The organism is Streptomyces sp. NPDC027663, from assembly GCF_055566415.1.
The window spans coordinates 615,336-728,784 of the sequence record NZ_JBVHSK010000003.1; the positions used below are offsets into that span (position 1 = coordinate 615,336).

Below are 113,449 nucleotides of genomic sequence, written 5' to 3' on the forward strand. Positions count from 1 at the left end.
GCCGGTGCGGCCGTACGAGTTCCTTCACGGGGACAGTTCCACCTCGGGTGTGCGCGGTGTCGGTTCCAGCCCGAACACCTGGGCGTACAGGGACAGTTCGGCCTCCAGGGCGCTCACCATGGTCTCGGCGCGCCGGAATCCGTGCCCCTCGCCTTCGAAGGTGAGGTAGGCGTGCGGCACGCCGCGGCCCGCGATGCGCGCGAGGAAGCGTTCGCATTGTGCGGGCGGGCAGATCACGTCGTCCAGACCCTGGAGCAGCAGGAAGGGCGCGGTGAGCCGGTCTGCGTGCGCGGTCGGGGAGCGTTCGGCGTACCGGGCGGGCACGTCGGCGAGCGGGCCGATCAGCGACTCCAGGTAGCGGGACTCGAAGTCGTGGGTGTCCCCCGGGCCCCAGGTGGCCAGGTCGAGCACCGGATAGATGATGGTGCCGCAGGCGTAGACGTCGGTCGTGGTCAGGGAGGCGGCCGTGGTCCAGCCGCCCGCGCTGCCGCCCCGGATCGCGAGCCGGCCCGGGTCGGCGGTGCCCTCGTCGGCGAGGGCGCGGGCGACGGCCGCGCAGTCCTCGACGTCGACCACTCCCCACTGCTCGCGCAGCCGCTCCCGGTAGGCCCGGCCGTACCCGGTGGAGCCGCCGTAGTCGACCTGGGCAACCCCGATGCCGCGCGAGGTGAAGTAGGCGATGTCGAGGTCCAGCACGAGCGGCACCCGGCTGGTGGGGCCGCCGTGCGCCCAGATGACGTAGGGCGGCAGCTCGCCGTCGAGCGCGGCCCGTGCGGGGTGGTGCGGCGGATAGACGTAGGCGTGCACCTCGCGGCCGTCCGGGCCGGGGAAGGTGCGGATCTGCGGCTCCGGGTAGTACGCCGGGTCGACCGGGTCCTCGTGCCGGGAGCCGATGGCGCGGGCGCGGCCGGTGGCGGTGTCCAGCTCGACCACCTCGTAGGCGGTGCGCGGGCTGCCGCCGACGCCGACGACACGCGCGCCGTGCACCGCGAGCATGCCGGTGAACTCGGTCCACGGCCCGGCCGCGTCGACGATCTCCCCGGTCTCCGGATCCAGTATCCCGAGCATGGCCGGCCCTCTGCCGTGCACGACCGCGATCAGGCCGTTGTCCAGCGGTGCGAACCAGCGGAAGCCGAGCAGCCACAGGGGGCCGGCGAACTCCTCCTCGCGCGGACAGAGCAGGGTGCCGTCGCGGTAGAGGTTCCACCAGCCGCTGCGGTCGCTCGTGTACAGCAGCCTGCCGTCGGCCGACCACTCGACCTGCGCGACGGCCTCGTCCGGCCCGCCGGCCACCGTTCGAGCGTCCTTCAGCCGGCCGTCGTCCGTGACGTCGGCAACCAGCAGTTCCGTCCCGTCCCAGGGCATCCGCGGATGGTCCCAGGCGAGCCAGGCGGCCCGCCGGCCGTCGGGCGACAGCCGTGCGCCGGTGACGAACCGCTGCCGGGGCTCGGCGAGTTCGCGCACGGCGCTGCGGTCGTCGGCGGCCGACCCGTCCAGCGGTACGGCGGCCAGGACGCGCCGTACGTCGTCGGGGCCGTCCCCGGTGAACTCCTCCAGCACGCACCACACCTCGCCGCGGTCGAGGTCCACCCGGGGCTCCGCCCAGCGCAGCCCGCCGCCCGGCGGGGACAGCGGAGTGAGCGCAACGGGCTCGCCGCCGGGCTCGTACCGGTACAGCCGCTGGTCGGCGAAGTGCGCGAAGACGATCAGGGGCCGGCCCTCGTGGACCAACCCGGTCCAGGGCCGGCCGCCGTACTCGATGACCCGGCTGCGCACGTTCCACGGCGCGGGCAGCACCGACTCCTCGACGCCGTCGGCCCGGCGCCGGACCAGGGCCCGCCGGCCGCCCTCGGCCGGCCGGGGCTCGGTCCACCAGGTCTCGTCGCCGACGAAGTCCACCCACTCCGGCCGTCCGTCGTGTGCGGCGGCGAGTGCCGCGTCGATGGGCGACGGCCACGATCCGTACGGTGTTCTCTGCACCTCGTCCCCCACTGTCTAGGCCGTCCGCAGGAAGCGGTCCAGGACGCGCACCCCGAAGTGCAGCGCCTCCACGGGCACGCGCTCGTCCACGCCGTGGAACAGCGCCTGGTAGTCGAGGTCCGCGGGCAGCTTCAGCGGGGAGAAACCGTACCCGGTGATGCCGAGCCGGGAGAACTGCTTGGCGTCCGTGCCGCCCGACATGCAGTACGGCACCACGTGCCCGCCGGGCGCGAACTCCTCCACGGCGGCCCGCATCCTGGCGAACAGGGGCGCGTCCACCGGTGCGTGCAGGGCCACCTCGCGGTGGACGAACTCCCACTGCACGTCCGGCCCCGTCAGCCGGTCCAGCGTGGCGACGAACTCCTCCTCGGTGCCGGGCAGGTAGCGCCCGTCCACGTGGGCAACTGCCTCGCCGGGGATGACGTTCAGCTTGTAGCCGGCGTCCAGCATGGTGGGGTTGGCGCTGCTGCGGACGGTCGCCTCGACCAGCCGGGCGGCCGGCCCGAGCTTCTCCAGGAGCCGGTCCACCTGCCCGAAGTCTGCCTCGATGCCGTACAGGGCGGCGAGTTCGGCGAGGGCGGCCCGCACGGTCGGGGTGAGCCGGAGCGGCCACTCGTGCTCGCCGATGCGGGTGACGGCGGCGGCGAGCCGGGTCACCGCGTTCTCCTTGTTCACCTTGGAGCCGTGCCCGGCCCGGCCGCGCGCGGTGAGCCTGAGCCAGCCGGTGCCGCGCTCGCCGGCGGCGATCGGGTAGATCTCCCGGCCGGCCCCGTCGTGGAAGGTGAAGGCGCCCGACTCGCTGATGCCCTCGGTGCAGCCCTCGAAGAGTTCGGGGTGCCGGTCGGCGAGGAACCCGGAGCCGTCCTCGGCGCTGGCCTCCTCGTCCGCGGTGAACGCGATGACGAGGTCACGGCGGGGGCGTACGCCCTGCCGGGCCCAGGCGCGGACCACCGCGAGGATCATCGCGTCCATGTTCTTCATGTCGACGGCCCCGCGCCCCCACACCACCCCGTCCCGGATCTCCCCGGAGAACGGGTGCACGCTCCAGTCGGCGGCCTCGGCCGGTACGACGTCGAGGTGACCGTGGACCAGCAGCGCGTCGGCGGAGGGGTCGGTGCCCGCGATCCGGGCGACGACGTTGGTGCGGCCCGGGGTGCGCTCCAGCAGCAGGGGTTCCAGGCCCGCCCCGGACAGCCGCTCGGCCACGTATTCGGCGGCCGGCCGTTCCCGGCAGTCGCCGCCGCCCCGGTTGGTGGTGTCGATGCGGATCAGGCCGGAGGTGTACTCCACCACCTCGTCCAGGGCCTGCTGGTCAGCCATACTGCTCCTCCACGGCGGCAGAGACGATCGTGGTGACCGCCTTGAACGTCCTGATCCCGTCGTACATGGTGGCGCTGGTGTACGCCACCTTCCGTTCCCCGGTCCGGGCCACCCCGGGGACGACGGTGGCGGCCTCGGCGAGGTGCTCGGCGTCGAACTCGACGGCGACCGTGACCGGTCCGGCCTGCACCGGTTCGTGCCGGACGGCCAGCCGTGCGGCCTCCTTGGCAGCCGCGCGGATGTCGGCCGCGGTCCGGGCAGGGGTCCGGCACACCGCCGCGTACCGCGAGACATGGTCCTTGACGGCGACCTTCAGCGCCTGCGGCGCGTAGCCGAGGGCGTCCTCGCAGGCCACGTCGTCGCCGGTGACGAGGACGACGGGGACGCCGTACTCGGCGACGACATGCGCGTTCAGCAGACCCTCGCTCGCGCGGACGTCGTTCAGCCACACCCCGGTGATCTGGTTGGCGAGATAGGTGTGGGCGAGGACGCCCTCCATGCCGGCGCCCGCGTGGTAGCCGACGAAGGCGACGCCGTCGACGTCGCCGTGCTGGACGCCCTCCACCATGGACAGCGCCTTGTGCCGGCCGGTGAGCATCTCCACCCGCTCGTCGAGCCGCTCCAGCAGCAGGTTCCGCATGGTCCAGTGCGCCTCGTTGACACGTACGTGCTCTGCCCCGCCGTCGAAGAAGCCTTCCACGGCGGCGTTCACGTCGGAGGTGAACATCGACCGGCACCGCTCCCACTGCGGCGTCCCCGGCAGCACGTCGGCGGGCCAGGTGACACCCGTGGCCCCCTCCATGTCGGCACTGATGAGGATCTTCATGTTGCTTCACGTTACGCGCCGGCGGGGGAACTTCCTATGAGGCGGACAGGAGGGAGGGCGCATCCCAGGACCTCGGCACGGTGTCCGTGCACGCCCGTCGCCGCCCTGCTCCCGGAGGGCGGCCGCCGGCGAGAGGTCAGGGAAACATTTCGCAGCGGAGCGAAGGGAAACGGAGCAGGCCCAGGGCGAAAGAGCCCCCGGCGCCGCCCGCCCGCGGCCGCCGGCAGGCGCCGGGGCAAGAGCCGCGAGCAACTGCCGGGCGGCACGTCAAAACGTTTATTCGAGCATGCGCTCCCTGGCTCGCACACTGCTGCGACCACGACAACGGCGAGAACGAGGGGGGCGCACAACCCCCGCGATTCGGATTCTGCACATCATCCGACCTTCGCTGAAGCGCTTGCCTTGATCTCACGCTCCGCAGCTAGCTAGGTGCTGAGGCCGCTTCCTGGCCCGGGCTCCCGACGAACCCGGCCGTTCGAGCAACGGAAGCGGTCCCGACACCTGCATGTGAGGAGTGGTCATGAAGAAGGACTATGAGGCGCCGACGCTCGTCCGGCTCGGTACCTTCCGGAAGGAGACGGGGCTCCTCGGGCGCTCCGGCAACGACCGGCTGATCCTGAGCAAGAACTGACGACCGACGGTCCTTGACCCGACGTCATGACTGAACTGCACGAAAGTGCGGGGACGGGCCCCGGCGACGCGCACTTCGCGGTCTTCACGGACCGTGCGGACGCGACCGCCGTGGCCCGCTCCTTCGCCCGCCCCGGAAGCCGGACCCTCCCGCACGCGTCGGGCCGGCCCTGGCTGGTCGGCCACTGGCACGACGACGAGATCCTCGCCGCGCACGCCGGGGGCGCCTCCGTCGCCGTGGTCGGCTGCTGCCCTGTCGACGCCGGCGAACTGCGCCGCCGGGCCGCCCGGTTGCGTGATCTCGCGGAACTCGACGCACTGGCCCGGTCCCTCCCCGGCAGTTTCCATCTCGTCGGCGCCCTCGGAGGACGGATCAGAGTCCAGGGCACCGCCTCCGGACTGCGACTCGTCTTCCACGCGGAGATCGGCCGCGTACGCGTGGCCACGACCCGCGCCGACACGCTCGCCGCCGCCCTGGGCCTCGAACCCGACCCGCAGGAACTGGCCGTGCGGCTGCTGTGGCCGGCCCCGTACCCGCTGTTCGAGACGTCGATGTGGCCCGGGATCACCGCCGTTCCTCCGCAGGACGCCGTGGTCGTCGCCGCGGACGGGCGCAGCGTGCGGCACACCCGGTGGTGGACACCGCCGGAGCCGGTCCGGCCGCTCGCCGAGGCGGCGCCCCTGATCCGGACGGCACTTCAGGAGGCCGTGGACGCGCGCACCCGTCAGGGCGGCGTGGTGAGCTGCGACCTGTCCGGCGGACTGGACTCGACCTCCGTCTGCTTCCTGGCCGACCGCTCCCCCGCCCGAGTCGTGGCCAGTACCTGGCCGGGACGTGATCCGGCGGACACCGACCTGCACTGGGCCGAGCGGGCGGTCCGGCACCTCCCGGACGTCGAGCACGTGATCTGGGACGCCGACGCCTCACCACTGGTCTATGAGGCCCTGCTCGCCATCGACGACCTCCTCGACGAGCCGACCATCGGTGTCATGGACCGCTCCCGGGTGCTGCACCACCTGCCCGGCCTCGCCGCACGCGGCAGCCGGTTGCATCTGACCGGCATCGGCGGCGACCACGTGGCGTGGTGCTCCGAGGCGTACTATCACCGGCTGCTGCGTACCCGTCCGCTGTTCGCCCTGCGCCAGTTGCGCGGGTTCCGGGCGCTGTGGCAGTGGCCGCTCGGCGGCACGGTCCGGGCACTCGCCGACTCCCGGCCGTACGGGACGTGGCTCGCCGACGCCGCCGGCCGGCTGCGGGGCCCGCTGCCGCCGTCCGTCGCCACGGGACTCGGCTGGGGCATGGCCCCGCGCCTGTTCGACTGGGTGACCCCCGAGGCAGAAGGGATGGCCCGCCGGGCACTGCTCGATGCCGCCGCGACGGCATCCCCGCTGCACCCGGACCGCGGACTGCACGCCGACCTGGAGCAGATCCGCTCGTGCGCCCGTGTCATCCGGCAGTGGGACCGGATGGCAGCCCGCGCCGGTCTGCCGATGGCCTCTCCCTTCCTCGACGACCGCGTCGTCGAGGCGTGTCTCGCCGTACGTCCGGGCGAGCGCGTCACACCCTGGCGGTACAAGCCCGTCCTCGGTGCCGCGATGCGCGGGATCGTGCCCGAGGACTGCCTGCGGCGCACCGACAAGGCCACGGCCTCCATGGACGCCTCCAACGGACTGCGCGAACACCGCGCCGACCTGCTGGCCCTGTGGGAGGACTCACGGCTGGCGGAACTGGGCCTGGTGGACGGCGCCGAGCTTCGCCGCCTCGCCCTGCGGCCCGCCTCCCGCGGGCTCTCCGAAGCCATCCTCTACTCCACGATCGCCGCCGAGGTGTGGTTGCGGGGACTCGGCCGCAACCGCACCCGTGTCCCGCAACCCTGACCGCATGCTCCGTCAGACACGTCAGACACGTCAGAAAGGCCCTCACATGCCCCTGCGGTTCGGCGACAACGTCTCCACGGCCGAGACCGACTACGGCACCGTGCTGCTGGACGAACAGGCCGGTACCTACTGGGAGTTGAATCCCACGGCCACCCTCGTGGTGCGGACGCTGCTCGGCGGCGGCGAGGCAGCGGACGCGGCCGCCGCCCTGGTCCGGGAGTTCGACGTCGACCGGGCGCAGGCCCGGCAGGACGTCGAGACCCTCGTACAGCAGCTGCGGAACTCGGGGCTCGCCTCGTGACGACGCCCAGCGCGCTGGAGCGCCCGGGCGGCGTGCCCCTGTCCCGGCGTCTGGCCGCCCGCCTCGTCCTGCTCCCCGCCGTCGCTCTCGCCCTGCTGCCGCCGCGCCGCATCCGCATCGTGCTCGGCGTCCTGCGGCGCGGCGCCGGGCCCGCCACCGCCGCGCAGGCCCAGGAGGCGCGTGACGCCATGTGCGCGGCCAGCCTGCACTGTGCCGGCCCGAAGGGCTGCCTGCCGCGCTCCCTGGGGGCGGCACTGCTGTGCCGTCTCGGCGGAACCTGGCCGGCCTGGTGCACCGGTGTACGCGTCGTCCCGCCCTTCACCGCCCATGCCTGGATCGAGGCGGACGGCCGTCCCGTCGGCGAGGGTGTGCCGGACGGCTACTTCGCCCGGCTGGTGACCGTCGGCCCGCTGCCACGGCCGACGGACCGATGACCGGCACGACGGTGGCGCACGACGGCCCGGCCGAGGTCACCGACGGCGGCAGGTCCACCACGGCGGCGGTGGCCACGATGTACCGGCTCACCGCCGGGCACCGCAGCGCCATCGCCGTCGCCACCGTACTGACCCTCGTGGGCTCCGCCCTGGGACTCGCCCAGCCACTCGTCGCCAAGGACGTGGTCGACGCGACCGGCCGCGGACAGGTCGTCTGGCCGCTGCTGGTACTCCTCGGCGCGCTGTTCGTCGTCGAGGCGGCGACCGGCGCCGCGGGGCGCTTCCTGCTGGAGCGGATGGGCGAGGGAGTCGTACGGCAGCTGCGTCACGGGCTGGTGGGACGGCTGCTCCGGCTGGAGATGAGGGAGTACGGCCGGCACCGCGGCGCAGACCTCGTATCCCGGGTGACGACCGATACCACCGTGCTCCGGGAGGTCGTGTCGCAGGCCCTGGTGGATCTGGTGACGGGAAGCCTCGTCGCCGCCGGGGCGATCATCCTCATGGCGTGGCTCGACCCGCTGCTGCTGCTTCTGGTCGCCGTCACCGTGGCAGCGGCGGCCGTGGTCGTCGCCTCGCTGCTCACGGGCATCAGATGCGCGTCCGAGCACATGCAGGACTCGGTCGGTGCCATCGCCGCCGATCTGGAGCGCGCCCTCGGTTCCCTGCCGATGGTCCGCGTGCACCGTGCCGAGGAACGCGAGGCGGCGGGCATCGGCGCCCGCGTCGATGCCGCCTACGGCGCGGGGGTGCGCACCGCGAAGCTCGCCTCCGTCATGAGTTCCGCCGTCGAACTCGCCGTCCAGGGCTCGTTCCTCATCGTCCTGGTGGTAGGCGGCCTGCGCGTGGGCCGCCACTCCGGCTCCCTCGGCGACCTCGTCGCCTTCCTGCTGTACGCCTCGTACCTCGTCCTGCCGCTGTCCTCCGTCTTCCGTGCCGTCGGCCTGGTCCAGCGCGGAATGGGTGCCTATCAGCGCATCGACGAGGCACTGCACCTGACTGTCGAGCCCACCGCTCCCCGGATCGCGAGGGACCGCGCATCCGCAACGCGGCCGACCGGGCCGTCCGTCCCCCGCGAACACCCGGCCCTCGCCCTGCACGACGTGCACTTCGCCTACGACCCACGGCGGCCCGTCCTGCGCGGTGTTTCCTTCGCCGTCCCGCACCGGCGGTACGTGGCCCTGGTGGGCCGGTCCGGAGCCGGCAAGAGCACGGTGTTCGCCCTGGTGGCGAGGTTCTACGAGCCGGACGCGGGCACCGTGCTCTTCGACGGACGGCCCGCGGCCGAACTCAGCCGCGAGGCATGCCGCCGGGGCATCGCCATCGTCGACCAGAACGCCCATGTCGTCCACGGCACCCTGCGCGACAACATCGCCTACGCCGTGCCCGACGCCACCGAAGCGGAAGTCCGGCACGTCATCGAACGGGCCGGACTGGAAGAAGTCGTCGACCGGCTGCCCGGTGGCCTGTCCGCTGTCATCGGTGAACGCGGCAGCACCCTCTCCGGCGGCGAACGCCAGCGCGTCGCCCTCGCCCGCGCACTGCTGGCCCGTCCCGCCCTGCTCCTGCTGGACGAGCCCACCTCGCACCTCGACGCGATCAATGAAGCGGCGCTCACCACCGTCATGAAGGACATCGCCCAGGAGTGCGCCCTGCTCGTCATCGCCCACCGCCTGTCCACGGTGCAGCATGCGGACCACATCGTGGTGCTGCAGGACGGCCGCACCGCCGCCGCCGGGCGCCACGAGGAGTTGCTCGCCGGCAGCTCCCTCTACCGCGAGCTGGCCGCGAGCCAGATGCTCCGGCCGGGCGGGCACCCGGAAGCGGCTGCCGGCGGGGGGCGGACGGTCGAAGCATGCCGTCCCAGCGGGTCCGCCGCTCGGGATGCGGGCCTGCACGGGCCACCGGCCGGGCGGTCGTGACTGCCCCGGGTTCCGCCCACGCCTCAGCCAGGCACCCCTCCGGCGAAAACCGGAGGGGTGCCTGCACACGCAGAGACGAGATCCCGCCGGGGGCCCACGTCGCGGTCACGCCCCGGCGAGGACGAACCAGTGCGCCGGCAGGTCGATGCGGGTGCCGTCCGCGAGGTACTCGGTCTGCGGCAGAGTCGTGTCGCCGTCGGCCAGGATCGTCAGGCCGGCCTCGCCGAGCAGGCGCGGGATCTCCTCGTCGGAGGCGTCGGCGGGCTTGAGTCCGTGGTGGAAGACGCGCCGGAGCTTGGGCCCCGGGCCGGCCGGGTCGGCGGCTGCGCGCTTGAGGACGTCCCGGGAGCCGGAGGTCAGTTCCACGACGAAGGCGCGGCCCTCGGTGCCGATGATCTCGGCGACGGCGGCGGCCACCGCGGGTCGTGCGGCCGGTTCGCTCTGGTGGATCACCGCCCGCATGTAGACGTTGCTGTCGCCGAGCTGCTGGTGCAGGGCCCGTACGGCGTCGGTGTCGGTGAGGTCGAGCTGCCGGAACTCGATGGCGCCGCCGTTCGCGGCCCGGCGCGCGTGCTCGACTGCGGCCTCCGAGAGGTCGACGCCGACGGCGCGGGCGAACCGGGTGGCCAGATAGCGGGTCTGGGTGCCGTTGCCGCAGCCCAGGTCGACGATCGTCCGACCGGGGTCGGCGTGGGGCAGGAGCAGTTCGCTGTGCGGTGCGGCAGTCAGGGAGGGATCGGCGTCCCAGATCGCCTCGCCACGGGCGTCAGTGGTTTCGCGCCAGTAACTCTCCCAGGAGTTACGGTAGTTGTCCGAGACATTCATGCGATCTCCCCACGGTTCGGTTCCGTGATCGGAATATCGCGGCGGCCGGGGACAGGGCAAGGGCCGGGCGGCCACCTTCACCGGATGTACGGCTCAGGGCACTTCGGCGGACACCCGCCCGGTTGCGTGCGCCCCCGGTCGGCCGCCGGTCAGCGGCTCGTGGTGACGGCCTGTTCGAACCAGACGGTCTTGCGGTGTCCGGTGGCGCTCGCGCCCCACTCCCGGGCGAGCCGGGAGACCACGCGCAGCCCGCGGCCGGACTCGTCGAGGGGGCCTGCGGCGAGCAGCGCGGGCAGGGCGGGTTCCTCGTCGGTTACCTCGAACAGCAGCGCGTCGGTGCGGACGACCCGCAGCCCGACCCGCTCGCTCCCGGCGTGCCGGACGGCGTTGGTGACGACCTCGCTGACCAGCAACTCGGCCGTCTCCACGGCCTGTGACAGGCCCCATTCAAGAAGCCGTTCGCGGACCAGACGGCGGGCCCGGGCCACCTCGCCGGGGTCGGCGTCCAGCTGCCATTCGGCGACGTGGTCGTCGGGGATGCCGTTGAGGCGGGCCATGAGCAGGGCGACGTCGTCCTTGCGTCCGCCGTGGGTGTTCAGGGCGCGGATGATCGTGTCGCAGGCGGCGTCCATCGAGGCCGCGGGGTGGGCCGCGGACTCGCAGAGCGCGGCCAGGCCCTCGCCGATGTCGGAACCGCGTACCTCGACCAGCCCGTCGGTGCACAGCACCAGCCGGTCACCGGGCGCGACCCGGAGGCGGATGGCCTCGAAGGCGACGCCGCCGACGCCGATCGGGGCGCCGGTGGGCAGATCGAGGAGTTCGCTGCTGCCGTCCTCGGCGCGGACCAGTACGGGCGGGATGTGGCCGGCGTTGGCGATGTGCAGTTCGCCGCGGATCGGGTCGTAGACGGCGTACAGGCAGGTGGCGAGGTAGTTGTCGCCGAGCCGGCGGGCCAGGTCGTCGAGCTGGCGCAGCAGCCGGGCGGGCGGGGTCTCCATGGCGGCCATGGTCTGTACGGCGGTGCGCAACTGGCCCATCATGGCCGCGGAGTTGAGGCCGTGGCCCATGACGTCGCCGACGACGAGGGCCGTGCGCGAGCCGGGCAGTTTGATGGTGTCGAACCAGTCGCCGCCGATGCGGCCGAGCCGGGTGCCGGGCAGGTAGCGGGTGGCGACGTCACAGCCGGCCATCCGCGGGGTGACCTGCGGCAGCATGCTGTCCTGGAGGGTGTCGGCGACGTTCTCCTGGTAGGTGTACATGCGGGCGTTGTCGAGCACGAGGCCCGCGCGGGCGGCGAGTTCGGCGCCGGTGGTGCGGTCCATGTCGTCGAACTGCGGCCGGTCAGGGCGGCGCATCAGCACCATGAAGCCGAGGACGACGTTGCGCGCCTTGAGCGGGACGATCAGCAGGGACCGGCCGCCGATGAGCGGCCTGAGGTCGCGCTTCTCGAACTCGCCGGCGATGCGGTCCGACAGTTCCTCGGTGACCCGCGGGACGATCACCGGCTCGCCGGTCACCATGCACTTGTAGAAGGGGGTGTGCTCGGGGAAGGCGAAGGCCTCCCCCACCGGCACGGTGTCGTCCCAGCGGCCGGGTTCGTCGTTGTGCTCGACCCAGACGCGGAACATCACGGTGCTGGCGTCCGGCGGTCCGTCCGAGAAGCCCTCGCCGGCCAGCACCGCGGCGCGCAGATGGGTGCCGGCGAAGTCCGCGAACCGGGGTACGGCGGCGCTGGTGACCTCGCGGATGGTCTCGCTGAGGTCGAGCGAGGAACCGATGCGGGAGCTGACCTCGTTGAGGAATTCCAGCCGCTCGCGGACGGCGGCGTACTCCAGGTCCTGCTCGGCGCCGGACGGGATCACGGGCGGTGCCACCCGCTGCTGCGGTACGAGGGGCTCGGCGGCGGTGCGTCCGGCGCGCCGGGGCACGCCCCAGTACGGGGTGACGGGCACCCGGTCGGACTGGCTGAACTCCAGGACGGGGTACCCGAGTTCCAGCACCTGGGAGACGATGCGGCCGCTGAGGCCCGGGCCCATGTGGGGCAGGATCTCCGGCAGGCGCCGCTCGAGTTCCTCGGAGGCGGGCAGCTCGGTGTGGCGGGCGAAGCCGGGCGAGATGCGTTCGGCGGTCTCGTCGTCGTAGCCGCGTTCGTCGCGCAGCCGGGTGGCGTCGGCGGCGAGCACCAGCAGTCGGGAGGTGCCCGGGCCGACCAGCGGGTAGGCCCACCACAGCACGTCGAGCCGCCCGTCCGCGGGCGGGGGCCCGGGCGGGGTGAGCCGGGCGCGGCCGGCCGTCGCGAAGGCGCTGTGCCCGCCGAGCGAGGTCTCCAGGTCGGGTCCGGCCACGTCGTACCCGTCGTACGCGTCGGGCATGGCGTCGCCGCGCGCGTCGTCGGGCAGGGCGCCGGAGACGGGCAGCAGGTCCGCCGCGGGACGTCCGACGGCGTCGTCCCTGCTCACCCCGAACAGGCGCCCGGCGCCGCTGCTCCAGTGGGACACCAGACCCTCGCGGTCGACGACCACCACCGCAAGCGGAATGCGGCCCGCCGCGCTGTCGCCGGCGCCACGTCCGGGAGGTGTGTCCCGTTCGCTGCCACGGTCCATGGCCCAGGCCCTCTCTCCCCACGGCTGTACGCAAAACGATCTGTGCCGCCCGCCACTACGGTACGGCGGTGGCCGGTCGCGATGTGTGGCAATTCTGGAATTGGTTTCACCTGATCGCGCCGGCGCGCGGCTCCGCGCCCCGGCTCAGTCCTCGTGGCCGAGCTGCAGGTCTCGTTCCGTGCGGCCACCGCCCGCGACCTGCAGCACCGTGGCGACCGGCGGGTAACCTGCGGCGATGACGGTGTACTCGCCGGACGAGAGATCCACGAACCGGAACGTTCCGTCGGCACCGGTGGTGAGTGTGTCGACGACATTGCCGGCGGCGTCCAGGAGGGTCACCCGCGCGTCCTCCACGGGGCGTCCGCCGCCGGCCCGCACGGTGCCCTTCAGCACGGCGCCGCCCGCGAGTTCGATGTCCTGCCGGGTCTCCCGGGAGGCCTGCACGCTCACCGGGAGCGCGGCGGGCCGGAAGGCGGGGGCGCTGGCGGCGAGGGTGTACTCGCCGGCGACCAGCTCGGTGATGACGTAGCCGCCCTCGCGCCCGCTGCGGGTGGCGGAGACGACCTCGCCGTGCACATTGGTCAGGGTGACGGTGGCGTCCCGGACGGGGCTGCCGTCGGCGGTGCGCACGCTGCCGGCGAGCCGTCCGGCGCCGCCGAGGACGACGTCGAGTTCGACCGGGCGTTCGCCGACGGTGACGGAGACGGCCTGCGGCTGGTGTCCGCCGGCGGCAGCGATCAGCACGTACGACCCGGAGCCGGGTGTGCTGAGCGCGTACCTCCCGTCGTCGGTGCTGGCGCCCCGCCCGATCTGCTGTCCGGTCACGTCGATGAGGGTGAGTGCCGCGCGGGGCACCACGGTGCCGTCGGGGTGCTGCACCGTGCCGCAGACCGGGATTCCGGCGGGGTACGGCGATCGGGCCTGCGGGATCGCAGCGGTCACGGTCTCGGGCTCCGTTTCGGCGGTGTGGTGGGACACCAGTGGTTTCTCCTTGAGGAAGAAGGCGATGGCCAGGCCGAGGACGAGCACCGGGACGAGGTAGAGGAAGATCCGGGGCATCGCGTCGGCGTAGGCGCGGATGTAGGCGTCGCGCAGCGCCGGGGGCAGCGCGTGCACGAGCTGCGGGGTGAGGGAGTCGGGGTCGGGCAGCCCGGTGCCCGCGCGCGGGGGCAGTTCGCTGCGCAGGGCGTCGGTGAGCCGGCCGGCGAAGAGGGTGCCGAAGACGGCGGCGCCGACGCTGCCGCCGATCTGGCGGAAGTAGTTGTTGGCGCTGGTGGCGCTGCCGAGGTCGGCGGGGCGCACGGAGTTCTGCACGGCGAGGACGAGGACGGGCATGACCAGACCGATGCCGGCGCCGAGCACGGCCATCCAGATGCTGTAGTGCAGCCGGGGCGTGTCGGTCTCCAGCCGGGACAGCAGCCACATGCCGACGGCGGAGACGGCGCCGCCGAGCACGGGGAAGATCTTGTAGCGGCCGGTGTGGCTGATGAGCTGGCCGCCGATGACCGAGGCACCGACGATCCCGGCCATCATGGGCAGCATCAGCAGCCCGGACTCGGTGGCGCTGGCCCCGTCGACCATCTGCAGGAAGGTCGGCAGATAACTGGCCGCGCCGAACAGGGCGACACCGATCACGAGGCCGACCAGGCCGCTGACGTTGAAGACGGAGTCGCGGAACAGCCGCAGCGGGATGAGGGGTTCGGCGGCGAAGCGCTCGGCGACGACGAAGAGGACGGTGGCGGCGAGGGCGCCGGCGCCGAGGCCGAGGATCTGCCGCGAGTCCCAGGCGTACTCGGTGCCGCCCCAGCTGGTGAGCAGGACCAGGCAGGTGGAGGCGGCGGCGAGCAGCAGCGCACCGAGGACGTCGAGGCGGGCGCGGACCTGCGGCCGGGGCAGTTTGAGGACGAGGCTGACGACGGCCAGGGTGACCAGGCCGAAGGGAACGTTGATGTAGAAGCACCAGCGCCAGGAGAGGTGGTCGGTGAAGTAGCCGCCGAGCAGCGGTCCGGCGACGGAGGCGAGGCCGAAGGCGGCGCCGATCAGGCCCATGTACCGGCCGCGTTCCCGGGGCGGCACGATGTCGGCGATGATCGCCTGCACGCCGATCATGAGCCCGCCGGCTCCGACGCCCTGGAGGGCGCGGAAGGCGATCAGCTGGTCCATCGTCCCGGCCCGGCCGGCGAGCGCGGAGCCGAGGACGAAGACGGCGATGGCGAACTGGAAGACGCCTTTGCGGCCGACGAGATCACCGAGCTTGCCGTACAGCGGCAGGCCGATGGTGGAGGTGAGCAGATAGGCGGTGATCGCCCAGGACATCTTGTCCAGGCCGTGCAGTTCGCCGACCACCTTCGGCAGGGCGGTGGCGACGATCATCTGGTCCAGGGCGGCCAGCAGCAGCGCCAGCATCAGCCCGACGAAGACCAACCGGACCCGGCGGGGCGGGAGTCCGTCGGCCGGTACGGGCGGCGGCGGTGCGGCGGGGGGCTCTTTCTCCGCAGCCGGTGCCACTGCCGGCTCGCGCTTCACCAGAGTCGTCCCGCCCACGTACCGCTCCCCTCGTCACAGCTGCCACAATTCCCGCATAAGGCGACAACTGCGAACAACTACGACGAGTTACGGCACTGCCCTGGACCGGACCGAGTTCCACTCGAACCGGTGAAGGGGTCAACCTGACGTCAACACCCTTTCACCGGCGGGCCCTTGGGGCTACTTCTCGACCTCGGCGGCGAGGTTGGCAAGCAGGGCGTCATAGATCCGGCCGAGGCCCTTGGGGGCGAACGTCTTCTCGAAGAAGCCGCCGATGCCGCCGGCACCCTGCCAGGTGGTGGTGACGACGACCCGGGACTTCCCCTCGCCGGCCGGGGTGACGCGCCAGGTGGTGACCATGGAGGAGTTGCGGTCCTTCTCGACCAGCTCACCGTCCGTGGGCTCACTGACCTCCAGGAGGCAGTCACGCACCCGCTTGCTGGTGGCCTGGAGCTTCCAGTGGACGAGGGTGCCCTCACCGTCGCCGCCCTCGCGCACCTCGTACTCGCTGAAGTGCTCGGGCAGCAGCTTCTGCCGGGTGCCGCGGTAGTCGGCGAGGGCGTCGAACACCTTCTCCGCGTCCGCCGCGACGACCCGCTCCGTAGTGGCCTCGACCTGCGCCATTGCGTTCCTCCACGACCTGGTTCCTCGGGGTTGGGGCAAGCCAACCACCCCGGCGCCCGGCCGCCCAAATCGGGGTCCGCACGATCATGGGAACAGATGTTCTATTCTGACGCCAGCGCTACCGAGGAGGCGTCATGCGCTGGGAGAACCTCGCCGTGGAGTCCGGGAGGCCCGGGGAGTCCGCCGAGCACGGCCGGACCGCCGATGCCGCGCTGTTCGGCGCGGACGCCGTCACCACCCGCACCTTCGACGCACCCGAGTTCCGCGGGATCACCTTCCACGAGGTCCGGGCCCGCTCGGTGCTGAACCGGGTGCCGGGTGCCTCCCGCATGCCGTTCGAATGGACGGTGAACCCCTACCGGGGTTGTTCGCACGCGTGCGTGTACTGCTTCGCCCGCAGGACGCACAGCTACCTGGACCTGGACACGGGCATCGGCTTCGACACCCAGATCGTGGTCAAGGTGAACGCCCCCGAGGTGCTGCGCCGCCAGCTGGCCTCGCGGCGCTGGCAGGGCGACCACGTGGCGATGGGCACGAACGTCGACTGCTACCAGCGCGCCGAGGGCCGCTACCGGCTGATGCCGGGCATCATCCGCGCGCTCACCGAGCACGCCAACCCGTTCTCGATCCTCACCAAGGGCACCCTCATCCTGCGCGACCTGGACCTGCTGGTCCGGGCGGCCGAGGTCACGGACGTCGGCGTCTCGGTCTCCGTCGGCTTCCTGGACACCGAGCTGTGGCGCACGGTGGAGCCGGGCACACCCGCGCCGGAGCGCCGGCTGGACGTCGTACGCACCTTCGGCGAGCACGGCATCGGCTGCGGGGTGCTGATGGCTCCGGTGATCCCGTTCCTGAGCGACCATCCGGCCCAACTGCGGGACACGGTACGGGCGATCGCGGCGGCCGGGGCCACCTCCGTCACTCCGCTGGTGCTGCATCTGCGCCCGGGCGCCCGCGAGTGGTTCATGGCCTGGCTCGGGCAGCACCGTCCGCACCTGGTGCGGCGCTACGAGCGGCTGTACGCGGAGGGCGCCTACGCACCCAAGTGGTACCAGCGCCGGATCACGCGTCAGGTGCACGAGCTGGCGCAGGAGTACGGCATCGGGCCCACGCGCGCGGGGACAGCCCGGCGGATCCGCCCGGCCGGGCCGGCCGAGGCCTCCGCCGGACCCGAGCCGGTCCAGCTCAGCCTCATGTGATCACTTCCCCGGGCGTTAGGGGGCATCCCGCGGCCCAATTGGGTCAAGTATCGCTGTAACACGTTCTTCAGGACCCCGACTCCGGGACGATCCGGCGAGAACCGTGGGCCTCGCGGTTCGCCGAAACCCTCCGTCCCGGGAGGACCTGTATGAGAACACGCGCAGCCGTGCTGTGCGCGGCCGCCGCCGTGCTCGCGGGCTCGGTCACCGCCGTTCCCGGCCGGGCGGCCACCGCCGCCCCCGTGCCGAAGCCCGCCTGGAAGAAGTGCGGCACCTCCGACTACCCCCGGCTGCAGTGCGCCTCCGTGCAGGTGCCGCTGGACCACGCACATCCGTCCGGCCGGAAGATCACCCTCGCCCTGTCGCGCGTCCCGCACACCGCGAAGTCCTCCCTGGGCCCGCTGCTGGTCAACCCCGGCGGCCCCGGCGGCAGCGGGCTGACGCTCGCCGGGTTCGTCGCCTCGGCCCTGCCGAAGAGCGTGGCGGCCCGGTACGACGTCATCGGCTTCGACCCGCGCGGGGTCGGCGCGAGCAAGCCCGCCCTGACCTGCGCGTCCCGCCACTTCGAGCCGGTGCGTCCGGACTCCGTGCCGGCCACGCCCGCACTGGAGCGGGCGAACCTGGAGCGCGTGAAGTCCTTCGCCGCCGCCTGCGGCCGCAAGTACGCCGACGTCCTGCCGTACATCGACACCGTGAGCGCCGTCCGGGACCTGGACTCCGTCCGGCAGGCCCTCGGCGCGCAGAAGATCAACTACTTCGGCTACTCGTACGGCACCTACCTCGGCGCGGTCTACGCCAAGCTGTACCCCGAGCGGGTCCGCCGTCTGGTGCTGGACTCGATCGTCGATCCGACCGGGGTCTGGTACGACGACAACCTCGCACAGGACTACGCCTTCAACGAGCGCCACCGGGCGCTGATGGCCTGGATCGCCCGGTACGACGGCACGTACCGGCTCGGCAAGGACCCCGCGAAGGTCGAGGCCCAGTGGTACGCGATGCGGGCCGCGCTGGCGAAGAAGCCGGCCAGGGGCAAGGTCGGCGCAGCCGAGCTGGAGGACACCTTCGTCCCCGGCGGTTACTACCACGGGTACTGGCCCTACCTGGCCGCCGCGTTCGCGGCCTGGGTGCACCACAAGGACACCAGGCCGCTGATGGAGGTGTACCAGGAGTTCGCCGCCGTGGACGGGTCGGGCGACAACGGCTACAGCGTCTACACGGCGGTGCAGTGCCGTGACGCCTCCTGGTCGCGTTCCTGGAACCGCTGGCGGACGGACACCTGGGGGGTGTACGAGAAGGCACCCTTCATGACCTGGAACAACACCTGGTACAACGCGCCCTGTGCGTTCTGGCCGACCCCCACGCGGCAGCCGGTGAACGTGGCCAACGGCAAGCTGCCGCCGGCGCTGCTGTTCCAGGCCACCGACGACGCGGCCACGCCCTACTCGGGCGGCGTCACCGCCCACCGTCTGCTGGCCGGCTCCAGCCTGGTGGTCGAGGCGGGCGGCGGGAACCACGGCATCACACTGAGCGGCAACAAGTGCCTGGACACGTACCTGGCCGCCTATCTGGCCGACGGAAAGGTGCCGCGCGGCGGCGGCCCGGTCGACGCGGTCTGCGCCAAGTCGCCCGACCCCAAGCCGCTGACCGCGAAGGCGGCGTCGACGTCGTCCCGCGGCTCGGTCCTGCACGGCCTGCTGGGCTACCGGCGCTGAGCGGTTCGCCGGGGGACCGTGACCGGCCGCCTCGTCGCGGCCTCCGGCCGGCTCGCCCCGCACGAGGGCGGCGAGCCGGCCGGGCCCTAATTCACGGGCCCCCCGGGGAGGCGGCCTCTAGGGTTCCGGCATGAACGACTCCTCCCCCCGTGTCCGCCCCATGACCCTCACCGACTGCGACCGCGTCTCCGAGATCCGGATACGCGGCTGGCAGCAGGCCTACCGCGGCCTCATGCCGCAGCCGTATCTGGACGGGCTGAGCGTCACGGCGGACGCCGAGCGGCGCCGGGCCCGGTTCACCGACCCGGACGGCTCCGTTCGGAATCTGGTCGCCGAGCAGGACGGCACGGTTCTCGGATGGGCGGCGTACGGCCCGTACCGGGACGGGGAAGTGATGACGGACGACGCCGAGTTGTATGCGTTGTATGTGGACCCCGCCCATCTGGGGCGCGGCATCGGGCGGACCCTGCTGGCCGCCTCGGCCGAGCGGTGCGCGACGCATCCGCGGATGTTCCTGTGGGTCCTCGGGGAGAACAACTCCGCCCGCCGTTTCTACGAGCGCGCCGGGTTCCGGCCCGACGGGGCCGAGGAGCCCTTCGAAGTGGACGGCGTGGCCGTTCCCGAAGTGCGGTACGTGAAGACGCCGGCCGGCTGAGCGGGCGTCACTTCGGCTGCTGCTGCGGGATCCGCGCCAGCGCGTGCACCGCCGCCTCCGCGAGTGCCGGGTGGGCCAGGGCCTCGTTCAGCACCCGCCGGGCACGGGCGTCGCCCAGCGTGCCCAGGCCCTCCACGCAGGCGAGCGCGACCCGCCGGTAGGGGTCGTGCGGGCGCAGCCGCCGCTCCAGTGTGGTGATCAGCGCGGGCACCGACTCCGGGGCCCGCAGTGCGGCCAGGAGCCGTACCGGGTGCAGGGCGTAGGCGACGCGCAGTTCGTTGGTGGCGAGGGCGGCGGCCGCCCGTGCCGTGCGCGGGTCACCGAGGCGGGTGAGGGCGTGGGCGGCGGAGGCACAGCGCGGCGGGTCGCGGTGGTTGAGCAGCAGCACGAGGGACTCGAAGGCGCGCCGGTCGCCCGCGAGGCCGAGGCGGAAGGCGGCCAGCTCCCTGGCCCACAGGGGCTGTCCGGGCGCGGTGAGCACCTCCGCCAGCTCGTCGTGGTCCTCGGTGGCCAGCAGTCGGTCGAACGCCGCCGAGCCGGCCGACTCCTGCCGCAGGCGCTCGGCGAGCGCCCGCTCGGCCTCGTCCCGTTCCGCCCGGGTGTCAGTCACAGCCGAGGGATTTCAGCTGCCGATGCAGAACGCCGTGCTCGATGAGGACGAAATGATCCATCTCGGTGATATTGAAGACGACCCTCGCAGCTCGGATAGCGTGCCGGTGCACAGCATCCTCCATTTCGTGCAGGTGTTCTCCATGGTCTGCAGAGAGAACGATGTTGACTTCGTTCGAGATTGCGGCCACGCGGGCCACCCGTTCACCGGACTGGTCATATCCAGTCGGATCCCAGTAATGCATCATGTCGTCCGCGAGCTGCCACACCTGACCGAAATCTTTCGCCGCGATCCTGCCGTCACCGAACGCGAATCGGCCACACGTTCCAGGTAGCTCAGCTGTCCGAAACTCTTGTACGTCGAGCTGTCTGGAGGCAGAAGGCTCGCCATGGAATGGGCCACTCTCTTGACGGGACGGATCAGGAACGCACTGTCGGAGACCTCAGACCATAGTCCAGTACCCGTTCCGCCAGGGCAGGAATCGGATTCTTCACCCCGAGCCGCGCGGGTGCGCTTCAGCTTCTGCGGCCACGGGCAGAAATGCATCCACCTGAGAGATTCCTGTACGACTCGCCCGCGTCACCGCACCACGACGGCGGGGAGCACTGATGGAACGTCACGGTCCATTTCTCGTCGGGTCGATCCCTGGGGCCGGGGGAAGCGTGCTTCTTCGGAAGGCGCCTTGAGCGAGTCGGAGTCGGCACAGCTGATCTTCGATCACTCGATGTCCCGGAACCGGGTGGGACGCATCGGGGTGGAGCTGGAGTGGTTCGTCCTCCCGCTGTCCGATACCGCACACCGGGCGGACGGCAGGGAGCCGGCCTGCTTCACGGGCCTGTTGCAGGACCCGCCTGGGCAGCTCGACCGCGCCGTCCGCCCCGGCACGGCCCTGCCACTTCGAGTCTGCGAGGACGCCTTCCTCAAGCGGGAGACCGGCGCCCTGCTGCGCGGCCGCCGATCCCCTGCGGCCGAGGGAGGCAGATCACACAGTCCGCTTCCTACGGGGGCTGGCGCGCTCGTTACCCGCCGGTTAAGCTCATACGAGCGAGCAACCCTCTCGCACATCCGCTGGCGACGGTTTGGTGACGCAGCCGCCGCGAGTGAGGTCGGTTCGGTACGCCGTGTACCGCAGTACGACCCGGCTTCGGGACAGAGCCGGTCGGAAGTTCTGCCGCTCCCGGGCGTGTGCACGCCCGTGGCACCGAGTACCGGGCGTGTGCGCATGCAGCCCGGCAACACCCGCACTCTCTTCGCACCGTGGTGCGCCGTCCGGCGCACCCGGCGCGCTCCTCGTCGTCACCCTCATTCCTGGAGTCCCGCGATGGCCACTCCCCTGTCCGACTCATCCCTGTCCCCGCTCCGGACGATCGCCGTCGTCGGCCTCGGCACCATGGGCACCGGCATCGCCGAGGTCCTCGCCAAGGCCGGCCGCGAGGTGATCGGCATCGACATCAGTGAGGCCCAGGCCGCCCAGGCCCTCAGCACCCTGGAGGCGGCCACCGCCCGTGCCGTGGCCCGTGGCCGGCTCACCGAGCAGGAGCGCGCCGAGGCGCTGGGCCGCGTCCGCACCACCACCGACCTCGCTGCGGCGGCCGACGCCGACCTCGTGATCGAGGTGGCCCCGGAGTCGTACGAGATCAAGCAGCAGATCTTCCGCGAGCTGGACGGCATCGTCCGCCCGGAGACGATCCTCGCGACCGGCACCAACGCGCTGTCCGTGACCCGGCTGGCGGCCGACTCGGCCCGTCCCGAGCGCGTGCTCGGCCTGCACTTCTTCAACCCGGCGCCGGCGATGCGGCTGGTGGAGGTCGTCTCATCGGTGCTGACCGCGCCGCAGGCCGTCGCCGCCGTCACCGACCTCGCACTCGAACTGGGCAAGGAACCGGTCGCGGTCGGCGACCGCCCCGGCTTCGTCGCGGACGGGCTGCTCTTCGGCTACCTCAACCAGGCCGCCGCGATGTACGAGGCGAGGTACGCCTCCCGTGAGGACATCGACGCCGCCATGCGGCTCGGCTGCGGCCTGCCGATGGGCCCGCTCGCCCTGCTGGACCTCATCGGCATCGACACCGCGCGCAGGGTCCTGGAGGCCATGTACGCCGAGTCCCGGGACCGGCTGCACGCCCCCGCACCCATCCTCAAGCAGCTCAGCGAGGCGGGCCTGACGGGCCGCAAGACCGGGCGCGGCTTCTACACGTACGAGGCGCCGGGCAGCGGCACGGTCGTGCCGGACGCGCTGACCCCCGCGCAGGGCGGCTCGCTCACCGCGGGACGCGAGGTCCGTTCGGTCGGTGTCGCGGGCTCGGGCACCATGGCCTCCGGCATCGCCGAGGTGTTCGCCAAGGCGGGCTACGACGTCGTCCTGGCCGCCCGCAGCGAGGAGAAGGCCCAGGCCGCCAAGGCGCGGATCGGCAAGTCCCTCGCCCGGTCCGTGGACAAGGGCCGGCTGACCGCGGAGGCCGCCGCCGGGATCCTGGATCGGATCGTCCCGGCGGGCTCCTACGACTCCTTCGCGGACGTGGACCTCGCCGTCGAGGCGGTTGCCGAGGACCTGGAGATCAAGCAGCAGTTGTTCGCCACGCTGGACAAGGTGTGCAAGCCGGGTGCGGTCCTGGCCACCACCACCTCGTCCCTGCCCGTGGTCGCCTGCGCCCGCGCCACCTCGCGCCCGCAGGACGTGATCGGCATGCACTTCTTCAACCCGGCGCCGGCCATGAAGCTGGTCGAGGTCGTGCGTACGGTGCTGACCGCGGACGACGTGCACGCGACGGTCCGCGAGGTCTGCGGCCGGATCAAGAAGCACCCGGTGGACTGCGGGGACCGCGCGGGCTTCATCGTGAACGCGCTGCTCTTCCCGTACCTCAACAACGCGATCAAGATGGTCCAGGAGCACTACGCGTCCCTCGACGACATCGACGCGGCCATGAAGCTCGGCGGCGGCTACCCGATGGGCCCGTTCGAACTGCTGGACGTGGTCGGCCTGGACGTCTCGCTGGCCATCGAGAAGGTGCTGCACCGGGAGTTCCGCGACCCGGGGCTGGCCCCTGCCCCGCTGCTGGAGCACCTGGTGGCCGCGGGCTGCCTCGGCCGCAAGACCGGCCGTGGCTTCCGCGAGTATGCCCGCCGCTGACGGCGTCGGCGACTGGTTCCGGACGGACACGGACTGGGGCGGACTGCTCGACCCGGGCGGTTCTCCCCCGCCCGCCCGGCCCGGCTCTCCCCCGCCCTCATCGGGCGGGGGACACCCCGGACCTGCGCATCGAGCTGCGCGCATGCAGTACGTTCGGGTCATGTCCCAGCCCGCCAAGTCCTCCCGTACACCAGCTACGCCCGACGCGCCGGAAAGTGCCGCAGGCAGTCGCGCCGCCGCCCAGCGGCTCAAGATGCGCCGAGAACTGGCGGCCGCAGCCATGGAGCTGTTCGCGACCAAGGGGTACGAGGCGACCACCGTCGACGAGATCGCGGCCGCCGCCGGGGTCGCCCGCCGCACCTTCTTCCGTCACTTCCGCTCCAAGGAAGAAGCGATCTTCCCGGACCACGACGACACCCTGGTCCGCGCCGAGGCGGTGCTCAACGCGGCTCCCGCGCACGAGCACCCGCTCGACACCGTGTGCCGTGGCATCAAGGAAGTCATGAAGATGTACGCGGCCCGGCCCGAGATCTCGGTCGCCCGCTACAAGCTCACCCGCGAGGTGCCCACTCTGCGCGAGGCGGAGATCGCCTCCGTGGCCCGCTACGAGCGCCTGTTCACCCGCTATCTGCTCGGCCACTTCGACGAGCACGCGCACGCCGACGACGCCAACGACGACCCGCTGCTGGCCGAGGTCGCCGCCTCCGCCGTGGTCACCGCCCACAACCATGTGCTCCGGCGCTGGCTGCGGGCGGGCGGCCAGGGAGACGTGGAGGCCCAGCTGGACCACGCTTTCGCGATCGTGCGCAGGACCTTCGGCACCGGCATCGGGGCCGGCCGCGGCCCGGCCGCCAAGGCGTCCGGCACGACCGGGCCGGCGACCCTGTCCTCGCACGGCGAGGTGCTCGTCACGGTCGCCCGGACCGACGCCCCGCTGGACGAGGTCATGAGGACCATCGAGGAGGCGCTGAAAGAGCGCTGAGCGGCTCGCTCGCCCTGTGATGACGGCCACCCTTCGGGGTGGCCGTTTTGGCATGCCGGGAGCCGTTTTCGAGTGGATTTCAGACCCCGTTCGATCGATCATCGCTCATTTGTTACGTAAAGATTTCATCTGAGGCCAACTCTTGGCACTCAGTGCCTTGCTACCTGACACGCGGTGTCATACGTTGAAGGAGTCCGGGCGGCCGGCGAGCAGAGACCGTTCGCTCGCCGGCTGTCCCCGCAAGCTCAAGGCCTGCGCGCCCGGACGCCTGCGTCACAGGCAACCTCCCGCGCCACAAAGCGCTGCCGAAGCACCACCGAGCCGAACCGACGGCACACCCTCAAAAACCCTCAGCAGCACTCATCGCAGCACCGACGATCCCCCAGCGCCCCTCCCTCAGGGCGCTCACCGCCGGAGGCAACACCGTGACCGTGAAGGACATCCTGGACGCGATCCAGTCGAAGGACGCCACGTCCGCCGACTTCGCCGCCCTGCCGCTCCCCGAGTCGTACCGCGCGATCACCGTCCACAAGGACGAGACGGAGATGTTCGCGGGCCTGCAGTCCCGCGACAAGGACCCGCGCAAGTCGATCCACCTCGACGACGTCCCCGTGCCCGAACTGGGCCCGGGCGAGGCCCTGGTGGCCGTCATGGCCTCCTCGGTCAACTACAACTCGGTGTGGACCTCGATCTTCGAGCCGCTGTCGACCTTCGGGTTCCTGGAGCGCTACGGCCGCACCAACGAGCTGGCCAAGCGCCACGACCTGCCGTACCACATCATCGGCTCCGACCTCGCGGGCGTCGTCCTGCGCACCGGTCCGGGCGTCAACGCCTGGAAGCCCGGTGACGAGGTCGTCGCACACTGTCTGTCGGTCGAGCTGGAGTCCTCCGACGGCCACAACGACACGATGCTCGACCCGGAGCAGCGCATCTGGGGCTTCGAGACCAACTTCGGCGGTCTCGCCGAGATCGCGCTCGTCAAGTCCAACCAGCTGATGCCGAAGCCGGACCACCTGAGCTGGGAGGAAGCCGCAGCCCCGGGCCTGGTCAACTCCACCGCGTACCGCCAGCTGGTGTCCCGCAACGGCGCCGGCATGAAGCAGGGCGACAACGTGCTCATCTGGGGCGCGAGCGGCGGACTGGGCTCCTACGCCACGCAGTTCGCGCTCGCCGGCGGCGCCAACCCGATCTGCGTCGTCTCCAGCGACCAGAAGGCGGACATCTGCCGCTCGATGGGCGCCGAGGCGATCATCGACCGCAGCGCCGAGGGCTACAAGTTCTGGAAGGACGAGCAGACCCAGGACCCGAAGGAGTGGAAGCGCTTCGGCAAGCGCATCCGCGAGCTCACCGGGGGTGAGGACATCGACATCGTCTTCGAGCACCCCGGCCGCGAGACCTTCGGCGCGAGCGTCTTCGTCACCCGCAAGGGCGGCACCATCACCACCTGCGCCTCGACCTCGGGCTACATGCACGAGTACGACAACCGCTACCTGTGGATGTCACTGAAGCGGATCATCGGCTCCCACTTCGCCAACTACCGCGAGGCCTGGGAGGCCAACCGTCTCATCGCCAAGGGCAAGATCCACCCGACCCTGTCGAAGGTGTACTCCCTGGAGGACACCGGCCAGGCCGCCTACGACGTGCACCGCAACCTCCACCAGGGCAAGGTCGGCGTGCTGTGCCTGGCGCCCGAGGAGGGCCTCGGCGTGCGCGACGAGGAGATGCGCGCGAAGCACGTCGACGCGATCAACCGCTTCCGGAACATCTGAGGACACCCGAGGTCATAGATGACTGAGCGTCAGAAGGACCGGCCGTGGCTCATGCGCACGTACGCCGGCCACTCCACGGCGGAGGCGTCCAACGAGCTGTACCGGCGCAACCTCGCCAAGGGCCAGACGGGTCTGTCGGTGGCGTTCGACCTGCCGACGCAGACCGGATACGACTCCGACCACATCCTCGCCCGCGGCGAGGTCGGCCGGGTCGGCGTGCCCGTCGCGCACCTCGGTGACATGCGGCGGCTGTTCCAGGACATCCCCCTGGAGCAGATGAACACCTCGATGACGATCAACGCCACCGCCATGTGGCTGCTGGCGCTCTACCAGGTCGTCGCCGAGGAGCAGGGCGCGGACATCACCAAGCTCCAGGGCACGACCCAGAACGACATCGTCAAGGAGTACCTGTCCCGCGGGACGCACGTCTTCCCGCCGGGGCCGAGCCTCCGGCTGACGACGGACATGATCGCGTACACGGTCTCCCACATCCCGAAGTGGAACCCGATCAACATCTGCAGCTACCACCTGCAGGAGGCCGGGGCCACGCCGGTACAGGAGATCGCGTACGCGATGTCCACCGCCATCGCCGTCCTCGACGCCGTGCGCGACTCCGGCCAGGTGCCGCAGGAACGCATGGGCGACGTGGTCGCGCGTATCTCCTTCTTCGTGAACGCGGGCGTCCGCTTCGTCGAGGAGATGTGCAAGATGCGCGCGTTCGGCCGCATCTGGGACAAGGTCACACGCGAGCGGTACGGCATCGAGAACCCCAAGCAGCGCCGGTTCCGCTACGGCGTCCAGGTCAACTCGCTCGGCCTGACCGAGGCGCAGCCGGAGAACAACGTCCAGCGGATCGTGCTGGAGATGCTGGCCGTCACCCTCTCCAAGGACGCCCGCGCGCGTGCCGTGCAGCTCCCGGCCTGGAACGAGGCCCTGGGCCTGCCGCGGCCCTGGGACCAGCAGTGGTCGCTGCGCATCCAGCAGGTGCTCGCCTACGAGAGCGACCTGCTGGAGTACGAGGACATCTTCGAGGGCTCCAAGGTCATCGAGGCGAAGGTGGGCCAGCTCGTCGAGGACGTCCTCGCGGAGATGGACCGCATCCAGGAGATGGGCGGCGCTATGGCCGCCGTGGAGTCCGGCTACCTGAAGTCGCAGCTGGTCTCCTCGCACGCCGAGCGCCGGGCCCGGATCGAGTCCGGGCAGGAGAAGATCGTCGGCGTCAACGTCTTCGAGGGCACCGAGCCGAACCCGCTCACGGCCGACCTGGACACCGCGATCCAGACGGTGGACCCGGCGGTCGAGAACCGGGTCATCGAGTCGCTGCAGCGCTGGCGGGACACCCGCTACCAGCCGCCCTTCAACCACCCGCGCCCCTGCAAGGCGCTGGAGCGGCTGAAGGAGGCCGCCAAGGGCACCGGCAACCTCATGGAGGCCACGCTGGAGTGCGCCCGCGCCGGTGTCACCACCGGCGAGTGGGCGGGCGCCCTGCGCGAGGTGTTCGGCGAGTACCGGGCGCCCACCGGGGTCTCCTCGGCGCCGGTCGCCGTCCCCGTCGAGGCGGGCTCCGCGCTCGCCGAGGTCCGCGCCAAGGTGGACGCCACCGCCCGCGACCTGGGCTCCGGCAAGCTGCGCTTCCTGGTCGGCAAGCCCGGCCTGGACGGGCACTCCAACGGCGCCGAGCAGATTGCCGTCCGGGCGCGTGACGCCGGCTTCGAAGTGGTCTACCAGGGGATCCGGCTGACGCCCGAGCAGATCGTGGACGCCGCACTCGCCGAGGACGTGCACGCCGTCGGCCTGTCCATCCTCTCCGGCTCGCACGCCCAGCTCGTTCCGGACGTGCTGGAACGCCTCCGTGTGGCCGGTGCCACAGATATACCGGTGATCGCCGGTGGCATCATCCCCAATGGTGACGCCGAGCAGCTCAGGGAAGCCGGAGTGGCCGCGGTCTTCACCCCGAAGGACTTCGACATCACCGGAATCATCGGCCGCATCGTCGACGAGATCCGGAAAGCGAACAAGCTCGACCCCCTGGAGGTCCCCGCATGACCACGCCCGTCAACCGTCTGCGTCCGCGACGCTCCTGCCTCGCGGTCCCGGGAAGCAACCCCCGCTTCCTGGAGAAGGCGCAGGGCCTCCCCGCCGACCAGGTCTTCCTCGACCTGGAGGACGCGTGCGCACCGCTCGCCAAGCCCGAGGCGCGGCACACGATCGTCAAGTTCCTCAACGAGGGCGACTGGACCGGCAAGACGCGGGTCGTGCGCGTCAACGACTGGACGACCGAGTGGACGTACCGTGACGTCGTGACGGTGGTCGAGGGTGCCGGCCAGAACCTCGACTGCATCATGCTGCCCAAGGTGCAGTCGGCCCAGCAGGTCGTCGCCCTGGATCTGCTGCTCACCCAGATCGAGAAGACGATGGGCTTCGAGGTCGGCAAGATCGGCATCGAGGCGCAGATCGAGAACGCGCAGGGCCTGAACAACGTCAACGAGATCGCGCAGGCCTCTCCGCGCGTCGAGACCATCATCTTCGGCCCGGCCGACTTCATGGCGTCCATCAACATGAAGTCGCTGGTCGTGGGCGAGCAGCCGCCCGGCTACCCGGCGGACGCCTACCACTACATCCTGATGAAGATCCTGATGGCCGCCCGCGCCAACAACCTCCAGGCGATCGACGGCCCCTACCTCCAGATCCGCAACATCGACGGCTACCGCGAGGTCGCCCAGCGCGCCGCCGCGCTCGGCTTCGACGGCAAGTGGGTGCTGCACCCGGGCCAGGTCGAGGCGTCCAACGAGATCTTCTCGCCCTCCCAGGAGGACTACGACCACGCCGAGCTGATCCTGGACGCGTACGACTACTACACGTCCGAGGCGGGCGGCAAGAAGGGCTCCGCGATGCTCGGCGACGAGATGATCGACGAGGCCAGCCGCAAGATGGCCCTGGTCATCTCCGGCAAGGGCCGGGCCGCCGGCATGCAGCGCACGTCGAAGTTCGAGATTCCCGGCAACTGAGGAGCCCTGAGCGCGATGCAGTTCGGACGCACCTACGAGGAGTTCGAGGTCGGGGCGACGTACAAGCACTGGCCGGGCAAGACGGTCACCGAGTACGACGACCACCTGTTCTGTCTCCTCACGATGAACCACCACCCGCTCCACATGGACGTCAATTACGCCGAGAAGACGACCGACTTCGGCAAGAACGTCGTAGTGGGCAACTACATCTACTCGCTGCTGCTCGGCATGTCCGTGCCGGACATCTCCGGCAAGGCGATCGCCAACCTGGAGATCGAGTCGCTCAAGCACGTCGCGCCGACCTTCCACGGCGACACGATCTACGGCCAGACGACCGTGCTGGACAAGTGGCCGTCGAAGTCGAAGAACGACCGCGGCATCGTCTACGTCGAGACCAAGGGCTACAAGCAGGACGGCACGCTCGTGTGCGTCTTCCGCCGCAAGGTCATGGTGCCCACCGAGACGTACATCAAGGAGCGCGGCGGCGAGCAGCCGGGCCGCCCGGAACTCAAGCAGCAGGAGAAGTAGGCCATGGCCCGTCTCGCCCAGACCGCCGGTCTGACCGACGTCCAGCAGGAGATCCTCTCCACGGTTCGGGACTTTGTCGACAAGGAGATCATTCCGGTCGCCACCGAGCTGGAGCACCGCGACGAGTATCCGCAGCAGATCGTGGACGGCCTGAAGGAACTCGGCCTGTTCGGTCTGATGATCCCCGAGGAGTACGGGGGCCTGGGCGAGTCGCTCCTCACCTACGCGCTGTGCGTGGAGGAGATCGCCCGGGGCTGGATGTCGGTCTCCGGCATCATCAACACGCACTTCATCGTCGCGTACATGCTCAAGCAGCACGGCACGCAGGAGCAGAAGGACCACTTCCTGCCGAGGATGGCGGCCGGCGACATCCGGGGCGCCTTCTCGATGTCGGAGCCGGGCCTGGGCTCCGATGTGTCGGCCATCACGTCCAAGGCGGTGAAGGACGGCGACGAGTACGTCCTGAACGGCCAGAAGATGTGGCTGACGAACGGCGGCACGTCGTCCCTGGTGGCCGTTCTCGTCCGGAGTGACGAAGGACACCCCGAGGGCACGGCGCCCCACAAGTCGATGACCACCTTCCTCGTCGAGAAGGAGCCGGGCTTCGGCGAGGTCCGCCCGGGCCTCACCATCCCCGGCAAGATCGACAAGATGGGCTACAAGGGCGTCGACACCACCGAGTTGATCATGGACGGCCTGCGGATTCCGGCCGACAGGGTACTCGGAGGGGTGACCGGCCGAGGTTTTTACCAAATGATGGACGGCGTCGAGGTCGGCCGGGTCAACGTGGCGGCGCGCGGCTGCGGTGTCGCCCAGCGCGCCTTCGAGCTGGGCGTGCAGTACGCCCAGCAGCGCCACACCTTCGGCAAGCCGATCGCCCAGCACCAGGCCATCCAGTTCAAGCTGGCGGAGATGGCCACCAAGGTCGAGGCCGCCCATGCAATGATGGTCAATGCGGCACGCAAAAAGGACTCCGGGGAACGAAACGACCTTGAGGCTGGGATGGCGAAGTACCTCGCCTCCGAGTACTGCAAGGAGGTCGTGGAGGACGCCTTCCGGATCCACGGCGGCTACGGCTTCTCCAAGGAGTACGAGATCGAGCGCCTCTACCGGGAGGCCCCGATGCTGCTGATCGGTGAAGGTACCGCCGAGATCCAGAAAATGATCATCGGGCGCAGGCTGCTCGAAGAGTATCGGTTCCAGGGCTGATTGTCCGGCTTCGGGGTGTTTTCTTCGAGAAGAAGATCACACCCCGTAGGCGGTCTTCGGCCGCCGACTCGGCAGACTGGCTTGCCCAGTTGTAGCCCGCGACCGGTACGATCCCGGGAAAGCCGCCGTCCCCCGTCAGAGCGCGGCATCATCCGCTACGAAGGTCATCCATGCCCCACAGCCAAACCTCTGCACCTCGCGACAGCCGAGCCGGCGTACGCCTTGCGCGCGGAGCATCGCCGTGGCTTCTTCCGACCGTCGCCACCGCGGCCCTCAGCCTGGCCCGTGCTCGCCGCTCGGGCGTGGCCAAGGCCGTTGCCGTGCCCGCCACCGCGCTCGCGGCGGGCATGCTGTGGTTCTTCCGCGACCCCGAGCGCGAGATCGCCGAGGGCCGGGTCATCTCGCCCGCCGACGGCGTGGTGCAGAGCATCATGCCGTGGAAGGACGGGCGCACCCGCGTCGCGATCTTCATGAGCCCGCTCAACGTCCACGTCAACCGCGCGCCCCTGGCGGGCACGGTGACGTCGGTCGAGCACATCCCCGGCGGATTTGTTCCGGCTTTCAACAAGGAGAGCGAGAACAACGAGCGCGTAGTCTGGCACTTCGACACCGAACTCGGCGACATCGAGATGATCCAGATCGCCGGCGCGGTCGCCCGCCGTATCGTGCCCTACCTCCCGGAAGGCACGAAGGTCGAACAGGGCGACCGTATCGGTCTGATCCGCTTCGGCTCGCGTGTCGACCTCTACCTGCCCGAGGGCGTGGAGGTCGCGGTCGAGGTCGGTCAGAAGACCGTGGCTGGGGTGACTCGCATTGACCGTGATTGATCCGGAGACCCAGGCAGGCTGGGTGCCCGAGGCCGACGAGGCCGACGACGAGGAGGAGATGCCTCTCTCGTTGCGCCTGTCGATAGCGGACACCCTCACCCTGGGCAACGCCACGTGCGGCTTCATGGCGGTGTACTTCACCACCACCGGCATCCTGATCCCGCACCTCTCGGGCGACGACTCGGGCATGGCCCGCAACAGCGCGGCCACGGCCGTGATACTCATGCTGTGCGCGGCGGTCTTCGACCTGTTCGACGGCCTCGTGGCCCGCAAGCTGCGGTCGTCGCCGATGGGTGCGGAGCTGGACAACCTCTCCGACCTGATCAGCTTCGGTCTGGCGCCCGCGTACTTCGTGCTCGTGTACGGCATGGTCGCGAGGGACGCGCACGAGCGTGTCGCCGCGGTGGGCGCGATCGTGGTGCTGTTGGCGGTGGTGCTGCGGCTTGCCCGCTTCTCGTGCGTCACCGTGAAGGACGGCACGTTCCAGGGCATGCCCTCGCCGTTCGGTGCACTCACGGTCGTCTCGATCGTGCTGCTCGAGCTGCCGTTCGAGGCGACACTGCTGGCGGTCGTCGGTACTGCCTGGCTGATGGTGAGCCGGGTCGAGTACCCGAAGCCGCGGGGCGTCCTCGCGGCGGCGGTGCTGGGCTGGATCGTTTCGGCCATGGGCCTGCTGGCGGCGTGGGCGTTCGACGCGCCGGGCGGCCAGGTGCTGCTGCAGATGGGCTGCGCGCTGCAGATCGTGATGGCGGCGACCATCCCTCTGTTCGCGACGGCGCGCCGGGTGAACACCTTCCGTGACAACCGGCGCGAGAGCCGTGAGGCGCGGGCGGCGCAGCTCCCGTAGCAACGGGCTCGTACGTGGCCTGAGGGGCCCGGACCGAATCACGATTCGGTCCGGGCCCCTCAGGCTTTCCCGCGGTGGCCCCCCGATGCCCTACCGGTCCGTTCGGAGCCGCTCGTACAGAACTGCACCGCGGGAAGCAGCCCGAACACCAGCCCTCCGCCCAGACCCGCCCAGCCACCGGCCAGCCCCCGACGCGTGCGGGAACGCTCACACCGCGGTTGCCTCGGTTGTCGGGCCACGGAGGTGAAACCGGAGGTCCGGGCAGTGCTGGAAGTGGCGACTAGGGGCGCCAGCCGCGTGCCTGTCGGCCGGCGATCCGAGCAGCCCACAGCCCCATCACGACGGACACGGCGAGCACCACGGTGACGGCGGTCGCCATGAGGTCCCCGGGGACGAAGTAGGTCATTCCTGGTCGGGCGACGGGTCGCGCGGTCCAGGCGCCGACGACGCACCCGGCCAGTGCGGCGAGCGCGAGCGGCGCGACGATCCCCCAGGCCGCGCTGCTGCGGAAGACGCGGTGTCCGCCCGTCAGCACGGTCAGCGGGGCCAGTGCCCGACCCTGGCGCAGAAACTCGGCCTTTCCGCCCAGGCCGATCGCGAGTACGAGGATCCCCGTCCCCAGCACGCCGAAGAGCCGGATCCACCGGCCCTGGTCCCGGTCCGGAATGCCGGACGCCAGCCACTCCTCCCCGGGGAAACGGACCTGGGCCCCGCGGGGATAGGCACGGTAGGAGGCTTCCTTGAGAGCGGCGACGGCGGGGACGCCGCCGTCAGCCCTCACCACCGCCAGGGTGTTGGTGCTCGGCACCGTCTGCTCGGCCAGCTCGGCGTTGTCGGCGCGGACCACCTTCAGATGGGTGCCGCCCTGCGTGTCCCAGTGGAGCAGTTCCTGCAAGCGCCGGTCGAGGACGACATCGACGCGGGCCGGTGTGGGCGAACACGGCAGCCGAAGCGCCTTCAAAGCGACGCACCCTCCGCTGATCGTGATGGGTCCGTCACCGGCGGCGGCGGGAGGCGCGAGGACGACGGGCACATTGCCCTCGGGCAGGGAGTCGAGATAGCCGGCGGCGTCCGTCGCGGAGACCGCCCCCCTGGGGCCGATCTCGGCCACGTTCCTGTCGGCGGCGCTGAGGATCTCCTCGATCTTCGCGTTGTAGGTCCCGAACATCGCCTGCCAGGCGAGGGCCTGCATGAAGACGATCAGCGCGACGGTCACACCGGTGACCAGGCGGGCGGTGGCCGCCGGGTCACGGCTGATGCGGCGGCCCGCGATCAGCGCACCGGCCCATCCCCGTTGGCGCCCGGTTCGCTCCAGGATTCCCCCGAGCTTGGCCACGACGACCGCCACTCCGGCCGGCAGGGTGAGTACGACGAGGGCAAGACCGGCCCAGCTGATCCACGTCCGGTACTGCGAACTGTCGCCGGCGAGTTCCGGACCGCGGCTGGCGAGCAGGATCGCCGGCGCGCTGAGGACGGCGAGGTAGCGCTGTCGGCGTGACCTGCTCGCGTTGGTGGGCCGGGTCCCCTTGACCCGGCCGGCCAGCTGATCGCTGATGACGGCGAGGGCCAGCGCCGTCAGCATGACGGCCACGGGAACCAGCAGTACCGGCCAGCCATGCCGACGCACGTCGGCGGATGACGTCACGTAGTCGACGAACGGGACCCGGATGTCGGCGAACGCGGCCGGGGCGAAGAACAGAATCGACGCGCAGGCTCCCGACATCACCGGTCGCACGGCATCGCCCACGGCGATCAGCGCGCGGTCGCGCCTCAGTCCTCCCAGGGCATCGACCAGGGCGCCTCTACGGTCGCGGCCCTGCGCCCCGGCGTGGAGCGCGGTGAACAGGAGCACGAGACTCGGCACGAGCAGCAGGCCGACGACAAGGCCCTGGAACATCCACTCGGGCTTGTCGTTGTCGCTCCCGGTTCCTGGCTGCAGGCCTTCGGCGAGCGTGCCTGCCTCGGGACCGAAACCGACCACGGTCTCGACCGGCGCCTCTGCCTTCATGCCCTTGGCGGGCCGGACGTAGGCGAGCCACTCTCCGGGGTCGTCCAACCCCTCCTGCCCGACCGTGCCCGCGAGTTTTCCGTAACGGCCGGCGATTCCCTCCGCGGCGCCGGCTCTCAGCAGACCGGGGGACAGAACGGCCTCGCCCGGCCCCGGCCAGCGCTCCACCCCTGGAGGAAGGGGGGCGTCCGGCGTCCGCGGCTCGATGAACACGACGCTGAAGAGCCGCTTCCCCTCCAGCGCGTCCGAGCCGACCAGCCACAACGTGGCCTGGGATTGCCGCGATTGCTCTGTCTGCCCCACCGGAGTCCTGGCTTCACGCCGCAGCTCCTTGCCGACGTAGGAGGCGTGCACCATCGTCAGCAGGCCCAGGCACATTGCGACAGCGAAGGCCGAAAGCGCAAGAGCCGCGGCCCTGGTGCCGGCGGACTCCGATCGTCGGCCGGCGTCGCGCCCCATGCGCAGCAGCTGACGGGACAAGCCGCCGTGTCCGGCCCCGCTCACGCCTCCACCGCCTCGCGCGCCCGGGCAGGAACCAGCAGACCTGCCTCCAGGCGCAGCACCCGGTCCGCCCGTGCGGCAACCTCGACATCGTGCGTCACCAGTACCAGCCCGCACCTGCGCCGCCGAGGGAGGTCGAAGAGCAGTTCCGCGATACGAGCGGTGGCGTCAGGGTCGAGGGAGCCGGTGGGCTCATCGGCCAGAATCAGCTCCGGCGAGTTGATCAGCGCACGAGCCACAGCAGTACGCTGATGCTCACCTCCGGAGAGTTCCTCGGTCGTCTCGGCCCGCGGAACGCGTAGTTCGTCCAGCAGTTCCTGTGCCCGGCGGTACCCGCCGGCACGGCCGGAACGCGACAGCAGCGCCGCCAGCGCCACGTTGTCCAGCGGGCTGAGTTCCGGCAGCAGCTCCCCGAACTGGAAGACGGTGCCGATCGTTTGGCTGCGCAGCGTCGCGAGCTGCCTGCCCCGCAGCTTCGTCACGTCGGCACCGGTCACCTTGATGCTTCCGCCGTGCGGCCTGACCAGACCGAGGATCGACGAGAGCAGCGTGCTCTTGCCCGAGCCGCTCGGCCCCGTGATCGCCACCGACTCCCCCGCATCCACGCTGAGTTGCAGGTCCTTGAACAGCGTCAGGTTCCGGACCGAGTGGTTCAGATCCTGAATGTGGAGTACCGGGCCGGGCGCGGGCCCGATGTCGGAGTTGCTCACGTGATGTGCCCTCAGGTAGCTGTTGCCGCGTCACCGTGTGACGTCGCGGTGGCGCCGCAGGGCAGGGGCGAGCCCCCTGTCCCGCGGATGGCGGGCTCTTCCGGTGAGCATGAAACAGCGTCCCCGTGAATAGTCCCCCGTTGCGCGAGAGAGGTCAGCCTCCCGCGATCGGTGTTGATGTTAAGCCAAGGCGATCACGTGACGAAAGAAGGAAACAAACATGCCTTCGGTACGTTCACGTTGCGTCACGAAGACAAATTGGACCTATGGAGCTCGATGGGTTTCTTTGACTCTGACACGTGAAGCGGAGTTGAGCCGATCGGAACAGTGCGTACACGAGCCCCCCGCACCTGTGAGCTGCGACACTGCGATACGCGGCACCTCGCATATACCACAACGGAGTTGACGGAAAACAGGGAATGTCCCGCCGCAATTGCGCTTGCCTGTCGTTGGCTTTGGCATATGATCTTGCACCGGTCGCGAGGAAGGCCGTCTCCTCGCTTCCCATGGGGGGCTCTGCAAACGAAGCCGCCAGGCCTGACCTGCCTGGCGTCGCCTTCCCATGGGTGCGTCACATCCGAGGGCCTTCGTCGTGATGACCGCCAATCGCAGCAGTTGAGTGCTGCGTCAAAGGGGAGAATCATGCAGATTTCCAAGAGCGCCAAGAAGGCCGCGATGGCAGTTGTCATGCTCGGCGCCATTGCGGGGGCATCGCCGGCCTACGCCGACGCCGGCGAGGACGTCACGTCCCAGCTGAACCACCACACGAACCCGAGAATCCACCTCGCTTACGCCTACAGCTTGCAGTCGAACGGCAACAAGAATGTCGCCGTTACCGACCAGCAGGCGGACGGCAACGGCGTCTACTCGGAGTTCGACCGCAAGAACACCAAGGGCCTCCGCCTCCTGAACAACCAGGGCGCGGGGAAGACCACGTACAGCGACAACTCCACCAGCAACTACGTCGTGAAGGTCACCGCCTGCATCCACTTCGACGGGAGCCCGGACAAGTGCGGTCCGGACGACCGGCCCGGCGACGGACGCTGATCCCATGCCCCGTGCGGCAGATGTGACATCTGCCGCACGGGGCATCCGTGCCCCCGGACATCCACGCGCCGCCGGCTGAAGGACGTTGTCTCCTCGGCCGCTTGCGCCTCCCTGGCCGGGGACACCCCTGACGCCGCCCGGCGTGTCCATGCCCGGAGGCGGCACAGGTCGCCTCGTGGCCGGGCCGGTTCCGTGGCCACGGCCGGGTCGTGCTCAGGCGGCGCCGACGGGGCACCGTCGGTCCCCTGCGACCTGATCCGAACGACACACCCCAGGGGCCGCGCCCCGAGGACGGTCAGGTCAGGAAGTCCCGCGCGATCGACTCCGCCACGCGTTCCAGGAGCGGACCCGCCTGGGCCATGGACTTCACCGGGTCCGGTTCGAGCGCCGACAGGGCGTACGCGCGACGGATGCCCGCGGGGGCCAGGGCCTCGGGGGGCAGGGCCAGACGGCCGCAGACCGCCACGACATCGATACCCCGGGCACGGGTCGCCGCCGCGACCCCGGCCGGGGCCTTGCCGTGCAACGTCTGCTCGTCCAGCGAACCCTCGCCGGTGATCACCAGGTCAGCCCGCTCCAGGGCGGACGCGAAGCCGAGCACGTCCAGCATGACCTCGATGCCCGCGCGGAACCGCGCGCCCAGCAGCAGGGCGCCGTACCCGATGCCGCCCGCCGCGCCCGCGCCCGGCGCGGCCGCGTACTCCGCCGCCCGCGGGCCGACGGCGGCCTCCAGGATCTTCGCGTAGTGGGCGAGGGCCGCGTCCAGCGCCTCCACGTCGTCCGGGGAGGCACCCTTCTGCGGCCCGTACACCGCGGGCGCGCCCTTCGGGCCGGTCAGCGGGTTGTCGACGTCGCTGGCGAGCACCAGCTCGACCGAGGACAGCCGCGGGTCCAGACCGGAGAGGTCCGCGCGGGCCAGGTCGGCCAGTCCGCCGCCGCCCGGCGCCACCGGCTCCCCGTCCTCGTTCAGGAACCGGGCACCCAGCGCGGCCAGCATGCCCGCGCCACCGTCCGTCGTGGCGCTGCCGCCGACGCCGAACACGATGGTGCGCGCGCCCGCGTCCAGCGCGGCGCGCAGCAGCTCCCCGGAGCCGTACGTGGACGCGGTCAGCGGGGCGAAGACACCGGCCGGCAGGCGCTGGAGCCCGCTCGCCTCGGCCATCTCCACGACCGCGGTGCCGTCGCGCAGCGCGAACGCGGCCGTCACCTCCTGGCCGAGCGGTCCGGCGACCCGGACCTCGTGCCGTTCGAAGCCGGCCGCGACGGCCGCGTCCACGGTCCCGTCGCCGCCGTCGGCCACGGGCAGCGCCTCGACCTCGAGATCCGGCACGACCCGGCGCAGCCCGGCCGTCACCCGCTCGGCGACCTGCACGGCCGTCAGCGAGCCCTTGAACTTGTCCGCGGCGATGAGCACCCGACGGTTCTCGTTCACTGCAGCGTCCGCCACCTTGTCTTCCCCTTGCTCTCCGGGCCCCGCACACGTCAGGGCCAGTCGCGCCGCTGTGACCATAACCGCAGGACACCCCCGCCGTCATGCCCCGCCCGAACCCTGGAAAGCCGCTGGGAGCCGGCCGGGCAAAGTGGGTACACCCCTGCCATGAGCACCCAGGGCACCGGACCGGACCTCGCCGACCGCATCCGCGGTGGCTGGCTCGGCCGGATCGCGGGCAACATGCTCGGCAAGCCGGTCGAACAGGGCGAGGTGTGGACGCGTGACCGCATCGACCGGTATCTGCGCCGGGCCGCGGCCCTGCCGCTGACCGACTATCTGCCCGAGCCCGCCGACCCGGCCGAGGCCGCGGTGATGCGCCCGGAGTGGCGTCAGTGCGTGCGCGGCCGGATCCACGGCAGCTGCCGGGACGACGACGTGGACTACGCGATCCTCGGCCTGCACCTGCTGGAGACCCACGGCTTCGGTTTCAGCACCGAGCAGGTCGGCGACCTGTGGCTGCTGAGGCTGCCGTACCTGCAGACGTTCACGGCGGAGCGGGCCGCGTACCGCAATCTCGCGAACGGGCTGAAACCGCCGCTGACGGCGACGTACGACAACCCGTACCAGGAGTGGATCGGCGCCCTGATCCGTGCGGACGTCTACGGCTGGACCTGTCCCGGCGATCCTGTCCGGGCCGCAGGTCTGGCCCGCCGGGACGCGGTGCTGTCGCACACCGGCAACGGCGTCTACGGCGCGATGTGGGCCGCCGCGCTGGTCTCGGCGGCGTTCACCGCCCCGGCCGTGCGGGACGCGCTGGAGACCGCGCTCGGGGTGATCCCGGCGAGCAGCCGGCTCGCCCGTACCGTCCGGCGGGTCACGAGCCTGCACGAGACGCGGCTGCCCTGGGAGGAGACGCTGGCGACGGTGTCCGCGGAGACCGCCGGGCTCGGCTGGATCCACACCGTCCCGAACGCGGCGGTCCTCGCCGCCGGGCTGCTGTACGGCGACGGCGACTTCACCCGGACCATCGCACTGACCGTGCGCGGCGGTCTGGACACCGACTCCAACGGCGCGACGGCCGGTTCGGTGGCCGGCGTCCTCACCGGCGCGGACGCCATCCCGGCCCAGTGGCAGGACCCGCTGGAGGACACGGTCCGCAGCGCGGTGTTCGGCTTCGACGGCGTACGGATCAGTGCGCTGGCCGAACGCACCCTGCGCCTGGCGACGAGCGGGACGTAGCGGCGGAACGGCTGGTTACCCTTCCTGGATGACCACCACTCCTGACTTCGCCGCGTACATCGCGAGCCTGCCCCGTGTCCTCGCCGGTGCCGCCGCGCTCTTCCGGGACGCCGAGGGGCGGGTGCTGCTCGTCGAGCCCAACTACCGTGAGGGCTGGGCGCTTCCGGGCGGGACGATCGAGTCCGACGACGGGGAGACCCCGCGGCAGGGCGCCCGCCGCGAGACGCTGGAGGAGATCGGGCTCGACCGGGAACTCGGCCGGCTGCTGACCGTGGACTGGGTGCACGGCGCCGGCCGGCCGCCGCTGGTGGCGTATCTCTACGACGGCGGGGTCCTGACGGAGGCCGAGCTGAAGTCCGTCCGCCTGCAGGAGGAGGAGCTGCTGTCCTGGCGGCTGGTCGCCCGCGACGACCTGGCCGCGCACCTGCCCGAGGCGCTCGGCCGCCGCGTGCTGACCGCCCTGGACGTCCTGGCGGACGGCTCGGGCACGGCGGAGCTGGAGAACGGCCACCGGGTGGCGTGACGCCTCGGCCCCGGTCCCCGCCGCCGCCCCTCCCGGCCCCGCGGCTCACCCCTCAAGGCCCGCCGCGGCTCAGCCCCGGGGTCCCGCAACTCCACCCATGAGGTCCCCAGCGGCTCAGTCCTCGGGGTCCCACGGCTCGGCCCGGAGGGTCCCGCGGTTCACCCCTCAGGGTCCCGCGGCTTGGCGTCCGTCTCGCGCAGCGCCTCGTCGCGGGCGGCGGTCCGTGCCTCCGTGCGGTGCCCGCGCTCGATGTAGTCCCGGACGACGAGCTCGACGGCGTCCTGGGGACTGCCCACCCCGGCGAGCACCATGACTTCCACGACGAGCTGGGCGTCGAGCGAGACTGTCACCTTGGCCATGCGCGGGACGCTAGCATCGGGGGCTCCCCTCGGGGACCCGAATCCGCCGACCCGAGGACCCTCCCGCGCCGATGCCCCAACCCGAAGAGCCCCATGAATACGACCACGACCGGGGCTGCCTGCGCCTGGTCCTGGCGGTGCCGCTGGCCCTCCTCACCGGTGCAGCCGCGTTCTGCTGCTGGTCCGCGCTGGTCACCCGACCGTCCGGGCCCTGGGACGACGACGCGTACGCCGGCATCGTCCTCGCGTGCGTGCTGGCCCTCGCGGCGGCGGCCGGGGCCGTGGTGCTGCGGCTGCTGCCCGGGGTGCGGCAGGTGCTGCCCTGGAGCTGGCTGGCACCGGCGCTGACACTGGGCACGGTGGCCGCGGTGCGCTGGGCGCTGCTGGGCTGAGGCCCGTGTCCGGTCGGCCGGCCGCCGTTTATCCGTTCGCGGGAGCCCGACGTCCCGCCCTACGCTCGGCTGCATGACCAAACCGCTCGTCGCCCTGTTCAGCGGGGCCGGTATCTCCACCGACTCCGGGATCCCGGACTACCGCGGTCCGAACGGGCTGTGGCGGCAGGATCCCGGGGCCGAGAAGCTCGTCACGTACGAGTACTACATGAACGATCCGGAGATCCGGCGGCGGTCCTGGCAGATGCGGCGCGGGACCCGCGCGCTCACGGCCGAGCCGAACGCGGCGCACCGGGCCGTCGCCGAGCTGGCGAAGTCCGGTGTCCCGGTGCGGGTCATCACGCAGAACGTGGACGGGCTGCACCAGCTGGCCGGGATGCCCGCGCGCAAGGTGCTGGAGCTGCACGGCAGTGCGCGCAGCGTGGTGTGCACGAAGTGCCATGTCCGGGGGCCGATGGAGGAGGCCCTGGCCCGGGTGGAGGCCGGCGAGGAGGATCCGCCGTGTCTGGTGTGCGGGGGCATCCTCAAGTCGGCGACCGTGATGTTCGGCGAGCGGCTGGACCCGGTGGTGCTCGGTGACGCCCTCGCCATCAGCAAGGCGTGCACGGTGTTCATCGCCGTCGGCAGCAGCCTGCAGGTACAGCCCGCCGCCGGGCTGGTGGGCGTCGCCGCGGACAACGGCGCCCGCCTGATCATCGTCAACGCCGAGCCGACACCGTACGACGACCGGGCCGACGAGGTGATCCGCGAACCGATCGGCACCGCCCTGCCCCGCCTGCTGCACGGACTGAGCGTCCGGAGCTAGCTCCGGGGACCGGCCCGACGGCCGGTCCCCGCCCAGGGGCGGGAGTCCGGCGTGCCGTGCCACGAGTCGGCCCGCCGTGCCGTGCCACGGGTCAGAACAGCGTTGCCCGCGCCTCGAAGTGGAGCAGGCGGCGCTTGCGGTCCAGGCCGCCGCCGTAGCCGGTGAGGTCTCCGCTCGCGCCGACCACGCGGTGACAGGGGACGATGATGCCCACCGGATTGCGGCCGTTGGCGAGGCCGACGGCGCGGGAGGCGCCGGGACTGCCGAGGACGGCGGCGAGTTCGCCGTAGGTGCGGGTCTCGCCGTACGGGATCCTGGTCAGCTGCTCCCACACGCTGCGCTGGAACGGTGTGCCGCGCAGTCCCAGCCGGACGGTGAACTCCTTGGACTCGCCGGTGAAATACGCGCTCAGCTGCTCGGCCGTCTCGGCGAACACGGGCAGGGAGTCGTCGCGCGGTCCGAAGGACTCCTCGCCGGGGCGGTGCCGTTGGCCGACCATGTACAGGCCGCACAGGGCGCCGTCGGCGTCGGCGACGAGGGTGAGCGGGCCGTAGGGGCTGTCGATGACCGTGTGCTGTTTCATGTCGCGGTTCCTCACGCGGGCAGGAAGTTGATCGGGTGGCTGTCGGTCGCCCACAGGTACTGCACCGCGTACGCCCGCCAGGGGCGCCAGCTCGCCGCGCGGGCGGTGAGCGCGGCCGGGGTGGACGGCAGGCCCAGCCCCTCGGCGGCGCGCCGGATGCCGAGGTCGGTGGGCAGGAACGCGTCGGGGTCGCCGAGGGCGCGCATGGCGATGACGTCCACCGTCCATGGGCCGAAGCCGGGCAGTGCGAGCAGCCGGGCGCGTGCCTGTGCCCAGTCGGCCTCCACGCCCAGGCGCAGCGTGCCGTCGGCCAGTCGGCGGACGAGGGTGGTGAAGGTGGTGCGCCGGGTGCGTGGCATCGCCAGCGTCTCGGGGTCGACGCCGGCCAGTGCCTCGGGGGACGGGAAGAGGTGGGTGAGTCCGCCTTCGGGGTCGTCCAGGGGCTTGCCGTGCGCGGTGACCAGGCGGGCCGCGTGGGTGCGGGCGGCGGCCGTGGACACCTGCTGCCCGAGCACGGCCCGGACGGCGAACTCGGCCTCGTCGACCGTGCGCGGCACCCGGCGGCCCGGGGCGCGGTCCACCAGCGGCGCGAGCAGCGGGTCGGTGCGCAGCCGGTCGTCGACGGCGACCGGGTCGGCGTCCAGGTCCAGCAGGCGGCGGCAGCGGCTGATGGCCACGGTGAGGTCACGCAGGTCGCTCAGGGTGAGCCGGCAGGCGATGTGGTCGGGGCGGGGGGCGAGGGCGGCGATGCCGTGGCCGTACGGCAGTCGCAGCGTGCGCCGGTAGGCACCGGTGCGAGTACCGCCCACGCCGTCCAGGCAGTCGGGGAGCCACTCCTCGACGCCCGGTACGGCGGTGGCGGCGAGGTGGCCGAAGAGGTTGGACGGGTTGAGCGGGGCGCGGAACGGCAGCCGCAGGGTGAGCACGCCCGGGGTGCCGGTGCCCGCACCGCTTCTGGGTGCCCGGGCGCGCAGCTCGCTCGGGGACAGGGCGAAGACCTCGCGGACCGTGTCGTTGAAGGTACGGATGGAGGAGAAGCCGGCCGCGAACGCGATCTCCGCCATGGGCAGCGGCGTGGTGTCGATGAGCAGCCGCGCGGTCTGGGCGCGCTGGGCGCGGGCGAGCGCGAGGGGTCCGGCGCCCAGCTCGGCGAGCAGCTGCCGCTCCACCTGCCGGGTGCTGTAGCCGAGCCGCGCGGCGAGTCCGGGTACGCCCTCGCGGTCCACGACACCGTCGGCGATCAGCCGCATGGCGCGGGCCACCAGGTCGGCGCGCTGGTTCCACTCCGGGGAGCCGGGGCTGGTGTCGGGGCGGCACCGTTTGCAGGCCCGGAACCCGGCCTGCTGGCAGGCGGCGGCGCTCGGGTAGAACGTCATGTTCTCCGGCTTGGGCGGCACGACCGGGCAGCTCGGACGGCAGTAGATCCGGGTGGTCAGTACGGCCGTGAAGAACCACCCGTCGAACCGTGCGTCCTTGGACTGCACGGCGTGTACGCAGTTCTCCCGGTCGAGGTGCATTGCTGTCCGCGTTCCTGCGTGCATCCCTGTCTGCATGCCTCCAGCATCGGCCACCGTGCACCCCGGCCGCTGGCGGAAATCCGACACGTACGTGGGCCTGGCCAGTAGTCCGACGGCCGTCGAGGCGGGCGCGGCGGTACCTGCCGGGACCGGTCTCAGCCGGCGTGTTCCTGGCGGAACCGGGTGATCCACTCGGCGGTGGCCCGCAGTCCGCCGAACGTGTAGAAGTGCACCTTGACCTCGCCGTGGCGTGCGACGTCGTACCGCTCGGCCAGCGTGTGCAGAAAGCGGTCCGGGCCCGTCGTACCCATGAGGTTGGTCAGCGAGAACCCGTACTTGCGGGCGACGGAGGCACTGGTGCCGATACCGAAGCGGGTGGCGTAGCCGAGCAGCCGGCGCACGCCGGCGGGGCCGGGGACGCCGATGCGGACCGGCAGGTGCACGCCCCGGGCGCGCAGGGCCTCGAGCCAGGTGAGGACCGGGTCGACGTCGAAACCGAACTGGGTGATGACGTCGCCGGTGAACCGGTGGGCGCCGATGGCCGCCGCCTTGTCCGTGAGCGCCGACCACAGGGACTGGTCGGTTATGCCGGGGTGGCCCTCCGGGTAGCCGGTGATGCCGACGTGCCGGACACCGTGGTGCTGGAGCAGCCCGGTGTGCAGCAGGGAGAGCGCGTCCGCGTAGGGACCCTCGGGCCGGGCGGGGTCGCCGCCGACGACGAACACGTTCTCGGCCGTACCGTCCGCGGCCAGCCCGGCCAGGAACTCCTCCAGGGCGGGCCGGGAGGGCAGGCGCCGGGCGGAGATGTGCGGTACGGGGACGAAACCGAGCCGTTTGACCGCGCGGGCGGCCGTCAGCCGGACACCGGTGTCCTCACCGGCCAGGAAGGTGATGTTGATGCGGGTGCCCTGCGGGATGCCGTCGCGCGCCTCCTCCAGCCCGGGCACGTCCTTGCCGGTCATCTCCAGGGAGAAGTCGTCCAGCAGGGAGGTGCTCCGCCCCGGGCTCCCGGCGCCGTGCGGGCGGGGGGTGCTGCCCTCGGGCGGGGCGGTGAGAGCGGGGTTCATCGTGCTCCTCGTACTCCTCGTACGGCTGTGGTCCTGACCCCGGCCGATGATGCCACGCGGTCCACCGGGGCCAGGGGCCAGGGGCGCCTGAGCGAGGGGCCGGGAGGGCGCCGGACCAGGGAGGCACCGGGAGCAGAACCAGGAGGGCGCCGGGACCAGGAGGGCGCCGAGGGGCCGGGAGGGCGCCGGACCAGGGAGGCACCGGGAGCAGAACCAGGAGGGCGCCGGGGCCAGGAGGGCGCCGGGACCCGTTATGGATCGGTGGTCCGTGCCTGCTTTGGCCCTGTTCACCGGACCATCGGGCGCGGCAGGGTGGTGTTTCCGATCAGCGAGGAGGTCCTGTTGAGCACGTCGTCGATCCCTGGTGCCCGAGCGGTGGTGGTCTGACCATGCGATTCCGGCATGCGGACGCGGTCTGGGCCGGGTTCCCGGAGCTGGCCGCCGGTGCGCTGTACACCGGCGGCGTCGGCGCAGCCGCGGACACCGGGCCGCGCGCCGCCGAGTACACCGCCCGGGCCGTGGCCCGGCTGACCCACGCCACCGAGGGCGAGTTTCCCGAGGTGCTGGCGTGGCGGCGGGCCTTCGCCCGGATGGGGCTGAAGCCGACGCAGTACCGGTCCGCCTCGGAGTCGCTGCTGCGCCGGCTGCGCAAGGAGGGATCGCTGCCGCGCATTCATCCGCTGGTGGACCTGTGCAACGCGATCTCGGTGGCGTACGCGGTTCCGGTCGCGGTCCTCGACGTCGACCGGATCGCCTGGCCGCTGCTGGAGGTGCGCCCGGCCCTCGGGGACGAGAGGTACACCGCGTTCGGCGGCGGCATCGAGCATCCCGCGCCCGGCGAGGTGACCTTCGCCGACTCGGCCGGGCGTGCGCACGCCCGGCGCTGGACCCACCGGCAGAGCGGACACTCGGCGGTCGGCGAGCACACCGGCCGGGTGCTGGTGGTGACGGAGGCCGTGCACGACGGTGGTGCGGAGGCCGTGGCCGAGGTGCTGAAGACGGTCGAGGAGGAGATGGCGGCGCACTGGGGGGCCGCGACGCAGTCGGCCGTACTCACTCCGGGTGCGCCCGAGTTCGTCTTCGGGGTGTGAGGGGGAGGGGAGGAGATGGCGGCACACTGGGGGGCCGCGACGCAGTCGGCCGTACTCACTCCGGGTGCGCCCGAGTTCGTCTTCGGGGTGTGAGGGGGAAGGGGTCGTGGTGCGTGGGTCGGACTTCCTGCAGTTGGCGGTGGCCGACGTCCCGGCCGACGGGAAGGCCGAGTGGCTGGCCGGGCGGCTGCGGCGGGCGATAGCCGACGGCCGGCTGGCGGTGGGCAGCAGGCTGCCGCCCACCCGGGTGCTCGCCGCGGACCTCCGTGTCTCCCGCGGGGTGGTGACCGAGGCGTACCGGCGGCTCGCCGAGGACGGCCACGTGGAGGGCCGTCGGCGGGGCGGCACGGTGGTGGTCGCGGCGCCGTTCGCGGCGGAGGCGGGCACCGCCGGCAGCGGGGGCGCCGGACGAGCGGAGTGGGACGGTTCCCTGCTCTTCGCCCGCGACCCCGGTGCCGAGGTCTTCGACGCGCTGCGGGCCGCGCCCGCCGCCGTCGACTTCACTCCCGGCCGCCCGGACCTCACCACCTTCCCGCGTGCCGCATGGCTGCGGGCCGAGCGTGCCGTTCTCGGCGAGCTGTCGGCCGGCCACCTCGGTTACGGCGACCCGCGCGGCGCGCCCGCGCTGCGGCGGGCCGTGGCCGACTGGCTGGCGCGGGTACGGGGCGTACGGGTCGAGCCGGACGCCGTGCTGATCGTCGCGGGCACCGCGCAGGCGCTGACGCTGTTGCACCCGGTGCTGCGGGCGGACGGTGTCGACGCGGTGGCGGTGGAGGAGCCGGGGTCGCTGGGCGCGCGCCAGCACCTGGGCAACGGCGGTCTGGCCACCCCGCCGGTGCCGGTCGACGAGGACGGGGTGCGGGTGGACGCCCTGCGGGCGACCGGTGCCGGTGCCGTCCTGCTCACGCCCGCCCACCAATTCCCCACCGGCGTGGTGACCAGCGGTGAACGCCGGCGCGAGCTGCTGGGCTGGGCCCGGGAGGGCGGGCTGATCCTGGAGGACGACTACGACGCCGAGCACCGCTACGACCGGCCGCCGGTCCCCGCCCTGCGGGCGATGCTGGCCGACCGCGTCTGCTACATGGGCAGCGTGTCGAAGCTGCTCGCGCCGGCGCTGCGGATCGGCTGGCTGGTGGCACCGGCCCGGTACCGGGCCGGGCTGGTCGCCGCCAAGCGCTTCAACGACCTGGGCAACGCGGTGCTGCCGCAGCTGGTGCTCGCCCGGCTGATGGAGTCCGGTGAACTGGAGCGCCATCTGCGGCTGTTGCGGGGGCGCCACCGCAGGCGCCGGGACGCGATGATCGCCGCGCTTGCCGGGCACCTCCCGGGGGCTCGGATCCACGGTGCCGCGGCGGGACTGCATCTGACGGTCACGTACGCGTCGGACGTGCCCGACACCGAGTTCGCCGCGGCGGCGCTCGCCCGGGGTGTGAAGTGCCATCCGTTGTCCTGGCACCGGCAGTTGCCGGGACCGCCCGGCCTGGTCCTCGGCTACGCGGCGACCCCGCCGGGTGTCATCGCCGAGAGCGTGGCACTGCTCGGCGGGACCCTGCGTTCACTGGGCGGACCGGCCGCCCGGCCCCCAGCTCGCCGCATCCTGACGGGACGCCAGGGCCCAGATGACGAAGATGTCGATCGCCATCACGACCAGCGACCAGATGGGCTGGTACGGCAGGAACAGGAACTGCGCGATGAGGCTGAGGGAGGCGAGGAAGAGACCGGTGAAGCGGGCCCACGCCATGTCCTTGAGCAGGCCGATACCGGTGACCACGGCCAGGACGCCGAGGATGATGTGGATCGTGCCCCAGCCGGTGAGGTCCCACCGGTAGACGTAGGTGCCGACGCGGGCGTAGACGTCGTCCGCGGCGACGGCGGCGATCCCCTGGAGGATGGCGAGGATGCCGCTGCACAGCATCAGGGCCCCGGCGAACGTGACACCTCCGGTCACCCAGTCGGCGCCCTGGTCCGCGGACTGCCGCGGTGACCGTGAACCGCCCGAGGGGGCCGGTCCGCCGGATTCGGCTGCCTGGCTCATGAGCGTGTCCTTTCTCTCCCTGTATCCATCCTTTTACATCCGTTTCTGTTCGCTTCTGTCCCCGTCTCCGTCCACCGCCCTTGCCCCCCGGGAAGCGCGCGGGCTCTTCGAGCCTCGACCGGCGGGCCTCCGGGCGCACCGCGGGCTACGCCGTCCGGGTGACGTCGAGGTCACCGCGATCCGGCGGCCCCGGAGGCGGCAGCGGGCAACCGTGCACACCGCCGCCCGGGCGGGCCGGCCTCACCAGGTGACGGGCAGGCGGAGCGGGAAGCGGCGGATGGTTCCGCTGTCCCACTCGATGTCCTCCGGCGCGACGGAGAGCCGCAGACGGGGGAAGCGGGTCAGCAAGCCGGTGACGGCGCTCTCCAGCTCCGCCCGTGCCAGCGGTGCGGCGAGGCAGTGGTGCCCGCCCCAGCCGAACGTCATGTGCGGGCGCACCGGCCGTTCGAGGTCGAGCGTGTGCGGATCGGGGAAGACGGCCGGGTCGCGGTTGGCGGCCAGGTAGGACACGTGCACGTAGTCGCCGGCGCGGATGGCGGTTCCTTCGACCTCCGCGTCCTCCAGCGCGAGCCGCGGGATGCCCACGCCCTTGCGGAAGGGGATGAACCGCAGCAGTTCCTCCAGCGCGCCGGGGAACCGGCCCGGGTCGCGCGCGAAGGCGGCACACTCCGCGGACCGGGTCAGCAGCAGGTAGGCGATGTTGCTGATCTGGCAGGTCGCGGTGTCGTTGCCGCTCAGGATCAGCGTCACGGCGAGGACCGCCAGCTCGTCGTCGGTCAGTGGCTCCTCGCCCTCCGGCACCGGGGCGGTGGCCATCGCGCTGAGCAGGTCCTCGCCGGGTGAGCGGCGCCGGGCGGGCACCAGTTCGGCGAAGTACGCGCGCAGAGCGGCCTTGGCCTCTGCCGCGTCCCGCCGGGCGTCCGGAGAGGTGGCCAGCAGCCTCATGGTGAGTCCCCGCAGCCGGTCACGGTCGGCCTCGGGTACGGCGAGCAGTTCACAGATCGTCAGATGGGGCAGCGGCACGGACAGATGGGTCACCAGGTCCGCGGGCGGCCCCGCCTCGGCCATGGCCGTGAGCAGCCCGGCCACCACCCGGTCCACGGCCGGCCGCATGGCCGCCACCCGGTCCCGGGTGAACGCCTGGGCCGCCGCGTGCCGCAACCGGGTGACGTGCGGCGGGTCCGTGACGTTGATCGACTCCGGCGACACGATGGGCTCGGGCGTCATCCTCGGGTAGTCGCGCCCGACGATCGCCGCCCGGCTGAACCTCGGGTCGCACGTCACCTGACGCACTCCGGCGAAGCTGGTCACCAGCCACGCCTCGGCCTCACCGTAGGGCAGCCGGATCCGGCACACCGGGCCGCGTTGCGCCAACGAGGCCAGTGCGGGATCGAATTCCAGCGCGTCGGCGAAGTCGAAGGGACAGTCGAGCACTGCCGTGTCGTGGAACGACATACAGCCTCCTTTGAGCGCTGCTGGGCACGTCGTACGCCAGGGCGTCGGCCTGGATGCAGTGGCCGTCACGCCTCTGGACAACGTTGTCCCAGCGACCCGACACCGCGTCGCCGCCGAGAGCGGCCGACGCCTCTCACTATCCGACGGTTCGGCACATCACGCAGAACGGGAGCCTCGGGCAACCAGCCGGCACGGGTACGTCGACGCACCTCCGCCGTCGTCGCCGGCAACGCCCTCGGAAATACCGGCAGTCCGGAATTCAATCGGTTCGGTTCACCCATACATATGCAGGTGTCCACCACTTGGGCTCATGGGCCGGCTGCGGCTGTGTGCGGACGGGGCGGTGCTGAGGAACTGCGCAGGTCTGGCGTGGTGGCGCCCACCACAACGACGGCGCCGAGGCACAGCAGGCCACCGCTGACGAGGGCTGCTGCTCCCGAGGTGGCGTCGGCGACGAGGCCGCCGCGCATGTTGCCGATGTCGGGTCCCGCTTGCCCGACGATCTGTTCGGCAGCGCTGACGCGGCCGAGTAGTTCGTGCGGGGTGTGCATCTGGACGACGGTGCTCCGGGAGATGACGGAGACGGTGTCGGCGGCGCCGGCCATGACGAGGAAGGTCAGACCGGCCCATGGGCTGGGCGAGAAGCCGAACAGTGTCAACGCTGCGCCCCAGGTGGCGGATCCGCCGAGCATGGCCAGGCCGGGGCGGGGGAACCGGGTGAAGGTTCCGGAGAAGAGCGACGCTGCCACGCCGCCGACGGCGATGGCTGTGAGGAACAGTCCGAGAGTGCGGGGGTTGCCGCCGAACCGTTCGGCGTTGATCAAGGGGAACAGGCTGATGGGCATGGACAGCACGGTGGTGGCCAGGTCTGTGAGCAGGGCCCCGCGAATGACGGGGGTGCGTGCCAGGAAGGCCAGACCGTCCAGCGCTCCGCGCAGGCCGGGCCGTGCGGGCTCGTCCCCGGGGGCCGTCTTCGGCAGACCGAACGCACCGTAGAGCGCGGCGGCGAAGGTCAGGGCCTCGATCAGGTAGCAGGCCCCGACTCCCAGCCCGCCCACGAGCAATCCGCTCAGTGTGGGACCGAGCAGCATGGCGCCCTGGAGGGCGATTCGTCTCAGCGCCAGACCTGCGGCCAGTTGATGCTTGGGCAGGAGGTGGGGAATGAAGGTGCGCGAGGCGGGGCCGCCGCCGGCACCGAAGCAGGACTGGAGTGCGACCAGCCCCAGAACGCCGGCGGCAGGAGCGTGCCCGAGGAAGCCCTGGAATGCGAGGAGCAGCGAACACGCGGCCTGTCCGCTGATCGTGACCAGGTAGAACTTCCGGCGGTCCACCCGGTCGACGAGCGAGCCGGCGAACAGCCCGAGGGCGATGAGCGGAACCGCCTGGGCCAGCCCGACGGCGCCTGTCCACGTGGCGCTCTTCGTCATCTGCCAGACCTGGAACATGACGGCGACGAGTGTCATCTGGCTGCCGAAACCGGACAGGGTCTGCCCGATCCACAACCGCCGGAACGGTGGTGACGACCGTAACGGAGTCACGTCGATCAGCGTGCGCTTCAGCTCCATGCGGGATCCTCCGCCAGCTTCTCGGCGATCCGGTCGTGGAAACTCTTGCGCTCCAGAGCCCGCTCGATGTCGGCGACGACCTGGGAGAGCGGGTAGGGGATCTCCGCCTCCAGGTCGGCGACGGCAGCCTCGGTGGCCCGCCATTCCGCCGCCAGGCGATCCACGATGCGGCGGGCTTTGCCGGTGAGCGTCACCTTCCTGGTGCGCGCGTCGTCGCCCACGACGGTCTGGACCCAGCCGGCCTTGCGCATCGCGGCGACTTTCTGGCTGAGTGCCGAATGCGTGCGCTGGACCGACTCGGCCAGTTCCGCGATGGTCATGGGTCCGCAGGCGTGCAGCCGGAGCAACTCCATCACGTAGCTGGACTTGAGCCCGTCGATCTGCTGCTCGGAGTAGACCTGGGCAATGTCGGCGTCCATGGACGCCTGGAGCAGGCGCAGGGGCCGCCAGAGGCTCTGCCGCGTCGGGTCGAGTGCATGGGGGTCGGCCATGAGAGGGCATCGTAACAGCACTTATATAAGTACTGTTGCTTTGGAAGCGACTACGGACGCCGCGGGCCCGAGATGTCCGGAACCGGTTCCAACATCACCGTTGTCACCGGCGGCCGAGTTGCCGGGCGAACGCCTCGTACGCCCGGTCGTCGAAGAGGACGAAGCGCGCCTCCTGCACGGCCGTCGGTGTGTTCCGGACGGTCTCCAGGGCGATCCGTGCGGCGTCCTCCATCGGCCACCGGTAGACGCCGGTGGAGACGGCCGGGAACGCGACGGTACGGGCGCCGAGTTCGTCGGCGACGCGCAGGGACTCGCGGTAGCAGGAGGCGAGCAGGTCCGAGCGGTCCTCGGCGGCGGACCAGACCGGACCCACGGTGTGGATCACCCAGCGGGCGTCCAGCTCGCCGGCCGTGGTGGCGACCGCCTGGCCGGTGGGCAGGCCCCTGCCGTACCGGGAGGCGCGCAGGGCGCGGCAGTCCGCCAGGACGGCGGGGCCGCCGCGACGGTGGATCGCGCCGTCCACTCCCCCGCCGCCGAGCAGGGAGGAGTTCGCCGCGTTGACGATCGCATCGGCGCTCTGCCGGGTGATGTCTCCCTGGACGAGGGTGATGGTGGTCATGTCTGCCTGAGTCTCCGCCAGACGGCCTTGGCCGCGTTGTGGCCCGACATGCCATGGACACCGGGTCCTGGCGGGGTGGCCGAGGAGCAGATGAAAACCGCCGGGTGGGGGGTGTGGTACGGGAACAGGGACAGCCTGGGACGCAGCATCAGCTGGAGCCCGGAGGCCGCGCCGCAGGCGATGTCGCCGCCGACGTAGTTGGCGTTGCGGGCGGCCATCTCGGCGGGGCCGGCGGTGGCGCGGGCGAGCACGCGGTCGCGGAAGCCGGGTGCGAAGCGCTCCAGTTGGCGTTCCATGGCGTCGGTGAGGTCCCCGGACCAGCCGCTCGGCACATGGCCGTAGGTCCAGAACACGTGCTTGCCCTCGGGGGCCCGGCTGGGGTCGGCCACACTGGGCTGCACGGTGATCATGAACGGTTTGTCGGGGGCGCGGCCCTCCCGGGAGGCGGCGCGCAGCGCGGTGCCGATCTCGGACTGGTCGGCGCCGATCTGGACGGTGCCGGCGACGCGGGCCTCGGGAGCGGTCCAGGGCACCGGGCCGTCCAGCGCATAGTCGATCTTGAAGACGCTGGGGCCGTAGCGGTAGTTCGCGTAGTAGTCGCCGAAGCCGGCGATCCGGGCGAGCGCGGTGGGCGAGGTGTCGAAGACGTAGGCGCGGGCGGGCGGCAGGTCGTCCAGACGCTTGACCTCGTAGTCGGTGTGGATCTCACCGCCGAGGTCCGTCAGGTAGGCGGCGAGGGCGTCGGAGATCGCCTGGGAGCCGCCGCGGGCCACCGGCCAGCCACGGGCGTGCGCGGCCAGGGCGAAGACCAGTCCCACGGCGCCGGTGGCCGGCCCGTTCAGCGGCGCGATCACGTGGGCGACCAGGCCGGCGAAGAGGGCCTTGACCTGCTCGTCCTTGAAGCGGCGCATCAGCCAGGTGGACGGCGGCAGCCCGACGAGGCCGAACCGGGCCAGGGCGACGGGGTCACGCGGGAGCGCGGTCAGCGGCAGGGACATGAAGTCCCGGACAAGGGTGTCCCAGCGGGCGAGGAGCGGCTCGACCAGTCTGCGGTAGGCGCCCGCGTCCCGTGGTCCGAAGGAGGCGGCGGTCTCGGCCACGGACCGGGACAGCACGGCCGCGCTGCCGTCCGGGAACGGGTGGGCCATGGGCAGCGGGGCATGCAGCCATTCGAGGCCGTACCGGTCGAGCGGCAGGGCGCGGAACGCCGGGGAGTTGATACCGAGCGGGTGGGCGGCCGAGCACGGGTCGTGCCGGAAGCCGGGCAGGGTCAGTTCCTCGGTGCGCGCGCCGCCGCCCACCGTGGAGTGCGCCTCGAACAAGGCCACGGAGAAGCCGCGGCGGGCCAGCTCCACGGCAGCGGTCAGTCCGTTCGGTCCCGCACCCACCACGACCACATCGAGCATCGACGGCACCTTCGGACCCCTTCGTCAGCCGACGGCCAATCAGGATCAGGATATGCCGGGGCGGCGACGGTCACCCGGCCCGGGTGCCCCCCGGGGTTCAGGAGCCCTTGCTGAGCAGGCCCGCGATCCGGCGCGCGGTGGCGGCGTCGCGGGCGGCGGTGAACGGCAGGGCGTTGCCGCCGGTGATGCGGAAGGGCTCGCCGGTCAGGGTGAGGTGGGTGCCGCCCGCCTCCTCGACAAGGAGCAGACCGGCCGCGTGGTCCCAGGCGGCCTCCCAGGAGAACGCGACGGCGTCCAACCGGCCGCGGGCGACGTCGAGGTACTCCAGGCCGGCGGAGCCGCACGGGCGTGGGGCGAGGCCGTCGGTCCACAGGGCGCGCAGCGCGCGCTTCTGCTCGTCGGTGGTGTAGTCCGGGTGGGAGGTGGCGACGACGAGGTCCCGGCCGGGCCCGGGCGGGCCCGCGAACAGCCGCTCCCCGTCCAGGAAGGCACCCTGGCCGCGGACGGCCGTGGCGAACTGGTCGCGCGCCGCCGCATAGGTCCAGGACGCGATCACGGTGCCCCGGTGGGCGAGCGCGACCAGCGTGCAGAAGCCGTCGTCGCCGTGCACGAACTGGCGGGTGCCGTCGACCGGGTCGACGATCCAGACGGGGGCGTCGCCCTGAAGTGCCTCGTACACCGCGGGGTTGGCGTGCACCGCTTCCTCGCCGACCACCACCGATCCGGGCAGCAGGGCGCCGAGATCCTCGGTGAGCCGCAGTTCGGCGAGCCGGTCGGCGTCCGTCACCAGGTCGTGCGGCCCGCTCTTCTCGTCCACTTCGTGCTCGGCGAGGCGCCGGAAGCGGGGCAGGATCTCGGCCGCGGCGGCCTTGCGGACCGCTTCCTCCACGTCGGCCGAGCAACGCGCGAGAAACTCGTCGATGGTTTCCGTTTCTTCGATCATGTCTCCCATGAGAGCACGTCCCCCTGACATTCCCCGCACCGCCGGTGTACGCGGGGTGGAATCGGGATGAAGAGCGGGGGTCTGTGGATCACCCTCAGCGCCCGACGGCGTACCCCTGCATGCCGCGCGGGTTCGCCGCCGCCGACAGGACGCCGGTGGCCGGGTCCCGGGCCACGGCACACAGGCGCCCCTCGGACCAGGCGGGGCCGACGGTGACGTCGTGGCCACGGCGCCGCAGCTCCTCGATCACTCGCGGGTCGGTGCGGGACTCCACGGTCACGCTGCCGGGGCGCCGGCCGCGCGGGTAGAAGGAGCTGGGGAAACTGTCGTTGTGCCAGTTCGGTGCGTCGATGGCGCCCTGCAGGTCGAGCCCGCCGCGGACCGGGGCGGCCAGGGCGACGGTGAGGAAGAAGTGCAGCTGCCACTGGTCCTGCTGGTCGCCGCCGGGCGTGCCGAACGCCATGACAGGCACCCCGTCGCGCAGCGCCAGGGACGGGGTGAGGGTGGTGCGGGGGCGGCGGCCGGGGGTGAGCGAGTTGGGCAGGCCGTCCTCCAGCCAGGCCATCTGCAGGCGCGTGCCGAGCGGGAAGCCCAGCTCGGGGACGACGGGGTTGGACTGCAGCCAGCCGCCGCTGGGCGTGGCCGCGATCATGTTGCCCCAGCGGTCGACGACGTCGAGGTGGCAGGTGTCGCCCCGGGTCGTGCCGTCGGCGGCCACCTGCGCCTCGCCGGTCGCCTGCGCGACGGCGGGCCGGCCCGGCAGCGGCGCCACGGTCGGCTCGCCGACGCCCATCGGATCGAAGCCGGGCTCCGCGGTGGCGACCACGCGCGCGTGTGCGGGCAGCCGCGGGGCGCGTCCGCCGGGGCTGCCGGGGCGCAGCTCGTGGGAGGCCTTCTCGCCGACGAGGGTGCGCCGCTCGGCGTTGTAGCCCTCCGACAGCAGGTCCGCGAGGGGCACCTCGGCGGCGTCCCCGTACCAGGCCTCGCGGTCGGCCATGGCGAGCTTGCAGCCCTCGATCAGCAGGTGGACGTAGTCGGCGCTGCCGTGGCCCGGCAGCTCGGGCGGGAGCAGGGCGAGCTGCTGGAGCAGGGCGGGTCCCTGGCTCCAGGGGCCGGCCTTGCACACCGTCCAGCCGTTCCAGTCGTAGGACACCGGTGTCTCGTAGGCCGCCGACCAGCCGGCGAGGTCGGCCTCGGTGAGGGTGCCGGTGTGCCGCTCGCCGCTGGTGTCCGCCGTGGGCCGCCGGGGCTGCCGTACCAGGGCCTCGGCGATGAAGCCGGTGCGCCAGACCTCGCGCGCGGCGTCGATCCGGGCCTCCCGGCCGCCCGCGCGGGCGGTCTCGGCCAGCAGCCGCTTCCAGGTGGCGGCGAGCGCGGGATTGCGCAGCAGGGTGCCGGGCCGGGGCGGGCGGCCGCCCGGCAGGTACACCTCGGCCGACGAGGTCCACTCGGTCTCGAACAGCCGCCGTACCCTCTCGACGGTCGCGCCGACGTTCTCCACGGGCGCGTGCCCGTGCTCGGCGTACCCGATGGCGTACTTCAGCACCTCGTCCAGGGGCTTGGTGCCGTGATCGCGCAGGAGGAGCAGCCAGGCGTCGAAGGCGCCCGGGACGGCGGCGGCGAGCGGTCCGGTGCCCGGTACGAGGTCCAGCCCGAGCCCCCGGTAGTGGGCGGCCGTGGCACCCGCCGGGGCCACGCCCTGCCCGCACAGCACGCGCACGGCGCCGCCCGCCGGGGCGAGCAGGATCGGCACCTCGCCGGCCGGCCCGTTGAGGTGCGGCTCCACGACGTGCAGCACGAAAGCACCGGCCACGGCCGCGTCGAACGCGTTGCCGCCGTTCTCCAGGACCGCCATCGCCGACTGTGAGGCCAGCCAGTGCGTGGAGGAGACCATGCCGAAGGTGCCCTGGAGGGTGGGTCGGGTGGTGAACAACGGCGCTCCTCGGCTCGAGTAGGGCTCCCGGGCGATCGTACGGATGTGATCACCGCCCGGGGAACACCGCGTGCGCCCGCCGCGTTGATCTCGTGCGGCAGGAACGGAGGCCCGGACAGTGCACGGTGAGTACAAGGTGCCCGGCGGCAAGCTCGTCGTCGTGGACGTGGACGTCGCGGACGGCGTGCTGCGGCACGTGCGCGTGGCGGGCGACTTCTTCCTGGAGCCGGACGAGGCGCTGGACGCGGTGAACCGGGCGCTGGAGGGTGCCCCGGCGGACACCGACGCGGCGGGGCTGGCCGCGCGGATCGACGCGGCGCTGCCCGAGGGCACGGTGATGTACGGCCTGACCTCGGAGGGTGTCGGTGTCGCGGTGCGCCGGGCGCTCGCGCACGCCACGGACTGGACGGACTACGACTGGCAGCTGATCCACGAGGGCCCGCAGCCGCCGGCCCTGCACATGGCGCTGGACGAGGTGCTGACGGCCGGGGTGGCGGCGGGCCGGCGCCCGCCGACGCTGCGGGTGTGGGAGTGGGGCGCCCCGGCGGTGATCATCGGCAGCTTCCAGTCGCTGCGCAACGAGGTGGACCCGCAGGGCGCGGCCCGGCACGGCATCGAGGTGGTGCGGCGGATCTCCGGCGGCGGCGCGATGTTCGTGGAGCCCGGGAACACGATCACCTATTCGCTGTCGGTGCCCGAGTCCCTGGTGCAGGGCCTGTCCTTCCAGGACAGCTACGCCTATCTGGACGACTGGGTGCTGGGCGCCCTGGGCGACATGGGGATCCGGGCCTGGTACCAGCCGCTGAACGACATCGCCACCGACCAGGGCAAGATCGCGGGTGCGGCGCAGAAGCGGATCGTGGGGCCGGACGGCGGCCCGGGCGCGGTGCTGCACCACGTGACGATGTCGTACGACATCGACGCCGACAAGATGGTCGAGGTGCTGCGGATCGGGCGGGAGAAGCTGTCCGGCAAGGGCACGCGGAGCGCGAAGAAGCGGGTCGATCCGCTGCGGCGGCAGACAGGGCTGCCGCGTGAGGCCGTCATCGCGCGGATGATCGAGTCGTTCCGGGGGCGGTACGGCCTGATGGACGGCCAGGTGACCGCGGACGAGCTGGCGCGTGCGCAGGAGCTGGCGCGGACGAAGTTCACGTCCCCGGAGTGGACGGCCCGCATCCCCTGACCGGACATAAGGGGATATACAACACGGCGCCGGTGAGCCTGAGTTACCGGCCGGGTACGTAGCGAGTTGGCACTTCCGCCGCACAGGCAGGCGTGTGACACTGTCGTCCCCGTCCACACTGCGGACCCCTCCGCACCACCTCCCCCACGAGAAGTGCGCTGTGCGTTCCCTTCCTCTGCCGCTCGCCCTCACCGCGCGTCTGACGCCGGTCGTGGTCCTCGCCTGTGCCGGCTGGGCGCTGTCGTCGGGCCCCGCCACACCCTCCGCTGCCGCCGGGCACCGGACACCCCAGAAGACGCCCGCCGGTTCCTCCGCCGCCGCCCCCTCGGCCGGCGCGCCGTCCAAGACCTACACCGACGCTCCCGCTCCCTGCGGCAGCGTGCCCGCGGCCACCGTCAAGTCCCTGGTGCCGGGCGCGAAGACGGCCGGCAAGGAGATCCCGTCGACGGACACCGCGCTGCGCCGCACCTGCTCCTGGAACGCGCTCCAGGGTTTCGACTACCGCTGGCTCGACGTGTCCTTCGAGATCAGCGGGTCGGACGAGGAGGCCCGCAAGCAGTACGAGGCGCGGATCGGCGAGAAGAGCGGCGGCGGTGCCGTACCCGGCCTCGGCGACAGCGCCTACTCCGTCGTGAACCTCACCACGGAGGACAAGCAGCAGACCCGTGAGGGCGTCGTACTGGCCCGCGTCGCCAACGCCCTGGTCGTCGTCACGTACAACGGCAGCGACTTCGAGACCAAGAAGGCCCCCGGCACCGACGAGATCAACAAGGGGGCCATCAAGGCGGCCAAGTCCGCGGTCGCCGCGCTGGAGGGCGGCAAGGGCTGAGGCCGTGAGCGGCCGGGGGTGGTTCCGGCCACGTCGGGAGACGGCCGCGGGCGGTGCACCCCGTCTCCGCGACGAGGAAGCTCAGTGAGCAGGGGTCCGGGCCGACGGGCACGCCGCGCGCTGCCTGTCCCCGGCGTGCCCGTCGGCCGGTCCACGGCTCAGCTGGACCGGCTCTGGCCGCGGCCAGGGCTGAGGCTGAGCAGGGTGTACAGCAGCAGGGCGGAGGCCAGGCCGACGGCCCAGCCGTAATCGGCCAGGGGCTTGAGGAACGGGATGAGTCCGTCCGCGGGGAAGGGGCCCTGCTTGACGCCCTTGACCACGGTCGAGTACGAGCCGCCGACGGCCAGGACGCCGCCGATCACGAAGGCGGCCACCGCGCGCATGTTCCAGCCGCCGGTGTACCAGTAGCGGCCGTCGGACTGGTACAACTCCCCCAGCGCCAGGCGGGTTCGGCGCACGATCCAGTAGTCGGCGACGAGGATGCCGGCCACGGTGCCGAGCAGGCCGCCGACGAAGCCGAGCCACGTGTAGATGTACACGTGCGGGTTGGCGATCAGCTTCCACGGCATGATCAGGATGCCGACCACGCCGGTGATCAGCGCGCCGGTGCGGAAGCTGACCAGTCGCGGCAGCAGGTGCGACAGGTCGTACGCCGGGGAGACGACATTGGCGGCGATGTTCACCGACAAGGTCGCCACCATCACGATCAGCAGCGCGAACAGGGCCCCGACGGTGTTGCTCATCTTCGCGCTCAGTGCGATCGGATCCCAGATCGGCGCCCCGTAGACGGCCTGGGAGCCGGACGTCACCAGCACCGACAGGATCGCGAACAGTGTCATCGTGGTCGGCAGGCCCAGGGCCTGACCCAGCAGCTGGGCGCGCTGGCTGCCGCCGAAGCGAGTGAAGTCCGGAATGTTCAGCGACAGCGTGGACCAGAATCCGATCATGCCCATCAGAGAGGGGAAGAACACCTTCCAGAACCCGCTCCCCCAGCCCAGGCCGGACGGCTGGTCCAGCAGCGGGCCGAAGCCGCCTGCCTTGGCGGCCATGACCCCCAGCAGCACCAGCGCACCGACGATCACCAGCGGAGCCGCCCAGTTCTCCACTCTGCGCAGCGTCTCCATGCCGCGGGTGATGATGGCGACCTCGATGAGCCAGAACACCCCGAACGACAGCCACTGGGTCCACGGCGTGCCCCCGATCGAGCCGGCGTGCAGCCAGCCGTGGCCGAACAGCTTGCCGGCCAGCAGGAAGATGCCCTCCCCGCCGATCCACGTCTGAATGCCGAACCAGCAGCACGCCACCGCCGCCCGCACCATCGCCGGCAGGTTCGCCCCGCGCACCCCGAACGACGCCCGCGCGAACACCGGGAAGGGGATCCCGTACTTGGTGCCGGCGTGACCGGTCAGCAGCATCGGCACCAGCACGATCACGTTGGCCAGCGCGATCGTCAGCACGGCCTGCTTCCAGTCCATCCCCAGCGCCACCAGCCCCGAAGCCAGCGTCCACGACGGAATGCAATGCGCCATTCCCACCCAGAGGGCGAGATAGTTGTACGTCCCCCATGTCCGGCGCTCGACCGGGACCGGCACCAGGTCCGCGTTGGCGAAACGCGAATCGTCCAGCACGGCCGGATCGGACAGCGCGACCCGGCCGTCCGGATACACCTGTTGCGCGACGGCCGGATCGGCCAGGGTTCTTCCACTGGAGGACATCAGGACCACCTCGTATCGCAGGACTCAAGGAGGGGCGTGGGGGGTGCGAACTCGGGGGAAAGGTCAGGAGTTGACGGCAGGGATGATGTACCGGCCGTAGGCGTCGATGGTGGCTTCCTGGGCGTCGTGCATGTCGTACACCGCGAACTGGTCGACGCCCAGGGCACGGAGCGCGGTCAGCTTCTCGATGTGCTTCTCGGCGGGTCCGATCAGGCAGAACCGGTCCACGATCTCGTCCGGCACGAACCGGGTGTCCGGGTTGTCGCTGCGCCCGTGGTGGCTGTAGTCGTAGCCCTGCCGGGCCTTGATGTAGTCGGTGAGTTCCTCGGGGACCTGGGAGGAGTGCTCGCCGTACTTGGTGACCAGGTCGGCGACATGGTTGCCCACCATGCCGCCGAACCAGCGGCACTGCTCACGGGCGTGGGCGAGGGCCTCGGGCGAGTCGTCCTCGGTGACGTACGCGGGGGCCGCCACACAGATCGTGACCTCGGAGGGGTCGCGTCCGGCGGCTGCGGCCGCGTCCTTGACGGCCTTCACCATGTACTCGGTGAGGTACAGGTCGGCGAGCTGGAGGATGAACCCGTCGGCCTCCTCGCCGGTCATCTTCAGCGCCTTGGGGCCGTACGCGGCCATCCAGACGGGGAGTTCGGCGCCCTCCTTGATCCATGGGAACCGGATCGTGGTGCCGCCGAGGTCGGCCTCCTCGCCGCGGCCGAGGGCGCGGATGACCTTCATGGCCTCGCTGATCCGGGCGAGGGTGTTGGGTTTGCGGCCCGCGACGCGCATGGCGGAGTCGCCGCGGCCGATGCCGCAGACGGTGCGGTTGCCGAACATGTCGTTGAGGGTGGCGAAGGTGGAGGCGGTGACCTCCCAGGTGCGGGTGCCCGGGTTGGTGACCATCGGGCCGACCTTCAGCGTGGACGTGTTGGCGAGGATCTGGCTGTAGATCACGAACGGTTCCTGCCACAGCACGGCGGAGTCGAACGTCCAGCCGTGGCTGAAGCCGCTGCGCTCGGCCCGCTTCATCAGGCTGACGACACGGGAGGCCGGCGGGTCGGTCTGCAGGACGAGTCCGAAGTCCATGGGCGCCACTCCTAGTTGAGGTACTGACAGGTGGAGCGCGGGGTGTAGACGCCATGACCGGCGCGTCCGGTGTACTCCCGCTGGTCGATGACGAGTTCGCCGCGCGAGAGGACCGTCTCGACCCGGCCGGTGGTGCGTTTGCCCTCGTACGCCGAGTAGTCGACGTTCATGTGGTGCGTCCCGGCCGACATCACCTGCTCGGCGTGCGGGTCGTAGATGACGACGTCCGCGTCGGCGCCCGGGGCGATGGTGCCCTTCTTCGGGTACATGCCGAACATCCGGGCCGGCGCGGCGCAGGCGATCTCGATCCAGCGGCGACGCGAGATGTGCCCGTCCACGACCGCCTGGTGCAGCAGGTCCATACGGTTCTCCACGCCCGGCAGTCCGTTCGGGATCTTGGAGAAGTCGCCGCGGCCCAGTTCCTTCTGGCCCACGAAGCAGAACGGGCAGTGGTCGGTGGAGACCACCTGGAGGTCGTTGGTGCGCAGGCCCCGCCAGAGCCTGGCCTGGTGCTCGCGGGGCCTGAGGGGCGTGCTGCACACGTACTTGGCGCCCTCGAAGTCCGGCTCGGCGAGGTTGTCGGTGGACAGGAACAGATACTGCGGGCAGGTCTCGCCGAAGACGGGGAGCCCCTCGTCCCGGGCGCGCGCCAGCTCGGCCACCGCCTCCATGGCCGAGACGTGCACGACGTACAGCGGGGCCCCGGCGACCTGGGCGAGCCGGATGGCGCGGTGGGTGGCCTCGGCCTCCAGCAGGGCCTTGCGGACCTCGCCGTGGTAGCGCGGGTCGGTCTCGCCGCGGGCGAGCGCCTGCTCGACCAGCACGTCGATCGCGATGCCGTTCTCGGCGTGCATCATGATCAGCCCGCCGTTCTCGGCGGAGCGCTGCATGGCGCGCAGGATCTGGCCGTCGTCGGAGTAGAAGACGCCGGGGTACGCCATGAACTGCTTGAAGGACGTCACTCCCTCCTCGACCAGCAGGTCCATCTCCTTGAGCGTCTCCTCGTTCACATCCGAGACGATCATGTGGAAGGCGTAGTCGATCGCGCAGTTCCCCTCGGCCTTGGCGTGCCAGGCGTCCAGGCCCTCGCGCAGGGTGTGGCCGACGCTCTGCACGGCGAAGTCGACGATCGTCGTCGTACCGCCCCAGGCGGCGGCCCGGGTGCCGGTCTCGAAGGTGTCGGAGGCGAAGGTGCCGCCGAAGGGCAGCTCCATGTGGGTGTGGGCGTCGACGCCGCCCGGGATGACGTACTTCCCGGTGGCGTCGATCACCCGGTCGGCGGTGAACGCCCCTGCGGCGGGGGTGCCGGACGCCGCGAGGGCGGCGATGCGGCCGTCCTCGATCAGGACGTCGGCGTGGATCTCGTCCGACGCGGTGATGACGAGACCACCGCGGATCACTGTTCGGCGGCTCATGGGGCCCCCTCCTTCGTGGTCATCTGCGGGTGCGTGGTGGCTGGTCGCGCAGTTCCCCGCGCCCCGGCCGGCGCTGGTGCGAACGGCGTTGTCAGGGCGCCGTCAGCGGTGCGTACGCGCCCGGCGCACGGTCGCGGTAGAACTGCCAGCGATCGCGAACCTCGCGGAGCCTGGCCAGGTCCAGGTCGCGTACGACGAGTTCGGTCTCCTTGTCGCTCGCGACCTCGCCGACGAACCGGGCCTCCGGGTCCACGAAATACGTCGTGCCGTAGAAGTCGTTGTCGCCCAGGTCCTCCACGCCGACGCGGTTGATCGCGCCCACGAAGTACTCGTTGGCGACGGCCGCCGCCGGCTGCTCCAGCTGCCACAGGTAGCGGGAGAGGCCACGGGAGGTGGCCGAGGGGTTGAAGACGATCTCGGCACCGGCCAGGCCCAGCGCTCGCCAGCCCTCCGGGAAGTGGCGGTCGTAGCAGATGTAGACGCCGATCCTCCCCGCGGCGGTGTCGAAGACCGGCCAGCCGCTGTTGCCCGGGCGGAAGTAGAACTTCTCCCAGAACCCCTGCACTTGGGGGATGTGGGTCTTCCGGTACTTGCCGAGGTAGGAGCCGTCGGCGTCGATCACGGCCGCGGTGTTGTACAGGACGCCCGGCTGCTCCTCCTCGTACATCGGCAGGACCAGGACGATGCCCAGCTCGCGGGCGAGGGCCTGGAAGCGGCGGACGGTCGGGCCCTCGGGGATCCGCTCGGCGTACTCGTAGAAGGCCTTGTCCTGGACCTGGCAGAAGTAGGGGCCGTAGAACAGCTCCTGGAAGCAGAGGACCTGGGCGCCCTGCGCGGCGGCGTCGCGAGCCGCCTGCTCGTGCACCTGGATCATGGATTCCTTGTCGCCGGTCCAGGCGGTCTGGAAGAGGGCGGCACGGATCACTCGGCTCATCGGGACCTCCGGTAGCTCGGTGTCCGGTGAGCCTAGAAAGCCCGGGTAGCCGGTTCGATTGGCAGCGTGTCACGTCCGCGGGCGGTCGGCGTGCCACCGTGTCACGTGTTCGTCGGCCCATGTTTCACCGTCGTTTTCCCAGTTCGTGGCATGTTTCACCGCTGTTGCGCGTCGTGCGCGAGGAGCGCGATGTGCACGGAGGCCGCCTGTTCGAAGTCGTCGAGGTCGACACCGAGGCGGGCCTGTATGGCCTCCAGGCGGCGGTAGAGCGCGGGCCGGGAGACGTGGTGGAGCTGGGCGGTGCGGGACTTGTTGCGGCCGGTCGCCAGATAGGTCCGCAGCACGTTCAGCAGCTGCGGTTCGGCCTCGCGGAGCAGCCCGTCCAGCTCCCGCTCGGCGAAGGACTGCACCTGCGGGTCGTCGCGCAGCAGGCGGATCAGCCCGCGCAGGTGGACGTCCTTGAGGCGGACGACGGCCGGCAGGTCGAGCACGGCGGCGCTGTCGGCGACCGCGTCGGCGACGTGCCGGGCCTCGCGCAGTCCGGCGGGCACGTCGTCCCAGGCGGTGCGCGGATCGGCGGTGGCCACCACCGCGCCCTCCGCTCCGGTGCCGGTGCGCAGCCGGGCCGCGAAGTGCGCGGTGAGCGCCCCGGCCTGCTGGTCCCGGGCGAGGCTGAGCAGGACGGCGACGGCCCCGCCGGCCAGCTCCGCGACCAGGCCGGGCAGCCCCAGCACCCGCAGCAGCCGCTCCAGTCGGGCCGGGTCCCCGCCGGGTACGACGAGCGGCACGAAGGTCCGCCGGTTGACCGGCAGCCCGGCCGCCCGGGCGCGCGGCAGCAGCCGCCGGGCCGGTACGACCCCGGAGACGAGGTCGGTCAGCAGGCTCTGCGCCGACTGTTCCTCCCAGCTGTGCGCGGAGCTGTCGCCGAGCATGCGGTGCAGCACCAGCGCCTCGGCGGCCCGGTCCGCGAGCAGCTGCCCGGTGGGCGTGTCGCCTCGGTAGCCGCACAGCAGCAGCCGGCCCCACCGCTCCCCGCGGCCGCCCAGCTCGGCCCGGATCCAGCCGTCGCCCGCGGTGCCGCCCGCCTGCCGGGCGATCCGCTCCCAGTCGCGCAGCACGTCGTCCACGGCGGACCGCTCCCCCGCGGTGCCGAGGACCCGGTGGGCGAGGTTGGTGACCACGACCGGGCAGCCGCTGTGCCGGGCGACCTCGTCGAGCAGCCGTTGCAGCGGGGCACCGGCCGTGATGAGCCCGGTGAGGGCGGTCCGTACGCTCTCCGACAGGCTGATCGCGGCGAACTTCCGCCGGACCAGCCGGGACTGCACCTCCTCCGTCAGCTCGGCGAAGGGGAACGGCCGGTGCAGCACCACCATGGGCAGCCCGCACCGCTCGGCGGCCCGCCGCATCACCTCGGGCGTGGCGGGAAAGGCCCGGCCGAGGCCGAGCACGACGGCCGCCGCCTCCGCGCGGTGCAGGGAGCGGATGTACTCGGCCTGCCCGGCCTCGTCGCCGGCCAGCAGCACCCCGGTGGTGAGCACCATCTCGCCGCCGCTGAGCATCACTCCCACGTCGGCGGCCTCGGCGACATGCACCCAGCGCACCGGCCGGTCGAGCTGCCCGGCGCCGGCCACCACCTCCGGCTCCCCGGCGAGCACGCGCTCCAGGGTGAGCACCTGGCGCACGGAGAGGGCAGGCTCGGGGGGCTGCCACCCGGTGTGCCGGGGCTCGGAGGTGGTGGTCATGGCCGTACACCTGCTCTCTCGTACCTGCTCCCCAACGGCGTGGCGCGGGTGCCTCAGCCGGTCTCGTACGTGGCGCGCAGGGCGTGTTCCAGGATCGCCGCGCCCTCCTCGGCCTCGGCGACGGTCAGCGACAGCGGCGGGGCGATCCGCAGCGCGCTGGTGTTGTGTCCGCCGCCCTTGCCGATGAGCAGTCCGCCCTCGCGGGCCGTCTCCAGCACGGCGGCGGCGCCTCGCGGATCCGCCTCGTCGGTGCCTGGCTTGACCAGCTCGATGCCGATCATCAGCCCGCGGCCGCGCACCTCGCGTACGCCGGGCAGCTGGGCCGCGACGGCCCGGAGCCGCTCGATGAGCAGTCCGCCGACGCGCCGGGCGTTGCCCTGGAGGTCGTGTTCGAGGAGGTAGTTGAGGTTGGCGAGACCGCCTGCCATGGTGAGCTGGGTGCCGCCGAAGGTGGAGATGCTGTTGGCGTCCAGGCAGTTCATGACCTCGGCGCGGGCGACGACCCCGCCGATGGACAGGCCGTTGCCGATGCCCTTGGCGAAGGTGACGAGGTCCGGCGGGCCGCTGCGGGCGTGCGCCTGCCAGCCCCAGAAGTGCTCGCCGGTACGGCCCCAGCCGGTCTGCACCTCGTCGGCGATCCACAGGATCCCGTGTTCCTGCAGCACCTCGCGGAAGGCCGCGTAGAGTCCGTCCGGCGGGCAGGTGAAGCCGCCGACCCCCTGGATGGGCTCGGCGATCAGCGCGGCGGGCGGCCGGGTGTGGCCGAGGACGTCCTTCAGGTCGGCGACACAGGCGTCGATGAAGGCGCGGTCGTCGAGATGGGCGTACGGTCCGCGGGTGCGCACGCCGCCGTGCACGTACAGGGTCTGCAGCGGGGACAGCGAGGTCGGGGACCAGCTGCGGTTGCCGGTGATGCCGACCGTGCTGAAGGACCGGCCGTGGTAGCTGTTGCGCATGGCCAGGACGGTGTTGCTGCGCCGGAGGGCGGTGGCGAGCAGCAGGGCGGTGTCGTTGGCCTCCGTCCCGGAGGTCGTGAAGAACACCCGGGCGTCCGGGATGCCGCTCAGCTGGGCGATCCGCTCGGCGAGTTCGACCATCGGCCGGTTCAGGTAGAGGGTCGAGGAGTGGATGATGCGGCCGGCCTGCTCGCTGACCGCCTTGGTCACCTCGGGCAGCGCGTGCGCGGTCATCGTGGTCAGGATGCCGCCGAAGAAGTCCAGGTATCTGCGGCCGGCGGAGTCCCAGACGTGCCGTCCCTCGCCGTGGGTGATCTCGAGGGGGTCGTCGTAGTAGAGGGCGAGCCAGTCGGGCAGGACCTTGCGGTGGCGGGAGTAGAGGTCGTTCACGGCTGCACCAGCCCTTCGTAGGCGTCGGGACGGCGGTCACGGTAGAAGGCCCACTGCTGCCGCACCTCTTCGATGAGGTCGAAGTCGAGGTCGCGGACGAGGAGTTCCTCGGCCTTGTCGCCGGCGGTCTCCCCGACGAACCGCCCGCGCGGATCGACGAAGTACGACGTGCCGTAGAAGTCGTTGTCGCCGTACTCCTCCTGCCCCACCCGGTTGATGGCGGCGACGAAGTATTCGTTGGCGACGGCCGCGGCGGGCTGTTCCAGCTGCCACAGGTAGGCCGACAGGCCCCGGTGGGTGGCGGAGGGGTTGTAGACCAACTGGGCGCCGTTCAGTCCGAGTTGCCGCCAGCCCTCCGGGAAGTGCCGGTCGTAGCAGATGTAGACGCCGACCTTGCCGACGGCGGTCTCGAAGACGGGCCAGCCGAGGTTGCCGGGCTTGAAGTAGTACTTCTCCCAGAAGCCCTTGACCTGCGGAATGTGGTGCTTGCGGTACTTGCCGAGGTAGGTGCCGTCGGCGTCGATCACGGCGGCGGTGTTGTAGTAGAAGCCGGACTGCTCGACCTCGAAGACCGGTACGACGATCACCATCCCCGTCTCGCGGGCGAGGTCCTGCATCCGGCGGACGGTGGGGCCGTCGGGCACCGGTTCCGCCCAGTGGTAGTGCTCCGGCTCCTGGACCTGACAGAAGTAGGGGGCGTTGAAGACTTCCTGGAAGCCGATGATCTTCGCACCCCGGCGGGCCGCCTCGCGGGCGTGCTCCTCGTGTTTCGCCACCATGGACTCGGTGTCGCCGGTCCAGGTGGCCTGGACCAGAGCGGCGCGGACGACGTTGGCCATGAGCTGCTCCTTCGACAGGACGTCAGAGCCTCTACGCACGTAGAAACGGCCCGTAGAGGCACGAACGTAAGCCTCCCGGAGGCCCTTGCCAAGACCATCGTCGCCAACCCGCGGAGTCGATCACGTTTCACACTCCTGTGGGTGACCGGACCGACCGACCAGTGAGGACATACCGGGGCACTTCTGGACGCTCCTGACCAGGTATGGTCACGTGGCGTGCCCGGCGACGCGCAGTGCGTGCACGAGGTCCCAGTGCCGCTCCGCGGAGACGGCGAGCGCCGCCTCCAGCAGCAGCGGGACGAGGCGCCGGGGGCCGGCGGCGGCGCAGCGGGCGGCCTCCTCGGGCGTGCGGACGCGTACGCAGGCGTCCAGCAGGGCACGCATCTCCCGTTGCCGGCCCTCGCCGTCCAGCCGGAGCAGGGCCGCGCCGATGTGCTCCGCCGGCCGGACCACACCCTGCCGCAGCAGCTGCCGTCCGTCGCCGTCCCGCCCGGCCGCGGCGAGCGCGTCAGCGACCTCGACCAGCCGTTCGACAGGCAGCGAGGCGGCTTCCCAGAGCAGCGTGGCCCAGTCGGCACCGAGTCCGGCCCGGTGCAGGGCGTTCGCGAGCGGCGGCAGCCGGCCGGCGGGCCACTGGGCGGCCTCGGCCAGCAGCACGTGCGCCTCCCCGCTGCGCCCCTCGGCCCGCAACCGCGCCAGCCGCTCCACGGCCTCCCCGACCACCTCGCGACATGCCGCGTCCGCCGCCACCCCGCCGGGCGCCGCGGCGCCCGCCGCCGGCCCACCCGGCGCCGCCCCGCCCAGCGCCGCCCCGCCCGGCGTCGCCGCGTCCGCCGCCAGACCGCCGGGCGCCGCGTTCGCCGCCACCCCGGCCGGCTCCCCGGCCCCGGCGAACCGGGCCCCGCGCGGGGCCCCGCGCCCGGCGGGAGTTTCCGCCACGGGGGGCACGGGGGCCTGCGGTACGACGACCGGAACGGCATCCTCGCCGTCTGCCATTCCGGCGAAGCGTGCGCTGCCGCGGCGGCGTCTGCGGGGTTTGCCGGAGCCGGCAGCGGCCGCTCGCGCGTCCTGACCCTGCCGCGGGGCACGGGTGTCCTGCTCGGCACGGGCAGGAAGGGCGCCCTCCGCAGGACGGCCGGCCTGCGCGGCCTGCCCGTCCCACTCGGCACGTCCGTCCCACTCGACACGTCCGGCCCGCGCCTCTTGGGCGGCGCCCGCCTCTTGGGCGGCACGCGCGCCATGGGCGCGGTGCGCGTCATGGGCGGTATGCGCGTCACGCCCGGCACGCGCGTCATGGGCACCGTGCACGTCATGGGTGGCGTGCGCGTCACGCCCGGCACGCGTGTCATGGGCGGTATGCGCGTCTTGGGCGCCGTGCGCGGTGTGCCCGTCCCACCCGTCGACCGGCCCCGTATCCCCTCCCCCGGGAGGCAGCCGTCGGTCCAACGCCGCGAGCCTCACCCGGAGTTCCGCGCAGCGTGCGGTGGCGCGCTCGTGGTCGTCGTGGGCCCAGGCGAGGTCGAGGTGGAGGGACTCCGCCTCTTCGGCGGAGGCCGGTGCGGACAGCAGGCGGCTCAGCTCGGCGTGGCGCTCCGCGGCGTACCGCTGCTCACGGAGCATGACGTCGAGCCGGTCGACCAGGAGGTCCCGGGCACCGGGCCGGGCGTCGTGCGCGGTGAGCGCGGCGGCGTGCAGCACCCGGGCTCTTTCCCGCTCGGCCGCGGCGGCGGCGGGACCGTACCCCGCGGCCAGGTCCTCCAGCAGGGCCTCCAGGACGTCCCACGGCGGCACCTCACGCCCGTCCAGGCAGGCCCGCATGCCCTCGGGGTCGCGCTGCCAGAAGACCCCGCTCCAGCCGGCACCCTGGTCGAGGCGGGCCAGAAGGCCGTCCAGGTAGCTCGCGAACTCCCTTGCCCCTCCGGGGAGTTGATCCACCGCCATCGTCCAGCTCCCGCCCGGCCGCCAGCACTCCGCCAGCCAGGCAACACCAGTCGTGTTACGGGACTGCTACGGAGAGTTTTCCGGCAGCGCGCGGACAAGTCACCACGAGCCTTCGGGCACCGCCAGCAGCCGCCTCGCGGGAGCCTCAGGCGGCCACCAGTGCACACCGCTCGACCAGCTCGTCCATCGACAGACCGAGCGCCCCGGCGAGCGCGGCCACGGTGAAGAACGCCGGCGTCGGCGCCCGCCCCGTCTCGATCTTGCGAAGCGTCTCGGCCGAGACGCCCGCCGCGGCGGCGACGTCGGCCATGCTCCGGCCGCCGCGCGCCTCGCGCAGCAGCCGTCCGAGCCGCTCGCCGCGTTCACGCTCTTCGGGGGTGAGAGGGGTGCGCACCATGCCCCCGAACGAGGGCCGCCCGGGCCGCGGCTTCCTGCTGCGTCCCGGCACGGTGCTCGCCATCGAGCCGATGCTGATCGCGAGCGGCAGGGACGCGTACCACGCGGCAGCCGACGGCTGGACCCTCCGGACGTCCGACGGCTCCCGGGCAGCCCACGTCGAGCACACGGTGGCGATCACAGAACAGGGCCCCAGGATCCTGACGGCACGAGTGCCGGCCTGAAGGGGCACGGGGCAAGCCCCCACCCCCGTGGATCCACCCCCGAAGCACAGCAGCCCCCACCTCCATGGACCCACCCCCGAAGCACAGCAGCCCCCACCTCCATGGATCCGCCCCCGAAGCACAGCAGCCCCCGCCCCCGCGGATCCGCCGCCGGAGCGCTGGAGCCCGCGCCTCCGTGGGCGGACATGCCCACCCTCACGGATCGTGTCATCGTGGGCATGAGCAACCCGCACCCGGGTTACCCGGCCGCTCCGCACGTCGCCAGTGAAGGAACGGAATGCCATGACCAACGGCTACCCTCCTGACCCCTTCGGTGAATTCCTGGCCCGCTTCTTCAGCGGGGCCGTCGGCGGAGCCAGCCGACCGCGCCACATCGACATCGGCCGCCTGCTCAGCCAGCCGGCCCGGGAGCTGGTCAGAGGAGCCGCGCAGTACGCCGCCGAGCACGGCAGCCGGGACCTGGACACCCAGCACCTGTTGCGCGCGGCGGTGTCCGCCGAACCCACCCGGAGTCTGCTCAGCCGGGCGGGCGCGGATCCGGACTCGCTCGCGACGGAGATCGACGGCCGGGCGGGACCGGTCCAGCACCCGCCGGGCGAGGTGCCGCCGCCGACCTCGCTGTCGCTGACCCCGGCGGTCAAGCGGGCCCTGCTGGACGCGCACGACATGGCGCGGGCGAGCGGCGCCGGGTACATCGGCCCGGAGCACGTGCTGAGCGCCCTGGCCTCGAATCCGGACTCGGCCGCCGGACACATCCTGAACGCGGCCCGGTTCTCGCCGGGCGCCCTGCCGCCCGAGGCCCAGGAGAGCACGCAGCCCCGTCCCGAGCGGCAGCGGCCGACCGGTACGCCGACCCTGGACAAGTACGGCCGCGATCTGACCGAGCTGGCCCGGGAGGGCCGGATCGACCCGGTCATCGGCCGTGACACGGAGATCGAGCAGACCATCGAGGTGCTCTCGCGGCGCGGCAAGAACAATCCGGTGCTGATCGGTGACGCGGGCGTCGGCAAGACGGCGATCGTGGAGGGCCTGGCCGAGCGGATCGCCGACGCGGACGTCCCGGACGTCCTGGCGGGCCGCCGGGTCGTGGCCCTGGACCTCACCGGGGTCGTGGCCGGCACCCGCTACCGGGGCGACTTCGAGGAGCGGCTGAACAACATCGTGGAGGAGATCCGCGCCCACTCCGACCGGCTGATCGTGTTCATCGACGAGCTGCACACCGTCGTCGGGGCGGGTTCCGGCGGCGAGGGCGGCGCGATGGACGCCGGGAACATCCTCAAGCCCGCCCTCGCCCGGGGCGAGCTGCACGTCGTGGGCGCGACCACGCTGGAGGAGTTCCGCCGGATCGAGAAGGACGCGGCGCTGGCCCGCCGGTTCCAGCCGATCCTGGTGCCGGAGCCGACCGTCGAGGACACGATCGAGATCCTGCGCGGGCTGCGCGACCGGTACGAGGCCCACCACCAGGTCCAGTACACCGACGAGGCGCTGGTCGCCGCCGTCGAGCTGTCGGACCGGTACCTCACCGACCGGCGGCTGCCGGACAAGGCGATCGATCTGATCGACCAGGCGGGCGCGCGGGTCCGGCTCGGGGCCGGGACCAAGGGCACCGACGTGCGCGCGATGGAGCGCGAGGTGGAACAGCTGGTCCGGGACAAGGACCAGGCGGTCGCGGACGAGGACTACGAACAGGCCAAGCAGCTGCGCGACCGGATCGCCGAGCTGAAGGAGCGGATCGCGCGGACCGGCGACGGCGACAAGGCCGACGAGGGACAGCTGGAGGTGACGGCGGAGGCCATCGCCGAGGTGGTGTCCCGGCAGACCGGCATCCCGGTCAGCCGGCTGACCCAGGAGGAGAAGGAGCGGCTGCTCGGCCTGGAGCAGCACCTGCATCAGCGGGTGGTCGGCCAGGAGGAAGCGGTCGCCGTGGTGTCCGAAGCGGTGCTGCGCTCCCGTGCCGGACTCGCGAGCCCCCACCGGCCGATCGGCAGCTTCCTCTTCCTCGGGCCGACCGGCGTCGGCAAGACCGAGCTGGCCCGGGCACTGGCGGAGGCGCTGTTCGGCAGCGAGGACCGCATGGTCCGCCTCGACATGAGCGAGTACCAGGAGCGGCACACCGTCTCCCGGCTCGTCGGCGCGCCGCCCGGCTACGTCGGTCACGAGGAGGCCGGGCAGCTCACCGAGGTGGTGCGCAGGCACCCGTACTCGCTGCTCCTCCTCGACGAGGTGGAGAAGGCCCACCCGGACGTGTTCAACATCCTGCTGCAGGTCCTGGACGACGGGCGGCTCACCGATTCCCAGGGCCGGACCGTGGACTTCACCAACACGGTCATCGTGATGACCAGCAACCTGGGCTCCGAGGCGATCACCCGGCGCGGTGCCGGCATCGGTTTCGGGCCGGGCGGCGCGGACGCCGACGAGGAGGCCCGGCGCGAGCAGATCCTCCGGCCGCTGCGCGAGCACTTCCGGCCGGAGTTCCTCAACCGCATCGACGAGATCGTGGTCTTCCGTCAGCTGACCGGCGAGCAACTGCGGCAGATCACCGACCTGTTGCTGGAGAGCACCCGGCGGCTGCTGGACGGGCAGGGCGTCACGGTGGACTTCACGGACGCGGCCGTGGACTGGATCGCCGAGCGCGGCTACCAGCCGGAGTACGGCGCCCGGCCGCTGCGCCGCACCATCCAGCGTGAGGTCGACAACCAGCTGTCCCGGCTGCTGCTGAACGGCACGATCTCCGAGGGCGGCCGGGTGACGGTGGACGTCGAGAACGGACGGCTGGTCTTCCGCACCCAGCGGCCCCAGCCGCCCGCGGCCGACGAACCCCGGCCTCCCGCACCCGAGTTGTGAGAGCGGCGCCGATACCGTGAAAGCCTGGGGCCGAGTTGTGAGAGCGGCGCCGATGCCGTGAAAGCCTACGGCGCCGGATCCACCACCATCGCCGAGCCGCCGCCGCGCCGTACCTTCTCGGCGGCGGCCAGCCACCTGCCGTCCGGCAGCCGCTGCACGCCGGTCGCCGCGCCGATCTCCGGGTTCTGTTTGAAGCTGTGCCCGATGGCCTCCAGCTTCGCCTTCACGTCGCTGTCGTAGAGGGCCGGTTCGAGTTCGGTCTGGGCGGCGTTGCGCTGGCTGGCACGGGGTGCGGCGATCGCGTCGACCAGTGGCTGGTGCCGGTCCAGGAACCCGGTGAGCGTCTGCAGCACGGTGGTGATGATGGTCGCTCCGCCGGGCGAACCGAGGGCCACGACCGGCTTGTCGTGCCGGTCCAGGACGATCGTCGGCGAGATCGAGGAGCGCGGGCGCTTGCCCGGGCCCGGCAGGTTCGGGTCGTGCACAGCCGGGCTGGCCGGGGCGAAGGAGAAGTCGGTCAGCTCGTTGTTGAGCAGGAAGCCCCGGCCGGGCACGGTGATGCCGCTGCCGCCGGTCTGCTCGATGGTGAGCGTGTATGCGACGACGTTGCCCCACTTGTCGGCCGCGGTGAGGTGGGTGGTGTTCTCGCCCTCGTACGTCGTCGGGGCCGCCTTACCGCCCTGGCCGCAGGCAGCCGGGTGGCGCGGGTCGCCGGGCGCGAGCGGGCTGCCGAGCACGGCGTCGTCCGTGATCAGGCAGGCGCGCGAGTCGGCGTACTTCTGCGACAGCAGCTGTTTGACCGGTACGTCCTCGAAGGCGGGGTCACCGACCCAGCGTCCGCGGTCGGCGAAGGCGATGCGGCTGGCCTCGATGAAGCGGTGCAGGTACTGCACCTCGCTCGCCTTCGAGAGGTCCGTCTTCTCCAGGATGTTGAGGGCCTCACCGACGGTCGTGCCGCCGGAGGAGGAGGGCGCGATGGAGTACACGTCCAGGCCGCGGTACGAGGTCCTGGTGGGCGCCTGGAGCTTGGCGCGGTAGACGGCGAGGTCCTTCTCGGCGAGCTTGCCGGGGCGGGCGTTCCAGTGGGAGGCCGGGTCCACGGGCGGGTGTTCGACCGTCTCGACGATGTCGTCGCCGATGTCGCCGCGGTAGAGCGCGCCGATGCCCTTGCGGCCCAGCTCCTCGTAGGTGCGGGCGAGTTCGGGGTTCTTGAGCGTCGAGCCGACGACGGGCAGCTTGCCGTTCGGCAGGAACAGCTTCACGGTGTCCGGGAAGTAGCGGAACCGGGTCTCGTTGGACGCGGTCTGCGCGCGGAAGGTGTCGTCCACCGTGAAGCCGCCGCGGGCGATCCGCTCGGCCGGCTTCAGGACCGTACCGAGCTTCTTGCTGCCCCACTCGTCCAGCGCCTTCTGCCAGGTGGCGGGCGTGCCGGGGGTGCCGACGCTCAGCCCGCTGCTGACGGCGTCGGCGAAGGCGAGCGGCTTGCCGTTCTCGGTGAACAGGTCGGAGCCGGCGCTGAGCGGAGCGGTCTCGCGGCCGTCGATGGTGTGCACGGTCCGGGACTTGGCGTCGTAGTAGACGAAGTAGCCTCCGCCGCCGATGCCGGCGGAGTAGGGCTCGGTGACGCCGAGCGCGGCGGCGGTGGCGACGGCCGCGTCCACGGCGTTGCCGCCGTGCTCGAGCACCTCGATGCCGGCGGCGGAGGCGTCGGCATCGACACTGGCGACCGCGCCGCCATAGCCCACGGCCACGGGAACCTTCGTGGCCTTCTCGCTCGTCTGCGCGGCGGGTGGCGGGGCCGCCGCCCCCACCGACACCACAGCGGCCGAGACCGCAAGAACGGCCAGTTTCCGCGTACCTGGGCGACCCATGCGTACCTCCCGTCGGGACAGTCCGCGCAGCGTAACGAGATTGCCGTACTACCGACAGTACGCCTCGGTGGCCTGCCACACGATCGTCACACGTCGAACACGGGTACGTACCGGTCGCCGGGGCCCGCTACCATGCGCGGCCATGAACGACGACGTGCGCAACATCGTCCTGGGCGTCATAGCGGCGGGTGTCTCCGCCTCGCTGGGCTGGGCCGCCCGTACGTACCTGTGGCGGCGAAGACTGCGGCGAAAGCAGGTCTTCTTCGGACTGCCGGACCATTCCGAGTCGCTGCTGGTGGTCAACCGCAACGCGGGCGGGCCCGAGTTGTCGGTGATGCGGCACGACGTGTTCGCCCTGCTGGAGCTGTCCGCCCTGATCAAGGACTGCAACGCGCACGCGCAGGTCGTCGCGCACGACGCCACCCGGCAGGGGTTCGGCGAACGCACGGAGTTCTGCCTGGGCGGCCCCGCCTCGAACCGCCGGATGGCGGCCCATCTCTCCTCCCTCCTGCCGGGTGTCCGGATCAACGTCGAGGCCGAGGCGGGACCGGAGCTGGGCGCCTTCCGGGTCGGCGGGAACGACTACCGCATGGACAGCGGCAAGAGCGAGTACGTGCTGCTCGCCCGGCTCACCGCGGGCGGGCGGCACGACTCCCGCCCGGTGTTCCTCTTCTGCGGCCAGCGGGCCATCACCAACCAGGCCGCCACCCGCTACCTCGCCCGGCACCACGAGCGGCTGGCCCGCAAGCACGGGGCCGGCTCCTTCGTCCTGCTGCTGAAGGTGGTCAACTCGCAGGCGTACGGCCCCGATGTGGTCGAGCTGGTCGCGGACGTGACGCGGGCGGCACAGACGCCGCTGCCGGAGCCGGCCACCACGGCGGCAGACTGACGGTTCAACAGTCTCCGCGATCAACAATCTTTACCCGTACGTAACTTACCGACGGGTTACTTGCGGTAAGGGGGCGCGGTTACCGTCGGGTCACTTTGCACTTACACGAGTGAAGGAGTGACCCATGGGACACGGTCGCACCGCTCTGCGCACTTCCGCCGCGGGAGCCGTCTCGGCGGCACTGATCGCCGGCACCGTCGTCGGCCTGGCGCCGGCCGCACAGGCCGCACCGTCCGTCCGCTTCGTCGACATCACCGGCGACGGCGGCACCGCACTGAAGGCCAACGTCCTCACGCCCGGGGGCGCCGACGGCACGCGCACCTACCCGCTCATCGTGCTGCCCACCAGCTGGGGCCTGCCGCAGGTGGAGTATCTGGCCCAGGCCCAGAAGCTCGCCGACTCCGGCTATGTGGTGCTCACCTACAACGTGCGGGGTTTCTGGCAGTCCGGCGGCCAGATAGAAGTGGCCGGTCCGCCCGACATAGCGGACGCCTCCAAGGTCATCGACTGGGCCCTCTCCCACACTCCCGCCGACCCGGAGCACGTCGGCATGGCGGGGGTGTCGTACGGCGCCGGGATCAGCCTCCTCGCGGCCGCGCACGACAAGCGCATCAAGGCCGTTGCGGCACTCAGCGGCTGGGCCGACCTCATCGACTCGATCTACTCGGGCCGCACCCAGCACCGGCAGGCGGCGGCCGTCCTGGACGGCGCGGCCACGCTCACCGGCCGCGAGAGCCCCGAGCTGCGCGCCATCTTCGACAACCTGTACTCCTCGAACCTGTCGAAGGAGCAGGAGATGATCGACTGGGGGCGGAAGCGTTCCGCCGCAACCTACCTCGATCAGCTCAACAGCAACGGCGCCGCGGTCATGCTGGCCAACGCCTGGGGCGACACGGTCTTCCCGGCGAACCAGTACGCCTCCTTCTACGAGAAGCTGACCGTCCCCAAGCGGCTGGAACTGCGCCCCGGCGACCACGCGACCCCGGAGCTGACCGGCCTGTTCGGGCTGCCCAACGATGTGTGGACGGACACCGAGCGCTGGTTCGACCACTACCTCAAGGGCGTCGACAACGGCATCGAGCGCGAGCAGCCGGTCCGGCTGAAGTCCCGTAGCGCGGGGGAGTACGAGGGCTACCCGGACTGGAAGTCGGTCACCGCCACCCGGAAGAAGATCGCCCTGGCCGGGTCCACCACCATCCACACGAACGTCGACTCCGGCGCGGACGGCGGGATCGTCTTCCTCTCCAGCATCCTCGACCAGGTCGCCCAGCTGCCGCCCATGGCCTCGATCCCGCTGCTGCCGCGCCGCTGGGCGGCCGTGTGGAAGTCGGAGCGGTACGGCGGCGCCCAGCGGGTGCGCGGCACCACCACGCTGCACACGACGCTCACCCCGACCGCGGAGAGCGGCACGCTCGTGGCCTACCTGTACGACGTGGGCCCGCTCGGGATCGGCAAGCTGGTCACCCATGCGCCCTACACCTGGCACGGGCGGACGCCCGGCACGCCGTTCGGCGTCGACCTGGACCTGTTCTCCACGGCCTACGACGTCCCCGCCGGGCACCGCCTCGCGCTGGTGGTCGACACGGTCGACCCGCTGTACATCGAGCACAACCCGTCCGGCGCGCAGCTGACCTTCTCCTCGCCCGCGGACGACCCGTCGTACGTGTCCGTCCCGCTCGGCGAGCAGTGATCTCCGGCTGCCGCCGGACGAGCCTGGCCCGTGTGAACTGCCGCCCCCCTTACGGTCTCGGGGCCATGGGGGGCTCCCCACCCGGCAGCAGCGCCCCAGGGCCGGCCGTGGCGACCGCCACGGCCTCGGTCTTGGGGCTGCGCTGCTCACGGCGGGACACCCAGCCGGCGAACCACGAGAGCAGCATGCACATCCCGATGTAGATCGGCGAGATCACCATCACCACGGGGATGAAGGGCAAATCGTAGTCGAGGTTGGAGGCGATGAGTTTTCCGGCATGGAGGAACTCCTCGTAGGTGATGAGAAAACCGAGGGAGGTGTCCTTCAGGGCGACCACCAGCTGGCTGATGATGGCCGGCATCATGGCACGCACGGCCTGGGGGACGAGGACGTGCACCATGACGTGCGTCTTGCGCATCCCGAGCGCGAACGCGGCTTCCCGCTGGCCGCGTTCGACGGCGTTCACTCCCGAGCGGAAGACCTCGGCGAGCACCGAGCCGTTGTAGAGGGTGAGTCCGGCGACCAGTGCGGGCAGCGGCTGCACCTTCAGCGCCACGAAGATGAAGAAGATCATCACCAGCACGGGCATCGCGCGGAAGAACTCGACGACGAGCGTGGCCAGCAAGCGCACCGGCCGGTGGTCCGACAGCCGCCCGGTGGCCAGCACCCCGCCGAGCGCGAGGGAGAGGACCGCGGCGATCGCGAACGCCTTGAGGGTGTTGCCGAGCCCGCGCAGCAGCAGTTCCTGGATGCCCTTGTACTCGAAGGGCATCCACTTGGTGTACGTGAACTGGCCGGTGGCGAAGAGGAGATGGAGGATCCAGGCGACGAGGGCGAGGATGACGACCGCCGACAGCACACCGTAGACGGCGTGCCGTCGGCGGGTGCGCGGGCCCGGGACGTCGTAGAGGGCGGTGGCCTCGGTCATCGGGCGACTCCGTACTTCCGCTCCAGCACGTTGAACACGGCGCTGATGGCGAGCGTGATGATCAGATAGCCGACTGCGATCCAGACGAAGGTCCAGATGATGTTGTAGCCGAGTTCGTTGATCGTCTTGTACGTGCCCAGCAGCTCGGTCACGCTGAACGCGCCGGCGATCGCGGAGTTCTTGGCGAGCGCGATGAGAGTGGAGCCGACGGGCGGGATCACGGAACGGAACGCCTGCGGCAGCACCACCAGCGACAGGGTCTGTCCGAAGCTCATCCCGAGGCTGCGGGCCGCCTCGCCCTGTCCCGTGGGGACGGTGTTGATGCCGGAGCGCAGTACCTCGCAGATGAACGCCGAGGTGTAGCAGCCGAGGGCGAGGATCGCGAACACATCGAAGGGCAGGACGAGTCCGAACCGGGGCAGTCCCAGCAGCACCGCGAAGAATAGCAGGGTGAGCGGGGTGTTGCGCAGCACGGTGACCCATGCGGTGCCGAAGACCCGCAGGGAACGCACGGGCGCGACCCGGAAGGACGCCATCACGAAGCCCAGGACGAGGGCCAGCAGGGAGGCGTAGACGGTCAGTTCGAGGGTGCCGAGGAACCCTTCGCCGTAGGTGGAGAAGTTGTCTGTCAGTACGTTCATGCCGTCCTCGCTCAGCTCGCCGGGTAGCGGTCGATGGGCGGCGGTTCCGGGGCGGGCACCCCGGACAGGCCGAGCGTGGCCTCGTACGCCTTCTTCCAGTCACCGTTCTTCTCGCGTGCCTCCAGCGCGTCGTCGAGGGCGAAGCGCAGCGCGTTGTCGCCGTGCGGGACGCCGATGCCGTAGGGCTCCTTCGAGAACGGCTTGCCGACGACCTTGAGTTCGTCGGGCGCCTTGGCCGCGTAGCCGATGAGGATGGCGTCGTCGGTGGTGACGGCGTCGACCTGGTAGGTGAGGAGGTTGTCGACGCAGACCGAGTAGGTGTCGTACGCGACCAGGATCGCCTTCGGGTAGTCGGTCCTGATGCGCTGGTACGGGGTCGAGCCGGCCGCCGAGCAGACGCGTCTGCCGACGAGGTCCTGCGGGCCGTGGATGTCGTTCTCGTCCTTGCGTACGAGCAGCGACTGGCCGGCCATGTAGTAGGGGCCGGCGAAACCGACGAGCTTCTTGCGGTTGTCGTTGATGGTGTAGGTGCCGACGTAGTAGTCGATCTGGCCGTTCTGCAGGGCGGTCTCGCGGTTGGCGGAGGCGATCGTGCGGAAGCGGATCGTCTCCGGCGGGAAGCCGAGGGAGGCCGACATCATCCTGGCGATCTCGATGTCGAAGCCGGAGTAGGTGCCGGTGGCCGGGTCCCTCTCGCCGAGGTAGGGCTGGTCCTCCTTGACGCCGACGGTGAAGTGGCCGCGCTTCCTCGCCCGGGTCCAGGTCCGGGAGTCCGGCAGGCGGAAGTCCTTCGCCACCTGGTAGTGCGGGAGTTTCTCGGCCGCCGGGCCCTTGCCGGGCGGACTGCCCTCCTTGCCGCAGGCGGTGGCCAGCAGGGCGAGGAGGGCGCACAGGGCGCGGGGCACACGGGTGGTACGGAACACGGGTCGCACTCCCCCGGTCAGTGCTTGAGGATCTTTGAGAGGAAGTCCTTGGCGCGGTCGCTCCTCGGATTCGTGAAGAACTCCTCGGGGCTGCGGTCCTCGACGATCCGGCCGTCGGCCATGAAGACGACCCGGTTGGCGGAGGCGCGGGCGAAGCCCATCTCGTGGGTGATGACGACCATGGTCATGCCGTCCCGGGCGAGCTGCCGCATGACCTCCAGCACCTCGTTGATCATCTCGGGGTCGAGGGCGGAGGTGGGCTCGTCGAAGAGCATCACCTTGGGTTCCATGGCGAGTGCGCGGGCGATGGCGACGCGCTGCTGCTGGCCGCCGGAGAGCTGGGCGGGGTACTTCTCGGCCTGGTTCAGCAGGCCGACGCGGTCGAGGAGTTCGCGGGAGCGGCGGTCGGCGTCGTCCCTCCTGCGCCTTCGGACCTTGACCTGGGCGAGGGAGACGTTCTGCAGGACCGTCTTGTGGGCGAAGAGGTTGAAGGACTGGAAGACCATGCCGACCTCGGCGCGAAGCCGGGCGAGTGATTTCCCCTCCTGGGGCAGCGGCTGCCCGTCGAGTGTGATGGTGCCGGACTCGATGGTCTCCAGCCGGTTGATCGTCCTGCAGAGCGTCGACTTGCCCGATCCCGACGGGCCGATGACCACGACCACCTCTCCCCTGCCCACGGTGAGGTCGATGTCCCTGAGGACGTGCAGTTCCCCGTAGTACTTGTTGACGTTCCGCAGTTCGATCAACGGATCGACGGCCATCCGCAGCCCTACTCACTCTCAGCTGTGTCGTGGTTGCCGCAACCTATCCAGCCGGTTGAGGAGTTGAGGCACGACACGCACTTTTCGGGCATTAGCCGTATTTACACCAACAGGGTGGTGTGACGGCCACCGGGGCTCAGCCCTCGGCGATCTCGGCGTACAGCTGGGACAGCTCGGGAACCCCGCTCGCCGCCCACTCCTGACCGGCCGGCACCACCTCGACCGCACGGCCGGAGGCGAGCCGTACGACGGGTTCGCCGTCGGAGCGGATCTGCCAGGCGGCTCCCGGTACGGTCCGCACCACGACCGTGCCGAGATACAGACCGGCGTCGTGGCCCACCCCGGACAGCATCTCGGGGTCGTCCCGCCAGCGCGGGTCCATCTGGTCCAGCGCCTCCAGCGACGCCGGGGTGTCGTCGAGACGCACTCCCGCCCGGACCGCCTGCGAGCGGAGCAGCTCGCACTCGGACAGCAGCGCCGCGACCGCCTCGGGGTCGGCCGGCAGCGCCACGTCACCGCTCTTCTTGTGCCCTGAGCCCAGGAACGGAAGGTGCATGGACCCAGCGTGGCATCACACGTCCAGGTCGACCACCACGGGCGCGTGGTCGGATGCGCCCTTGCCCTTGCGCTCCTCACGGTCGACGTAGGCGTCCTTGACCGCCCGGGCGAAGGGCTCGTTGCCGTACACCAGGTCGATGCGCATGCCGCGGTTCTTGGGGAAGCAGAGCTGGCGGTAGTCCCAGTACGTGAACGGGTGCTCGTACTTCAGCGGGCGCGGCACCACATCGCCCAGGCCCGCCTCGCGCAGGGAGGCGAGGGCGGCGCGCTCGGCCGGGGTGACGTGGGTGGAGCCCACGAAGGCGGCCGGGTCGAAGACGTCGTCGTCCGTCGGCGCCACGTTGTAGTCACCCAGGACGGCGAACGGGCGGCTGCCCTGCGCGTCCCCGTACACGGCCGCCTTCAGGGCCTCGAACCACTGGAGCTTGTACGCGTAGTGCGGGTGGCCGACCTCGCGGCCGTTCGGCACGTACACCGACCAGACGCGGACCGGGCCGCAGGTCGCCGAGAGGGCACGCGGCTCGGTCACGCCGTCGTAGCCCGGGTCGCCGGGCAGGCCCTTGACCACGTCCTCGATGCCGACGCGGGAGAGCACCGCCACCCCGTTCCACCGGCCGGTCGCGTGGACCGCCGCCTCGTAGCCCAGCTCGCGCAGCTGGTCGAACGGGAACTGCGCCTCGGCGATCTTGGCTTCCTGGAGGCACAGCACGTCGGTGTTGCTGCTCTCCAGCCAGGCCAGCAGCCTGGGGAGGCGGGCGGTGATCGAGTTCACGTTCCAGGTAGCGATGCGCATGCCTCACAACCTACCCGCCGGGTCCGACAACGCCGCTCCCTGCGCTCAGACCTCCGCCGACGCCCCGGGGCTGAGCCGCTGGTGGTCGGTACCGCCGAGCGCGCCGATCTGGCGGTCGTAGATCGGGCGGGCCAGGTCGGTGAGCAGGGCGTCGTGGACGTCGTACGCGCGCTGCGGGCCGACCTCACGGACGTAGTCGATGACCTCGGAGATCTTGTTCCACGGCGCCATCACCGGGAGCAGCAGGGTCTCCACCGGGTGGTCCGGGACGGTGAGGGCGTCACCGGGGTGGAAGACCCTGCCGCCGTCGATCAGATAGCCGACGTTGGTGATGCGCGGGATGTCCGGGTGGATCACCGCGTGCAGTTCGCCGTGGACCTGCACGTCGAAGCCGGCGGCGGTGAAGGTGTCACCGTGGCCGACGGTGTGCACGCGGCCCGGGAAGGCCGCCGCGACCTGGTCGGCCACGGACTTCAGGGTCCAGATCCCGGCGGCCGGGTTCGCCTCCAGGGCGGCCCGCAGCCGGCCCTCGTCGAAGTGGTCCGGGTGCTCGTGCGTGACCAGGACGGCGTCGGCGCCGGCCGCCGCGTCCTGCTCGCTGAACCCGCCGGGATCGATGACGAGCGTCCGCCCGTCCTTCTCAAGGCGGACACAGGCGTGGGACTTCTTCGTGAGCTTCATGCCTCCCCATCCTGCCGAACCCGGTGGCCCGTGTCTCATCCGGCGGGCGTGGTCTCCTCCCGGACGACCTGCTGGGCCACCCGGAACGCGCTGTTCGCGGCCGGTACCCCGCAGTAGACGGCCGCCTGCAGCAGTACTTCCCTGATCTCGTGCGGGGTGAGCCCGTTGCGCAGGGCCGCCCGGGTGTGGGACGCCAGCTCCTCCAGGTGGCCGCCCGCGACCAGCGCGGTCAGCGTGATGCAGCTGCGGGTACGGCGGTCCAGGCCCGGCCGGTCCCAGATCTCGCCCCAGGCGTAGCGGGTGACGAACTCCTGGAAGTCACCCGAGAACTCGTCGGCCCGCGCGAGCGCCTGGTCCACGTGTGCGTCGCCGAGCACCTCACGGCGGATCTTCAGCCCGCTCTCGTACCGGTCGGCATGCCCCGCGGGCTGCGCCGCCACGACCGCGGGGGCGATCTCGGCGACCGGCGCGGGCTGCGGCGGCGCGGCCGGAACCGGGACGGCGGCGACGTTCGGGAGGGCGGTCTGGCCGGTGTCGAACTGCTGCTGCCAGGCGGTGGAGAAGTGGCGCACCAGCAGGTCGGTGACGGCGGCCGGCTGCTCGACCGGCACCAGGTGGGAGGCGCCGGGGACGACCGCGAGCCGGGCGTCCGGGATGCCGGCGACCAGCGTGCGGGCCTCGGCCGGCCCGGTCACCTGGTCGTCGGAGCCGACGAGCACGAGCGTCGGCACGCCGACCCGGCCCAGCTCGGCCCGCACGTCGAACGCGGCCAGCGCCTCGCAGGCGGCGATGTAGCAGCCCGGGTCGGTGGTGCGCACCATCTGTACGGCCCACTCGGTGATCGCGGGCTGCGCGGCGGCGAACCCGCCGGTGAACCAGCGCTCGGGCGCGGTCCGGGCGATGGGTTCGAGCCCGTTCGTCCGGACGACCACCCCGCGCTGCCGGAACTCGTCGGCGGTGCCGAAGCGCGGCGAGGCCGCGACCACCGCGAGCGAGGCGACCCGCTCGGGGTGCAGCAGGGCCAGCTGGATGCCGATCGCGCCGCCCAGCGCACAGCCCGCGTAGCCGAAGCGCTGCACGCCGAGCGCGTCCAGCGTGGCCAGCAGCCTCGCGGTCAGCTCGGCGACCGAACCCGCCGGGTGGGCCGGGGCGCCGCCGTGACCGGGCAGATCGAACCGGAAGACCCTCCACTGCTTGGCCAGCTCCGGCACCTGGCGGTCCCACATGTGCCATGTGGTACCCAGTGAGGGACCCAGGATCAGGACCGGAGCGTCTTCTGGCCCGTCAAAGCGGTATTGCAGGGTGTTCGGTGGTGTCTCACTCACGCGTCAGACCATCTCACGTCTCACGACAGCCCCTATGAGCGGGTTCCTGACTGTAGCTGTCTGACCAGGTGAAAGACCTCCCGGGCCGCATAGCGTTTGAGGCATCGGACGATTTCACGCCGGGTCTTGCCCTCCTTGATCCGGCGCTCGTAGTAGTCCTGGGTGCGCGGGTCGACCCGCAGGCGGGTGAACACGATGCGGTGGAGCGCGGCGTTGGCCTGACGGTCGCCGCCGCAGTTGAGGCGACGGAACTGCCGGTGTCCCGAGGAGCGCCCGACCGGGCTGATACCGCACAGCGCGGCGAACGACGTCTCGCTGTCCAGCCGTTCCGGGTTGTCCCCCACCGTGATCAGCAACGTGACCGCCGTGTCCGGGCCGATCCCCACCACGTCGAGCAGCTGCGGGGCGTGGCATTCCACGAGCCGGGCAAGACGAGTCTCCACGTCCCGGATCTGCTCGGAGAGCTGGCCAATTCGGTGAGCCAGCAGGCCCAACGTGACCCGCGTGGCCTGCAGCACCGACTCCTCGCGACTGCTCGCGTCCGCGAACCGCGCACAGATGCGGAGGAGTTCGGCATTGCCGAGTTCGGCCAGTTCTTCCCGCAAAGCGGGATCAGCGGTAATGAGGACGGCCTTGAGCTGATTGATGGCCTGGGTGCGGGCTTTGACCGCCGACGCCTTCGTGAGTTTGTACATTCTCGCGATCTGCACCGGCCCGTCGCCCGTTTTGGCCCGGGCGCGGGCCCGCCCGCTCAACACGGCTCGCGCCGCATTCTGGGCATCGAGCGGATCCGATTTACCGCGCCGCCGATGATCCGCCCGGTCCATCCAATTCACGTCGAACACGTCCACGCCCTGGGCCAGCAGATAGCGGGAGAGGGACGCCCCATAGGAGCCGGTCCCCTCCACGCCGGCCCGCCCCACGCTTCCCCACTTCCTCGCCCACTTCAGCAGATCGCGGTATCCAGCCGCGGTGGCCGGGAACTCGTCAGTGGCGAGCACCGCCCCCGCCAAGGAGAGCACCGCAGCCACATGGGCATCCCGGTGCGTGTCCACGCCCAGCACCACCTCCCCCACAGGGCGACGACGGGCCCGCGCAACAGGCGTCGTTCCGGGCAGTGTCGAACTGCACATGCCCGTTCCCTTCCCGACCGATGGCGTATCGCGTTGCCGGTACCGGGCCGCGTTGGACGGTCAGAATCGTGAGGACGCCACAGCTATCGACAGGCCCCTATCGGGACACACCCCGCCAGCCCGGCACCGGCAACGCACCGTCCCCGACCAACAGCCGACACCGTGTGATCGAGACACTTCGGTCAGAACTATCATGAGTCAGGCCATGGGCCCGGGACAGCACCCACCCATCCTCCCGCCCCCATCTCGCTATCGCCCGGGAAACCGCAGGACATGCTCAATCCCCTGCATGCAACACTGCGAACCTGATCCCGGCCGAGCACAACAGCACACGAAGGCGAGCGGCACGATCAGGTGTCGCCAGGGGCAAGACCTGGGACCTACCTCGTCGCCGCCTTCCGAGCGCCCATCTGGGACACCCCAGCCCCGGCAAAATGGCCCTCTACCAGAACGGCACCCTCATCGGAATCGCCACCAACCTCAGCCCCCAATGCGGCTCCTCCCTCCCTCTCACTCCGGGCTCAGCTCGTCGGACCCATCTGGAACGGGAGCCCTTTAACATCCCCGGCATCATCGACGCCTGAGCCACAGTCCGGCAGCACGGTCCCCGTTCCGGCCCGCGACTTGCCAGCACCGAGGTCGGGCACGGGAGTCAGCCCCCCCGAAGGCCGGTGTGGCTGCTGATTCCACATGATGAGTCATCGGAAAGATGTCAGCTTCGGCGAAGTTCGGAAAGGCGCAGGTCAGAGCCAATCTCACGGCCCGCTGTACAACGAGCGTCATGAGCAACAGCCCCCTCGCCGGGGGATACAGGCGAGGCTGCCTCAACTCGTCCACGGCAGTTCTCCCGCCTGGGCCGGCCTGGGTACGGGAGTGCACAGCACCGGCTCCGGCAGCATCCACGTGACCGACTCGATCGGCCCGTGCCGCGGGTGGCGCGCCCGGTGCGGACCGGTCCCGCGGCAAAAGGCGTCAGTGGCTCTCAGGCGAGGACGACTGGCTTGCCGCTCAGCGCCACACCGGCTTGGCGTAGCTCACTGATCGCGGTGCTGGTGGTATCGGCGGCAACGCCGGCGGTGTAGTCGAGCAGGACCCGGACGGCGAAGCCCGCTCGTACGCCGTCGAGCGCGGTGGCCTTCACACAGTGGTCGGTAGCGATGCCGACGACGTCGAGCTTGCTGATGTGACGGGCACGCAGCCAGTCGGCCAGTGATGTGCCGTCCTCAGTTGAGCCCTCGAAACCGCTCTTCGAGGCGGAGTACGCCCCCTTGTAGAAGACCTCGTGCACGTCACCGGAGGTGACGGCGGGCGCGAAGTCCGGATGGAACTCGCCTCCCTCGCTGCCGACGACGCAGTGCTCGGGGAAGGAGCTCTGGAAGTCCGGGTGCTCGGAGAAGTGGTCCCCCGGGTCGATGTGGTGGTCGCGAGTGGCGACGATGTGCGCGTACCTGCCATCGGCGCGCCGCACCAGGTCGGCGATGGCCACGGCCCTGCCCGCGCCGCCCTTCACCGGGATGCTGCCGCCCTCGCAGAAGTCCTTCTGCACATCAACAACGATCAATGCACGGCGCACGGAGACCCTTTCCCTCGGAAGAACCCATCGCCGGTATGGTCGCTCCCTCCGTCGGTGGGCTGACGCAGCACTCGCCAGTACTCACCCGATAGGGACGCACTTGGTGAAAGGGTCCAGCCGCGGGTCGGGCAGCACCTGGCCGAGACTCAAGGACCTGGCACACCTCTGGGTTGTCCGCCGTCTGGCGCATCGGATCGATCAGCCGCCTCCGGAACCGTGCGGCCAAGGAAGTCGACCTCGACGGGCCCCCGCAGCCGCAGAGCTCACTCTCTGTGGGAGCTGGGCAGAGCAGAGCCCACGTCCTTACGGGTGTGCTGGCTGGCCGGTAATAGCCGGGCGCGCGCGGCGCAGTGTGTCGTGCACGGGAGTGGAGCGGGTCGGGGGGTGTGCATCGCGCGCCGGTTGTCACTCCCTGTCCCTCTGGCCGCTTGCACCCGGATTCTGACGTGGACATGACCTGGCCCCTGGAAGGGGTTCGAGTGGCTGACTCACCTCGTGACTGCGCGACGATTCTCGCGCAGGCCGCGACCTTGGTGCGCCCGTTGGTCCGGTCCCGGGTTCACACTCTGCCCCCCGGACCGCCACGCATCGCCGCGGCAACGCTCGGGCCAAAGGTCCGCTCAGACCACATCACGTCTCGTCGACTGTGAGAGCGGTGCCGCGTTCGCGCAGGGCCCTTTCCCAGAACATGGCGTGCAGCCAACCGGGCTGGGTGGTGGTGAACCGTTCGTCGAGGTGGGTTGTGCGGCCCTCCCAGGAGCGCGCGCAGAGCATGGCGCGAGCCCAGCGGTACACGGCGTGGAGGACGTCGCAGCGGGCCGACCGCGGCGCAGCGGATCCTGGTTGATGACGTCGTCGTGGAGCAGGCTGCCCCCCGTCCCGGCCTCGCGATCGCCACCGTCGCCGGCGACGTGGACACGCGCACCGCGGACACCCTGCGCCACGAAGCCTCGGAGATCGTCCAGCAAGGGTGTCCGAACCTGGTTCTGGACCTGTCGCAGGTCGGCTTTTGCGACTCCGCCGGTCTGAGCGCGCTCATCGGCCTCTGGCACGCCGCCCAAGCGGCGGGCGGTGCACTCCGACTCGCCGACGTCCCCGACCGCCTTATGCGGATGCTCGTCCTCACCGGTGTCGACGCCGTCCTGCCGGTCCACGCCACCGCCACCGAAGCAGTCACCACCATGACCGACAGCCCGTCTACCGGCACAGGCGAGCACGGCTCAATCACCCCCGCCTCCACCGGCGCGGGACCAGTATCGGGATGCAGCGCGACGGCCTGCGACAGCGCTCACAACCCCCTGCCAACCTGAGCTGATCGCGCCGACCCACCAAGGGGTTCGTACCAGTGATCGGGCCCGGCCCTCCCGCTGGAGTATCGGGCCCGAGCTGATCCCTTCCCCGGGCACCGCGGCGCGAGCGAGCTGCCTGCGCATCACTTCGATCTCGCCAACCGACAGGCGCAAGTCATCGGCCTTACGTGCTAGGTCCATGACGGCCGAGGGGATCCTCAGTTAGCCGTTCGGATTTTCGCGATCTGTCGACGTGCTGCTGACGAAAGACACGCGGGATGGCGAGTCATGGTGTCGCCTTATCCCCGGCATCCGCTGTCTGCCGGACGTATTCGGCGTGGTAGCGCTCGATGCCAGGGCGGCCGTGTCGCGGGGGACGACGCGTCCATCACGGCGCACCGATCAGTCCGACGCCAGGTGCATACGAACGATCAGGCCCGACGGCGGGGTGCGCATCTCGACCAGGTCGCACAGCTGGTGCATCATCCAGACGCCCCGGCTGCCGGCCGGAGATAGCGGATCGGGACGGCGTCGGCCGACGAGCGCGCCGTGAGCCGTCCGCGGTCCCTCCCTTCTGCGATGCGGGTGTCGGCCGTGCGCCACAACCGAAGAATGCCCTGTCCTCCGCCGTGCCGCACCGAATGCCGGTGGCCTCGTTGACGGCCAGCAACCAGTCGGTGTGTCGACGAGGGACAGGCCGGCCGTCTGCGACCAGTGCCCTGCGGTGTCACGGACATCGGCGAGGTCCTGCTCCGTGAAGTGCAGGACGAGTGGATCCGTCGGCTACTCCAGGGGCTCGTCGCAGTCGCGGCACACTGTCTGCGGGTCCTCGTAGCGCGGGCTGTTCCGGTAGCGGTAGAGCTCCAGGTCCACCTCGCTGGTGCAGGCTCACGGGCCCACCTGAGCACGCCTTGATGCCTCCCGTGCCCGTCATCCGGGAGCCGCTGTGATGGCGAAACGGTCAGCGAGGATCAGCCTGAAGCGCCCAGTTAGGTGGGTTATCCAGGTTTCCTAGGTAAAGCAGCCCCTGCCGGGCGAGTATCACGTGATCGGGCGGCGGCCACCCCTCATGAGCATGTATCAGCATGTATGCCATTTGCATCGCGTAGGGAGCGCTGTCTGCTTCGACGCAATCAACCGAAAGGGAATGCCGTGCGTTCTGCTTCTCCACGCCAAGGGGCCCCGTCGATCGTCTCCCCGAGCCATCGACTGTGGCGCCGTACGGCGGTCGCTGCAGCTACGGTGTGTGCCACGCTGAGCGGTGTTCTGGGTGCTGCCGCGTCCGCCTCGGCTGATCCGTCCGGCGGCACCGGCGAAGTTCGCAGCGTGAGCACCGACCGGCACATCGGCACCTACGGCAACGCCGGCGTGGTGCTCGCCGCGTTCACCGATTCGTACTGGCCAGGCTCGATGGACAGAAGCTGGACCTTCACCCCGCGCGAGAACGGCAGGTACTACAGCATCCAGAGCACCACCAAGAACACCTGCTGGACCCGCAGCCCGAAGCCCCATGCCGGTGGCGACTGGGACCGCTATGGCCCGTGGGTTGTCACCCTGTCGCCGTGCAGTCCGAGCGCCACGAAGCAGCAGTTCCAGCTGTGGGCGGAGCCTGGCTGGGCGCCGCGTGGAACGGTTTCCATCCATCCCCCGGGATGACGAATCCACCGTCCTGAGGCAGACCAGCACCCCCCTCGGCGACGGAGGCACCTGGAACGCGCTGAGCCTGGAGCACCCTCAGTACGCCAACGACGAGTACTGGAGGGTCCCGGTCGATCCCAATCTCATCGTTTATCGGGGGTCGTCCTGACCATCTGCGGTGATCTCACTGGGTGTTTGAAGTCGATTCGCACTGACCGTTTCGGCATGAGCCGGCTCGGGGCCTGTACATCTGCAGGCAGGTGCGGTTGAGGAAGGCGGAGAGCGCCGCGGCGACGCCCGCGATGGCGGCGAGGAAGACCTTGGTCTGGCCGTTGGCGAAGTACAGGCCGACGGCCAGCCGTGTAAGGAAACCACGAGGCGAGTCGACCCTGCGGGCTTCGCCGTTCCCGTTCCTTCCAGTGCGGCCAACGGCGTGCGCAAAGTGGTGCTGCCGGCCCGCGGCGGGTGGGCAGCACCGCAGGGACCCGGGGGCAGGGGGAGTGCCTGTGGGCGCCTTCTGCCCCCGGGGTGCGGCTGGGTGCTATGGCAGCGGGGCGAGGGGGATGTCGAGGTAGGACTCGTCGCCTTGCGGAGAGGTGATCTCGAGGGCGGCTGGGATGGTGGTGTCGTCCGCGAAGAAGGGGTCGTAGCCGGTGATGACGAGCTGCAGTTGGCGGCCCTTGCCCAGGACGTAGTGGGCGGGCTGCAGGCGGAAGGTGACGGTGGTGGCCTGCTGGTCGGTGAGGGTGTAGGGGGCGTGGGTGATGATGGCGGCGCGGCCGGTGCGGGGGTTGCAGTCCAGGAGGTAGGCGACGAAGGTCGCGTTGTCCGTCTGCGGCTTCACGGTGAGCCTGGCATCCAGGTCGCCCTGGACACGCATGGGGTGCTCCAGCGGCGCGGTCGTCCAGATGGCGGCGACGTCGCGTTTGATGTCGGCGGTCCGGTAGATGTGGGGCAGTCCCGCACGTTCTTTCAGACCGGTCTGGACGAGCTTGGGGGCGACGACGATGCCGGTGTCCTGGCCGGCGGGCTGCAGGGAGCGGGTCCAGCCCGGCTGTGGTTGGCCTTGTGCCATGGGCGCGTCCTGCTGGCCGTCGGGTACGGCGCCGAGGTGGAAGCGCTGCGGGGGCAGCGCGTAGTCGGCCCAGTCGCGGTGGCTGAGGTCGGACAGCAGGTTGTGCATGTACTCCGAGCGGATGCCGAAGTGCGGCTTCGCACCGTCGCCGGCGCTGCCGCCGAGGTGGTGGTCCATCCAGCGGTAGGTCATCTCGGTGGGCTTGGAGATGGCGCCGAACAGGCCGGGCAGTTCGCCGTTGCCGTGGTCGCCGATCTGCACCAGCAGCGATGTGGGGCCCTGCAGCTGGGTGAACAAGTCGATGACGGCGGGCACCGAGAAGATCGTCTCGTGCCAGTAGGTGGTCATCAGGATCGGCAGCCGGCGCTCGTTGTAGGTCTTCAGGTGCTGCATCGGCGAGCGCAGCCGGGCGAACTCCTTGACCTCGTCGTCGATGACGTTGTCGCGGATCTTGGCGATGACATTGCGGAACTCCGTCGAGCAGCGCTCCTCGTGGAACAGTGCCACCAGTGCCTCGAACGCCCGTACGTGCCGGGTGCCGTTCTCGAAGAGGGAGGTGAACAGGTCGCCCCAGGCGCTGGCGCCGGCGACGGCCTTGACGCGCGGGTCCTTGGCGGCGAGCAGCAGGCTGGTCCCGGCGCCGTAGGAGGCGCCGAAGCACCCGATCCGGTCGGCGTCGACACCTTCCAGCGCGGTGAGCCAGTTGAGGATCTCGACACCGTCGGCGACGTCCTGGGGTCCGGCGACCTGGATCTCGCCCTCGGAGCGGGCCAAGCCGCGCTGGCTGTAGGTCAGGACGGCGTAGCCGCCCAGCGTCCAGCGCGGGATGGTGCCGAAGTAGGCCAGGCGGCCGAGGTCGTTCAGCGGGGCGGGCATGACGACGGCGGGGCAGGTCTGCCCCGGCGCGAGGCGGCGCGGCATGCTCAGTCCGGCGTCGATGCGGGTCCCGTCCGCCATGGCGATCGGGAACTCCCGATACTCGGCGACCTCCGCCTGGACCTCGTAGGTGTCGGCGAGGCCCCACTGGTCGAGCATGCCGATCCGGCGCGATGACGGGTCGAGCAGCGCCGCCCGGATGGCCTCCAGCCGGGCGACGTCGTCGGGGCTGAGAGCAAACGGGTTTTCCGTGGATCCGTTGACCGGCATGAAGATGCCGCCTTTCTCGACGCGGGTGTGAGGGAATGCCAGAGACATGTTCAGCGCTCGTGCGATCTCTTCCGGCGAGCACATCGCGGCCACCACCCGAACGAGTGGCGGGCCACCTGCCACCCACCCGTACCCCCGCCCCCTCGAGGCGGGGCTGCGGGTCGACACCACGCTCGACCTGGGCGCATGTCCTCCCCGAACAAGATCCGCAAGGCCGGAGGCTCCAGATGACCCTGTGCGTCTGGAACTACTGGAGAGAGCGGGTCGAGGAAGGGCTGGCGTTCAGCTTCGCCTGAGGTGTCCACTACAGCCAGCCCAGAACCGTCTCAAAGGTGCGCTGGTTGCGTGGCGCATCCGGACGGTACAAAGGAGGCCCTGGCAACGCACTGACGGAATGCATGGACCTCCCGGCAGTGCAATCGCAAAGTAGGCGCTCCCGGAAGCGTCACAGGAATACAGACTGCATGAGGCGCCCACCGCATCGTGGCGTCAGCGGAGCCGTGAGACGACGAAGCGCACCGGAGCGCTCCGGTGCGGCTTCGTCGTCTCACGGCTCCGCTCAAAGTCCTGTCAGGACGGACGACAGCGGGGTCTCGCCGTATCACACTGCCCCTATAACGGAGGTTACGACTGCACAGGTCTGACCAGGTGGAAGACCTCCCGGGCCGCATAGCGCTTGAGGCTTCGGACTATCTCGCGCCGGGTCTTGCCCTCCTTGCTGCGACGTTCGTAGTAGTCCTGGGTGCGCGGGTCGACGCGCAGGCGGGTCTGCACGATCCGGTGCAGGGCTGCGTTAGCTTGCCGGTCGCCGCCGCGGTTGAGGCGACGGTACTGCCGACTGCCCGAGGAGCGCTCGACGGGGCTGACCCCGCACAGCGCCGCGAAGGACGCCTCACTGCCCAGGCGTTCCGGGTTGTCCCCGATCGTGATCAGCAGAGTGACGGCTGTGTCCGGACCGATGCCCACTACCTCAAGCAACTGGGGAGCGTGGCGTTCCACCAGCCGGGTCAGGCGGCCCTCCAGGTCCTTGACCTCTTCGCTGAGCTGCCTGATGCGCCGGGCCAGGAGACCCAGGGTCACGTGGGTGGCATGGAGCACGGCCCCCTCGCCGGTCTCATGGTTCAGGCTGTCGTCGACGAGCCCTGCGCAAGTGCGGAAGAGCTCTGCGTTGCCCAGCCCGGCCAGTTCCTCCCTCAGCTGCGGATCGGCACGGATGAGGACAGCCTTGAGCTGGTTGATCGCCTGGGTGCGGGCCTTGACCGCCGAATCCTTGGCCAGCTTGTACATCCGGGCGATCTCCACCGGCCCGTCGCCCGTCTTGGCCTGGGCGCGCGCCCGCCCGCTCAGCACTGCCCGAGCCGCGTTCTCGGCATCGAGCGGGTCCGACTTGCCGCGCCGACGGCGGTCGGCCCGGTCGAACCGGTTCACATCGAAAACGTCCACACCCTGGGCCAGTAGGTAGCGGGACAGGGCAGCTCCGAAGGAACCGGTCCCTTCCACTCCGGCCCGGCGCACCGTACCCGACGCCCTGGCCCACCCCAGCAGGGTATCGAGACACGTCCATCAGCCCGAGACCAACAATGCGCTGTCCCCTGGCCGGCGGTCGACACAGTGTGATCAGGACACCTCGGTCAGAGATCTCAGGAGTCAGACCCCGCCGTAGGACAGGCACCCACCTACGGTTCTCGGCCCAACCGGCTTCCAGCCACGTCAGCCCGCTCGTTCGAGCGAATTGACTCGAAGCACCGGTCGCCTACCACCGGAACTGGCACCATGCCGCCGTCGTGCGTCACTTCGAGTCGAAGGCGGACCATTGGAACGGCGGGTCAATGAGCGGCAGCTGTCGGTGTTGCAGTGGGTGGGAGCCGGGTGCCCTGCCGGCGTATGGAACACCAGCTCCTACAAGACCACCTGCCAGGCACTCCACAACCGTGGCCTGGTGACGGTCTCCCGGAAGGCCGGGCAGTGGAGCGTCGCCCTGACAAGCGCCGGTCGGCACTACCTGGCGCACGGCACTTACCCTCCCCACGGATCACGCCCGCGGAAGACCCAGGCCTCCGGTCCGCGACCTAAGTCCACCCGAGCGCAGGAATCTCCGGCCACCGAGCGGAAGCCAAGCCCTGCCTCACATCCTCGTGTGACGCTCACGGAGCAGCTGTTACAGGAGCTCGCGGAGGCCGGCGGCCGAATCGTCAAGAGCGGCAGCGGTCCTGACTTGGAGAAGTGGCCGTCCCGCGTCGCCGCCGCACGCAGATCCGGACGGATTCCGGAGGCGAAGGAGCTGTACGGAAACTGGTGCCGCGACGGGTACGAGATCAAACTCGTCGACATCCCCGCCTGGTGTCTTGCTGTCCTCGAACCCGTCACCGTGCCCGCCCGACTCACTCGGCCCCACACCGTGGTCCGGGCCATGCAGAACGAACGCCAGCCGCTCGGCCTGACCAAGCCCGTCCAAGGACGCGCTCTACGACTCATCCAGGCACTGATCACCACCGCCGAGGCCGAAGGACACACCTGCTCGGCCGGGCAAACCGGCTACGCACCCCCGTCTCATCGCCGCCGCAGGACACATCCTCACTTCACCACCGGGCCGAGCACGTCGCCACCGAGAAGGAACTCGCCGAGGCCAAGAAGCACTCCTGGGTCAGAATCCCCCGCTTCGACTACACCCCATCCGAGCGCCTTCGCTTCATCCTCAGCGGCGGCCAGCCACACCGGGCGAGCGAATGGGCCGACGCTCCCGGCAGCGCCCTCGAAGAGCAGCTCCCCGAGATCGCACAGGAGGTCACGCTTCGCGGCGAAGCCGCCGAACGCAGACGCCAGGACGAGGCCGAAGCGGCACGCCAGAAGCGCATCCGCTGGGAAGCCGCCATGGAACAAGCCCGCATCCGGTACGCGGAGGCGTACCGCGTCAGGCACCTAGAAGCTCAGGAAGCGGCATGGCGCCACGCCACCCGACTGACCCAATACGTGAGCACCGTACGCACGCGAGTCGAGGCCATGCCTCCGGGCCAGGCCAGAACCGACGCCGAGGAATGGATCAGCTGGGCAGCGGCCACCGTTGAGCGCCTCGCCCCCTTGAACACACCGCCCCGGCTGCCCGACATTCCCAAGCCACAAGCCGACGACCTGAAACCCTTCCTCGGGCACTGGAGCCCTTACGGTCCCACCTACTGAACGCCCGCACCGCACATTGTGCGCCCACAACCGCAGTTCAGGAGCTCATCGCGACCGGTGCAATCGCGGCACACCGACCTGGTGGGTCCATCGGAAAGTTGTCGACCTGAGCGGTCTTCGGAAAACCCGAGGTCAGATCCCATTTCCTGGCCCATCGTCATGCATGTGGGTGCCCAGGGAGTCAAACGGGCCTCACGGCCGACAGTCCGCCCTCTCAACCCGGTCGCTCCAGCCTTCGCCAACACCGTGCTCGACGCGACCGGCGTCCTCCTCGGCCAACTCCCGCTCAGTCGCGACCGGGTGTGGCTGGTCGTGCCAGACGCGGGCCTGACGGATCGGCAGGTGGGCATCTCGTGGTGGAACGCTCCCTGTCCGCCGACCTGCTGCACCTGGATCGCGTCGCTCACCCGAATCGTCCCGGCTGCAAGGACGTCCAGGTAGACACCGGGCAGGATGCCGGGATCCACCGGGCGTTCGTGGACGGTCGAAGTACGCGTCAACTGGCCCGAAGACCGACCGCCAGCGTCAGTTCAAGGACCCGGTGTGGCGATGCGAGATCCGGAAACAGTTCCCGCAGCTGCGACATCCGGTACCGGACTGTCTGGGGATGGACGAACAACGCCGCCGCCACCTCGTCCCGCCTGCCCTGGTGCAGCAGCCACGCCCGCAACGTCTCCTCCAGCCGCCGTGCGGTCGCGACGGGCAAGGTCCGCAACGGTGCGAGGGCTCGGGTACGCAGGTCTGCGAACGCGTCCGCGTCGGCGCTCAGCACCAGCTCGGGCAGGTGGTCCTCGGTGTCGCGAATATCAGAGGAGAGGGAGCGCGCGCGTACGGCTCGTGCGTACGAGGCCGACGCACGCGTCCATGGCCGGGCCGGGCCGACCACGGCGGTGCGGTCGGTCAGCTGCCGCAAGAGATGTGATCGGTCGGCATCGGGGACGAGCAGCACACCGGTGGCGTCCGGCAGATCGTCCAGGACGAGGGTGCTCGGGTCGAGCGCGCGGTAGGCAGGCCGGGCCTGGGCGGCGGGCAGCAGGACCGCCGTCAGCGAAGCCGGAGGCTGCCACCCGGCCCGTTGAGCAGAGGCCAGCAGCACGTCCGGGCTCGCGCCGGCGAGGAGGTCGCGGGCCAGGTGTTCCAGGTGGCGCTCGTGGGCCCGGCCCCGGGCGGCCAGTTCGTCGGCGTGGCCCGCGGCGCTCGCGGCGGAGAGCTCGTCGATGTAGGCGAAGGTCAGCTCGGCGAACTTGGCGACCTCGGCGGCGGGCAGACCTGCGGACACGGCGCCCGCTGCCAGGCATCGCCAGGCCACGCGGGCGCCGACGCGGTAGGCGCTGAGCAGGGCGTCCATCGAACGGCCGTCGCGCACCTCGCCGCGGCCCAGCTCGTAGGCCGCGTCACCGCCGTCGCCGCCCGTGGCGTTCCCGCTCGCGAGGTCCAGGTAGTGCCCCAGGGCGGTGCGGACGGCTCGGCGGATGGTGGCGCCCATGTGGCCCGACAGGGCGTTGGCGTAGGGAGGGACCTCGTCGATGATCGCCTGGACGACCTCGTCGGCGGTGGTCTTCAGCGCGGCCCGAAGTGCGGTGACCGTCGTCTCATCCAGGGCCAGTTCGCTGGCCCTCTGGGTTACACGACTCACGTTTTTATTCCCTGCGAACAATTCCACCCACCAGATTCACGTCCTACGGTCAGGACTTTACGCCCTGAGACGCAGCAAGCTGGAGTCATGACGAGTGCAGCCCTGCGCAGCAGGGCGTGGAAACTGCTGGAGATGGTCACGACGCCGCTGCTGCCGTCGGACTACCTCGACCTGGTCAGCCCACTGCGTGCGGGCGCCGACCTGCGGGGGCGCATCGAGGCCGTGCACCCCGAGACGGATGACGCCGCGACTGTCGTGATCAGGCCGGGACGGGGCTGGCGCGGCCACACAGCCGGTCAGTACGTGCGGATCGGGGTCGACGTCGACGGCGTACGCCTGTGGCGTGCCTACTCCATCACCTCGCCGACGAACCGCCAGGACGGCCGCGTCACGATCACCGTGAAGGCGATCCCGGACGGCAAGGTCAGCAACCACCTGGTCCGCAGGGCGAAACCGGGCACGCTGATCCAGCTCGACCAGGCGACCGGTGACTTCGTGCTGCCGCCGGCCAAGCCCGCCAAGGTGCTCTACCTGACGGCCGGCAGCGGCATCACGCCCGTGATGGGCATGCTGCGCGACATCGAGTTCGACGACGTCGTCATGGTCCACTGCGCGCCACGGGCGCAGGACGTGATCTTCCGCAACGAACTGCACGATCTGGTCGCGGACGAGAAGCTGCGGCTCATCGAGGTGCACACCGACACGGACGGCATGCTCGACATCGCCCGTCTCGACGAACTCGTGCCCGACTGGGCCGAGCGCGAGACCTGGGCTTGCGGGCCCGCGGGCCTGCTTGACGCCGCCGAAGAGCACTGGAGCGGGCACGGCGTCCAAGTGCGCCTGCACACCGAACGCTTCCGCCCCAGCATCGTCGTCGCCGGCGACGGCGGCGAGGTCACGTTCAGCGCCACCGGCAAGACCGTCGACTCGGACGGTGCCACGCCGTTGCTGGACGTCGGCGAGGAGGCCGGCGTGCTCATGCCGTCCGGGTGCCGTATGGGCATCTGCTTCGGCTGCATCACGCCGCTCAAGGCGGGCGCCGTCCGCGACCTGCGCACCGGCGAGATCACCGAGGCCGAGCCGGGCGTCCTCATCCAGACCTGCGTGTCCGCCGCAGCGGGCCCCTGCGACATCGAACGGTAGGAGCACTTTGACCGCCATCGACCCCACCGACCACCTGACCGCGGAGCAGATCGAGGACCTCGGCCGTGAGCTGGACGCGATCCGCGACGAGGTGATCGCCGGCCGCGGGGAGAAAGACGCCGCCTACATCCGTAAGGTCATCTCGGCGCAGCGCAAGCTCGAGCTGGTCAGCAGGGGCATGCTGCTGTTCTCGATCTTCCCGCCGGCGTGGCTGCTCGGCACCGCCGGTCTGTCCGTGGCGAAGATCATGGACAACATGGAGATCGGCCACAACATCCTGCACGGCCAGTGGGACTGGATGCGGGACCCGAAGATCCACTCCACCACCTGGGAATGGGATCACGTCTCGCCGGCCGACCAGTGGAAGCACTCGCACAACGAGTTGCACCACACGTACACCAACGTGATCGGCAAGGACAACGACCTCGGCTACGGCATCATGCGCGTCGACGAGGACCAGAAGTGGCACCCGTTCCACCTCGGCCAGCCGCTGTGGAACTTCATCAACGCCTGCTTCTTCGAGTACGGCATCGCCGCCTACGACCTGGAGCTCGGCAAGAACCTGCACAAACGCCGCCGCAAGAACCCGGAGTTCCGGGAGCGGGCCAAGGCCGTGGGCCGCAAGATCCGCAAGCAGGTACTCAAGGACTACGTGATCCACCCGCTGCTGTCGGGCCCGTCGTTCCTCCCCACGCTCGCCGCCACGTTCACCGCGAACCTGGTCCGCAACATCTGGTCCCACTCGGTGATCATGTGCGGGCACTTCCCCGAGGGCGTGCAGGTCTTCGAGCGCCGGTCGATCAAGGGCGAGACACGCGGCCAGTGGTACCTGCGCCAGATGATGGGCTCGGCGAACATCAGCGGCAACAGGGCCATGCACTTCATGACCGGCAACCTCTCGCACCAGATCGAGCACCACCTGTTCCCGGACCTGCCGAGCAACCGGTACGCCGAGGTCGCTGTGAAGGTGCGCGCGCTGTTCGAGAAGTACGAGCTGGAGTACGTCACCGGACCGCTGCCCAAACAGGTGTTCTCCGCGTGGCGCAAGGTCTTCCGGCTCTCGCTGCCGAACAAGAAGCCCAACGTCAAGACGCCGGACCGCGAGCAGGAGCTCGTCGCCGCCTGATTGTCACAAACGCCTGGCTCACGAACCCGAGGTCAGGCGCCCTTGTCCGCAGGCTCCAGAATCGCCACGCACTCCGCGTGATGCGTCATCGAAAACACGTCAGGAGGCACGGAGAAAGGTCAGAGCGCTCTTGCGGTGTTCGGGGCGGCCAGCGAGGTGCTGGAGCGTCACAACGCGGCAGGCTTCTCCGGGGGGCAAACCCGACAGGCCACCTGCACGAATGGCTGGTCTCAAACGCTCACGTTCGCGCGTGACACCCGGACGCAGGCCGTGCCTCGGACCGGCCCGACATGACGAGCAGCCACTATTCGGAGTCAGGGTGCATCTGCACCCACCGGCCGTTGATGAACTTCATCTCCACACCGTAGAACGGCTGGGGCGGGGGGACCGGCCGCTTGCCGCGGTGGGGCGCTGTCGGCTGCTTGGGGCGGTCGGCGGGCTGCACCTTCGCGGCCCCCGGCTTCATTTTCGCGTCGCGCTTCCGCAACGCTTCGATCTTTTTGAGGAGTTCGGCGCGGCTGATGTCTTTCGGCGCCCGGGTGAGACCGGGCGGAGCCGCCGAACGGGTCGGCGAGCGGTCCGTGGCCGACTGGCAGGCGCGGTGCACCGGCTGTCCGTCCGCGGCGAAGACGAGCTTCTTCCTGGCCACCGGCAGGCGGCATACCGCACAGCGCTTGAGCGCGGGCTTGGGCCTGAACGTGTCGGACACGATCCCCCCGGATGGTGATGCCTTGGTGGGACAGCAGGATAGGCGCGCAGATGACAGCTCGGGGGAGTTCGAGCGAAATGTGAACGCTCCTTTCTTCGCGGAACGGTACATTCGCGCCGGAAGTGCGAGACGTTGCCGTTGTCAGCCGGCTCAGCGGGAAGGGCCGAGAACCACCGGTCGTGGGACTGCGACGATGGCGAACTCAGCGGGTCGGCGAACCGTCGTCTGTGCGGCCGCGCATACCTTCAGTAGGGGGTGAGGAAGGCAATGTTGCAGCTCGGCGACGTCGAAACCCTGGAAGGGCTTGGGCGGTCCCATCGAGGGGGATGATGGCCGCGCGGAAGTCGTCGCCGTCTCCGATCCGGCGGCAACGAACCGCCAGGGCGAGGCGCCGCGGCGCCTCGGTCGCGCGTTTTCAGGCTAGCCACATCCGTCTCCCAGCCTTCGGCCCGCGCCGTAGGCCACTTCGTTCGGATGCGGCACGGCGTCGGCCGGCCGATCAGGGCGTCCACCCGGTGCACGACGGATGCTCCCGCAACCCGGTCGAGCGGCCTCCCCGGTCCACGCAGAGGCCCTCAACGAACGCTGCCGTGGGTATGAGGTGATCTCACCGGGTGCCGCTGTCGAGACGGACGGTGCCGCTGCCGTCGCATCTACCGCAGGCGTGTGTCATCACTACGCCCTCGCGTCAAGTGCTCACTGGAGGAGAACCCCAGGGGGTGCAGTGCCACCGGCGGAGCTGCAGCACACCCACTCGGAAGCCCCCTCTGGCCCCGTCTGCAGGCTCTTGCCGTCGAAGAGAGATCACACAGGCAACAGATCATCTCGTTCCGCTCTGCGGGTAACGTCAAGGTATGAGTCATCCACACCCCGACCTCAAAGCGGCCCCACCCTTGCCCGAAGGAGGGCTGAGGGTCATCGCCCTGGGCGGCCTGGGTGAGATCGGCCGCAACATGACCGTCTTCGAGCACGCCGGCAAACTGCTCATCGTCGACTGCGGCGTGCTGTTCCCCGAGGAGACCCAGCCCGGCGTGGACGTGATCCTGCCGGACTTCACTTCGCTCCGGGACCGGCTGGACGACATCGTGGCCGTCGTCCTCACCCACGGCCACGAGGACCACATCGGCGGCGTGCCGTACCTGCTGCGCGAGCGGTCCGACATTCCCGTCGTCGGCTCCAAGCTGACGCTGGCGTTCCTGGAGGCCAAGCTCAAGGAACACGGCATCCGGCCGCGCACCGTGCGGGTGCGCGAGGGCGACCGCCGCGGCTTCGGCCCCTTCGACTGCGAGTTCGTGGCGGTCAACCACTCCATCCCCGACAGCCTCGCGGTCGCGATCCGCACCCGGGCCGGGATGGTGCTGCACACCGGCGACTTCAAGATGGACCAGTTCCCTCTCGACGACCGCATCACCGATCTGCGGGCCTTCGCCCGCCTCGGCGAGGAGGGCGTGGACCTGTTCCTCACCGACTCCACCAACGCCGAAGTACCCGGCTTCACCACTTCCGAGCGTGAGCTGAACCCGGCGATCGAGCAGGTGATGCGCACCGCGCCGCGCCGGGTCATCGTCTCCAGTTTCGCCAGCCATGTGCACCGCATCCAGCAGGTCCTGGACGCCGCCCACCAGCACGGCCGCAAGGTCGCCTTCGTCGGCCGGTCGATGGTCCGCAACATGGGCATCGCCCGTGACCTGGGCTACCTGAAGGTCCCCTCCGGTCTGGTCGTGAGCACGAAGGAGCTGGAGAAGCTCCCGGACCACAAGATCACTCTGGTGTGCACCGGCTCCCAGGGCGAACCGATGGCCGCGCTGTCACGGATGGCCAACCGCGACCACATGATCCGCATCGGCAAGGGCGACACCGTCCTGCTCGCCAGCTCCCTCATCCCCGGCAACGAGAACGCCATCTACCGGGTGATCAACGGCCTGACCCGGTGGGGCGCCCACGTGGTGCACAAGGGCAATGCCAAGGTGCACGTCTCCGGTCACGCCAGCGCCGGCGAACTCGTGTACTGCTACAACATCGTCAAACCCCGCAACGTCATGCCCGTGCACGGCGAGTTCCGCCACCTGCGGGCCAACGCCGACCTCGCCATCCGTACCGGTGTCGACCCCGAGCGGGTCGTGATCGCCGAGGACGGCGTCGTCGTCGACCTCGTCGACGGGCGCGCGTCCATCACCGGCAAGGTCCCCGCCGGCAACGTCTACGTGGACGGCATGGAAGTCGGCGGCGCCACCGAAGCATCCCTCAAGGACCGACTCACCCTCGCGGAGGAAGGCGTCGTCACGGTGGTGGCGATCGTCGACGCCGACACCGGCGCCCTCGCCGAGCCCCCCGACTTCCTGGCCCGCGGCTTCGTCCACGACGACACCACCTTCGAGCCCGTCATCCCCGTCATCGAGAAGACCCTGGCCACCGCGGCCGAGGAAGGCGTCGGGGACGCCCGCCAACTCGAACAACTCGTCGCCCGCGCCGTGGCGAACTGGGCCTTCCGCACCCACCGCCGCAAGCCCCTCATCATCCCCGTCATCATCGACGCCTGAGCCCCGGCGGCACGGTTTCCGGTAAGGAAGTTGGAGGAAGCATCAGCGGCGAGCGAGGCAGTACTCGTCACCGCGCCCCTGGTTCTCTGTCCGTGTCGATCGAGGGCGCCATTTCGACCTGCTCCTTGTTCGTAGCGACCTTCAGATGCCCCGGATCGACAGTCGCGTCGCCCGGAGGGCGAACACCAGCCGGTGCCGGATCGGCAGGCCGAGCGCGACCGTCGCCAAGCCGGGCTGGTCCGTGGTCGTGTCGACGTAGACCGCTTCCAGGACACCGACCCTGTGGCGCGGAAGGTCGGTGTCCTGGCCTCGCCGTTCCCTGGCGCCTTCCGCCTCGAACTCGATGCTCCTCCGTCGCGGATCAGCTACGGACCTATGCCTCGGCCACCGCCTGGCCCGTTCGCGGTGCAGCACGCGGCAACGCGTGTGAACAGCGGCGCAAGCCCGGACGCCGTCGCGGTCAGTAGGTGGCCAGGGAGATGGCGATGTAGTGCGCGGTGAAGGCTGCCACGGTCAGGGCGTGGAAGACCTCGTGGTAGCCGAACCAGCCGGGTGAGGGGTCGGGCCGCTGCAGGGCGTAGACGACCGCGCCCGCGCTGTAGAGGAGACCGCCGACAACGATCAGGACGACTACGGCTGCTCCGCCGGTGTGCAGGAAGTCGAGCAGGTAGCGCACCGGCGCCCACCCAAGGGCCAGGTAACACGGGGTGTACAGCCATTGCGGAGCTCCGACCCACAGGACCCGGAACACGATGCCGGCCAATGCCCCAGTCCATACGATCCACAGCAGCATGGAACGCTGTTCAGGCCGCAGGAGGAGCACGGCCAGGGGGGTGCAGGTGCCGGCGATGATCAGGAAGATGTTGGCGTGGTCGAGTCGTCGTAGAAGAGCCTCGCCCAGTGGTCCCCAGGTGCCGCGGTGGTAGACGGCGCTCGTTGCGAACAGCAGCAAGGCGGTGACCGAGTACACGGCGCAGGCCAGGACTGCCTGCGGAGTACGGGCCAGGCAGACGAGTACGACGCCCGCGATCAGTGCGGCGGGGACCATTCCGGCATGAAGCCAGCCACGCTAGGCTTGATCGGTTCGGCGAGGTCGGCCGCCCACTCCGCGAGGGCGGAGACCGAGTGAGCCTTCTCCCCTGCGTGTCCGCCTTGCGATCCGTCGGGTAGCCCGTCTTCACGGCGCTCTCCACGCGCTGAGGCGACGTGACCGACTTCAGCGGCATCACGGGACACAGCTTCTCGTTCTCCCTCGGGCGACGGGGCGTCACTGGCAGCGATGCGGTAATGCTAAAAGACCTCACTCCGGCAGCATTCATAAAAGGTCGGTCCAGGACCCCAGGGCCATCGCCGGGCCCGGGCCGGCTCGCCACCGCGTGAACTCCAGCCCCGTCGACCCTCCCGCCGATTGGGCCTGCCCAAGCCGAGTAGAACGGCCGGCCATGGGAAAGATCAGGGCTTCCGAACGGGCATCTCCGCTCGCCTACGCGCAAGGATCGCCGATGCTTCCTGAGGTCCGCCCTCACGTATCCACCGCCCTCGCAGACCAGTTGGAACACCAACTGGACCTGGCTCCGCATCTCGAGGCCGGCCGGCTCGATGTGGAGGGCGTCGCCGGCATCGCAGTCGTCGCAGCGGCCCACTCCGACGGCTATGCGGCCACCGGTCATCTCCTCGGGCTGCTGGCCGCGCTGCCTGCCCCCACTGAGGCAGGAGAACGCTTTTGGTCGGACCTGTGGAGGTCATCGGGCACCGCGTACCTGCTACCGGTCAACATGAAGGCTCAGGTGCTGCGTTCTCTGGAAGGAGAGGGAACCGCCCTGGCCAGGCAGATCCTCTCGGCCGTCGATGAGATGACTCCGCCCCAGCGCGTGGCGGCCGGGGAGGTGATCGGTCAAGCCCTCGCCGAATCCGACCATTTGCCCGACCTCAAGACACAGGTCATCGGCGAGTTGTGGCTCCGAGATCTCGAGCTCACCGCCTGGCGCGTTCTGCATGCGGACCGCAGATGGGACGATCCGGCTGGACGGCAAGCCTTCCTCGCCGCCTGGACGAGCACCTGATCGTCTACTGCTCCAAACTGCGCGCACAGAGGCGCAGGGCATGCGGCGCCCGCACCGGACGACGCTCGAGCAACTGAGGTCAGGAAGTTCGGCCGAGGCCACACCCGTCTCAACAGGTCAGGGGCCGCGCAGCCATGGCTGCGCGGCCCCTGACCCTGTGCACGCCCTGCACGAGAGCAGGCAATTCGCCCGGTGGGCGGCAAAGCCCACACGGGCGGCGCTCACCGGACGCAGTGTGCGCGCTCCCTCGGGCGGGTCTGTGAGGTCAGGCCGGGGTGATGTTCTCGGCCTGCGGACCCTTCTGGCCCTGGGTGACGTCGAACGTCACGGCCTGGCCCTCCTGGAGCTCACGAAATCCCGTGGAGTTGATCGCGGAGTAGTGCGCGAAGACATCCGGGCCGCCGCCGTCCTGGGCGATGAAACCGAAGCCCTTCTCCGCGTTGAACCACTTCACAGTTCCCGTTGCCATGTCTGATGCCTTCCAGTCGATGAACGCCTACCACTCCATGTGGCAGACGGAGGTGATCGCCCTGGTCCCTGCGGCACAGCACAGCAAAACGCCCACACCAGAGGCGTGGGCAAGAGGGAATTCCGAACCACGACAGCTGACGCAGACGCTACACGCCCACACGCCGCGTCACCAGAGGGAAATGATCACGCCGACACGAGACCGTGCGTGCGTGCCCGCCGACGCTGACGGGCACGCTCATCTCATGTTGCTGCCGTTGGGTTCGCTGATTCGGCGGCACGGCGATATTCGGCGTTGAGGCGCTGGGCTTCCTCGAGCTGGTCTTCGAGGATGACGATCCGGCAGGCGGCCTCGATGGGGGTCCCGTGGTCGACGAGTTCCCGGGCGCGGGCGGCGATGCGCAGCTGGTAGCGGGAGTAGCGGCGGTGGCCGCCTGCGGAGCGCAGCGGGGTGATGAGGCGGGCTTCGCCGACGGCGCGGAGGAAACCCTGTGTGGTGCCGAGTATCTCGGCGGCCCGGCCCATGGTGTAGGCGGGGTAGTCGTCGTCATCGAGACGGCCGAACGTGTCGTCTGCTGTCATTGCACCTCTCTGTGGAACGCGTCGAGGGGCCCTGGCGCCGTACCGGCACCAGGGCCCCGAAGGAACTACTACACCATCTGCCGGCCCTGATACTGCACCGGCCCTCTAGTTTCCGCAGACCCGACCGAACTGCTGTCGGGGGCGCGGGGATCGCGACTGCTTGACCGGAGACCACCTCACTATCGATGTCCTGCGGTACCCGGGTGCAAGATACTGGGCGACGGCGACGGGAACCGGCTGCACGCAGTGTGGGCCCGACCGGCGTACCGGTAGGGCCCACGCTGCTGTTCAGGTGTCGGTTCGTGCGTGTTCCCCAGGTCAGACGGGAACGGGGGTGCCGAGCATCGAGGAGGCGTGCTGCATCGGGCTGAGAACGCCCGGGGGCGCGGTCCTGGGGACGGCGCGGCAGGTGAAGCCGAGCTGAGTCATGGCCCGCAGGACTTCGACGGCGCTGAAGTCACGGCGGTCCTGTCGCGTGACGACCTGGCCGACCTGCTTGACGGGATAGTGACGACGGCCAATGATCACGGAAGCGCCGGTGACCGGTTCGGGCTTGATGCCCTTCATCGATTCCAGCACGCCGCCCTTGGTGAGCTCGAAGGGGAAGCGGGCGATGACGCAGCGCATGGGGCCTCACAAGGGAGAAGGGGAGAACGGTCCGGCCAGGGTGCGGCGGCTCAGCGGGAGAGGGCGAGGACGCCCAGGGCGCTGCCTTGCTCGTCGACCACCGGCAGGCCACCGAGCCCACGGGTGCGCATCGCGTGCTCGGCTTCGGCCATCGTGGTCACGGGGGAGGGGAACGAGCCGTGGTCGCCGAGGATGTCGCGCAGGCGGACGCGGTCCGTGTAGGCGGAGCTGTCGCGGACGGTGGTGAGGTCGGCCCGGGTGACCAGGCCGGTGCGCTGGTCGTCCAGGTCACAGACGACCAGTCGGCTCGTGCGGGCTGCGGCCATGAGGGCCAGCGCCACCTCGACGCTCATGTCGTCACAGACCTGCGGTCCGGCCGCATCCACGGCCTCCTCCGCCGTCCTGTGCACGGGGTTGGTGTCCGCCGGGCGGGGCTGCGTCTGAATCAGCGTCAAAAGGTGCCTCCTGCAGAGATGGACCGGCTTTCTGATCACGAAGGTCCTAGGCCGCCGCGCCGAAGACGGACTTGCGTACGGGCGCGCGCCGGATCTTCGAAGAGGGGCGGCGCCGGCCTCGGGAGGTGGCGCTGCGCTTGGGGCGTTCGGCCACCGGTGCGGTGATGACGACCGGGATGCCGGAGGGGGCCTGGGCGCCGGTGATCCGGCGCAGGGCCTCGTCGCCCGAGTGGATCTGGGTGGTCTGCGGCCGGATCCCGGCGTCCGACATGAGGCGCACCATACTGCGGCGCTGGTTCGGTGTGACGAGGGTGACGACACGGCCGGACTCGCCGGCGCGGGCGGTACGGCCGCCGCGGTGGAGGTAGTCCTTGTGGTCGGTCGGAGGATCGACGTTGACGACGAGGTCGAGGTTGTCGACGTGGATGCCGCGCGCCGCGACGTTGGTCGCTACCAGCACGCTGACGTGCCCCGTCTTGAACTGCGCCAGCGTGCGCGTGCGCTGCGGCTGCGACTTGCCGCCGTGCAGCGCGGCGGCCCGTACTCCGCTGTTGAGGAGGTCCTGGGTCAGCCGGTCAACGGCGTGCTTGGTGTCCAGGAACATGATCACCCGACCGTCGCGAGCGGCGATCTCGGTCGTGGTGGCGTGCTTGTCAGCGCCGTGGACGTGCAGGACGTGGTGCTCCATCGTCGTGACCGCACCGGCCGAGGGGTCGACCGAATGCACGACGGGGTCGGTCAGATAGCGGCGCACCAGCAGATCGACGTTGCGGTCCAAGGTGGCGGAGAACAGCATCCGCTGCCCCTCCGGACGCACTTGGTCGAGCAGCGCGGTGACCTGCGGCATGAATCCCATGTCGGCCATCTGGTCGGCCTCGTCCAGCACCGTGACGCCCACCTGGTTCAGCCGGCAGTCGCCACGGTCGATGAGGTCCTTGAGCCGGCCAGGGGTCGCGACGACGACCTCGGCCCCGCCACGCAGCGCGCCCGCCTGCCTGCCGATCGGCATCCCACCCACCACCGTGGCCAGCCGCAGCCGGACGGAGCGGGCGTACGGAGTGAGCGCGTCGGTCACCTGCTGCGCCAGCTCCCGCGTCGGTACGAGGATCAGCCCCAGCGGCTGGCGGGGCTCAGCACGCCGTCCTGCGGTACGGGCGAGCAGGGCGAGGCCGAAGGCGAGGGTCTTGCCGGAACCGGTGCGCCCGCGGCCCAGGACGTCACGGCCCGACAGGGAGTTCGGCAGCGTCGCGCCCTGGATCGGGAACGGCACGGTCACGCCCTGCCTGCCGAGTTCGGCCAGCAGCTGCTCGGGCATACCGAGATCGGCAAAACCTTCAACGGCAGGCAGCGCGGGGGTGATCGTCCTGGGCAGCGCGAACTCACCCTGCACCGGGGCGGGCCGACGGCGGTAACCGCCGGAACGGGCAGGCCCGCCGGAACGGCGCGGTGCCGCGGAGCCGAAGCGACTGCCGACCTTCCCCGCGTCGGCACCGCCCTGACGGGTGCGGGCGGAGCGGTCGGTCGTACGTGTGCGGTTCATGCGGAACCTTCCTCGATGTGGCACATATCAAGGAATTCCCGCAGCGATGAGCGGCATGGAGAATTACAAGTATGGACCGGTAGCAAAAGAAAGCAATCTGGCCGGCGGAAATCTCCGGGGCGCACGTGCTGAAATGAGTTGACGCGATGGGGCGTAAGATCCGGGCGTCGGCTGCGGAGCAGCTCTTCAGGATGCGCCTGCATCTCTGCAGGAGGAGCCGCGCGTGGTGGGACTGCGGATTCATCCGAGTCGTCCCGCGGGTGAAATCACCGCGGGAGATGCGTGTAGCTGGGCCCCGCACCCCGAAGGATGCGGGTCCCAGCTACAGATGGTGCGTAAGCGTCAGGCGGGAACGATGTTCTCGGCAGTCGGGCCCTTCTGGCCCTGCGCGATGTCGAAGTTCACCTTCTGGCCTTCGAGCAGCTCACGGAAGCCCTGCGCCGCAATGTTCGAGTAGTGGGCGAACACGTCGGCGCCGCCACCGTCCTGCTCGATGAAGCCGAAGCCCTTTTCCGCGTTGAACCACTTCACAGTACCAGTAGCCATGTCATGTCTCCTTTGGGGCAGTGCATCGGCATCCGCCCTGTGCGGACGCCGTGTCGCCGCGATGATTACCCCGCCCGGAAATGACCGGAAATACAGAAGCGCTCCCGACCGGCAGAAGCCTGGTGGGGGCACTTGAAGTTTTGGGAACCACAACTGCAACCGGGATCGACAGTAGCACGCCGGAACGGCCCGCGTACGTTGGATACTTCCACTCTGCTCTTCGCTGCAAAAACTCCCACCGCGTGGTCCGTGAAAATCTGATCTCCCGGGCACAGATATTGATTCACTCGATGTGCAACGTTTCAGGAAGCGGCGCCAACTGCACCAGGGCTCCCGGGAGCGGACGACGTACGCGGCTTTTCCGTAAGACGCCGCTCGGAAGGGTCCAGCAGTTCGTGTCCTCGGAGCCAACGGCATCAAGATCCACGACGGGGCGGTCCGGGTGTCCAGCCTGGACAAGGGCACGCTGGACCCCGACGGTCAGGAGCCCCGCGAGCAGTACGAGGAGCGCCGCGACGACGAGGTGGATGCCGTCCTCGATGAGCTGCAGGAGGCCCTGCACCCGGCCGCCCTCGATCTTCGGGAGAATGGGTCGCACAGTCAGCGTGCCAGGGGTGCGGCGGCCCGCAGGCGCGGCGTGCTGCCGCACGGGTCCGCCGCATCGCCAGGGGCATCCGCTGACAGGCGGACACCGTGAACGGCGCGAGCAATCGTCAAGACCTGTGGATGCGCATGGTCAGCTGGTCGTCAGCTGCCATCTGATCTCTCCGTCGTGCCACTGGCCGGTGGGGGTGAGGCCGGCTGCGGTGGCGACGGCGGCGGATGCCTGGTGGTCCGGGTGGATGTGGGCGATGACCGTGTGTACCGGGTGTTTCCGGAGCCAGGCGAGGAGCCCTTGGGTAGCTTCGGTGGCGATGCCGCGCCGCTGCCAGGGGGTGCCCACCACCCAGGCGATCTCCGCAGCGGCTCCGCGGTCGTCGGCGGTGACCGTCGCCTGGACATAGCCGGTCAGACAGGCCTCGTCGCGGTGCTGGATGACCCAGTTGCACCAGGATTCGCCGGGGCGCGGTGAGCCGGCCGCCAAACGTTCGTAGCGGGCGCGCAGGTCCTGGGCAGTGTCAGGGGTCCCGCCGATGAAAGTGTGCAGGCCGGGGTTGGACAGCGCCGTGGCCATTTCGTCGGCATGCCCGACCTGCAGGGGAAGTAGGGCCAGCCGGTCGGTGTTGATGGTTTCGGGCCTGAGGATGATCACGCTGCCTCCTGGGTGGGACGTTCGACGAGTATGCCGCGCTCGAAGCGGCCGCCGGCCCTGACCAGCGCATCGAGGGCACTGGCGGTTTTGTGAACCCAGCACCTCTGCTCGCGGGTGGCCGGGAAGACCTCGCGCAGGGCCTTCCAGAACCCGAGCGCGCCGTCGCCGACCGCCAGGACCGGGGCACGCATGCCGCGGCGGGCGCAGTCCCGCAGCAGGCCTGCCCAGGCCTCGGACGATTCGCGGCAGCCGTCGGCCATGGCAACCAGCTCCTTGGTGCCGTCCGCGCGGACCCCGATCATCACCAGGACCGCCGCCTTGGCCTCCTCCAGACGGATCCGCAGGTGGATGCCGTCGACCCAGACGCAGACGTAGTCGGTGCCGGACAGGTCGCGGTCCTGGAACGCGGCATGGTCAGCCTGCCACTGCTGGGTGAGCCGGGTGGACGGTGGCCGGCGACAGGCCGGCAGTGGAGCCGAGGAATTGCCCCAGAGCGGGCACGAAGTCCCCGGTGGAGAGGCCGTGCAGACACCTCAGGCGCTTAGCGCGTCAAGTCGATCGTCGGAATGGTCGAACAGCGGGCGTCGGCTTGTCCCGCTGAGCGGGCAGTCAGCTGGAGTCCTCGTCCGGGGTCATGTCGTACTCGTCGATGTCGAGCGCGGCGCCGGTGGCGATGAGGAAACTCAGGACGCTGCGGTCCAGGTGGCAGCCGAAGAGGTTGGGCGCGTCGGGGGTCCGCGACAGGTCGGGGTCGGTGTCATTGAAGTAGCGGACGACTTGAAGCACCGCTCCGCCGCCGTCGGCTGCCAGGTTGCTGCTGACGGCGGCGATGCAGTTCGTGTGCGGTTGGAGTCTGCTGAGGATCCGGGCGATCTGCTCATCCACACGCAGGTCGGGGTCTCGGCAGACGATCTTCCAAGTGTGGTTGACCGGCACGGCTGGCTCGGTGTGTCGGCTGCCGCGAACGGACACTTCATCGGGGGTGATGTTCAGCTGCGACGTCATCTCGGCTGCGGACATGCGATCGCTGAATAGCGCAAAGTACGCGTACTGGTGAGGAGGCATCCCGCGGAGGATAGCCCTGCGTGGCAGCCTGATGGGACTGATCAGGCGGCCGCTGGCTTCGCGGCTGTCCCTGCCTCGGAGAAGGCCACGGCCTCGTCATGGGTTTTGGTGTTCTGGAGGCAGTGATAGAGCTGGCCGATCATGCGGTTGAAGAGGTTGCGCTGAGCTGCGGCGTGCCAGTCTCCGTGGTCGCGTCGTCGGCGGTAGTGGGCTTTGGCGCCGGTTGAGGCGGTGATGGCGGAGAAGGCCCAGAGGCAGCCGGCATGGTTCAGGCGGTCGTTCTTCACCCACCGTCGGGTGACGTTCGACTTCTTGCCGGAGGCTCGGGTGATGGGCTTCGGGCCTGCAGAGCCCTTCGTCCACGGCTCCACGGCCGCCAGGGCAGCGGGGTAGTACTCACGCAGCAGGGAGCGGAGCTGGTTGCGGCGCGGCCTGGCGGGTGGCCTGGACGCGTTGTTCGCCGGTGGTTCCGGCGGGGCCGGGGCGGCCTCGTAGGTGGCGGCGTTCGGCGGCCTGGCGGCTGGCGACGCCGAGGGGGTGGGCGAGGTCGGCCCAGCTGGCCCCCGCGTCGCGGGCGGTCTCGATCAGGCCGGTCTCCCATCCGGCGAGCTGCTCGCGCACCTGCCGCAGCAGCAGAAGCGAGGCCAGCGCCTGCTCCGGCCCGGGACCGGGCGCATCGGGGATGTCCGAGGACTCTCGCTGGCCGTCACGTAGGGCGTCGTCCACGGCGTGCAGGGCCGCTGCGGCGGCGAGGAATGACGCCGGGCTGTGGGCGTCGGCGTCGGGGGAGACCGGCTGGTCGGCTGGCGTCACGGGCAGCCCCTCAGGTTGTCATCATGTGGACGACATCGTGTTTGTCATCCATTGGATGACGTGTTACAACGGTGTCAGTGAGGCGCATTGGCAGCAACTGCCTGAACCTGCTGGAGGTGTTTTCACGATGTTGATGCGCACCGACCCCTTCCGTGAGCTGGACCGGCTGGCGCAGCAGCTGATGGGTCCGGGCACCTGGTCCCGGCCGTCGGCGATGCCGATGGACGCCTACCGCGAGGGCGACGAGTACGTGGTGGCCTTCGACCTTCCCGGCGTGAGCGCGGACGCGATCGACATCGACGTCGAGCGGAACATGCTGACCGTCAAGGCCGAGCGGCGGCCGGTGGCGAAGGCCGACGACGTGCAGATGGAGCTGTCCGAGCGGCCGCTGGGCGTCTTCTCCCGCCAGATCGTGCTCGCCGACACCCTCGACACCGAGCACATCCAGGCCGACTACGACGCGGGCGTGCTCACCCTGCGTATCCCGATCGCCGAGCGAGCCAAGCCCCGCAAGATCTCCATCGGCGTCGGATCCGGCCACAAGGAGATCTCCGGCTGACACCGGCCGGACGGGTGCGGAGGGCGGGCACCTGATCTCCCCCTCACCCCGCTCTCCGCACCCCCGTGGGCAGTCCGAGAAGAAGGGGTGGCGGATGAGATGACTCTGCGACGCGAAGCGTTCCTCGACCACGTGACCGAACGCGGCGAGTACGGGACTGTGGAGGAAGCCGAGCGCGCGGCCCGTGTGGTGCTCGCGCTGCTCGGCGCGCACCTGGTCGGCGAGGTACGCGCCCAGCTGGCGGCGTGCCTGCCCGAGGCGTTCGCCTTGATCCTTCTCAATCCGCTGCAGAGCGCCGAACCGCTGCCTCCGGAGCGGTTCGTCCGGGCGACCGCCGCGTGGATCGAAGGCGCCACCGAGCAGACTGCGGCCTGGGACGTCAGCGCCGTGCTGTCCACGGTCGCCGACGCTGCCGGCGACGAATTGCTGGGCCAGGTCCTGCTCCAGCTCCCGGCCGGCTACGACCTGCTCTTCGGACGCCCCCAACCCACCTGACCAAGACCTGGGGTGGTGCCGCACACCGGCACCACCCCACCTGGCTCCACGAAAGGCATGCACCGCAGTGATCACCGACGCGCGCGCTCCGCTTGGGCACCAGCAGCCGTACGGGACGGCGTATGAGCAGATGCTGGAGAAGGTCCGCTACGAGGGTGCCTACCCCTCCCGCGAGAGGGCCGATGAAGTCGTCCGCCTGGTCCTTGCCGGGCTGGGGCGCCGGCTGACCGGCGACGAACGCGTCGACTTGGCGGCCTGCCTGCCCTTGGAGGCCGCACGCGTGCTGACCGCGCAGATCCCCGACACGCATCCGCTGACCGGCTGGGCCTTCGTCAAGGACCTCGCCGCCCGCACCGGCGCCTCCCTGGCCACTGCCCGCTGGGACACCGGCTCCGTCTTCTCCGCCGTCGCCGCCTACGCCGGCCCCGACCTGATCACCCGCATTCTCCACCAGCTCCCCACTGGCTACGCCCTGCTGTTCGGCCGCGCCGAACTCAACCCCGCCGCATAATGAAGGCCGTGTCCTGTCACCGCCGGCGAGCGTCGATGGTGGTCACGCGTGCGCGGGGCATTCAAGACCCCACGGGACTCGTGCAGGTCAGCGGCCCCCGGTACAGCGCCTGGCGCCCGGGGCTCCAGCGTCGCGTTCCTGGCAACCAGGGCCTGTTCGGCATCTACCTCGGCTGCCTCTTCGCCCCAACCACAAAGGCAGCCGCCTGCTCAGCACCTGACTCTCAGCCGGCCGACTGCGCAACAGGCCACGCCGTGGCGCAGTCGGCCGCCGCTTATCGGGTTGCCCGCAGCGGAGCGCCGACCGCGTCACGACGGCGGCACCGCTTCGTCGGACAAGGAACGCCGATGAGATGATCACCAGCCGGCAGCGCGAGGACCACATCGCGGCGGTCATCGGCATCGCACAGAGCCGCCGCGAGTCACTGAAGGCGGTCCAGGAACTCGACCAGGCCGGCATCCCGGTCATCGCCAACGGCGTGTCCGGCAGCACCATGGTCGGACCCGACTCCCCGCAGCGCTACTTCCAGATCTCGGTCCCCAACACGCGCCTGGGTCCCGTCTTCACCGACTTCGTCCGCCACTCCCCCGAGATCCACCGCCTCACCAGCGGCAGGCCCCACGCCGTCGTGTCCACGACCCGACCGACACCTCCTTCAGCGCGGACCTCAGGAATGT

General features: G+C 70.8%; 97 protein-coding genes and 6 pseudogenes (1 of these 103 running past the window's edge). 41 read left to right on the forward strand and 62 right to left on the reverse strand.

Going from position 1 to position 113,449, the window contains the following annotated elements:
• The 4 genes in view from ACZ4SF_RS12095 to ACZ4SF_RS12110 are tightly spaced (at most 15 nt apart) and all read right to left on the reverse strand, a layout consistent with a single transcriptional unit that may run on beyond the window.
• Positions 1-28, reverse strand: partial view of a S66 peptidase family protein gene (locus ACZ4SF_RS12095; RefSeq protein ID WP_468381873.1) — the 5' end (the start) only. The gene continues 896 nt to the left of window position 1, outside the view; 28 of the gene's 924 nt are visible here — the first part of the coding sequence; its start codon is at positions 26-28; the stop codon falls past the left edge of the window.
• Entirely contained in the window at positions 25-1,980 is a 1,956-nt protein-coding gene (locus ACZ4SF_RS12100) for a S9 family peptidase (protein ID WP_468381876.1), read from the reverse strand. The genes ACZ4SF_RS12095 and ACZ4SF_RS12100 overlap by 4 nt, the downstream gene beginning before the upstream one ends.
• Before the next feature lie 15 nt (positions 1,981-1,995).
• Positions 1,996-3,300: a M20/M25/M40 family metallo-hydrolase gene (locus ACZ4SF_RS12105; RefSeq protein ID WP_468381879.1), complete on the reverse strand. Its 1,305-nt coding sequence runs from the start codon at positions 3,298-3,300 to the stop codon at positions 1,996-1,998.
• Complete coding sequence (locus ACZ4SF_RS12110; RefSeq protein WP_468381881.1) at positions 3,293-4,126, reverse strand: M55 family metallopeptidase; 834 nt, start codon at positions 4,124-4,126, stop codon at positions 3,293-3,295. The genes ACZ4SF_RS12105 and ACZ4SF_RS12110 overlap by 8 nt, the downstream gene beginning before the upstream one ends.
• Before the next feature lie 520 nt (positions 4,127-4,646).
• On the opposite strand from ACZ4SF_RS12110, the gene ACZ4SF_RS12115 reads away from it, so the two are divergent.
• From ACZ4SF_RS12115 to ACZ4SF_RS12135, 5 genes are read left to right on the forward strand one after another with little or no spacing between them, the layout of a single operon-like run.
• Positions 4,647-4,757: a keywimysin-related RiPP gene (locus ACZ4SF_RS12115; RefSeq protein ID WP_468381884.1), complete on the forward strand. Its 111-nt coding sequence runs from the start codon at positions 4,647-4,649 to the stop codon at positions 4,755-4,757.
• Between the two features lie 26 nt (positions 4,758-4,783).
• On the forward strand, positions 4,784-6,634 hold the full coding sequence (locus tag ACZ4SF_RS12120) for a lasso peptide isopeptide bond-forming cyclase (protein ID WP_468381886.1): 1,851 nt from the start codon (positions 4,784-4,786) through the stop codon (positions 6,632-6,634).
• Positions 6,635-6,680: 46 nt separating this feature from the next.
• Positions 6,681-6,935, forward strand: coding sequence for a lasso peptide biosynthesis PqqD family chaperone (locus tag ACZ4SF_RS12125; protein WP_468381889.1), 255 nt, complete (start codon positions 6,681-6,683; stop codon positions 6,933-6,935).
• The gene (locus ACZ4SF_RS12130; RefSeq protein ID WP_468381892.1) at positions 6,932-7,369 is read left to right on the forward strand and encodes a lasso peptide biosynthesis B2 protein; all 438 of its coding nucleotides are present in this window, start codon (positions 6,932-6,934) and stop codon (positions 7,367-7,369) included. The genes ACZ4SF_RS12125 and ACZ4SF_RS12130 overlap by 4 nt, the downstream gene beginning before the upstream one ends.
• Complete coding sequence (locus ACZ4SF_RS12135) at positions 7,366-9,288, forward strand: ABC transporter ATP-binding protein (protein ID WP_468381895.1); 1,923 nt, start codon at positions 7,366-7,368, stop codon at positions 9,286-9,288. The genes ACZ4SF_RS12130 and ACZ4SF_RS12135 overlap by 4 nt, the downstream gene beginning before the upstream one ends.
• 105 nt (positions 9,289-9,393) lie before the next feature.
• On the opposite strand, the gene ACZ4SF_RS12140 is transcribed toward ACZ4SF_RS12135, so the two are convergent.
• The 4 genes from ACZ4SF_RS12140 to ACZ4SF_RS12155 form a co-directional block, all read right to left on the reverse strand.
• Positions 9,394-10,113: a class I SAM-dependent methyltransferase gene (locus ACZ4SF_RS12140; protein WP_468381897.1), complete on the reverse strand. Its 720-nt coding sequence runs from the start codon at positions 10,111-10,113 to the stop codon at positions 9,394-9,396.
• A 149-nt stretch (positions 10,114-10,262) separates the two neighbouring features.
• Positions 10,263-12,716, reverse strand: coding sequence for an ATP-binding SpoIIE family protein phosphatase (locus ACZ4SF_RS12145; RefSeq protein WP_468381900.1), 2,454 nt, complete (start codon positions 12,714-12,716; stop codon positions 10,263-10,265).
• A 144-nt stretch (positions 12,717-12,860) separates the two neighbouring features.
• The gene (locus ACZ4SF_RS12150; protein ID WP_468381904.1) at positions 12,861-15,260 is read right to left on the reverse strand and encodes an MFS transporter; all 2,400 of its coding nucleotides are present in this window, start codon (positions 15,258-15,260) and stop codon (positions 12,861-12,863) included.
• A 162-nt stretch (positions 15,261-15,422) separates the two neighbouring features.
• The gene (locus tag ACZ4SF_RS12155) at positions 15,423-15,866 is read right to left on the reverse strand and encodes an SRPBCC family protein (RefSeq protein WP_468381907.1); all 444 of its coding nucleotides are present in this window, start codon (positions 15,864-15,866) and stop codon (positions 15,423-15,425) included.
• Between the two features lie 134 nt (positions 15,867-16,000).
• Here ACZ4SF_RS12155 and ACZ4SF_RS12160 point away from each other — a divergent pair, with 134 nt between their 5' ends.
• The 3 genes from ACZ4SF_RS12160 (at position 16,001) to ACZ4SF_RS12170 (ending at position 19,432) form a co-directional block, all read left to right on the forward strand.
• Positions 16,001-17,065, forward strand: a complete 1,065-nt coding sequence (locus tag ACZ4SF_RS12160) for an Rv2578c family radical SAM protein (protein WP_468381910.1) — start codon at positions 16,001-16,003, stop codon at positions 17,063-17,065.
• Positions 17,066-17,214: 149 nt separating this feature from the next.
• Entirely contained in the window at positions 17,215-18,777 is a 1,563-nt protein-coding gene (locus tag ACZ4SF_RS12165) for an alpha/beta hydrolase (protein ID WP_468381913.1), read from the forward strand.
• 130 nt (positions 18,778-18,907) lie between these two features.
• Positions 18,908-19,432: a GNAT family N-acetyltransferase gene (locus ACZ4SF_RS12170; protein WP_468381916.1), complete on the forward strand. Its 525-nt coding sequence runs from the start codon at positions 18,908-18,910 to the stop codon at positions 19,430-19,432.
• 7 nt (positions 19,433-19,439) lie between these two features.
• Here ACZ4SF_RS12170 and ACZ4SF_RS12175 read toward each other — a convergent pair whose 3' ends face one another.
• Positions 19,440-20,042 (reverse strand): adenylosuccinate lyase, encoded by a 603-nt coding sequence (locus tag ACZ4SF_RS12175; protein ID WP_468381919.1) that lies wholly within the window; start codon positions 20,040-20,042, stop codon positions 19,440-19,442.
• Between the two features lie 22 nt (positions 20,043-20,064).
• Here ACZ4SF_RS12175 and ACZ4SF_RS12180 point away from each other — a divergent pair, with 22 nt between their 5' ends.
• The 10 genes from ACZ4SF_RS12180 (at position 20,065) to pssA (ending at position 32,339) form a co-directional block, all read left to right on the forward strand.
• Complete coding sequence (locus ACZ4SF_RS12180; RefSeq protein WP_468381922.1) at positions 20,065-20,376, forward strand: hypothetical protein; 312 nt, start codon at positions 20,065-20,067, stop codon at positions 20,374-20,376.
• 987 nt (positions 20,377-21,363) lie between these two features.
• Positions 21,364-23,169 (forward strand): 3-hydroxyacyl-CoA dehydrogenase family protein, encoded by a 1,806-nt coding sequence (locus ACZ4SF_RS12185; RefSeq protein WP_468381925.1) that lies wholly within the window; start codon positions 21,364-21,366, stop codon positions 23,167-23,169.
• 160 nt (positions 23,170-23,329) lie between these two features.
• Complete coding sequence (locus tag ACZ4SF_RS12190; protein WP_468381928.1) at positions 23,330-24,151, forward strand: TetR family transcriptional regulator; 822 nt, start codon at positions 23,330-23,332, stop codon at positions 24,149-24,151.
• Between the two features lie 431 nt (positions 24,152-24,582).
• On the forward strand, positions 24,583-25,920 hold the full coding sequence (ccrA, locus tag ACZ4SF_RS12195) for a crotonyl-CoA carboxylase/reductase (RefSeq protein ID WP_468382506.1): 1,338 nt from the start codon (positions 24,583-24,585) through the stop codon (positions 25,918-25,920).
• Positions 25,921-25,938: 18 nt separating this feature from the next.
• Positions 25,939-27,966: a protein meaA gene (locus ACZ4SF_RS12200; RefSeq protein ID WP_468381931.1), complete on the forward strand. Its 2,028-nt coding sequence runs from the start codon at positions 25,939-25,941 to the stop codon at positions 27,964-27,966.
• On the forward strand, positions 27,963-28,928 hold the full coding sequence (locus tag ACZ4SF_RS12205) for an HpcH/HpaI aldolase/citrate lyase family protein (protein ID WP_468381934.1): 966 nt from the start codon (positions 27,963-27,965) through the stop codon (positions 28,926-28,928). The genes ACZ4SF_RS12200 and ACZ4SF_RS12205 overlap by 4 nt, the downstream gene beginning before the upstream one ends.
• A gap of 15 nt (positions 28,929-28,943) precedes the next feature.
• Complete coding sequence (locus ACZ4SF_RS12210; RefSeq protein ID WP_100829131.1) at positions 28,944-29,456, forward strand: MaoC family dehydratase; 513 nt, start codon at positions 28,944-28,946, stop codon at positions 29,454-29,456.
• A gap of 3 nt (positions 29,457-29,459) precedes the next feature.
• Complete coding sequence (locus ACZ4SF_RS12215) at positions 29,460-30,665, forward strand: acyl-CoA dehydrogenase family protein (RefSeq protein ID WP_103783615.1); 1,206 nt, start codon at positions 29,460-29,462, stop codon at positions 30,663-30,665.
• Positions 30,666-30,835: 170 nt separating this feature from the next.
• Positions 30,836-31,492 carry a phosphatidylserine decarboxylase gene (locus ACZ4SF_RS12220; RefSeq protein WP_468381937.1) on the forward strand — a complete coding sequence of 219 codons (657 nt, stop codon included), beginning with the start codon at positions 30,836-30,838 and terminating at the stop codon, positions 31,490-31,492.
• Positions 31,479-32,339: a CDP-diacylglycerol--serine O-phosphatidyltransferase gene (gene pssA, locus ACZ4SF_RS12225; protein ID WP_468381940.1), complete on the forward strand. Its 861-nt coding sequence runs from the start codon at positions 31,479-31,481 to the stop codon at positions 32,337-32,339. The genes ACZ4SF_RS12220 and pssA overlap by 14 nt, the downstream gene beginning before the upstream one ends.
• Positions 32,340-32,619: 280 nt before the next feature.
• Here the strand turns inward: pssA and ACZ4SF_RS12230 are convergent, their stop codons facing one another.
• Complete coding sequence (locus tag ACZ4SF_RS12230) at positions 32,620-34,725, reverse strand: hypothetical protein (RefSeq protein ID WP_468381943.1); 2,106 nt, start codon at positions 34,723-34,725, stop codon at positions 32,620-32,622.
• A 122-nt stretch (positions 34,726-34,847) separates the two neighbouring features.
• Positions 34,848-35,558 (reverse strand): ABC transporter ATP-binding protein, encoded by a 711-nt coding sequence (locus ACZ4SF_RS12235; RefSeq protein WP_468381945.1) that lies wholly within the window; start codon positions 35,556-35,558, stop codon positions 34,848-34,850.
• 642 nt (positions 35,559-36,200) lie between these two features.
• Here ACZ4SF_RS12235 and ACZ4SF_RS12240 point away from each other — a divergent pair.
• On the forward strand, positions 36,201-36,605 hold the full coding sequence (locus ACZ4SF_RS12240) for a hypothetical protein (protein WP_468381948.1): 405 nt from the start codon (positions 36,201-36,203) through the stop codon (positions 36,603-36,605).
• Between the two features lie 295 nt (positions 36,606-36,900).
• On the opposite strand, the gene ACZ4SF_RS12245 is transcribed toward ACZ4SF_RS12240, so the two are convergent.
• The gene (locus tag ACZ4SF_RS12245; protein ID WP_468382509.1) at positions 36,901-38,019 is read right to left on the reverse strand and encodes a glycerate kinase; all 1,119 of its coding nucleotides are present in this window, start codon (positions 38,017-38,019) and stop codon (positions 36,901-36,903) included.
• A gap of 183 nt (positions 38,020-38,202) precedes the next feature.
• On the opposite strand from ACZ4SF_RS12245, the gene ACZ4SF_RS12250 reads away from it, so the two are divergent.
• Positions 38,203-39,276 (forward strand): ADP-ribosylglycohydrolase family protein, encoded by a 1,074-nt coding sequence (locus ACZ4SF_RS12250; protein WP_468381949.1) that lies wholly within the window; start codon positions 38,203-38,205, stop codon positions 39,274-39,276.
• Positions 39,277-39,304: 28 nt separating this feature from the next.
• Entirely contained in the window at positions 39,305-39,799 is a 495-nt protein-coding gene (locus tag ACZ4SF_RS12255; RefSeq protein WP_468381950.1) for an NUDIX domain-containing protein, read from the forward strand.
• Between the two features lie 158 nt (positions 39,800-39,957).
• On the opposite strand, the gene ACZ4SF_RS12260 is transcribed toward ACZ4SF_RS12255, so the two are convergent.
• Positions 39,958-40,158 (reverse strand): type II toxin-antitoxin system VapB family antitoxin, encoded by a 201-nt coding sequence (locus ACZ4SF_RS12260; protein WP_468381953.1) that lies wholly within the window; start codon positions 40,156-40,158, stop codon positions 39,958-39,960.
• Between the two features lie 71 nt (positions 40,159-40,229).
• On the opposite strand from ACZ4SF_RS12260, the gene ACZ4SF_RS12265 reads away from it, so the two are divergent.
• Together ACZ4SF_RS12265 and ACZ4SF_RS12270 are read left to right on the forward strand one after the other, a co-directional pair.
• The gene (locus tag ACZ4SF_RS12265) at positions 40,230-40,550 is read left to right on the forward strand and encodes a hypothetical protein (RefSeq protein ID WP_468381955.1); all 321 of its coding nucleotides are present in this window, start codon (positions 40,230-40,232) and stop codon (positions 40,548-40,550) included.
• A 73-nt stretch (positions 40,551-40,623) separates the two neighbouring features.
• A complete protein-coding gene (locus ACZ4SF_RS12270) occupies positions 40,624-41,355 on the forward strand; it encodes an SIR2 family NAD-dependent protein deacylase (RefSeq protein ID WP_468381958.1) in 732 nt (243 codons plus the stop codon).
• 91 nt (positions 41,356-41,446) lie between these two features.
• On the opposite strand, the gene ACZ4SF_RS12275 is transcribed toward ACZ4SF_RS12270, so the two are convergent.
• The 3 genes from ACZ4SF_RS12275 to ACZ4SF_RS12285 all read right to left on the reverse strand — a co-directional run bounded on the left by ACZ4SF_RS12275 (position 41,447) and on the right by ACZ4SF_RS12285 (position 44,417).
• A complete protein-coding gene (locus ACZ4SF_RS12275; protein ID WP_468381960.1) occupies positions 41,447-41,938 on the reverse strand; it encodes a methylated-DNA--[protein]-cysteine S-methyltransferase in 492 nt (163 codons plus the stop codon).
• A gap of 11 nt (positions 41,939-41,949) precedes the next feature.
• Positions 41,950-43,455, reverse strand: coding sequence for an AlkA N-terminal domain-containing protein (locus ACZ4SF_RS12280; protein WP_468381963.1), 1,506 nt, complete (start codon positions 43,453-43,455; stop codon positions 41,950-41,952).
• A gap of 155 nt (positions 43,456-43,610) precedes the next feature.
• Positions 43,611-44,417 carry a methylenetetrahydrofolate reductase gene (locus ACZ4SF_RS12285; protein ID WP_468382512.1) on the reverse strand — a complete coding sequence of 269 codons (807 nt, stop codon included), beginning with the start codon at positions 44,415-44,417 and terminating at the stop codon, positions 43,611-43,613.
• Between the two features lie 494 nt (positions 44,418-44,911).
• On the opposite strand from ACZ4SF_RS12285, the gene ACZ4SF_RS12290 reads away from it, so the two are divergent.
• Entirely contained in the window at positions 44,912-45,613 is a 702-nt protein-coding gene (locus ACZ4SF_RS12290; RefSeq protein ID WP_468381966.1) for a B3/B4 domain-containing protein, read from the forward strand.
• Positions 45,614-45,719: 106 nt separating this feature from the next.
• Positions 45,720-47,174 (forward strand): annotated as a pseudogene (gene pdxR, locus ACZ4SF_RS12295) (MocR-like pyridoxine biosynthesis transcription factor PdxR); the annotation flags it as partial.
• On the opposite strand, the gene ACZ4SF_RS12300 reads toward pdxR, so the two are convergent.
• The 8 genes from ACZ4SF_RS12300 to ACZ4SF_RS12335 form a co-directional block, all read right to left on the reverse strand.
• Positions 47,169-47,648: a DUF7144 family membrane protein gene (locus ACZ4SF_RS12300; RefSeq protein ID WP_468382514.1), complete on the reverse strand. Its 480-nt coding sequence runs from the start codon at positions 47,646-47,648 to the stop codon at positions 47,169-47,171. The pseudogene pdxR and the gene ACZ4SF_RS12300 sit on opposite strands and share 6 nt — an antisense overlap.
• A gap of 240 nt (positions 47,649-47,888) precedes the next feature.
• A complete protein-coding gene (locus ACZ4SF_RS12305; RefSeq protein ID WP_468381968.1) occupies positions 47,889-49,103 on the reverse strand; it encodes a cytochrome P450 in 1,215 nt (404 codons plus the stop codon).
• A gap of 308 nt (positions 49,104-49,411) precedes the next feature.
• Positions 49,412-50,668, reverse strand: a complete 1,257-nt coding sequence (locus tag ACZ4SF_RS12310; RefSeq protein WP_468381971.1) for an MFS transporter — start codon at positions 50,666-50,668, stop codon at positions 49,412-49,414.
• The gene (locus ACZ4SF_RS12315) at positions 50,659-51,159 is read right to left on the reverse strand and encodes a MarR family winged helix-turn-helix transcriptional regulator (RefSeq protein ID WP_468381974.1); all 501 of its coding nucleotides are present in this window, start codon (positions 51,157-51,159) and stop codon (positions 50,659-50,661) included. Before ACZ4SF_RS12315 ends, ACZ4SF_RS12310 begins: the two co-directional genes overlap by 10 nt.
• A gap of 103 nt (positions 51,160-51,262) precedes the next feature.
• Positions 51,263-51,778: an O-acetyl-ADP-ribose deacetylase gene (locus ACZ4SF_RS12320; RefSeq protein WP_468381976.1), complete on the reverse strand. Its 516-nt coding sequence runs from the start codon at positions 51,776-51,778 to the stop codon at positions 51,263-51,265.
• Complete coding sequence (locus ACZ4SF_RS12325) at positions 51,775-53,184, reverse strand: phytoene desaturase family protein (RefSeq protein ID WP_468381980.1); 1,410 nt, start codon at positions 53,182-53,184, stop codon at positions 51,775-51,777. The genes ACZ4SF_RS12320 and ACZ4SF_RS12325 overlap by 4 nt, the downstream gene beginning before the upstream one ends.
• Before the next feature lie 97 nt (positions 53,185-53,281).
• On the reverse strand, positions 53,282-54,127 hold the full coding sequence (locus ACZ4SF_RS12330; RefSeq protein ID WP_468381984.1) for an inositol monophosphatase family protein: 846 nt from the start codon (positions 54,125-54,127) through the stop codon (positions 53,282-53,284).
• Between the two features lie 94 nt (positions 54,128-54,221).
• Positions 54,222-56,060 (reverse strand): gamma-glutamyltransferase family protein, encoded by a 1,839-nt coding sequence (locus ACZ4SF_RS12335; RefSeq protein ID WP_468381987.1) that lies wholly within the window; start codon positions 56,058-56,060, stop codon positions 54,222-54,224.
• Between the two features lie 118 nt (positions 56,061-56,178).
• Here ACZ4SF_RS12335 and ACZ4SF_RS12340 point away from each other — a divergent pair, with 118 nt between their 5' ends.
• Both ACZ4SF_RS12340 and ACZ4SF_RS12345 read left to right on the forward strand, forming a co-directional pair.
• Entirely contained in the window at positions 56,179-57,243 is a 1,065-nt protein-coding gene (locus ACZ4SF_RS12340; protein WP_468381991.1) for a lipoate--protein ligase family protein, read from the forward strand.
• 160 nt (positions 57,244-57,403) lie between these two features.
• Complete coding sequence (locus ACZ4SF_RS12345) at positions 57,404-58,072, forward strand: hypothetical protein (RefSeq protein WP_468381995.1); 669 nt, start codon at positions 57,404-57,406, stop codon at positions 58,070-58,072.
• Between the two features lie 158 nt (positions 58,073-58,230).
• On the opposite strand, the gene ACZ4SF_RS12350 is transcribed toward ACZ4SF_RS12345, so the two are convergent.
• The 9 genes from ACZ4SF_RS12350 to ACZ4SF_RS12390 form a co-directional block, all read right to left on the reverse strand.
• On the reverse strand, positions 58,231-59,787 hold the full coding sequence (locus ACZ4SF_RS12350; protein ID WP_468381998.1) for an NCS1 family nucleobase:cation symporter-1: 1,557 nt from the start codon (positions 59,785-59,787) through the stop codon (positions 58,231-58,233).
• A gap of 63 nt (positions 59,788-59,850) precedes the next feature.
• Positions 59,851-60,870, reverse strand: a complete 1,020-nt coding sequence (locus ACZ4SF_RS12355; protein ID WP_468382001.1) for a TIGR03842 family LLM class F420-dependent oxidoreductase — start codon at positions 60,868-60,870, stop codon at positions 59,851-59,853.
• A gap of 11 nt (positions 60,871-60,881) precedes the next feature.
• Positions 60,882-62,285: a dihydropyrimidinase gene (gene hydA / locus ACZ4SF_RS12360; RefSeq protein ID WP_468382004.1), complete on the reverse strand. Its 1,404-nt coding sequence runs from the start codon at positions 62,283-62,285 to the stop codon at positions 60,882-60,884.
• A gap of 91 nt (positions 62,286-62,376) precedes the next feature.
• Positions 62,377-63,219 carry a nitrilase-related carbon-nitrogen hydrolase gene (locus ACZ4SF_RS12365; RefSeq protein WP_468382006.1) on the reverse strand — a complete coding sequence of 281 codons (843 nt, stop codon included), beginning with the start codon at positions 63,217-63,219 and terminating at the stop codon, positions 62,377-62,379.
• Positions 63,220-63,374: 155 nt separating this feature from the next.
• The gene (locus ACZ4SF_RS12370) at positions 63,375-64,961 is read right to left on the reverse strand and encodes a PucR family transcriptional regulator (protein WP_468382009.1); all 1,587 of its coding nucleotides are present in this window, start codon (positions 64,959-64,961) and stop codon (positions 63,375-63,377) included.
• 53 nt (positions 64,962-65,014) lie between these two features.
• Positions 65,015-66,307 carry an aspartate aminotransferase family protein gene (locus ACZ4SF_RS12375; RefSeq protein WP_468382012.1) on the reverse strand — a complete coding sequence of 431 codons (1,293 nt, stop codon included), beginning with the start codon at positions 66,305-66,307 and terminating at the stop codon, positions 65,015-65,017.
• Positions 66,304-67,146, reverse strand: a complete 843-nt coding sequence (locus ACZ4SF_RS12380; RefSeq protein WP_468382015.1) for a nitrilase-related carbon-nitrogen hydrolase — start codon at positions 67,144-67,146, stop codon at positions 66,304-66,306. The genes ACZ4SF_RS12375 and ACZ4SF_RS12380 overlap by 4 nt, the downstream gene beginning before the upstream one ends.
• 207 nt (positions 67,147-67,353) lie before the next feature.
• Positions 67,354-69,087 carry a hypothetical protein gene (locus ACZ4SF_RS12385; RefSeq protein ID WP_468382017.1) on the reverse strand — a complete coding sequence of 578 codons (1,734 nt, stop codon included), beginning with the start codon at positions 69,085-69,087 and terminating at the stop codon, positions 67,354-67,356.
• A 145-nt stretch (positions 69,088-69,232) separates the two neighbouring features.
• The gene (locus tag ACZ4SF_RS12390; RefSeq protein WP_468382020.1) at positions 69,233-69,484 is read right to left on the reverse strand and encodes a helix-turn-helix domain-containing protein; all 252 of its coding nucleotides are present in this window, start codon (positions 69,482-69,484) and stop codon (positions 69,233-69,235) included.
• A 4-nt stretch (positions 69,485-69,488) separates the two neighbouring features.
• On the opposite strand from ACZ4SF_RS12390, the pseudogene ACZ4SF_RS12395 reads away from it, so the two are divergent.
• Positions 69,489-69,707: pseudogene (locus ACZ4SF_RS12395) on the forward strand (type I methionyl aminopeptidase); the annotation flags it as partial.
• Positions 69,708-69,989: 282 nt separating this feature from the next.
• A complete protein-coding gene (locus tag ACZ4SF_RS12400; protein WP_468382023.1) occupies positions 69,990-72,551 on the forward strand; it encodes an ATP-dependent Clp protease ATP-binding subunit in 2,562 nt (853 codons plus the stop codon).
• Between the two features lie 65 nt (positions 72,552-72,616).
• Here ACZ4SF_RS12400 and ggt read toward each other — a convergent pair whose 3' ends face one another.
• Positions 72,617-74,422 carry a gamma-glutamyltransferase gene (gene ggt / locus ACZ4SF_RS12405; protein WP_468382027.1) on the reverse strand — a complete coding sequence of 602 codons (1,806 nt, stop codon included), beginning with the start codon at positions 74,420-74,422 and terminating at the stop codon, positions 72,617-72,619.
• A gap of 142 nt (positions 74,423-74,564) precedes the next feature.
• On the opposite strand from ggt, the gene ACZ4SF_RS12410 reads away from it, so the two are divergent.
• Positions 74,565-75,311, forward strand: a complete 747-nt coding sequence (locus ACZ4SF_RS12410; protein WP_468382030.1) for a hypothetical protein — start codon at positions 74,565-74,567, stop codon at positions 75,309-75,311.
• 124 nt (positions 75,312-75,435) lie between these two features.
• Positions 75,436-77,001: an alpha/beta fold hydrolase gene (locus ACZ4SF_RS12415; RefSeq protein ID WP_468382035.1), complete on the forward strand. Its 1,566-nt coding sequence runs from the start codon at positions 75,436-75,438 to the stop codon at positions 76,999-77,001.
• Positions 77,002-77,050: 49 nt separating this feature from the next.
• On the opposite strand, the gene ACZ4SF_RS12420 is transcribed toward ACZ4SF_RS12415, so the two are convergent.
• From ACZ4SF_RS12420 to ACZ4SF_RS12470, 11 genes are all read right to left on the reverse strand, one after another.
• Positions 77,051-77,929: an amino acid ABC transporter permease gene (locus ACZ4SF_RS12420; protein WP_468382038.1), complete on the reverse strand. Its 879-nt coding sequence runs from the start codon at positions 77,927-77,929 to the stop codon at positions 77,051-77,053.
• Positions 77,926-78,570: an amino acid ABC transporter permease gene (locus tag ACZ4SF_RS12425; RefSeq protein WP_468382041.1), complete on the reverse strand. Its 645-nt coding sequence runs from the start codon at positions 78,568-78,570 to the stop codon at positions 77,926-77,928. The genes ACZ4SF_RS12420 and ACZ4SF_RS12425 overlap by 4 nt, the downstream gene beginning before the upstream one ends.
• A gap of 11 nt (positions 78,571-78,581) precedes the next feature.
• Positions 78,582-79,493: a glutamate ABC transporter substrate-binding protein gene (locus ACZ4SF_RS12430; RefSeq protein WP_468382044.1), complete on the reverse strand. Its 912-nt coding sequence runs from the start codon at positions 79,491-79,493 to the stop codon at positions 78,582-78,584.
• 17 nt (positions 79,494-79,510) lie between these two features.
• Positions 79,511-80,254 (reverse strand): amino acid ABC transporter ATP-binding protein, encoded by a 744-nt coding sequence (locus ACZ4SF_RS12435; RefSeq protein WP_468382047.1) that lies wholly within the window; start codon positions 80,252-80,254, stop codon positions 79,511-79,513.
• Between the two features lie 136 nt (positions 80,255-80,390).
• On the reverse strand, positions 80,391-80,810 hold the full coding sequence (locus tag ACZ4SF_RS12440; protein ID WP_468382050.1) for a DUF6278 family protein: 420 nt from the start codon (positions 80,808-80,810) through the stop codon (positions 80,391-80,393).
• Between the two features lie 15 nt (positions 80,811-80,825).
• On the reverse strand, positions 80,826-81,605 hold the full coding sequence (locus tag ACZ4SF_RS12445; protein ID WP_468382053.1) for an exodeoxyribonuclease III: 780 nt from the start codon (positions 81,603-81,605) through the stop codon (positions 80,826-80,828).
• 45 nt (positions 81,606-81,650) lie between these two features.
• A complete protein-coding gene (locus tag ACZ4SF_RS12450) occupies positions 81,651-82,286 on the reverse strand; it encodes an MBL fold metallo-hydrolase (RefSeq protein WP_468382055.1) in 636 nt (211 codons plus the stop codon).
• 35 nt (positions 82,287-82,321) lie between these two features.
• Complete coding sequence (gene pcaDC, locus ACZ4SF_RS12455; protein WP_468382058.1) at positions 82,322-83,611, reverse strand: bifunctional 3-oxoadipate enol-lactonase/4-carboxymuconolactone decarboxylase PcaDC; 1,290 nt, start codon at positions 83,609-83,611, stop codon at positions 82,322-82,324.
• A 32-nt stretch (positions 83,612-83,643) separates the two neighbouring features.
• Entirely contained in the window at positions 83,644-84,744 is a 1,101-nt protein-coding gene (locus tag ACZ4SF_RS12460; RefSeq protein ID WP_468382060.1) for an IS110 family RNA-guided transposase, read from the reverse strand.
• 982 nt (positions 84,745-85,726) lie between these two features.
• Complete coding sequence (locus ACZ4SF_RS12465; RefSeq protein ID WP_468382063.1) at positions 85,727-86,317, reverse strand: isochorismatase family protein; 591 nt, start codon at positions 86,315-86,317, stop codon at positions 85,727-85,729.
• 630 nt (positions 86,318-86,947) lie between these two features.
• A complete protein-coding gene (locus tag ACZ4SF_RS12470; RefSeq protein ID WP_468382066.1) occupies positions 86,948-87,112 on the reverse strand; it encodes a hypothetical protein in 165 nt (54 codons plus the stop codon).
• A gap of 62 nt (positions 87,113-87,174) precedes the next feature.
• Between ACZ4SF_RS12470 and ACZ4SF_RS12475 the strand changes: the two genes are divergently transcribed.
• Entirely contained in the window at positions 87,175-87,627 is a 453-nt protein-coding gene (locus ACZ4SF_RS12475; protein ID WP_468382069.1) for an STAS domain-containing protein, read from the forward strand.
• 1,305 nt (positions 87,628-88,932) lie between these two features.
• Positions 88,933-89,262, forward strand: coding sequence for a hypothetical protein (locus ACZ4SF_RS12480; protein ID WP_468382072.1), 330 nt, complete (start codon positions 88,933-88,935; stop codon positions 89,260-89,262).
• Positions 89,263-89,785: 523 nt separating this feature from the next.
• Here the strand turns inward: ACZ4SF_RS12480 and ACZ4SF_RS12485 are convergent.
• The 4 genes and pseudogenes from ACZ4SF_RS12485 to ACZ4SF_RS12500 all read right to left on the reverse strand — a co-directional run bounded on the left by ACZ4SF_RS12485 (position 89,786) and on the right by ACZ4SF_RS12500 (position 96,278).
• Positions 89,786-91,513, reverse strand: a complete 1,728-nt coding sequence (locus tag ACZ4SF_RS12485) for a CocE/NonD family hydrolase (RefSeq protein ID WP_468382074.1) — start codon at positions 91,511-91,513, stop codon at positions 89,786-89,788.
• 576 nt (positions 91,514-92,089) lie between these two features.
• Positions 92,090-93,010: pseudogene (locus tag ACZ4SF_RS12490) on the reverse strand (IS110 family transposase); the annotation flags it as partial.
• Between the two features lie 1,029 nt (positions 93,011-94,039).
• The gene (locus ACZ4SF_RS12495; protein ID WP_468382076.1) at positions 94,040-94,384 is read right to left on the reverse strand and encodes a hypothetical protein; all 345 of its coding nucleotides are present in this window, start codon (positions 94,382-94,384) and stop codon (positions 94,040-94,042) included.
• Positions 94,385-95,138: 754 nt separating this feature from the next.
• Entirely contained in the window at positions 95,139-96,278 is a 1,140-nt protein-coding gene (locus tag ACZ4SF_RS12500; RefSeq protein ID WP_468382079.1) for a PucR family transcriptional regulator, read from the reverse strand.
• 87 nt (positions 96,279-96,365) lie between these two features.
• On the opposite strand from ACZ4SF_RS12500, the gene ACZ4SF_RS12505 reads away from it, so the two are divergent.
• Both ACZ4SF_RS12505 and ACZ4SF_RS12510 read left to right on the forward strand, forming a co-directional pair.
• Positions 96,366-97,421, forward strand: a complete 1,056-nt coding sequence (locus ACZ4SF_RS12505; RefSeq protein ID WP_468382081.1) for a ferredoxin reductase — start codon at positions 96,366-96,368, stop codon at positions 97,419-97,421.
• 7 nt (positions 97,422-97,428) lie between these two features.
• A complete protein-coding gene (locus ACZ4SF_RS12510) occupies positions 97,429-98,547 on the forward strand; it encodes a fatty acid desaturase family protein (protein WP_468382084.1) in 1,119 nt (372 codons plus the stop codon).
• 304 nt (positions 98,548-98,851) lie between these two features.
• Here the strand turns inward: ACZ4SF_RS12510 and ACZ4SF_RS12515 are convergent, their stop codons facing one another.
• Positions 98,852-99,256: a hypothetical protein gene (locus tag ACZ4SF_RS12515; RefSeq protein WP_310771165.1), complete on the reverse strand. Its 405-nt coding sequence runs from the start codon at positions 99,254-99,256 to the stop codon at positions 98,852-98,854.
• Positions 99,257-100,110: 854 nt separating this feature from the next.
• On the opposite strand from ACZ4SF_RS12515, the gene ACZ4SF_RS12520 reads away from it, so the two are divergent.
• On the forward strand, positions 100,111-101,796 hold the full coding sequence (locus ACZ4SF_RS12520) for a ribonuclease J (protein WP_468382087.1): 1,686 nt from the start codon (positions 100,111-100,113) through the stop codon (positions 101,794-101,796).
• Between the two features lie 460 nt (positions 101,797-102,256).
• Here the strand turns inward: ACZ4SF_RS12520 and trhA are convergent, their stop codons facing one another.
• Positions 102,257-102,844 carry a PAQR family membrane homeostasis protein TrhA gene (gene trhA, locus ACZ4SF_RS12525; RefSeq protein WP_468382090.1) on the reverse strand — a complete coding sequence of 196 codons (588 nt, stop codon included), beginning with the start codon at positions 102,842-102,844 and terminating at the stop codon, positions 102,257-102,259.
• A gap of 454 nt (positions 102,845-103,298) precedes the next feature.
• Here trhA and ACZ4SF_RS12530 point away from each other — a divergent pair, with 454 nt between their 5' ends.
• Complete coding sequence (locus ACZ4SF_RS12530) at positions 103,299-103,859, forward strand: hypothetical protein (protein WP_208299294.1); 561 nt, start codon at positions 103,299-103,301, stop codon at positions 103,857-103,859.
• A gap of 265 nt (positions 103,860-104,124) precedes the next feature.
• Here the strand turns inward: ACZ4SF_RS12530 and ACZ4SF_RS12535 are convergent, their stop codons facing one another.
• The 6 genes from ACZ4SF_RS12535 to ACZ4SF_RS12560 form a co-directional block, all read right to left on the reverse strand.
• Positions 104,125-104,328 carry a cold-shock protein gene (locus tag ACZ4SF_RS12535; RefSeq protein ID WP_030212004.1) on the reverse strand — a complete coding sequence of 68 codons (204 nt, stop codon included), beginning with the start codon at positions 104,326-104,328 and terminating at the stop codon, positions 104,125-104,127.
• A 242-nt stretch (positions 104,329-104,570) separates the two neighbouring features.
• On the reverse strand, positions 104,571-104,909 hold the full coding sequence (locus ACZ4SF_RS12540; protein WP_468382092.1) for a MerR family transcriptional regulator: 339 nt from the start codon (positions 104,907-104,909) through the stop codon (positions 104,571-104,573).
• A gap of 318 nt (positions 104,910-105,227) precedes the next feature.
• Positions 105,228-105,536 (reverse strand): SCO5918 family protein, encoded by a 309-nt coding sequence (locus ACZ4SF_RS12545; protein WP_468382096.1) that lies wholly within the window; start codon positions 105,534-105,536, stop codon positions 105,228-105,230.
• Between the two features lie 50 nt (positions 105,537-105,586).
• Positions 105,587-105,991 carry a CBS domain-containing protein gene (locus tag ACZ4SF_RS12550; protein ID WP_468382099.1) on the reverse strand — a complete coding sequence of 135 codons (405 nt, stop codon included), beginning with the start codon at positions 105,989-105,991 and terminating at the stop codon, positions 105,587-105,589.
• 46 nt (positions 105,992-106,037) lie between these two features.
• Entirely contained in the window at positions 106,038-107,531 is a 1,494-nt protein-coding gene (locus ACZ4SF_RS12555) for a DEAD/DEAH box helicase (protein WP_468382102.1), read from the reverse strand.
• A 342-nt stretch (positions 107,532-107,873) separates the two neighbouring features.
• Positions 107,874-108,077 carry a cold-shock protein gene (locus ACZ4SF_RS12560; RefSeq protein ID WP_042169227.1) on the reverse strand — a complete coding sequence of 68 codons (204 nt, stop codon included), beginning with the start codon at positions 108,075-108,077 and terminating at the stop codon, positions 107,874-107,876.
• Positions 108,078-108,519: 442 nt separating this feature from the next.
• On the opposite strand from ACZ4SF_RS12560, the gene ACZ4SF_RS12565 reads away from it, so the two are divergent.
• A complete protein-coding gene (locus ACZ4SF_RS12565; protein WP_468382107.1) occupies positions 108,520-108,774 on the forward strand; it encodes a hypothetical protein in 255 nt (84 codons plus the stop codon).
• A 39-nt stretch (positions 108,775-108,813) separates the two neighbouring features.
• On the opposite strand, the gene ACZ4SF_RS12570 is transcribed toward ACZ4SF_RS12565, so the two are convergent.
• The 5 genes and pseudogenes from ACZ4SF_RS12570 to ACZ4SF_RS12590 form a co-directional block, all read right to left on the reverse strand.
• A complete protein-coding gene (locus ACZ4SF_RS12570) occupies positions 108,814-109,329 on the reverse strand; it encodes a GNAT family N-acetyltransferase (protein WP_468382111.1) in 516 nt (171 codons plus the stop codon).
• Positions 109,330-109,382: 53 nt separating this feature from the next.
• Positions 109,383-109,857 (reverse strand): annotated as a pseudogene (locus tag ACZ4SF_RS12575) (IS256 family transposase); the annotation flags it as partial.
• An 81-nt stretch (positions 109,858-109,938) separates the two neighbouring features.
• Positions 109,939-110,394 (reverse strand): DUF4279 domain-containing protein, encoded by a 456-nt coding sequence (locus ACZ4SF_RS12580; RefSeq protein ID WP_468382114.1) that lies wholly within the window; start codon positions 110,392-110,394, stop codon positions 109,939-109,941.
• Between the two features lie 41 nt (positions 110,395-110,435).
• Positions 110,436-110,750 (reverse strand): annotated as a pseudogene (locus ACZ4SF_RS12585) (IS110 family transposase); the annotation flags it as partial.
• A 76-nt stretch (positions 110,751-110,826) separates the two neighbouring features.
• Positions 110,827-111,207 (reverse strand): annotated as a pseudogene (locus ACZ4SF_RS12590) (type III effector protein); the annotation flags it as partial.
• Positions 111,208-111,334: 127 nt separating this feature from the next.
• On the opposite strand from ACZ4SF_RS12590, the gene ACZ4SF_RS12595 reads away from it, so the two are divergent.
• The 3 genes from ACZ4SF_RS12595 (at position 111,335) to ACZ4SF_RS12605 (ending at position 112,772) form a co-directional block, all read left to right on the forward strand.
• The gene (locus ACZ4SF_RS12595) at positions 111,335-111,766 is read left to right on the forward strand and encodes an Hsp20/alpha crystallin family protein (protein WP_351526206.1); all 432 of its coding nucleotides are present in this window, start codon (positions 111,335-111,337) and stop codon (positions 111,764-111,766) included.
• 99 nt (positions 111,767-111,865) lie between these two features.
• On the forward strand, positions 111,866-112,261 hold the full coding sequence (locus ACZ4SF_RS12600; RefSeq protein WP_468382118.1) for a DUF2267 domain-containing protein: 396 nt from the start codon (positions 111,866-111,868) through the stop codon (positions 112,259-112,261).
• 67 nt (positions 112,262-112,328) lie between these two features.
• Positions 112,329-112,772: a DUF2267 domain-containing protein gene (locus tag ACZ4SF_RS12605; RefSeq protein WP_468382121.1), complete on the forward strand. Its 444-nt coding sequence runs from the start codon at positions 112,329-112,331 to the stop codon at positions 112,770-112,772.
• Positions 112,773-113,449 lie beyond the last annotated feature (677 nt).

Excerpts from the sequence above, each read along its gene's own strand:
- ACZ4SF_RS12400 (WP_468382023.1), top strand. The coding sequence starts at position 69,990 with ATGACCAACGGCTACCCTCCTGACCCCTTCGGTGAATTCCTGGCCCGC.
- ACZ4SF_RS12445 (WP_468382053.1), bottom strand. The coding sequence starts at position 81,605 with ATGCGCATCGCTACCTGGAACGTGAACTCGATCACCGCCCGCCTCCCC.
- ACZ4SF_RS12125 (WP_468381889.1), top strand. The coding sequence starts at position 6,681 with ATGCCCCTGCGGTTCGGCGACAACGTCTCCACGGCCGAGACCGACTAC.
- trhA (WP_468382090.1), bottom strand. The coding sequence starts at position 102,844 with ATGGTCCCCGCCGCACTGATCGCGGGCGTCGTACTCGTCTGCCTGGCC.
- ACZ4SF_RS12190 (WP_468381928.1), top strand. The coding sequence starts at position 23,330 with ATGTCCCAGCCCGCCAAGTCCTCCCGTACACCAGCTACGCCCGACGCG.
- ACZ4SF_RS12355 (WP_468382001.1), bottom strand. The coding sequence starts at position 60,870 with ATGGACTTCGGACTCGTCCTGCAGACCGACCCGCCGGCCTCCCGTGTC.
- ACZ4SF_RS12275 (WP_468381960.1), bottom strand. The coding sequence starts at position 41,938 with ATGAAACAGCACACGGTCATCGACAGCCCCTACGGCCCGCTCACCCTC.
- ACZ4SF_RS12385 (WP_468382017.1), bottom strand. The coding sequence starts at position 69,087 with ATGGCGGTGGATCAACTCCCCGGAGGGGCAAGGGAGTTCGCGAGCTAC.
- ACZ4SF_RS12160 (WP_468381910.1), top strand. The coding sequence starts at position 16,001 with ATGCGCTGGGAGAACCTCGCCGTGGAGTCCGGGAGGCCCGGGGAGTCC.
- ACZ4SF_RS12560 (WP_042169227.1), bottom strand. The coding sequence starts at position 108,077 with ATGGCTACTGGTACTGTGAAGTGGTTCAACGCGGAAAAGGGCTTCGGC.
- ACZ4SF_RS12435 (WP_468382047.1), bottom strand. The coding sequence starts at position 80,254 with ATGGCCGTCGATCCGTTGATCGAACTGCGGAACGTCAACAAGTACTAC.
- ACZ4SF_RS12535 (WP_030212004.1), bottom strand. The coding sequence starts at position 104,328 with ATGGCAACGGGAACTGTGAAGTGGTTCAACGCGGAGAAGGGCTTCGGT.
- ACZ4SF_RS12135 (WP_468381895.1), top strand. The coding sequence starts at position 7,366 with ATGACCGGCACGACGGTGGCGCACGACGGCCCGGCCGAGGTCACCGAC.
- ACZ4SF_RS12140 (WP_468381897.1), bottom strand. The coding sequence starts at position 10,113 with ATGAATGTCTCGGACAACTACCGTAACTCCTGGGAGAGTTACTGGCGC.
- ACZ4SF_RS12310 (WP_468381971.1), bottom strand. The coding sequence starts at position 50,668 with ATGGAGCTGAAGCGCACGCTGATCGACGTGACTCCGTTACGGTCGTCA.
- ACZ4SF_RS12390 (WP_468382020.1), bottom strand. The coding sequence starts at position 69,484 with ATGGTGCGCACCCCTCTCACCCCCGAAGAGCGTGAACGCGGCGAGCGG.
- ACZ4SF_RS12460 (WP_468382060.1), bottom strand. The coding sequence starts at position 84,744 with ATGTGCAGTTCGACACTGCCCGGAACGACGCCTGTTGCGCGGGCCCGT.
- ACZ4SF_RS12180 (WP_468381922.1), top strand. The coding sequence starts at position 20,065 with ATGCAGAACGCCGTGCTCGATGAGGACGAAATGATCCATCTCGGTGAT.
- ACZ4SF_RS12330 (WP_468381984.1), bottom strand. The coding sequence starts at position 54,127 with ATGATCGAAGAAACGGAAACCATCGACGAGTTTCTCGCGCGTTGCTCG.
- ACZ4SF_RS12145 (WP_468381900.1), bottom strand. The coding sequence starts at position 12,716 with ATGGACCGTGGCAGCGAACGGGACACACCTCCCGGACGTGGCGCCGGC.
- ACZ4SF_RS12220 (WP_468381937.1), top strand. The coding sequence starts at position 30,836 with ATGCCCCACAGCCAAACCTCTGCACCTCGCGACAGCCGAGCCGGCGTA.
- ACZ4SF_RS12380 (WP_468382015.1), bottom strand. The coding sequence starts at position 67,146 with ATGGCCAACGTCGTCCGCGCCGCTCTGGTCCAGGCCACCTGGACCGGC.
- ACZ4SF_RS12370 (WP_468382009.1), bottom strand. The coding sequence starts at position 64,961 with ATGACCACCACCTCCGAGCCCCGGCACACCGGGTGGCAGCCCCCCGAG.
- ACZ4SF_RS12210 (WP_100829131.1), top strand. The coding sequence starts at position 28,944 with ATGCAGTTCGGACGCACCTACGAGGAGTTCGAGGTCGGGGCGACGTAC.
- ACZ4SF_RS12365 (WP_468382006.1), bottom strand. The coding sequence starts at position 63,219 with ATGAGCCGAGTGATCCGTGCCGCCCTCTTCCAGACCGCCTGGACCGGC.
- ACZ4SF_RS12320 (WP_468381976.1), bottom strand. The coding sequence starts at position 51,778 with ATGACCACCATCACCCTCGTCCAGGGAGACATCACCCGGCAGAGCGCC.
- ACZ4SF_RS12530 (WP_208299294.1), top strand. The coding sequence starts at position 103,299 with ATGCTTCCTGAGGTCCGCCCTCACGTATCCACCGCCCTCGCAGACCAG.
- ACZ4SF_RS12410 (WP_468382030.1), top strand. The coding sequence starts at position 74,565 with ATGAACGACGACGTGCGCAACATCGTCCTGGGCGTCATAGCGGCGGGT.
- ACZ4SF_RS12425 (WP_468382041.1), bottom strand. The coding sequence starts at position 78,570 with ATGAACGTACTGACAGACAACTTCTCCACCTACGGCGAAGGGTTCCTC.
- ggt (WP_468382027.1), bottom strand. The coding sequence starts at position 74,422 with ATGGGTCGCCCAGGTACGCGGAAACTGGCCGTTCTTGCGGTCTCGGCC.
- ACZ4SF_RS12555 (WP_468382102.1), bottom strand. The coding sequence starts at position 107,531 with ATGAACCGCACACGTACGACCGACCGCTCCGCCCGCACCCGTCAGGGC.
- ACZ4SF_RS12415 (WP_468382035.1), top strand. The coding sequence starts at position 75,436 with ATGGGACACGGTCGCACCGCTCTGCGCACTTCCGCCGCGGGAGCCGTC.
- ACZ4SF_RS12315 (WP_468381974.1), bottom strand. The coding sequence starts at position 51,159 with ATGGCCGACCCCCATGCACTCGACCCGACGCGGCAGAGCCTCTGGCGG.
- ACZ4SF_RS12285 (WP_468382512.1), bottom strand. The coding sequence starts at position 44,417 with ATGACCGGCAAGGACGTGCCCGGGCTGGAGGAGGCGCGCGACGGCATC.
- ACZ4SF_RS12230 (WP_468381943.1), bottom strand. The coding sequence starts at position 34,725 with ATGTGCCTGGGCCTGCTGACGATGGTGCACGCCTCCTACGTCGGCAAG.
- ACZ4SF_RS12265 (WP_468381955.1), top strand. The coding sequence starts at position 40,230 with ATGCCCCAACCCGAAGAGCCCCATGAATACGACCACGACCGGGGCTGC.
- ACZ4SF_RS12300 (WP_468382514.1), bottom strand. The coding sequence starts at position 47,648 with ATGAGCCAGGCAGCCGAATCCGGCGGACCGGCCCCCTCGGGCGGTTCA.
- ACZ4SF_RS12545 (WP_468382096.1), bottom strand. The coding sequence starts at position 105,536 with ATGCGCTGCGTCATCGCCCGCTTCCCCTTCGAGCTCACCAAGGGCGGC.
- hydA (WP_468382004.1), bottom strand. The coding sequence starts at position 62,285 with ATGAGCCGCCGAACAGTGATCCGCGGTGGTCTCGTCATCACCGCGTCG.
- ACZ4SF_RS12440 (WP_468382050.1), bottom strand. The coding sequence starts at position 80,810 with ATGCACCTTCCGTTCCTGGGCTCAGGGCACAAGAAGAGCGGTGACGTG.
- ACZ4SF_RS12350 (WP_468381998.1), bottom strand. The coding sequence starts at position 59,787 with ATGTCCTCCAGTGGAAGAACCCTGGCCGATCCGGCCGTCGCGCAACAG.
- ACZ4SF_RS12205 (WP_468381934.1), top strand. The coding sequence starts at position 27,963 with ATGACCACGCCCGTCAACCGTCTGCGTCCGCGACGCTCCTGCCTCGCG.
- ACZ4SF_RS12165 (WP_468381913.1), top strand. The coding sequence starts at position 17,215 with ATGAGAACACGCGCAGCCGTGCTGTGCGCGGCCGCCGCCGTGCTCGCG.
- ACZ4SF_RS12420 (WP_468382038.1), bottom strand. The coding sequence starts at position 77,929 with ATGACCGAGGCCACCGCCCTCTACGACGTCCCGGGCCCGCGCACCCGC.
- ACZ4SF_RS12155 (WP_468381907.1), bottom strand. The coding sequence starts at position 15,866 with ATGGCGCAGGTCGAGGCCACTACGGAGCGGGTCGTCGCGGCGGACGCG.
- ACZ4SF_RS12110 (WP_468381881.1), bottom strand. The coding sequence starts at position 4,126 with ATGAAGATCCTCATCAGTGCCGACATGGAGGGGGCCACGGGTGTCACC.
- ACZ4SF_RS12305 (WP_468381968.1), bottom strand. The coding sequence starts at position 49,103 with ATGTCGTTCCACGACACGGCAGTGCTCGACTGTCCCTTCGACTTCGCC.
- ACZ4SF_RS12290 (WP_468381966.1), top strand. The coding sequence starts at position 44,912 with ATGCGATTCCGGCATGCGGACGCGGTCTGGGCCGGGTTCCCGGAGCTG.
- ACZ4SF_RS12185 (WP_468381925.1), top strand. The coding sequence starts at position 21,364 with ATGGCCACTCCCCTGTCCGACTCATCCCTGTCCCCGCTCCGGACGATC.
- ACZ4SF_RS12120 (WP_468381886.1), top strand. The coding sequence starts at position 4,784 with ATGACTGAACTGCACGAAAGTGCGGGGACGGGCCCCGGCGACGCGCAC.
- ACZ4SF_RS12505 (WP_468382081.1), top strand. The coding sequence starts at position 96,366 with ATGACGAGTGCAGCCCTGCGCAGCAGGGCGTGGAAACTGCTGGAGATG.
- ACZ4SF_RS12260 (WP_468381953.1), bottom strand. The coding sequence starts at position 40,158 with ATGGCCAAGGTGACAGTCTCGCTCGACGCCCAGCTCGTCGTGGAAGTC.
- ACZ4SF_RS12255 (WP_468381950.1), top strand. The coding sequence starts at position 39,305 with ATGACCACCACTCCTGACTTCGCCGCGTACATCGCGAGCCTGCCCCGT.
- ACZ4SF_RS12105 (WP_468381879.1), bottom strand. The coding sequence starts at position 3,300 with ATGGCTGACCAGCAGGCCCTGGACGAGGTGGTGGAGTACACCTCCGGC.
- ACZ4SF_RS12170 (WP_468381916.1), top strand. The coding sequence starts at position 18,908 with ATGAACGACTCCTCCCCCCGTGTCCGCCCCATGACCCTCACCGACTGC.
- ACZ4SF_RS12520 (WP_468382087.1), top strand. The coding sequence starts at position 100,111 with ATGAGTCATCCACACCCCGACCTCAAAGCGGCCCCACCCTTGCCCGAA.
- ACZ4SF_RS12580 (WP_468382114.1), bottom strand. The coding sequence starts at position 110,394 with ATGCCTCCTCACCAGTACGCGTACTTTGCGCTATTCAGCGATCGCATG.
- ACZ4SF_RS12240 (WP_468381948.1), top strand. The coding sequence starts at position 36,201 with ATGCAGATTTCCAAGAGCGCCAAGAAGGCCGCGATGGCAGTTGTCATG.
- ACZ4SF_RS12270 (WP_468381958.1), top strand. The coding sequence starts at position 40,624 with ATGACCAAACCGCTCGTCGCCCTGTTCAGCGGGGCCGGTATCTCCACC.
- ACZ4SF_RS12485 (WP_468382074.1), bottom strand. The coding sequence starts at position 91,513 with ATGTCTCTGGCATTCCCTCACACCCGCGTCGAGAAAGGCGGCATCTTC.
- ACZ4SF_RS12600 (WP_468382118.1), top strand. The coding sequence starts at position 111,866 with ATGACTCTGCGACGCGAAGCGTTCCTCGACCACGTGACCGAACGCGGC.
- ACZ4SF_RS12325 (WP_468381980.1), bottom strand. The coding sequence starts at position 53,184 with ATGCTCGATGTGGTCGTGGTGGGTGCGGGACCGAACGGACTGACCGCT.
- ACZ4SF_RS12450 (WP_468382055.1), bottom strand. The coding sequence starts at position 82,286 with ATGAAGCTCACGAAGAAGTCCCACGCCTGTGTCCGCCTTGAGAAGGAC.
- ACZ4SF_RS12540 (WP_468382092.1), bottom strand. The coding sequence starts at position 104,909 with ATGACAGCAGACGACACGTTCGGCCGTCTCGATGACGACGACTACCCC.
- ACZ4SF_RS12215 (WP_103783615.1), top strand. The coding sequence starts at position 29,460 with ATGGCCCGTCTCGCCCAGACCGCCGGTCTGACCGACGTCCAGCAGGAG.
- ACZ4SF_RS12250 (WP_468381949.1), top strand. The coding sequence starts at position 38,203 with ATGAGCACCCAGGGCACCGGACCGGACCTCGCCGACCGCATCCGCGGT.
- ACZ4SF_RS12115 (WP_468381884.1), top strand. The coding sequence starts at position 4,647 with ATGAAGAAGGACTATGAGGCGCCGACGCTCGTCCGGCTCGGTACCTTC.
- ACZ4SF_RS12200 (WP_468381931.1), top strand. The coding sequence starts at position 25,939 with ATGACTGAGCGTCAGAAGGACCGGCCGTGGCTCATGCGCACGTACGCC.
- ACZ4SF_RS12280 (WP_468381963.1), bottom strand. The coding sequence starts at position 43,455 with ATGCACCTCGACCGGGAGAACTGCGTACACGCCGTGCAGTCCAAGGAC.
- ACZ4SF_RS12595 (WP_351526206.1), top strand. The coding sequence starts at position 111,335 with ATGTTGATGCGCACCGACCCCTTCCGTGAGCTGGACCGGCTGGCGCAG.